The sequence below is a fragment of the Amycolatopsis echigonensis genome (genome assembly GCF_002846615.1).
GTDB lineage: Bacteria > Actinomycetota > Actinomycetes > Mycobacteriales > Pseudonocardiaceae > Amycolatopsis > Amycolatopsis echigonensis.
Map to the genome: position 1 here is coordinate 5,477,646 of NZ_PJMY01000003.1, position 115,343 is coordinate 5,592,988.

Consider the following 115,343-nt stretch of genomic DNA (forward strand, 5'->3'; position numbering starts at 1 on the left):
AGGAGTGCCGCAAGCTCGTGCGCCTCCAAGCCCGGGCTGGTGCGGACTTCATCAAGGTGATGGCCAGCGGCGGGATGTCGAAGGGCGAACGGCCGAGCTGGCCCAACTACAGCATCGCCGAGCTGACCGCCATCGTCGAGACTGCCCACGAGCTGGACCTGCGGGTCGCAGCGCACGCACTCTCTGCCGAAGGCATTCGACGCAGCCTTGCCGCAGGTGTCGACTCCATCGAGCATGGTTCGTATCTCGACGAGGAGATGGCGATCGAGATGGCTGAGCGCGGGACCTTCCTCGTCCCCACCATGTCCTTCAACGACTGGTGTCAACGGGAGGGGACACTCCGGGGCCTGACCGCCCAAGGAGTGGCGGACCTCAGCGAAGCACACGACCGCACGCTGAAGTCGTTCGCACTGGCACGCGAGGCCGGGGTCAAGGTGGCGATGGGCACCGACTCCTCGGGCACGCTGTGTCCGTTCGGCGCGCACGCGCGCGAGCTCGAGCTGTACGTGCGGCACGGCATGTCCGCAGAAGAAGCGATCACCACCGCTACGACGAACGCGGCGTCGCTGTTGGACCGACCGGATCTTGGCTCACTGCGGACTGGTGCCGTCGGCGATGTCGTCGTAGTCGAGGGAAACGTGCTCAACGACATCGGCCGCCTGGCCCAGCCCTCCAACATCAGGCACGTCGTGCGGGCCGGGCGTGAGCTCAGCGGGTATCTGCGAGCCGTATCGGAGGCGCTCGACTTCCAGGAAGCGGAGCACCCGACTCGGGCCGAGGATTCCTGACCGAACAACCACCACGAACTCACCGAGAACGGCGCCAGCGAACGGTGGGGCCGGCCCCAGCCGGGCTCAGACGACTTTCGCACGTGGTAACAACGGAAGAGGAGAAAGAAAACAATGGCTCACATCGAAGCATCGTTCTTCAAGAGTCGTTTCGACGACGAGACGTTCAGCGCGAAGATGGTCGAGGCGCTGACGCAGGCAGTCGGCTCGGTACTCGGGGACGAGGCTGCCAACGACACAGCCATCGTCCTCCACGATATCGAGCCCTCGCACTGGGGCTACCGCGGCAAGCTGCTGGGCTGACCAACCGCCGACCCTGCTGACGGAGTTGTGGCCGCGCCTACGGCCTGGGACCGGCGAGTGCTGGCCGACGACCTGCACGTCGGCCAGCACTGCGCCCGTGCGCGGACTCTGACCGTGATCTGGAGACAACGATGACCGATACCACCTTCGCGGTTCAGAACCCGGCGACCGGCCTTCCTTCGAGCGGACCGCTCCGTACGGACAGGAGCTTCGTGTGATTCGAGAATACCGGTCAAGCGCGCATTCAGAGCTTGTCGCTGTCGCGACCGCTGGGTCTTTTTTATTCTGGCCCGGACACAGGGTCATATGATCGGTGCGTCCTGCCGGGCGGGATCACGAACTCGTCCTTTTCCGAGTGGGCACGTTCGAAACCTCGACGTTGTCTCACTCCCGGCTTCCCCGGCAGCAAGTTTCGTGAGCTGGTGATGTGAATGTCCGTGTCATCGTCAGCGAGCGGTCAAGTCCTGACTGGCCTTGAGCAGCGTCGCGGGCCGATGTCCCGCTGTCGCGCATATGTCGACTCACTGAAGAAGGAAACCGTGCACGGAACAGCTGCAGTCGAGGCGGCCATAGCCGATTTCGCCGCTGGGCGACCGGTGATCGTAGTCGACGATGAAGACCGCGAGAACGAAGGCGATCTGATCTTCGCCGCCCAGTTCGCCACCGTCGAGCTGGTCGCATTCACCGTCCGCCACACGTCCGGATACATTTGCGTGTCGCTGACGAGCGAGGATGCGGACCGGCTCGACCTGCCGCCGATGGTCAACACTAACCAGGATCGGCGGGGAACCGCCTACGCGGTCACGGTCGACGCGAAGCACGGGATCTCGACGGGGATCTCGGCACGCGACCGGGCGAGAACCATTCGCGGCCTGGCTGATCCGGCGTCCAGCAGCGGCGACTTCAGCCGGCCCGGTCACGTCGTCCCGTTGCGTGCCAGGCCCGGCGGGGTGTTGCGCCGGAAGGGGCACACCGAGGCGGCCGTCGACCTGGCGGTGCTCGCGGGCCTTGCCCCGGTGGCGGCGTTGTGCGAGATCACCAGTGAGGACAACCCGGTCGAGATGGCCCGCGGCCCGGAGCTGCAGCGCTTCGCTGAACAACACGACCTGAGGATGATCTCGATCGCCGATCTGATCGCCTATCGGTGGCGGGTCGAGAAACTGGTTGAACGCGTTGCCTCGGCCCGTCTTCCCTTGCCATCGGGGCAGTTCACCGCGATCGGCTATTCGTCCGTCCACGACGAGCGTGCGCATATCGCATTCGTCTGCGGCGACTTGTCCGACGGCGAGGACGTGCTCGTCCGCGTGCATTCCGAGTGCCTCACGGGTGACGTCTTCGGTTCGCTGCGCTGCGACTGCAGTCCCCAGCTGGATGCCGCCCTCTCGGCCGTCGCGCAGGAGGGCCGAGGTGTCGTGCTGTACATGCGGGGCCATGGGGGACCGGGGATGGGGCTGCTGCACAAGCTGCAGGCCTACCAGCTGGAGGAGCTGGGCGCGGACACCGTCGACGCCAATCTGGGGCTCGGCCTGCCCGCGGACTCCGCCGACCACGGCACCGAGGCGCAGATTCTCAGCGACCTCGGAATCCGTTCTGTGCGCCTGCTGACGAACGATCCCGCCAAACGCGTGGGGCTCGAAGATTACGGCCTGAAGGTGCTCGGTCAGGTGCCGGTGTCGGCGACCCCCGAGAACATCCGTTACCTGGAGATCAAGCGGGATCGGGCGGGGCACGAACCGAAGCTGATCCTCGACGACGGCAGAGTTGCCCAATGACCCGAGGAGCCGATATGGGCGAGCACGTCCTGTGCGCGGTCAGGGGTGTTGTCGTCATCGGGGCGCAGCGCGGGTGAATGCTGGGTTCCCCGCCGCCAATGTGGACCCGGGCCCCACGTCGCCGGTGCAGCCGCCTGATGCGGCACCCGCACTCAGCTGGTGGGCGACTTCGTCGTTTGCCGTGACTGAGGCGAGCTTAGTGCTGGCATCGGCGTTGCCAGTACGACCATGAGCAGACGTACTCGGGATCGGGAACCTGCCGGTGCACCTGGTTGATCAAGAGTCGGCGGATCGCGTGCTGGATAGCAGATCACCGCATCGCGGACACCGATTCCCTTTTGCGGCGATGGTTCTGGTCGTGGGCAGCCAGGCGCGCGCGAGCATGGGCAGGGTGGTGTGCGCGGACCACGCCCGCCAGGACCGGACCTGGCAGCGATCCAGCCCGGCCGCGTTCTTGGCCTGCTGGAAGCACTCCGTGAAATGCCAGTAGTGAACCGGAATAGCTCAGGGCCGCAGCACACTCACCGCATTCTCTGGAGCGAACCGGCGGCGACCACGCGTCGCAACAGGTACTTCTGGATCTTCCCGGTGGACGCTTGGGCAGCTCGCCGACCGGAGGGCCGTGGGCACCTTGAACCGATGTTGCTGCAGCTGCCCGGAGCCGGTCCCGTCCTGGCCGCCCGCATGATTAGTCGTTTCGGATCACTCGACCGGTTCCCCACCCCGATCCCTTTGCGTCCTGCTGCGGCATCGCGCCCATTGAGTTCTCCTCTGGCGACGTCACACGCCGCTGGCTATCCCGCACCGGGGGCCGGAGCTCAACCACGCACCGCATCTCATCGCACTCAGCCACGCCCCGGCGTGAACTCAATGCCAGTGCAAGCGCGCAGACGGCAACGGTCGCCGCGAAGCCATGTGCTGCCTCAAACGACGGCTTGCCACTGTCATCTGCCGCCGCCCGACAACCTGCCTACCCCTTCAACACACGCCGGGACTTGACAGAGAGGAGCTGGCTTCGAGCGCGCACCGCGGCGGGAAACCAGCCACCCAGCTTCGCGCAGGCGTCACCAACGCCATGGCCTCGTGCGGCTACATCTCTTCCAGCGTGGCCCCGTCGTAAAACTTCGCAGCCTTGTAGACCATCGGATCCGAGCTGGAAACTTCCAGGTAGGTGACTTGCGCAACGATCAGAACATGCGTTTTTGCGCGGAAGCGTTCTTTGATCTCTGCCTCGATCGATGCGGCAGACCCGCGGATCAGAGGGGAATTGTCCGGCCCGGAGTGCCAATCGAGCCCGGCGAACTTGTCGTCCGATTTGGACGCGAATCTGTCGATGACCGCACGCTGTGTGTTAGCGATGATGTTGATGCCAAGGTGCTTGGATTCGAAGAGCGACGGGTAGGTCGAGGATGTCTTCTGCACGCACAAGGCCACCAGCGGCGGGTCCAGCGAGATGGGCATGTAAGCGCTGACAGCCAGTCCGCGGGGCCGATCTGCGGAGTCCATGGTCGTCACCACGGTCACACCGGTGACGAACTTCCGGTTGAACTCCTTGAGATCCTCGATGCTGGGCATCTCGTCCGCGTCGCCCGTGCCGGTGAACGCGGCGGACGCTTCGAGCGCCGATCCCAGGCCAGGTGCTCCGAGGTCGGACAGCATGTCGACCGACGGATCCCAGGTCACGCGCTCGCGAATGATCCGGCCGTCGCGGAGCGTTCCCTGTACTGCGCCTCGGGCGTGCAGCGCAGACCTTGTCGGAGGGACGTCGCCGAACGCGTTCATGAACGTACCGGTTGCCGACCAGAAAAGCGCGAAGTCGTCGCCGTCCACGACGATGCTGTCCACCGTCGTCTGCAGGTCCGGGATGGACATCCGCATGTCGTGAACCTGGCGCTTGAGCTCGGCCAGCCCTGAGGTGCTCCCCAGCCCGGCGTTCTCCAACTCGTAGTCGGCGTGGACGATCTCGTCCAAGGCATCGGAGTCGCCTCGGTTCCAGGCTGCATCCCAGGCCGAACGCACCAGGTCTTTGAAGTCCGACATCTCTTCTCATCCTCACTTCTGGCACCGAGAGGCACACGACTCCACGGTTGCGGCTCGGTCTGGTCGACTTTGCCGAGTCCCCCCGGGGTGTGCGAACTCGGCCGCGGGCCTCGCTGGGCGCATGGACTGCAGGTACGCTCTGGGGCAAAAGTATTATCGATTCTACTTTCGGTGTCAACGACCTCTCCGATCTTGTCATTTCTGGCGATAGAAGTGCGATACGGCGCTTCAGGGCACCTGTGGAAGCGATTCGATACAGTTCTGGCTGCTCTTGACCGCGAGCAGTCGTGGCAGGGCCCGCATCCTTCTGCCGTCCCACGATCGCCGCGCGCCGGCTGTCCGCCGACGTGGGGCGGGGGCGTTGCTTTAGCGTGCGGGCTCCCGAACCGGCGCGGTCGCGCGTGAAGGGAACCCGGCGGGTCTGTGCCCCGTTGCCTGTTGCGGCGCGTTGCCAACTGCTCGAAGCCCTTGGCCTCGCGGTTTTGGAGCCAGCGTTGCGCGGAAAACAGCGCGCTCGCTGCCGGTCAACCGGCATGCCGGTTGACCGCTGGCCGACGGTGCGCTCGACGTCGGCCAAGGTGCCTCTGCGAAGGGATTCGTCCAGCAAGCGGCGGGTGTAAGCCCATGCTGCAGGCACCGTGAGCAGCCTCGCGCTGATCCTCTCGCAGGTGTCGATCGCGCGCCCGACGAGGTGTTGGTGCCGATCTGTGCATCCGGAAACGACGCGCGCTCAAGTCGGGGGTGCCATGCGGCTGCCGCGCGGGTGGTTCTCGCTGAGCTATGCTCCGACTAGAAACGATTCGAGTGTCTGTGGGCGCCGCGGCGGCGCGGCACCGTGAATTCAATGAGGGAACCGCACCTATGGACGAAGCCTCTGCCAGCCAGGTCCAGGTCAACGCCGTCCTGGGTCCCGTGCCGGCCGACAAGCTCGGAACGACGCTGACGCACGAGCACCTCATCTGTGACTGGACGAAGGCCCTGCGCAAACCGCAGTGCGCCGTTGACCGCGGTGTCTTCGCTCGCCGTGTGGATCCCTCGATCCGTTGGCTGCTCACAGAGGATCCGTCCTGCTGCTACGACAACGCACGCCTAGAAGACACCGCGGCCGCGGTCGATGAACTCCAGTGTTTCATCGACGCAGGAGGACGGACGGTCGTTGACTGCACCAACGGAGACATCGGTCGAAACCCTCGTGCGCTGCGCGAGATCTCGGTGCGAACCGGTCTCAATATCGTCATGGGTTCTGGTTGGTACGTGCACCGGTATCACGACAGGGGGACCGCCCTGGCCACTGCAGCGGAGCTCTGCGCGCAGATCCTCGCCGAGTTTGCGCACGGCGTCGGCGACACGGGGGCGAGGCCGGGTGTCATCGGAGAGATCGGCGTCTCGCCCGAGTTCACCGAAGCAGAAGAGGTCCGCCTCCGCGCGGCCGCTCGGGCTCAGTTGGCACTGGGCGTACCGCTTCTCATCCACCTGCCGGGATGGCAACGCCGTGCCTTCGAGGTGCTGGACATTGTCCTGACCGAGGAGGGCGTTGCGCCGGAGGCAGTGGTCCTCTGTCACATGGATCCATCCGGCGAGGACGTTGTCTACCAACGCGAAGTAGCTGATCGGGGTGTCTGGCTCGAGTTCGACATGATCGGCATGTCCAACTACTTTCCGGGCGAGGGACAGTCGCCTGCGCCGGAACAGACGGCCGCGGCGATCGCGCGCCTCGTCGCGGCTGGGCACGCCTCCCGCCTCCTCCTCAGCCATGACCTGTCGCTCAAGAACATGTGGACGCGGAACGGGGGAAACGGCCTCGGCTACGTGCCTCGGCTGTTCCTCCCTCGGCTCCAGCGCCACGGCGTGCCGGGCGGGGTGACCGCCGATCTGCTGACGGCCAACCCCCGGCGCCTGTTCGTCGGTTCCGCGCTTGCCTCGGCCGCTGGCGACAGCGGCTCGGGAGCGCGGAGGTGAACGCAGGGGAGACCACGCACAGCAGAAGCGACTTGCCTTGCGCTCGCCTGAGCACTCCGCAATTGCCGGTACCTGTCGGAGGGACGCGCGGCCGCGGGGCCTGCCCAGAGGGGTCGTCCTTGACGGCACGGCTGGAAGCGTCGCAGGCAGTGTAGCGACGAAGAGCTCGCGCGACAGCTGCGACAACAGGATTCACGCATCGAAAGGACCAAGAAGGTGACGCAATACCTCGGGAATGCATTCAACTACGACCTCGTTGCAGAGGGCTACGAGTCCCTGGAAGACAGGTGCACAACCATCCATACGGGGGCCTGTCACATCGGAATGGTCGATGGCGTCAACGTCGGGGTGTGGGAGGCGGAGCCGGGTCTCATCGGCGGGCTGACTGCCGACGAGATCTTCGTCGTTCTCGAGGGCCGCGCCGAAGTGACATTCGAGGACACGAAGGAGCGGCTCCAGATCGGCCCAGGCGACGTCGTCCGCCTCAATGCCGGCCAACGGAACACCTGGCGCACCTTCGAGCGATTGCGCAAGGTGTCCGTCTGGTCGGACTCCGGAGCCCAGCATCGTTCCTCGTGACCGCCGGCGCGCGCCCGACTCGCGGTTGTCGATCCGAGTACGGCGGGACTTGTCCGCAGCCATCGCCCAGCGTGTCCCCGAATCCGCATCAACCCGATCTTGAGAGGCCCGTATGTCACGCCGTCCCGTGATCCTCGATGTCGACACCGGCAACGACGACGCTGTCGCAATCATCATGGCCGCGACTCATCCCGCCATCGAGCTTCTCGGTTGCACGACTGTTGCCGGCAACCTCTCGCTCGAAGAGACCACCGACAACACTCTCCGGGTGCTGAACGCGATCGACAGGAGCGACATCGAGGTCCACACCGGGCTCTCGCGTCCCTTTGCTCCGAGGCCTTACACGTCGGGCGCGAACGAGGTGGAGGACGTATTCCATGAGAGCACATTGCCTGTTGGCACGTCAGGGCTTCAACCATTCAGTCGGCACGGCGTCGAATGGCTCATCGAGACTCTGCGCCAGACAACAAGGCAGGTCACGCTGATCTCGGTCGCTCCGCTCACCAACATCGCCGCCGCGATCACCGTCGCGCCCGACATCCTCGATGCGATCGACGAGGTCGTCCTCATGGGCGGAGCATCGACCTTCGGGAATAGAACCCTGGCCGCTGAGTTCAACATGTTCACCGACGCCGTCGCAGCGAACGTAGTGCTCAGAGCTGGCATCACGCGCCTTACGATGGCCGCGCTCGACGCGACGCACGAAGTGCTCGTCAGCCGGGACGACTTGCACCGCTATCGAGCGCTGGGAACGCGGGCCGGAGACGTCGCGGCCGCTGTGACCGAATACTACATCGATGGTTACGAGGCGTCTGTCAGTCCTGTCGGAGCCGGCTCGTCTGCGCCGCCGCATGACGCGTTGTGCGTTGCGTATGCGATCGACCCGAAAGTCCTTGACATCACGGAGGCGTACGTGGAGGTCGACACGGTGAGCCCGCACAACTACGGGCGCACAACCGTCGACTTCCACGGGTACCGAGGCGAGCCGGCGAATGCCCGTTTCGCGAAGCACGCGGATTCGGCTCGATTTCACCGGATTCTCGACGAGTGCCTTCGCGGAACATGTCGAGCAGTTTGATGCTCGTCTTGCCAGCCGGTCTGTATGAGGGCCTCCGGTGAGGGCTGGTTGATCCAGTCGGCTTCGGGCAGCTTCGGTGCGCATCGGGGCAACGCGACTTCCTCGCGGAGGCAGCAAGTGGGCGGGGCTGGCCGAGGTCGGGGCTGACCTGGCCCCTGCGCCTCCCCGGTGCCCATGCTGCGAAATAGCAATGCTTGGCCGGGAGCTTGCGGTGCCTCGAGCCGCTGCCGGTGACCGTGTCTCGTCGGGAGTTGCCTGCGGGGGAGACCGCTGGTGGCACCGAGGGGTGGGGATTGCCGATTCACAGCGGCGGCGAATCGGATTCCGGGCAACGGTGACGATGCTCTCGCTGAATTTCGAAAGGCAGCCGATGACGAGGGCCTCGTCGGCCTTTGACGCTCGTGGCAAGGTCGTCCGGCGCGCCTCGTCGTTTCCCGGGGGTAGCTCGATCGGCCGCGCCGCTGCGGCAGGACCCGGTGTCCTCTGCCTTGCTGCGGGACGGGCTCGCGATCTCACTCCGCCTGGGAGCGTGGCTGCCGGGAACCTGGGAGCCCGTACGGCAGTCAGCCCTGCTGGCCCTCGCATATTCTGCTGCGCGGTCGAGTGGCTCCCGGTCGGTATGCTGGGCCGGCCGATGCGGACGCCGCCCTGTGCGGCTGGTGCAATTCGAGACCGATCCGATGCGCGGCTCGTGCGCTGTCTCCGCGCTCGCCGGACGTTCCGGCCGCCTGGCCGAGGCATTACGAATCCGGGTTCCCGTCGATGGCTCCCCTCAACCCGATCGGCCCCGGCCGGCAATACTCTCGGCGCCGACTCAGCCAGGCAGACCGGCCGGCCCCCTCGTCCGGCCGGTCCGCGCTGTTGCGTCCCGGCGCAGGCGAGCGCCCGGGACCGCATCACGATTCGCCGGAGTGGCCAGAGAGGATCGGCTTCCCCGGCGATCTATTCTGTCTCCGTCCGATTCGCCGGGGGTCTGGGGCGGCAGGCGGCAAAAGCCTAGGCGGAAGCTCAGGCATGCTCAAGGGACCGTTCTGGTGAGCGCGGCCAGACAGCAGGCTGATCCGTTGGCGGCCATCCGGGAGGCGATCTACCGCCGGTCGCTGCCGCTGGCCACCCGCGACCCGCGGATCGCCAGCTCCTCGCTGGGCCCGCGCCGGTGTCGTGGGCGCGGCCTTCATGGGTCCTCGACGAGCTGTTCGCGCCCGACCGGCTGGCCCGCTGGCTTGACCTCGGCAGCCCGGCCGGGCACCCGCAGCTGGCCGAGGCGGTCGCTTGAGACAGCCCGCCTCCGGCGGGCCGCGGCGGCGACCCGCCGGAGGCGGGCGTTCCGGTCTCGGCGACCAGGGGTGCGATCCGCTGGCGGGCGCGGGATCCGGGGCCGCCGGACCGCGCGCGAGCGCGGTGAACGAAAGCCGGCCGTCGTCACTTCAGACCCGCGACGACCTTCCGGCCCGTCCGATGCCCCGCGCCGTCCGTTCGTCACCGACCCGCATGATCGCACCAGCGCGCTGGAGGGGGCGCGGTCAGGACATGAGCCGCACGCCAAGGGGCGTGATAGCGCCGTCAGCGGTGGTGAGGTCCCCGCTTTCGGAATCCTCCGGCAGCGAGAAGCGGACCACCCGTCCCCACGGCCTGCGGCCGTCCTGCTCGTACCCTCGGGACCGCCCGCACGGGAATCCGAAACCAAACCACAGGTGCCCGGCCGGGTCGATGATTTCGCTGGAGATTGTACCGTCGCTCGTGCCGTGGTTGCACAACGATCGGCCGTGCTTTCCGGCCGGCTCGCCGTCTTCCTGGTGATCCCGCAGAACCTGCCGCAACGCTTCCGGTGTAGCGCTGTCCAGCGCGCCGAGCAGCTCGCTGCCCCGGCCGTGCCGGTGTGTCGACGCGGTGGCCTCGTCCCAGGCAGGACCCGGGTTTTCGGCGAGGCGCTGCAACACATTGGCTCGCGCTTCGGTGCCGGTCGCGGGACCGCACACCGCCACCCGTCCGCCTCCCACCTCTACCGCTGCCATGGCGCCTGCGCGGTCGGCGAGCAGGTAGTTGCCCGGCAGCGTGCTGTCCTCGCGCAGGTAGGCCACCGCCTCGTCCACAGTGGACGCATTCGCGAGCATCCCGGCGGACCACTCCTGCGTGGGGTAGTCCGCCATGTTCCGCTCCGGCACGAACGCGTAGGTGAAGCCGAGCCCGGCACTGTTGACTCCGCGAGTGAGCATTCCCGCCCACGGCACGAGCACGTCGGCCGGCGGCACGACGACCCGGACTGCCAAGTACGAGTGGCGTTCGCCGCTCGCGGCCAGCAGATGATTCTTTGTGGCGTACGGGTTGTCGCTGTTGCTGGCCAGCAGCCAGTGCCGCGGGCCGTTCATTCCTGCCAGGAAACACATGACTACTCCGATGCGGAATCAGCATTGCGGGCTGCCGTCTGCGGCGGCCGGGTTTTGCCGCGCAGACGCGCGTTGGCCGCCTCGAGGCCGGGCGTGCGCGGCGGCAGTTGCGCGATCTGCACCAGGACCGGCTCCGGCATGGAGCGGCAGGCGTCGCCGCACTCCTTGGTGTGCATGCAGTCCTGAGAACAGATCCACTGCTTGTGGTACGGGCACGGGAACAGGTCGTCGGTGCTGACCACCTCGCCGTCGAGGGGGCACTCGACGACGAGATCTTCTCGCGGCCAGGCGATCCGAGGGCGGATCGCGTAGCCGCGGCCACGAGCGCGCGTGCCCAGCCACCAGGTCAGGCCGCCGGCGATCAGGAAGCTGACCCAGTTGGACAGGTAGAGCGTGACCTGGCCGCCCAGATGTCCAAGAAGGCCGCCCACGGCCAGAAAGGAGCCGACGACGGTCGCGGCGAACAGGGGGACTACCCCGGACCAGTTCCAGTGGCGCAGCATGGCGCGGCGGTACTCGATGAACCGGCCGTTGTCCGGCCCGTGTCCGCCCCGCCCCGGACCAGCAGCAGGTCGGCGATGCTGACGCCGATCCAGGCGGCCAGCAGCACTCCCTCGACGGCGAGGACGGTGCCCAGGTGGTCGAGGACGTTGAGGTACATCGCCAGAGTGCCGAGCACGACCATGACGACCGCCCAGACCGATCGTCCCGGCGTGAAACGCAGACGGGAGAAGAAGTTCGCCAGCGACAACGAGCCACTGTAGGCGTTGATCAGGTTGATCCGCAGTTGAGTGATCACGATGAGCAGGAAGCCGCCGACGCCCATGATGGCGACCATGTACTGGCCCGGGTTGGCATCGCCGCCCGAGGCCGCCCACAGGAGCAGGCCGATCGCGCCGGCGATGACGTAGGCGCCGAAGGCGTACGGCAGCAGCGCGACACACAGTGTGCCGCGGCGGCCGCTGCGGACGAGGCTGTGGTCGTTCGCGAGCAGCCGTCCCATGTCGGCGTGCCCGAACGCCACGTTGCCGACCAGTCCGTTGTACGACGCGACCGCGCCGAGCAGCCCGATTCCGCCCACACTGCCCACGTGCGCGGCGATGAACTCGCGCGTCACCGACAGATCCGCTCGGGACAGCACGATGACCAGCAGTGCCGCGAGTCCGACGACGTAGGCGTAGAGCGTCCATTTCTGGAACTTGGCGACGAACTGCAACCCATACAGCACCAGCGGCAGGAACACCAAACCCACCAGCAGGTACGAGACCTTCACCGGGATGCCCGTCTGCGCGGACAAGGCGCTGGAGAGGATCTGGCCTTCGGTCGCGAAGTAGGTCAGCCAGCTCACCCAGTAGAGCAGCGTGGTCCAGGCAGCGCCGTCGAAGCCGAGGGCGAGGCCGCGCGACATGAGTGCGGAGCCCAGTCCAGTGCGCGAGGCGGTCTTGACATACAGCACGTTGAGCAGGGTCTGCACCAGGACCGCGTAAACGATCGCGACGAGCACGTTCGCGATGCCGAAAGATGCCGCCAGTCCGGCGGGCAGCGAAAGGAAGATGGCCGCCGTGGCACCGCCCGTCAGCGAAAGCACGATCTCGGACGTGCGATAGCGCCAGGTGGGCGGCACCTTGCCCAAGGCGTAGTCGTCGCGTGCGACGCTGCCGGAGCCGATTCGCGCGGGCAGGTCACCGGTATCGCTCACTGTCTCTCCTCAGAAATTCGTCGAGGGCGGGGGACTCTCACGAGCCTGCGTGCGCTCCGCCGCGTGACCCAGGCCAGCGTCTCGGCGCTAGCCCACAAGTGCCGCGCGACTCTGTTCGCTTTACTGCGGAACTGCCGTGAAGGGGCCCTCGCCGGACTCAGATTCCCGCAAGGGGCCCTTCCGGGGCCTGGCTCGCCGCGCCTTCACCGGCGTCAAGGTCCGCCTCGACCAGACCAACATCAAGAAACTCGTCGACAACCCTGCAAAGCAAAGACACCGGCTTCACGAGACGCTAGGTGCAGAGCTCCCGCGCACGTGGTGTACTTCCACCGAGAACCCGGAGGACGTTCACTTCCCCGAGAAGAGGTCAGGGAACCGTCACGACGATCTTCCCCGCCTGGTTGCCGGATTGCATGTACCGGTACGCGTCCACCACGTGTTCGAAGCCGAAGACCCGGTCGACGCGGGGCCGGAGGCACCCGGACCGGATGGCTTCGCTGACCAGGGCTATTCCGCGGGCACGCTGGCCAGGGTCGTCCACGTGGTTGAACATCGAGTACGGGTGGAACACCGCCCGCGCCCGGCACATGGCGGCAGCTGGGACCACTGGCTGGCGGTCGGTCAGCGTGCCGTACCCGAAGACGGTCGCGCCCGGAGCCAGGTGGTCGGCGTAGCGCTGCAGCGAATCGCCGCCGAGGGGGTCGAATGCCGCCTGCAGTCCTTTTCCGTTGCTGGCGCGGGAGATCGCCTTCGCCAGGTTCTCGTCGCCTACGACTACCTCGCTCGCGCCCGATTGCCGCAGGATCTCCGCCTTCGCTGGCGACCGGGTGGTCGCGACCGCGGCCACGCCGAGTTCCCGGCACAGCTGTAGCGCGCCCAGCCCCGCGGAGCTTGACGCAGCCGTGATCACGACGGTGTCGCCCTCGCCGAGATCGCAGACCTCCTTGAACGCGAAGTACGGCGTCAGATACTGCATCCAGATCGCGGTTGCCTCATTGTCGTCAAGCCCGTCGGGCACGGCGGTGACGTAATCGTCCGGCACGACCGCAGTCGCGCCCTGCACGCCGTTCTGCGTGAAAAACGGGATGGTGGTGACCCGGTCCCCGGGGGCGCATCCGGTGACGGCGGCACCGGTTTCAGTGACCACTCCGCAGGCTTCAGAGCCTATTCGGGACGGGAAAGCGGGGATTGTGTAGTGCTCGCCGGCCAGGTACATGAGGTCCGCGCGGTTGAGCGCGAACGTCGAGACGCCAATGCGCACGTCGTGCTCGCCCAGCGGTCCTTCCGGCCACGGTCCGACGCGCAGGACCTCGGGCCCGCCGAACTCCGTGAAGTAGACCGCGTCGGAGCGGCTCATCGCGGATCCTTGGCGAGATGCGGTTCCAAAGGGCTCAGGAATGGCGCGTATTCGTCCACCGCGGGGCTTTGGTAGCCCAGTTGCCCGGACACCGTCCAACCCTGCAGCGCCGCGGCGTCGGCCAGGAACTCGGCATAGCGGAGCGGGGCGACGGTGGCGTCGATGACGGGCACGCCCAGTTCCGCCTGCAGGGTGCGGTAGAACCCGAACTCGATGGTGCAGCCGAGGATCACGGCGTCGGCCCGGTCCTGCTCGACGGCGGCGCGCGCCTCTTCGAGGATGCGTCGCTCGGTGAACGCCGGGTCGGTCTGGAAGTCGTTGACGCCCATGCCGAGTTCTCGGAAGGAGGCGAGCGAACGCTCCGCCCCGTAACGGTGGATGTTCTCCTCCATCTCGGGAATCCACTTCGCGCGCCCCACGAGCACGGAAAACCGTTCGCCGACGGACTGGGCGGTCCGGATGCAGGCCTCGGCCGGGGCGGTGACTGGCATCCGCCTGGTCACCTCTTTCGCGGCGCGTACAAACGGGTCGTAGAAGCATCCGATCACCATGGCGTCGTAGCACTGCTGCTCGGCCCAGAGCACGGTCCGCAGCGAGGGCTCGGCCACCATCAGTTCGTACGCGTTGTATTCGAGGTGGACGGGCCCGGTTCCGTCGAGCGACGCCACGTCCAAGCGGGTGTCCTCCCGCGCCTCAGCACGCAGGCTGTCGCCGATCGGGACGTCGTAGGCACTGTTCATGACGGGGTTGAGCCAGAGGATTCTCCGTGTCACGTGCTTGCTCCTTGACGGTGCGATGTCGCCTCTTCGGCGGTTTGGCCATCGAGCATCGTGCAGATGAATTCCGTGAGGTTGTCGCCGAGGATTTGCCGCGCGAGGTCCGCGCCGAAGCGTTTCTCGGCTGCTTCGGCGAGCGCGGCGAAATCGGCTGGGCGTTGCAGTCCCGCGGTTTTGGGGATCTGGGTCCAGTCGACGAGGAGGCCGGTGAAGATCGGGTCGACGACGTCGGCGACGTCGTCGATGAAGTCGGTGCCGAGTCCCACCCGGTCCGGTCCGAGCAGGCCCATGGCGTGCTCCATGTGGTTCAGGAACCGGTCCAGGGTGGGGACTTCGTCGGTCAGGAAGGGACCGAACGCGTTGAGGGCCAGGAATCCGCCGGCCGCGCCGAGCATCGCGATCTGGTCGTCGGTGAGGTTGCGCGGGTGATCGGCCAGCGCACGGCAAGAGGAGTGCGACGCGATGAACGGCTTGCGAGCGACCTCGGCGAGGTGGAAGAAGCCGGCCTCGGACAGGTGGGAAACGTCGACGATGATGCCGACGTCTTCCATGCGCCGCACGGCTTCGGCTCCGAGCTTGGTGAGGCGGCCGCCGGTGTCGCGCTCGGCGATGCCGTCTGCCATCATCGTGCGCCGGTTCCAGGCCAGCGAGCACATCCGCACGCCCTCGCGCCGCATCACGTTCACGAGCTCGAGCGAGTGGCCGAGCGGCTCGGCTCCCTCGATCGCCAGCAGGAGCGCGATTTTCCCGGACGTGATCGTCTCGGCGATTTCGGCGCGGGTCGAGACGAGCGCGACGGCGTCGCGGTGCACGTCGGCGATGTGGCGCGCTTCCTCGATCATCAGCAAACACCGGCGCAGCGCGCCCTCGCCCACGAACTGTTCCTCAGTCGCCACCGGGAGCACTTGGAGGCTCACGCCGCCCTGGCGAAGCTGGGGCAGCCAGAAGTCGCCGAAGGGGTCTTCGTGTCCCCGTTCGCGCAGATGGCGCACGGCCATCAGCAAATCGTTGTGGCAGTCCGCGACGCGGTAGCTCATGGGCGCTCCTTTGCGGCGGCTTCGAGCACGGCGTCGAGCGTGGCTCCGTCGTAGTAGAGGTACGCGGAGCTCAGCACTCCGTTCGTCACGGTCACGATCGAGCAGCCTGCGACATCGAGGTCCGGCACGCCCGGCCGGCTCGAGGTGCCGGACATCCGCCAGCGGACGACGGCACGGTCGCCGACGGCGAGGGTTTCGTCGACCTGCCGGCGGTAGTCCGGATACACCGCGCGGAGTTCGCGCATCGCGTCGGAATCGTCTTGTGCGGAGCCGACAGCGGGCTGGCCGTTGACGGCGACGTCGAGGTCGGCGGCGACTAGCGCGCCCATGGTCTCGAAGTCGCCGACGTTCTCGGCGCTGTTGTAGGCGAGCCAGATCGCGTCGGCGTCCATAGTCTGTTCCTTCATGACTTGAGCGGCCCGGCTGCCTTGACCTGCACCCGGCACGCTTGGCCGGGGACGTAGGACAGCGGGACTTCGTGGACGGACGTGATGCGGACGGCGCCCGGGTCCGCGCCCGAGCGGATGGCCGCGTTGACGGCGAGTTCCCGGGCCTCGGCCAAGCACGCCTCGCGGCCTTTGTCCTCGTAGCGGAATACTCGATCGACGGTGCCCGAGGCATCCGCGATGGCGGCGCCATAAGCGTTGGCCACAGCGTGGTGCTCCGGCCGCACTACCTCGGTGACGCCCGGCACCTTGTCCGGCACGAGGTGAGAGCCGCCGCCGACGGCGATCAGCGGCAGTTCGTGCCTGCTGGCTTTCATGCGGTCGGCGATGATCCGGATCTGCTCGTCCACCCACGCCAGGGCAGCATCGACGGTGTCGGGGGAGACGGACGCGACAGACGCCGGGTCCCCGAACCCGGTCAGCCGTCCCGCCCGGGTGGAGATGTCGGACAGCGTGAGGGTGGAGCCTCCGCACACGAGCGCCTCGGACACGACGCGGTAGCCGACGGAATCGGGCCCCACGGTCACGTCGCGTCCGGTGCCGCGCACCACGGTGCCGCCGCCGAGGCCGATCGAGATCAAGTCCGGCATGCGGAAGTTGGTGCGCACGCCGCCGACCTCGATCGCCGCGGTGGACTCGCGGGGGAAGCCGTCGACGAGGATGCCGATGTCGGCCGAGGTGCCGCCGACGTCGACGACGAGCGCATCGGAGAGGCCGGCGAGCGAGCAAGCGCCCCGCATGGAGTTCGTCGGTCCGGACCCCAGCGTCAGGACCGGGAAGCGGGCGGTCTCCTCGGCGGTCATGAGGGTGCCGTCGTTCTGCGTCAGGAAGGAGTCGATGCTCAGCCCGTTATCCGCCAGCGCGGTCTGGAAACCGTTGACGACGTCCCGTGCCACGCCGAGGAGGGCGGAATTCAGCACGGTGGCGTTTTCCCGTTCGAGCAGGCCGAGCGCGCCGACTTGATGGCTCAGCGACACGGGGAAGTCCGGTCCCAGTTCCTCGGCGATGATCTCCGCGGCCCGCAGTTCGTGGACGTGGTTCGCGGGGGAGAAGGGCGCGGAGACCGCGACCGCGGCGACCGTGCCGGCGCAGCGCGTCGCGAACCGGTGGACCGCGTCCTCGTCGAGCGGGGCGATCTCGGAGCCGTCGAACTCGTTGCCGCCGCCGACGATCTCGGCCGGGCCCATGATCGTTTCGAGCAGGTCCGCGGGCCACGAGACCCCGGGGCGGACGCCGCGCGAGGCCGGTGCCGCCAGCCGGATCACGCCGACCCGTTGGAGGCCGCGGCGCTGGATGATCGCGTTGGCGGGGTGGGTGGTGCCGAGCATCGCCTGGGTGATCCGCTCCTGGTCGACCTCGGCGACAACCTTGGACAGCGACGCGCGGATCCCGTCGAAGGGATCGGGGGTGGTGGCCGACTTGGTGGCGGCGACGACCTTGCCGGCGCTGTCCACGACGACCGCGTCGGTGTTGGTTCCGCCGACATCGATACCGATTTTCAGGCTCATGGGGCGGCTCAACCTTTCAGGGGGACGTAGTCGACGTCGTAGCCGAAGGCAGCTGGACCGACGATGTCGAGCATCCCGTCGCGCTTCCAGCCGTCGGCGCAGGGCAAGCCGAGGACACGCACTCGCTGGCCGTAGGCGAGGCTCTCGGTGGTGATCGGCTCGGCCGTCTCGAAATCGAGCATGCAGATCAGGTCCGGTGGCGTGACGACCGGACGGCCGTTCTCGATCGCGAGCAGCAGTTCGTTCTGGATTTCGATCCGGAGCGTCCGGCTCGGGTCGGCGAAGTCCTCGATGGTGACCGTGCCGCGCGCGAAGCCGGTCGTGGTCCGCCGGTCGAGGTCGATGATCTTGCCGTCGAACACGACCCGGCCGTCGGCGAAGTCCAGGAACCGGTCCCAGCTCCCTTCCTCCTGGCGCTGCACCGCGCGCAGGAGACCGCCGATCTCGCTGCAGAACTGCATCGAACCCCACACGGCCGCGTCGCGCGCTTCGGCGACTGTCATCGGATAGGCGGCCAGCGCGTTCGCGAGTCCGAGCATCATGGCCGAGCCTCGGACCAGTTTCTCGCCGACTTGGTTCGAGACAGTCTCGAACGCGATCCGGTTGCCCTTCTCGTCCGCGAGGCTCATCGGAGAAGCGGACAGGCCGGCCAGGGTGAACGTAGTCATCTCGATCTGCGGGAAAGCGCGGCGCATGCCGTCGGCGTCCACGCAGGGAACGCCGAGTTCGGCGGCGACGGCCAGCGGAATCAAGGTGTTCATGCCGCCGACCTCGACCGGCATGATCGCGTCGATGTCGCGCCCCAGATAGGAGACGAGCGCGCGCACCGCATCGGCGAATTCGCTGCCGGACGGGATCTTTTCGATGATGACCGTCGGCGCGCCGACGACCGCCACGGTCGCCAGCTGCGCCGCGGCGGGAAGTTCGTCGAGGCCCACGATGTCGATCGGACCGTGGTCGTTGATCGCCTGCTCGACCATGAGCTTGGCGATGAACGGATCACCTCCGCCGCCGGTGCCGAGTAGTGTCGCGCCCAGCGTCAGCTGATCGAGCGCGTCCAGTGCGAGTTTTCGCATGTCGCGAGTGTCCCTTCCCGAGCTGTCCTGCGAAGAATCGTTGGCAGGGACGGTAGAACCCGGCCGCGCTCGCCGACGATGGGCACTTCGCACTGCTTCGCCGGAGGTCGTTGGACCGAACGCCCATTGGGGCGGCTCGGCGGCTCGGTCAGGCTGGGCAGGTGACTCAACTACCCGACGGATCCGACCTGCTCCTGCTGACGGCCAGCGAAATCGACGGCCTTCTCTCGACGGACGAGGCCGTCGATACGCAGCGTGCGGCGTTCACCGCATTGGCCGCGGGGCAAGCGTTCCTCGCGCCCCGGATCCTTTCCGAAGGGACCCATGGCGACACCGCATTCGCTTACGTGGCAAGGCAATCTCTCGACGCGGGGGTGGTCGCGAAGATTGGTTGCGTCGTGCCCGCCAACGTCGCCCGCGGATTGCCGACCATTCACGCGATGGTAGTCGCCCTCGACGCAGTGACCGGACGTCCCGCCGCGCTGCTGAACGGCGAAGCAGTCACGAAACTGCGCACGGTCGCTGCCTCGATGCTGGCAGCCCAGACCCTTGCCCCGCCGCCCGAGGCGGTGGCGGTCATCGGCTACGGAACCCAAGGTCGCGCGCACGCGGACGCGATCAGGCGCCGTTACCCCGGCGCCGAGGTTCGCGTGTGGGCGCCGCATCTGGAACCCGGCACCATTTCGGACCGGATCACGGCGTGCCGGTCAGGTCGCGAGGCTGTCGCCGGTGCGGGCCTCGTGATCACTTGTACCACGAGCCTCACGCCGGTGCTGGAAGCGGACTGGCTCGCCACCGGCGCGACCGTGATCAGCGTCGGATCCTTCGGACCGAACCGGCGCGAGGTAGGCGACGACATCCTCGCCAGGTCCGCCGTGGTCGTCGACGATGCCCCGACTGCCCTCGAGCACGCAGGCCCGGTCAAGCACGCAATCGCCGCGGGCGTGCTCGGACTCGACCGGATCACGACTCTGGGGGAAGCGCTCACCCAGGGTTTCACGCGCCCGCCCGACGCGGAGTGGACCTACTACAACACCGTCGGCGTCGGAATTCAGGACGCTGCGGTCACCGCGGCGATTCTCGACCGCGCGAGCAGCACCGGTGTGGGACGGCGGATCCCGTGGTGAACCAGCCTGACATCACCGTCGTCGGTGCCGGTGCGGTCGGCCTCTCCACAGCCCTGTTCCTGGCACAGGCCGGCGCGAGCGTGGAAGTCGTCGACAGCGGCGGCATCGGGGCGGGCGCCTCACGCAACAACGCGGGCTGGGTTGTGCCTTCGATGAGCGAGCCAGTGCCTTCTCCGGCAGCGCTTCGTGCCGCAGCGAAATGGTTCGGCCGCAGAGACGGCGCCCTCAAGATCGGACTGGAACCGTCCGCCGGGTACGTCTCTTTCCTTGCCCGCATGCTCTTCGCTGCCCGTCCCGCGGCCTACCGGCGGGGGCTGGCGGCGACCGCGTCGCTCGCGGCCGGAGCAGTCGCGGCATTCGACGAACTCGTCCGGCTCGGCGTGGACTTCGAGCGGCACGCCCGCGGCGTCCTGCTGCTCTTCGTCGAGGAGCACGGCATTCAGTCTCATCTCGACGACCTCACAGTCATGGAGAAGCTCGGCCTGCCGGGCGCGGAGTTGCTTGCCGGCAGGGAAGTCCGGGAGCTGGAGCCGGAGGCGGGCCAGGGCGTCGTCGGTGGCATTCTGTGCCGCGGCGACCAACACGTCGCCCCTTCTTCCCTGGTCGACGGATTGGCGGCCGCGTGCGCGCAAGCCGGTGTGCGGCTGCGTCTTCATGCCCCCGTGACGCAGATCGCCGAAGGCGTCGGGTGCGTGCGCCTGACCGCGGGCGGCGTCTCCTTGTCCACCGGTGCTTTGGTGCTGGCTGCCGGTGTCGGCACTCGCGCACTCACCGCGATGGTGACGAAGCCGGTCCGCATCCGCGGCGGAAAGGGCTACGGATTCGACTACCGGCCAGCACCGTTCACACTCGGCCATGCCGTCTACCTGAGCGACCACAAGGTCGCCGTGACACCGTTGGACCAGGGGATCCGCATTGCCGGAACGATGGAGTTCGGGGCGGAGAACAACAAGATCGATCACCGCCGCGCGGCCGGCGTCGCCAACGCGATGCGCGCGTACTTCCCCCGCTGGCCGGTCCGCGCTCCCCGGGCCTGGAGCGGGTTGCGACCCCTCACCCCGGACGGACTGCCGGTCGTCGGACGCCTGCCGACGCGGGCGCCGATCTACGTCGCGGCTGGCCACGCGATGCTCGGGATCACCCTCGGACCGATCACCGGGAAGCTGCTCAGCAGGCAGATCGTGACCGGCGAATCCGATCCGCTGCTCGCCCCGTTCGCCCTGGACCGGTTCCGGTCGGCCCGGTCCAAGAGAGGCTGACCCCAAGTACATCGCCGCTACGACCAGTCGGCTCAGGTGCGGGACGCCCTCGCGGCCAGTTCCGCTTCCCTCGTCAGAAACGCCCGGCGGACGCCAGACAGGTGCTGCGGTTCTGCCACGTTCCCGCGTGATCGGCCAGGCGGACGAGCCGCTGTCAACGGCGGCCGAGAACCGCTCTCGCTGGATACCCCGAGGAGGCCTTGTGCGGTTCGCACAGGAACCCGGATTTGGGTTGAGCAGATTGCTGGTCGCCGGGCTTACGGTGTCCTCGTAATCTTCGGATCGTCGCCCGGGGAAGGACGTGCCATGAGGCAGCTCGGCAAACCGGAGTTGGCCGAGTTGACGCTCGGCGCCACGTTGCTGGGCAACGGCGGCGGGGGAGACCCGGCCCTCGCGAGGCTCATCGCGGAGCAGGCCATCGACGACTACGGGCCGGTCACCGTCGCCAAACTCGACGAGTTCCCGGACGACGCGCAGCTGGTCACGGTCGGGGTAGTGGGCGCGTCCACGGCCATCGTCGAGAAAATCCCCGCCGGCCGGGAGTTCATCGCCGCGGTGCGCGCTCTCTCGTCGTACCTCGGCCGCAAGGTCGACGGCATCATGCCGGTCGAGGCAGGCGGGATGAACACGCTGATCCCGCTGGCGGTGGCCGTCGAACTGGGCGTTCCTTGCGTGGACGCGGACGGGATGCGACGCACTTTCCCGCAGGTCGAGATGACCACGTTCACCCTCGGCGGCATCAGCGCGTCCCCGATGAGCCTCGCGGACGAGAAGGGCAACAAGATCACCTTCGAGGCGATCACGAACCAGGTGGGCGAACGACTGGTCCGCGGCTCGGCGATGATGCTCGGGCTGGCGAACGCCTTGGCCTCGTACCCGATGACCGTCGCCCAGGCGAAGGCGACCGCGATCCCCGACTCGCTGGAGTACTGCAGCACGATCGGCCGGTTGCTGCGCGCGATCCAGCGCCGGGAGAACGGCGCGTGGCAGGAGTTCCTCGAGTTCACCGGAGGCCGGAAGGTCTTCGAGGGGAAGATCATCGACCTGGACCGGCGGACGACGACCGGCTTCGCCCGCGGCACGGTGACGATCGAGGGGTTCGTCGATCCGACCTGCACGATGCGGATCGAGATGCAGAACGAGCTTCTGCTCGCGATCGAGGACGGGCTCCCCGTCGTGACGCCGCCCGATCTCATCTGCATGCTCGACCACGACACGGCGGAACCGGTCACCACGGAGTCGCTGAGCTACGGCGAGCGGGTCACGGTGCTGGGCTTGCCTTGTGCCGAACAGTGGAACCGCGAAGGGTTCCTCGACGTGGTCGGGCCTGCCGCCTTCGGTTACTACGTCGATTTCGCTCCGCTGAACGGGACGATTCGATGAATGGGGATGCCGGAAGCGGCACCGTCGCATCGCAGCGCGATCCGGACGGACCGGGCGTCTGTCTCGGCGAGGTGCTCAGGTGGGGCCGGCTGGCCGCGGCCACTCTCCTCGGTGGCGAGTCCGCCCTCGACCGGCGTGCGACCCGCGTGCTGATCGCTCCTGCCGGACGTTCGCGCGAAGGCGGCTTTGCCGGCGCCATCGTCCTGCTGGACGGTCGTGAACTCGCTCTCGACACGTACCTGGTGGACGTCACCCTGCGCTGGATGGGCGAGGCAGGCGCGATCATGCTCGTTGTCGTTTCTCCGGAACAGCCGCCGGGCATCGCCAGCTGCCGTCTGGCCGACCGCAGCGGGGTCGCGCTGGTCGAGACCGACGACACTGTACTCGAGCTGGCCGACGCGCTGAGGGAGCTGGTCGAAGCGCCGCAACGCGTGCTGGCCAGGGTGATCGTCGACGCGGTCGACAAGCTGGCCCATCTGTCCCCCAGCAGCGGGGTCGCGGGCGTCCTGGACGTCGTGCGGCAGGCTCTCGGCGCGCAGGTGTCGCTCATCGCCGCGGAGGGCGAGCTGCTCGCCGGGGATCCTCTGACGCCGCCCTTGCTCCGCAAAGACCAGGTCAACGTCCAACTGTCCACTGTGGTCGGCACAACCCACCGCGTCACCCAGCCGGTGACGCTGGCCAGCGGCGAACGGCCGAGCTTCTGGATCGTCGCCGAGCTGGAGGCGCCGGGCGAGGTGCGCACCAGCGCGGCCCGGTCGTTGCTGAAGATCGGCAGCAGTTACGTCGCCAATCGGCTGATTTCTGACCGGCTCGAACAGGAACGCGACGCCCGCGCTCGTCTCGGCGTGCTCAACGCCATCATCGCCACCGCCGGCCGCCCGTCCGCAGCGCTGGTACAGCAGGTCGCCACGCTAGGGTGGATCACCGACGGCTGGGCCACCGCCGTGCATCTGCGGATCGCCGGGCCCGTCGACTCGATGCAGATCCTGGCGCTCACCGATCCGGTGCGGGCGCTCTTGGCGGAGGCCGGCTTCGACGGTCCCCTCGTCGAACGCTCAGACGGCTGGACGACCTGGACCGTACGGCTTGTGGAGCCACCGGCCGCGAGTTTCGCGCACGACACCGCGGCGGTCCGCCAGGCAGTACGACGTTTTCTGGAAAAACGGGACCACCTCAGGGTTTATGCCGGGATCGGCCGGCCGTACCTCGGCCTGCAGGGACTGAAACGCAGCCTCGCCGAAGCCCACGAGGCGATGACCATCGCCCAGGGGGCCGGATCCCGCAGCGGCGTGCAGCACATCGACGAGGTCGGCCTGCAACGGATCTTGGTCGGCTGGTACAGCTCCGAGGAGTCCCGCGACCTCGCGCGCAGCCTGCTGCGCCCGGTGCTCGAGATCGACCGGCAAGAGGAGCTGCTCAGCACCCTCGAAGTGTTCCTGGACAACGAGTCCTCTCCGACCGTGACGGCCGAAATCCTCGGAGTCCATCGCAACACCGTCGTGAACCGGATCTCCCGGGCAAAAAGCGTGCTGTCCGCGGACCTCGACGACCCCGACGAGCGGCTCGCGGTCCAGCTCGCGTGCCGACTGGCGAAGCTGCGCGGCTGAGAAAGCCGGTCACCGCACTCGCCGGGAGGCAGTGCGGTGACAGGCTCACAGTGCTGTATCGCGTGCGACCGCTACGCGAGCTCCCGCCCTTCCGTTTCGGGTATCACCACGGCGAAAACTGCTGTCGCGACGAGGAAAAGGTCGATGAAAAGAACAGTCGAGGAGAAGCCGCTCGCGTGTGCCAGGAGAATCCCGACCACGCTGGGCGCGATCGTGTTCGCGACGCGCTGGCCGCAGAAGCCGACGCTGTAGCCCAAACCCCGTACCGGCGACGGATAGATCTCGCCGACCCAGGTGTCCCAAACCCCCCATGCGCCAAGGCTGAAGAACGACAACACGAAGCTCCCGATGTACAACTCGGCAAGCGTACTGGCGTTCGCGAAATAGAATCCGCCGGCCGCGGCAGCGAGGACGTAGCCGACGAAGATCTTCTTGCGGCCGTACCTGCCGGTGAGCCAGGAAGCGCTGACGTACCCGGGAATCATGAACACCGCGCTGATCGCGGCGAACCCCAGGCTCGAGGATGCGGACAGACCGCGCTGTTCGAGCAGGGTCGGCAGCCACGTCTGCAGGCCCCAGTATCCCCAGGAGAACAGGAAATTCACGACCAGCTGCAAAACAGTGATCCGGCCGAGCCGTCCCCGGAACAGCGCCGCGAACGAACCCGCCCGCACCTCGGGCACGGACAAGGACTGCGCGCTGAGGTTCTCCGCGTCCGCGGCGCCGAGCCGCCGCAGCGTTCGCAGCGCCTCGTCCTGCCGGCCGCGCTGGACGAGCCAGTACGGCGACTCCGGCACCCAACGTCGAATGACGAGCACCCACAGGCTGGCGACCGCGCTCGCGATGATGACACCGCGCCATTCGTGCGCACCGAGCAGCGCGGTGACGCCGACAGCGAGCAGCATGCCGAGCGGCCACCCCGCTGCCAGGTACACGGCGAGCCGGCCGCGATGCCGTACCGGCAGCAGCTCTTCGAAGTAGGGGAACGTGATGGTCAAGATGCCGGCGAAAAGGAAACCCGCCACGGCCCGCGTCACGAGAAGCATTTCGTAATTGGGGGAGAAGCTGCCGACCAGGGTGACTACGCCGTAACCGGCGAGACTCCACGTGCAGGTCGCGCGCCTGCCGATCCGGTCGGAAATCGGCCCCCAGGCGAGAGCGCCGGGGATCATGCCGAAGAAGAGCGCGGAGATGACAAGGCCCAACTGCGCTGCGGTGACGCGCAGTCCGGCCTCCACCCCGGGGGCGATGTAGGTCAGGCTCAGCATCTCCCACGACTCGATGGCGAGAGCGGCGTAGAGCGCGATTCCGATCTTGACGTGGACCCGCGACAGCGGCATCCGGTGGAACATGGACCCGACTGAGACGGTCGCGGCTGACCTGCCCAACGCCTCTGTCGACGGGGCGCGGGTTCGGCCCGCTTCTTCGCTGCTCATCGGACGACCTCCGGGCGGACGGCTTGAGAAGTGTGCGAACTGTAGGCACCCGGTCATTCAGCCGACGATGTGCTGTGCGCACTGCTCGAGCAGCCCGGCTTGGGCGATGCGTCCAATCCCGGCGGGGCGAAGATCGGAATACGCGCGGGGTCGCCCCCGAATCGTGAGCCTGCGTGACACTCAGCGTTCCTCCGATCAACAGGTCACGGACGCGGTTGAGCCGCATCTCCTTCGCGAACTGGTACGGCGATTTCCCCGTCACCTCACAGAAGAGGTGCGAAAACGCCGACGGGCTGAGCGAAACCCGTTACGCCATATCGGTCACCGTCAGCGGCTCGGACGTGTTGTCCTGCACGTAGGAGACGACCTCTCTAACCGGGTTGCGCGCCACCACCGCGATTTCCAGCAGCCGCGGGTACTGCTCAGTTGCCGGATCCGGTACACCATCTCGGCCCGGTAGATCGGCGCCACCACCCGGCGGTCCGCACCGGTTCCCGTCGCCTGGTGAGTGGTAGCGACGTGCGGCACCGGGGCCACCAGCGCGGTCGACCCGATCGACGCGATCGCTGACCTATACCTGTGGCTGCACGTCGCTCACAGGCGGATCCGGGACATGCCGATGACCACGGGGTGCCTGCGGGGGGTGCCCGGAGGACGGGTGCGGGCGGCGGCCCTGTCATCATGAGATGGTGAGTTCCAAGACGTCGGCGGGGCGAAGCGAGACCAAGGCGACCGTGAGCCCGGGTGCGGTTCGGGAGGCCGCGCTGACGTTGTTCGCCGAGCGGGGGTACCACGGCACCGCACTGAGCCAGATCGCGGACGTCTTGGGCATCCGCACGCCGAGCCTCTACAACCACATGAAGTCGAAGCAGGACCTGCTGCGGGACATCATCGCCGACACCACCGAGCAGGTGTGGGCGGATTACGAGCAGGCGGTGCACAGCGTCGGCGACGTGGTGGAACGGCTGCGTCGGGCAGCGCGTGTCTATGCGTTGCGGCACGCCACCCACCGCCGTGAGGCGATCATCGTCAACCGCGACGTCGACAGCTTGGAAGAACCAGTGCGCTCGGAGGTGCTCGAGCTGCGCCGCCGCCATGCCGGTGCCATCCGCGACCTCATCGAGGAGGGCGTCCGCGAAGGCCGGTTCACAGAACCGGAGCCCACCTTGGCCGCATTCGGCATCCTCGAAATGTGCGTGAGCATCGCCCGGTGGTTCCGGGAGGACGGCCCGCAGTCGGCCGAAGCCGTCGCCGAAACCTACAGCCGCTATGCGCTCCGCGTCGCCGGCCTGAGCTGACCGGCCCTCGGTCCGACTCTCCCGGCCGACCCCTTGTGCAGTGAGAAGGGCAGCGCTACCCTCTCAAAACTAACGAGCATTAGTTAGTAACTTGTCCCGTCAGGAGTGCTCATGCTCAGAGTCGAGCTGATCCGTCCCGTGCCGCAGCTGCTCGTCGAGCAGGCTGCGCGGTGGGGCGACAAGATCGTTTTCAGCGACGACCGTCGTTCAGTCAGCTACCAGGACCTCGCCGACCGCACCCGCCGGGTGGCCGGTCACCTGGTCAGCGCGGGCATTGCCCGGGGTGATCGCGTGCTGATCTACCTGGACAACAGTGCGGATATCGCCGAGGCCTACCTCATGACGACCCGGGCTTCGCTGGTCGGCGTCTGTGTGAACGCCGATGCCGCTCCCGCGGAGATCGAGCACATGCTCGTCGACTCCGGCGCCTCGGTCATCATCACCGACCGGGCCCACCTCGCGCACGCCCGCGAGCTCGGCCGCCTCCGGGGCGCGATGGTTCTCGTGGTCCGGCCGGGCCGGGTCGAGGACGCGCGGTCGTACGAGGAACTGGCCACCACCGAGCCTGCCGGCCCGCCGCGCGACGACCTGGGACTGGACGACGCCGCGTGGATGCTTTACACCTCCGGGACCACCGGTCGGCCCAAGGGTGTTGTGCTCACGCAGCGCGGCTGCCTGTGGGTGGTGGCCGCGTGCTGGGCCCCGATCGCCGGAATGTCCGAACAGGACCGGGTGCTGTGTCCCTTGCCGCTGTTCCATTCCTACGCGCTGGTCCTGTGCGTGCTGGGAGTGTTCGCGACGGGCGCGACCGAACGCATCCTGCCCAAATTCTCGCCCGGCCGGGTGCTCGATTTGCTGGCCACGGAGGACTTCACCATCCTGCCCGGGGTGCCGACCATGTTCCAGTACCTCGTGCACTCCGCCCGGGAACGCACGGTCGATGCCGAAGGACTGCGGCTGTGCCTGTCCGCCGGGGCGATCCTGCCCGCTGCCCTGAACGCCGAATTCGAGGAGGTGTTCGGAGTCAAGCTGCTGGAGGGCTACGGCATCACCGAGACCTCGACGATGGTCACCATGAACACCCCCGACGGCGGGCGTGTGCTCGGCTCGTGCGGGCTGCCGATGCCGGGGATCGGGGTGCGCCTGGTGGACCCGGTGAGCGGTCGCGATGTCGGCGTAGGCGAAGAAGGCGAGCTGTGGGTCAGCGGACCGAATGTGATGCGCGGCTATCACAACCTCGACGAGGCCACCGCCGAAGTGCTCCAGGACGGCTGGTACCGGACCGGAGACTTGGGCAGGCGCGATGCCAACGGCTTCCTGACCATCAGCGGCCGGACCAAGGAGCTCATCATCCGGGGCGGGGAGAATATCTACCCGGCCGAGGTCGAAGCCGTGCTGCTCAAAGCGGACGAGGTCCGCGATGCCGCCGTGGTGGCGCGTGAGCACCCCGATCTCGGCGAGGTGCCGGTGGCGTTCGTCGTCCCGGAAGAACCGGGAAAGCTGGACGTCGACGCGCTCTTGGGCCGATGCGCCCGCGAACTGTCGAAGTTCAAGGTCCCGGCAGGCGTCTTCGAGATCGAGTCGATCCCGCGCACAGGCTCGGGCAAGATCATGCGGTTCCTTCTGCAGAAGCAGTTGCCGACGCCGGCCGGCTGAGGGGCCTCGCGTCATTGACCTGGCATCCGGCTGCCCGTAGCATGCAAACTAACGTTAATTAGTAAGGTGGTTCAGGTGGAGCTCTCCAACACCTTCACGGTCAATCTGCCGGTCGATGAAGCCTGGCGGGTGCTGACCGATCTGGAACGCGTCGCACCGTGCCTGCCGGGCGCCTCGCTGCAGGGCGTGGAGGACGGCGTGTACCGCGGCGGGGTCAAGATCAAGGTCGGCCCCGTGTCGGCGCAGTACCGGGGAACCGCCCGGTTCGCCGAGAAGGACGACAAAGCGCACCGAGCGGTGGTCCGTGCCGAAGGCAAAGACGCGGGCGGGCAAGGCAACGCCGCGGCGACGGTGACCATGAGCCTGGCCGAACAGGGGTCGGGAACCAAGGTCGACGTCCGCACCGAGCTCGACTTGTCCGGGCGGGTCGCCCAGTTCGGCCGGGGAGTCATCTCGGACGTCACGAACAAGCTGATCGGCCAGTTCGTGCGACGGCTGGAAGCCGAGTTCGCCCCGGGCTCCGCGTCGACCGAGGCGCCTGCCGCGGCCCGCGCCGCCGCTCCCGCCGACGAGGTCGAAGCGCTCGATGTCTTCTCGAGCATGGGCGGCCTGATCGCCAAGCGCGCGCTGCCCGTCGTCGGCGGACTGATCGCGCTCCTGGCCGGGATCCTGGTGTTGCGCAACCGCGGCCGCTCCGGTGCCCCGTCGGCGTCCCCGCCCGTAGTGATCAACCTGTCGTTTCCGGTCGCAACCGGCCGGACCTACCCCGAGGAGGCGGTCCTGTGACGGACGAGCTGATCCGCGAACCCGCGCTCTACATCGGCGGCGACTGGGTCGCCGGCCACGGCGACGACAGCGAAGTCGAGAACCCGGCCACCGAGGAAATCACCGGTGTAGTGACCCAGGGGACCGAGTTCGACGTCGACCAGGCGGTGAGCGCCGCCCGCGCGGCCTTCCCGAAGTGGGCGGCCACGCCGGTCGAAGACCGGGTGGCGGCGCTACGCCGCCTGAAGGACGTCCTCGCGGACCGGGCCGACGCCTTCGCCGGCCTCATCAACCGCGAACAAGGCTCACCGCTGCCGCTGGCACGGAAGCTGCACGTGGACGTGCCGCTCGCCGTCATCGCCCGCACGGCGGACGCCCTCGCGGAATTCCCCTTCCGCGCCCAGCGCGACAACTCGGTGATCCTGCGCGAGCCGGTCGGCGTCGTCGCGGCGGTGACGCCGTGGAATCTCCCGCTGCACCAGGTGATCGTGAAGGTCGTTCCGGCGATCGCGGCCGGCTGCACAGTGGTGCTCAAGCCCGCCGCCCTCACCCCGCTGACCGCGTTCGAGCTGGCACGCGCTTTCGAGGCCGCCAAGTTCCCGCCCGGGGTGCTGAACCTGGTCACCGGAGGCGGTCGGGTGGTGGGTGACCTGCTGTCTCGCCACCCGGGCGTCGACCACGTCTCCTTCACCGGCTCCACGCCGGTGGGGCGGCAGGTCGCCGCGGCCGCGGCCGAGACCGTCAAGGGCGTAACCCTGGAACTCGGCGGCAAGTCCGCGAGCGTAGTGCTCTCGGACGTGTCCGACGAGCTGCTGGCGAAGGCGGTCAAGGTGACCGTGGCCAACTGCTTCCTCAACGGCGGCCAGACCTGCACGGCGTTGTCCCGACTCATCGTCCCGGCGTCCCGCTTGGCGCAGGTGGAGCAGCTCGCCGCCGCGGCGGCGGCCAAGTACATGCCCGGCGACCGGCTCGGCCCGCTGATCTCGGCGGGGCAGCGCAAGGAGGTCGAGAGCTTCCTCGACCCGCAGGGCGGCAAGCTCGTCACGGGGAGCCTTCCGGTTCCGGACAAGGGACACTTCGTCGCCCCAGCCGTCTTCAGCGAGGTCGACCCCGCCTCACGGCTCGCCAGGGAAGAGATCTTCGGCCCGGTCCTGTCGATCCTGCCGGCCGACTCCGACGACCACGCGATCGAGCTGGCCAACGACTCGATCTACGGCCTCGGCGGCGCGCTGTGGATCGGCGACGTCGACCAGGCGCTGGACTGGGCGGCCCGGATCCGCACCGGCCAGATCGACGTCAACGCGGCGCCGTTCAACCCGCGCGCCCCCTTCGGCGGCTACAAGCAGTCCGGCATCGGCCGGGAGATCGGCGACTTCGGCATCGAAGACGTCCTCGAGATCAAGGCGGTGCAGCTGTGACGGACGGATACCAGGTCGAAGTGAACGCGCTCGTGCTGCGGTCGCCGGACAAGCCGATGGAGGTCGAACGCATCCGGCTGAAGGACGTTGGGGCGGGTGACATCCGGGTACGTATCGACGCCACTGGCGTTTGCCACTCCGACCTGTCGCTGGCCCGCGGCGTGCTCGCCCAGCAGTTGCCCGCGGTGCTCGGGCACGAAGCCTGCGGCACCGTCGTGGAGACCGGTTCCGCCGTCACAGACCTGCGGGAAGGCGACCGCGTCATCCTGCTGTGGATCACGCCGTGCGGGCACTGCGTCAGCTGCGCGCGCAACGAACCGCACTTGTGCGTCAACGGGTCCGCGCGGGGTGCCGAGCCCTACGCGCTGGACTCGTCGGGTGAGCCGGTCTACCCCGGACTGACGGTCGGCTCGTTCGCCGACCAGACCGTCGTCCCGTCCGCGGCCGCGGTCAAGGTGCCCGACGACATCAGCACTGAAGACGCCGCTTTGCTGGGCTGCGCCATCACGACTGGCGTGGGCGCGGTCACGAAGACCGCCGCCGTCACTACCGGCTCGTCGGTGCTCGTCGTCGGCCTCGGCGGCGTCGGACTGGCCGCGGTGCAGGGCGCCCGACTCGCCGGCGCTGCGAATGTCATCGCGGTGGATCGCAATCAGGACAAGGCGAGTCTGGCGATCGCGCTCGGCGCGCACCACTTCGTGCCAGCCGACGACGACACCAAGAAGACCGTCCGGGGGCTCACCGACAAGCAAGGCGTCGACTTCGCTTTCGACTGCGTGGGTTCCTCGCGGACGATCCGCGACGCGTGGGGAATGACCCGGCGCGGCGGGACCGCGTGCGTGGTCGGCATCGGCGGAAAGGACGACCAGGTCAGCTTCAGTGCCTTGGAGCTGTTCCACTTCGCCCGAACCCTGGTGGGCTGTGTCGCCGGCTCGCTGGACGCGAACCGAGACCTGCCGCGCTACTTCGACCACATCCGGGACGGCCGGCTCGACTTGGCGGCGATGGTGACCGGGCACGGCAAACTGTCCGATGTGGAGGCTGCGCTGGCGGAAATGGCCGCCGGACGCGGCATCCGCACGTTGGTCGTGCCGGACGGTGCCCGATGAAGGTCGGGGCGCTGAGCGTCGAACCCGTCTACGACGGCTACGGCCAGGAGCCTGCCCGCGAGGTGCTGACCTACCCGGGGCGGTCGGACGCGTGGTCCTGTCACGAGCATCTCCTCGACGAGTCCGGCCGCCTGCGGCTCGAGCTCGGCGGCTTCCTGGTGCGGACCGGGGAACGGGTCATCCTGGTGGATGCGGGTGTCGGGACGATCGACAACGACAAGTACCACGGCGGGCGGTTTCTGGAGAGCCTGCGTGCGCTTGGGGTGGATCCCTGGGACGTCACCGACGTCGTCTTCACCCACCTGCACTTCGACCACGTGGGGTGGGCCACGAAGAAGGGCGAGGTCGTGTTCCCGGACGCGACCTACCGCGTCCACCGCGCCGACTGGGCGCACTTCGTCGAGAGTCCCGACGCCGATCCAGGCGCGGTGCGCAAGCTTTCCCCGCTCACCGAGCGGCTGGAGACGTTCGAGCACGACACCACCCTCGCTCCGGGGTTCGACGTCCGCCACCTGCCCGGCCACACCCCGGGGACTGCGGTCTACGTGGTGTCGAGCGAAGGGGAACGGGCGATGCTGCTCGGCGATGTCGCGCACTCCCCGGTCGAACTCACGGATCCCGCATGGGAAGCCGTCTTCGACCTTGACCCGGTGGCCGCGCGGAAGGTGCGCGCGGACCTCGTCGCGGTCGTCACGGACCAGCCCGATTTCGTCGCCGCCGCGCACTTCCCGCCCGGCCGCCTGATCACCGTGGACGGCGAGCGCCGGTTCACCCCACTCGAGAAGGAATGACCATGGATCTTCAGCTCCGCGGCAAGAACGTCCTCGTAACCGGTGCCGGGCAGGGCCTGGGCCGTGCGATCGGGCTCGCGTTCGCAGCGGAAGGCGCCAATGTCGCCTTCCACTACAACTCCTCCTCCGACGGCGCGGAACAAGGCGCGAAGGAGGCGGCTGCTCTGGGCGTCAAGTCGATCGCCGTGGGCGCGAACCTGCAGGACGGCGAATCCGTGACGCGCGCGGTGGCCGAGGTCGCCGACCAGATGGGGTCGATCGACGTGCTGGTCAACAACGCGGCCGCGACCCAGAGCAAGCCGTTCCTCGAGACGACCGAAGAGGACTGGGCACCGCAGATCGGGGTGACGGTGGCGGGCACGCTGCGCGTCACCCAGGCGGTGGCTCGGCAGATGGCGGAGAACGGCGGCGGGTCGATCGTCAGCCTGATGGGCGACTCCGGCCGCGTGGGCGAATCGCGGCTGCTCGTCACGGCGACCACCCGCTCGACAACCGTCGGGTTGACCAAATCGCTGGCCAAAGAACTGGCGCGGCACAAGATCCGTGCGAACGCCGTCTCGATCGCGCTCGTGCAGACCCAGAGCCTCGACGCCCACACCGGCAACGCGGACGAGGCCAAGATGAAGAAGATCCTCTCCGCGTACCCGCTGCGCCGCCTGGGCACGCCCGCCGACATCACCCCGACCATCCTGCTGTTGGCCTCGCCGCTGTCGTCCTGGACCACCGGGCAGATCGTGTCGGTCAACGGCGGGTACACGATGCCATGACCGCGCACGACGACGAGCCCGACGACGGGCGCGCGGTCGGACGAGCCTTCCGCCGCAAAGAGGACACGCGGCTGCTGACCGGCCGCGGCCGGTACGTCTCCGACCTGCAGCTGCCGAGGATGCGACACCTCGCGTTCCTGCGCAGCCCCTACGGCCACGCCCGGATCAAGTCCGTCGACACCTCCGCACTAGGCGTCGCCGCGCGCGCGGTGTTCAGCGGCGACCACCCGGCGTTCGCGGCGATCGGGCTCCGTGCGAGGTCCGCGTTGCCGTCCTATGTGGAGACCGAGCAGCCGATCCTGGCCCGGGACAAGGTGCGGTTCGCCGGTGAGCCGGTGGCCGTAGTGGTAGCAGACGACCGGTATCAGGCCGAGGACGCGCTCGAGCTGATCGACGTGGACTACGAGCCGTTGCCCGCCACGGTCACCGCATGGGTGGCGCCGAAGGAGCCGGTGCACGCAGACGCGCCGGACAACGTCCTGCTGGAGCGCACTTTCGACACCGGCGAGGTGCCGGATGCCTTGGCGCAGGCCCATCTGGTCATCGAGCGCGAGTTGGTGACCAACCGGCACGCGGGAAACCCGATGGAGTGCCGAGCCGGGGCGGCGGTCTGGGACGGCGAGCGCCTGACGTTCTGGTCCGGCACCCAGGTGCCGCACATCGCGCGGAACATGCTCGCCGAGCTGCTGGGCCTGCCCGAGGGCACCATCCGGGTCATCGCTCCCGATGTCGGCGGCGGTTTCGGCGTCAAGGCGGTGCTCTATCCCGAAGACGTCGCTGTCTGCCTGGTCGCACAGCAGATGCCCGGCATCCCGGTGAAGTGGGTCGAAGACCGTGCCGAGCACCTCCTGGCCGCGACGCACGCCCGAGACCACCGGTATCGGGTGCGAGCGGGGTTCACCGCCGACGGCGAGCTGGTGGCGCTGGACGCCGACGTCACGTGCAACGTGGGCGCCTATTCGGTCTACCCGTGGACAGCCGGCATCGAGCCGCTGATGGCCGGCGGGCTCCTGTCTGGGCCGTACCGGCTGCGGAATTACCGGTGCACCGTCCGCGGCGTCGCGACCAACACGTCGCCATCCGGGCCATATCGCGGCGTCGCCCGCCCCGCGAGCGTCTTCGCGATGGAAACCCTGCTCGACGAAGCCGCAGCCGCCCTGCGGATGTCCTCTTTGGACATCCGCACAAGAAATCTGATCACCCCGGCGGAGATCCCGTACCGGATGCCGTCCCGGCTCGTCGACGACTCCGGGTGGTACGGCGAGTGCCTCGAGAAGGCGATCGCCACCATCGGCTACGACGACTTCCTCGTGGAGCAAGGTCGGCGGCGAGAGGAAGGGAAGAATCCGATCGGGCTCGGCATGGCCTGCTACAACGAGCTGACCGGCCTCGGCCGGGCTGCTGCCGCGGGGCCGCGGATGCCGTTCCGCACCGGACACGACGCCTGCACGGTCCGGGTCGACCCCGATGGCCGCGTCACTGTCCTTTCCGGAGTCACGTCGCAGGGGCAGGGCTTGGAGACGACAGTCGCGCAGATCGTCGCAGATGCGGTCGGTGTCCGCTTTGAGGACGTCGAGGTGCGCATCGGCGACACGAACGAATCCTTGTGGGGGTTCGGCGCGTTTTCCTCGCGGCAGGCCGTCATCGGGGGCGGGGCCGCCCACCGTGCCGGAACGTCGGTGCGGGAGAAGATCATCCGGCTGGCGAGCGAGTTGTTCGAGGTAGGCCCGGCCGATGTCGAGATCAAGGCGGGCGAGGTCAGGGTCGTGGGCGAGCCGAAGCCGCTCGGGACGCTGGCCGAAGTCGCCCGGGTCGCCTACCTCGAGTCGAATCGACTGCCCGAGGGCATCGAGCCAGGCCTGGAGGCGACGGAGTTCTACGACCCGATCCGGGGCGCGTTCGCGGCGGGCGCGCAGGCCGCGGTCGTCGAAGTCGACCGGGCGACCGGGGAAATCCGGATCCTCAAGTGGGTGTGCGTCGAGGACGCGGGCACGGTGATCAACCCGCAGATCGTCGAGGGGCAGATCGCCGGGTCGATCGCCCAGGGCATCGGCGGCGCGCTGTACGAGCACCTGATCTACGACGAGTCAGGGAACCTGTCCACCGGAACGCTGATGGACTACCTCATGCCCACGAGCGCCGAGGTCCCGGACCTTGTCATCGACCACCTGTCGAATCCGGCGGACAACCCGTTGGGGGTACGCGGAGTCGGCGAGGGCGGCACCCTCGGCCCGAACGCGGTGCTGGCCGGGGCCGTTGCCGATGCTCTCGGCGTCCGGGTCACCCACCTGCCGCTGTCCCCGGCTGCCGTGTGGGAGGCACTGCGATGATCACCACCGAGGAACAGGGCGGCGTAGGGCGGATCGTGCTCGACCGCCACGAGAAGCGCAACGCTCTCGACATCGAACATCTGCAGTCGCTGCGAGCGGCGGTGGAGAAGTTCGCGGACACCTCCCGCGCGATCGTCGTGACCGGTGCCGGCACGAGCTTCTGTGCCGGTGCCGACTTCGGCGGTGTCTACGGCGAAGGGTTCCGCACCGCGCTCTACGCGACTCTGCACGCCATCACCGCCGCGCCGGTACCAGTGATCGCGGCGGTCAACGGTCCCGCGATCGGGGCCGGGACACAGCTCGCGATCGCCTGCGACCTGCGCGTGGCGGCCGACACCGCGGTCTTCGCGGTGCCGACAGCCCGCAATGGGCTCGCGGTGGACCCGTGGACCGTCCGGCGGCTGGCGTTGCTGGCGGGCGGCGGAGCAGCGCGCGCAGTGCTGCTCGGCTGCGAGCGGCTGGACGCGGCACGCGCACTCGGCTGCGGTCTGGCGGACCGGCTAGGGACGGACGCCGAGGCGACCGCGTGGGCCCGGGAGATCGCGGAGTTCGCGCCGTTGTCGTTGCGGTACGCCAAGACCGCGCTGGAGTCGCTGTTCGAGCCTCGGCGGTGGGATCCCCGCCTCGACCAGCTTTTCGATTCCTGTTGGAGCAGTGAAGATTTCGCCGAGAGCCAGCGTGCCCGCGACGAGAAACGCGCCCCGCGGTTCCGCGGGCGCTGAAAGGTCCGCCATGAAACCAGCTCCGTTCGACTACCTCCGCGCCACGAGCGTCCGGGAAGCCGTGCAGGCCCTGGCCGACGCAGCCGGCGACGGGAAGATCATCGCCGGCGGACAGAGCCTGGTGCCGGTACTCGCGCTGCGCATGGCGCGGCCCAAGGTCCTGGTCGACATCAACCGGATCCCCGGGCTGTCCACGATCGTGCCGGTTGACGGCGCCCTCCGGATCGGGGCGCTCGTCCGCCACGCCCGCCTCGTGGAGCAAACGGCACACCCGATGCTTGCCGAGGCCGCGCGGTGGATCGGGCACACGGCGATCCGTTCCCGGGGCACCTGCGGCGGCAGCATCTCCCACGCCGACCCGGCCGCGGAACTGCCAGTGGTCGCCGCTGCGCTCGGCGCGACCGTTCACATCGCTAGCCTGCACGGTACTCGCACAAGCTCCGCGGCAGACTTCTGCACCGGTCCGTTGGAAACCACGCTCGCCGACGACGAGGTGGTCACTGCGGTCGACATGCCGTTGCCGCAGCGCTGGGGATTCGCGGAGTTCTCCCGCCGGCACGGCGACTTCGGTCTGGTCACCGTCGCCGCCGCCGAGGTCGGCGGACACTGGCGGATCGCGATCGGCGGCGTCGGCGGCGTCCCGCTGCGCGCCGAGGAGGCTGAGCAGTTGCTCGACGCCGGCGCTCCACCGCACGAGGTGGCTGCCGCAGCCGCCGCAGCCGCCTCGCCGAGCTCCGACATCCACGCCTCGGCCGAGTACCGGCGTGCGATGACTGAGGAATTCGTCCTCCGTGCCCTCGGGCAGGAAAAGGAGCGTGTCGCAGCATGAAGATCGAACTCGCTGTCAACGGGGATCGTCAGCAGATCGACGTCGAGCCGAGGCGAACGCTCGCTGACGCGCTGCGCGAAGACCTCGGACTGACCGGCACGCACGTCGGTTGTGAGCACGGGGTCTGCGGCGCGTGCACCGTTCTGGTCGACGGCGACCCGGTCCGCGCGTGCCTCATGTTCGCGGTCCAAGCGGAAGGCACCTCGGTGACGACGGTCGAGGGGATGGCCGGGCAAGACGGCTGCCTACACCCTCTTCAGGAGGCGTTTTCGACGCACCATGGGTTGCAGTGCGGCTTCTGTACTCCGGGCATGCTGATGTCCGCGCTCGACTTGCTCAACCGCGAAGAACGGCCGTGCCGGGCCCGCATCCGAGAAGAGCTGTCGGGCAACATCTGCCGGTGCACCGGCTACGTCGGCATCATCGACGCTGTCGAGGCGGCGGCGAGCGAACTGGCCGCCGAACCGGAGCCGTCGTGACGCGCCGCGGGGTCGTCCTGCGGCTCCGCGGCGCGCCGGCAGCCGGGCTTGGGCGCACCTGCCAAGTTCTCGATGAAGCCGGCTGCGACACGCTGTACTTCGAAGAGGACTTCGTCTCGTGCGCGGCGGCGGCCGTGGTGACCCGGCGGGTCCGCATCTGCTGCTTGACCACTTCCAAGGACGCGCCGGCCGTGGCGGAGGCAGCCGAAACCCTTGACTACCTCAGCGATGGCCGCTTCATCCTCGGCGTTGGCCCGCTGCTTGCCGACGACGGCCCCTACAGCGGAGCAGCGGCAGCAGAAAGGATCCTCGAAGAGGTTCTCGCACGCGTGCCGAAGCTCCCTGTGCTCGTGGCGGGCAGCGGCCGAGGACCCGCCCGGCTGGCCGCCGAGTTCGCTTCCCGGAATCATCCGGAACGCGACGAAGCCATGACTCCCTTGACGAGATGCCTCCAATCCGTGGGCGATGCGTCCGCCTGGCTCGCCGGAGTGACGCGGTGAGCGAACTCCGAGCTGGCGTGAGCGAGCGAATCGTCCTCGACGTCGCCCTGACCCTTTTCGCGGAGCGCGGCTTCCACGGCACCGCTCTGAGCCAGATCGCCGACACTCTGGGCATCCGCACACCCAGCCTTTACAACCACATGCGGTCCAAACAGGACCTGCTGCGCGCAATCGTGGACGAGACCACGGCGACCGTGCTCGAGGAGTTCCACCGTGCGACCGCGAACGGAGACTGGGAAACTCGGCTGCGCGGGGCCACCCGGGTCTACGCCTACCGCCACGCGACACACCGCCGCCAAGCCCTGGTGGTCAACCGCGACACAGATTCTCTCGACGAGCCGCATCGCAGCCGCCTGCAGAGCAGGCGCCGGCAGCACGAGCACGCCTTCCGCGCGATCATCGCAGGTGGAGCTGCTGCCGGAGCTTTCCATGTCGATTCGCCGGCACTTGCCTCATTCGCGATCCGGGAGATGTGCGTGAGCATCGCTCGGTGGTTCCGGGACGACGGAAACCTGTCCGCCGACGATGTCGCGGAACAATACAGCCGTTACGCGTTGAGCATCGCTGGCGCAGAGTCGATAAGAACTAATCCGGCCAGGGCTCCTGTCTCAGCAGTCCCAAGGGACAGTTGAGCACTCGGCTATTTCTGGTCTGACTATGCGGGGTCGACATGCTCTGGACCCCGCTGTTCCCATCTGGCCGGACCGCTTCTCGCTGTTGTCCTGGCCGCCGGCGTCCTGATCGCAATCGCCGACGACGCCTCCGACCGAACCACCGACGCACCCGGAGAAGCCCCGGAACCCCGTCCGTCATGCTCACCGCCCACCCGCGCGCCGCACACCGGGTCGCCCGGGTTCGCCCCGGCTGCCGAGGCATGCGCTGGAGCATTCTCGCCGGCATCGCCGGGGAAGAATCCCGCCACGCCGCCGGCTACGCCATCGCACCGAACGGCGACATCAACCCGCCGATCCTCGGCCCCAACTGGACGGCGCCGGCACCGGCGGCAACCACACCCCGATCCGCAACCCCGACGGCACCTTCGCCTGCGCCGAAGGACTGTTCCAGTTCCTCTCCACCAGTTGGCAGACCGTGGCGCAGGACGGCAACGATGACGGAATCCGCAACCCGCAGAACGCCTTCGACGCTGCCCTCGCCGTCGTCCACCTGTGCGGCCGCGGCCCCCGAGACCTCGGCAAGGACGCCGACGTGCGCGACGCGATCTACTCGTACAACGCCAGCCGGGTCTACGTCGATCACGTCCTCGCCGACACCCGCGGCTACGACGCGCTGCAACTCCGCCCCGCCGCCCATGGACCGGCGAGCGGACGAGCCAGGCAGGTCATCGACGCGGCCATGTCCCAGATCGGTGTCCTACGCCTGGGGAGGCGGCACCGCCGCCGGTCCGAGCCAGGGAATCCGCGACGGAAGAGTGCCCGACCGGCACGGCGACTACAACAAGATCGGCTTCGACTGCGGCGGACTCGCCCGCTACACCCGCGCCCGCGTCGGCATCACGCTGCCGCACCAGCGCGGAGCCCAGTTCGCCCTGGGCGATCGCCTGCCCCGGGCCGCGGGCATCGAGGCGCTGCATCCGGGCTACCTCGTCTTCTTGTCGTTGCACCGGATCCGGGAAACCCTGCGAGCCTTGCTCAAGCGGCGGGTGCGGGAAGGGTTGTTGCTGGTGAACGTGGCGGTGCTGGTGGAGTTGCCGCGGGCGGAGCGGCCGAAGCCGCGGCTGTGGACGCCGGAGCGGGTGGCGAAGTGGCGGCGCACCGGGGAGGTGCCGTTCCCGGTGATGGTGTGGGCGGGGGAGCAGACCGGGCGGTTCCTCGACTTCGCGGTCGACCACCCGCTCTACCCGTTGTTCCATCTGATCGCGTATGCGGCGTTGCGGCGTTGCGGCGGGGCGAGGCGTGCGGGCAGCGCCGCTCGGACACGTTCCTGGACGCGGGCTGTCTGGAGGTGGCGAACCAGATCGTGCAGTACGGGTGGGAGACCGGCCAGTCCAAGCCCAAGACCCCGTCGTCGGAGGGGATTGTGCCGCTCGACCCGGACACCGTGCTCGTCCTTGCCGCGCACCTGGCCCGTCAGGACGAGGCGAAGACCCGACTCGGCAGCGATTGGCGGGAGCACGACTTGCTCTTCACCTGCCCCGACGGGAGCCCGTTGCATCCGGCGGACGTCGCGGACGAGTTCGCCCGCCTGATCGTGATGGCCGGCCTGCCCCCGATCACTCTCCACGGACTCCGCCACGGCGCGGCGACGTTGATGCTCGCGGCGGGGGTGGAGATGAAGGTGATCCAGCACATCCTCCGGCACTCGTCGATCAAGGTCACGATGGACCTCTACACCAACGTCGCCCAGGAACTCGCCGCCGACGGCGCCCGCCGGCTCGCCGGGGCCATCCCCCGGCAGGCCGCGTTGCGGCCGGCTAGCGTTCTCGGGCTCCCTCGGGCTCGCAGGAGACCACAATGGACAGTCGAGAACCGGAAGAACAACGTCCGCATAACACAAAACCCCAGGTCATCGTTTCCGACCACCTGGGGTGTGAGGGTGCGCCATCAGGGACTCGAACCCCGAACCCGCTGGTTAAGAGTGACGTACCGGGTGGTGCCGAGTGATGTCGGACAGGGCCGTTTTCCTCAGTGTGGGTGTGTCGCTGGTGTCGGGCGGTGTCGCGGTTTGTCGTCGTGTTTCTGCGCTCTCGGGCTCCCCTCGGGCTCGCAGGTGCTGGGTTGTGTCGGCCGGCCCGGTGGTCTCCGGGCGGTTGTACTTCCGGTCGTTGGCGCGCGTTGTCGGGGCGGTGCGGTGATGGGGGAGACCGGGAGTGGGGTTGCTCCGAACCTTGCTCTGTGGGTGCAGTGCGCGTGTACGGGCTTGGTGGCGGTGGGTGCGGCGTATGCGTCGTATCGGCATGGCCGGGAGTTTGCGCTGAGGTTCGGTGCGGATATGTCGACAGCGTCGATCTGGCCGTTGCTGGTCGACGGGTTGTTGACGATCGCCACGGTCGAGCTGTGGAAGAAGAGGAAGGTCGGTCGGGAACGCGGTCGGTGGGTGGCGTGGTCGGCGTTCGTGTTCGGGATTGGACTGTCGTTGCTGGCGAATGTGGGGTCGGCTCCGGTCGCGAGTCCTCTCCAGGTGGTGGTCGCGGCGTGTCCGCCGGTGGCTTTGTTGTTCGCGGTGGAGTTGTTGAACCGTGCGTTGAAGCAGCGGAATTTCGAGACCTGCTCCGAGACCGTGTGTGAACGAGGCGAGACCGAGACGGTTGCGGGTCGTCGCGGGACCGGGACCATGCCAGCGGGCCGGGGCGCAGTCGCGGAGGGTCTCGGCGGGGAGGGTGTGTTGACGGCGGAGGAACGGATGTGGGTTCACTATTCGGAGCAGGTTGCTGTGGGGCGTTCGCCGAGTGAGGCGGAGTTGGATCGGGTGGCGGGGACGCACAACTATGGTCGTCGTGTCCTTCGCCGATGGCGGCGATCGGGCCGCGTGGCGACGGTTGCCGCCGATTCCGGCAAGGCCGAGGAGTCGGCGGCAGATGCGCTTCTAGCTGCCGGCTGACGAAGCAGTGTGCCGTGCTGTCTCGTAAACGAACGAGCGCCAATGGAGATGTCAATGCATGTCAACGACGAAGCGACCACTGGTCGCATGAACCGCCTGCCTTTCATTTGTGCACTGTTGCCTGCGGATATCGACTGGATTGAGGCATTGGCGGAGGACCACTGGGTTTGCCGGTGCGGAAACGAACCGCACCTGTCAGGGTTCGTTCCGGTCGGCCGTGGGGTTCCCCCGGTGGGCCGGACACTCTGATCCTTGGCCTGGGGAAGGATGTGTTTGTGTCTGGTTCGTCGAAGTAGCCCGAGCAGGTCCGACGAGATGCCGGTCGGCGGCCCGGGTGAACAAGCCCAGAGCCTTGTTAACGCTCAGCAGGACGATTTCCTCGCGCGCCGCGCATCGGCGCGAACGGGTGGAAGACGGGCTGGTTTCGACTCGCGCCCCGCCGGTCTCAGCCCTGTCGTGCGGCTGCCGCCGCTGAACCGTATCCGGTCAGAGCCAGCCGTAATGCTTGGCGATCTGGATGGCGTCCGTCGAGTTGCGCGCACGGAGTTTCGCGATGATCCGCGTGATGTAGTTCCGCACCGTTCCTTCGGCCAGGTGCAGTTGCGTGGCGATCTCCCGGGGAGGAGTACCGGTCGCGGCCAGTTGGAGAATGCTGCGCTCGCGAGGCGTGAGGGGGTTTTCGCCGGCTGCCAGCGCGGAGGAGACCAGGTCGGGCGAAACGACCCGCTTGCCCGCGTGGACGTCGCGGACGGCTTCGACTAGATCGGCGGCGGCGACGCCCTTGGGCAGGAAACCGTTCACGCCGAGGGTGAGCGCCTCCCGGACGACGCCGGGCTTGTCGAGCGAGGTCAGCATCAGGATCCGGACCGCCGGGAGTTGGGCCCGGACCCGGGCGGCCACGGTGAGGCCGCTGATGTCGGGCAGCCCGATGTCGAGGATCAGCACGTCCGGCTTCAGGCTGTCGGCGAGCTGGGCCGCCTCCTCTCCCCGTTCGGCCACCCCGACCACCTTGATGTCGCGCTCCAGCTGGAGCAACGCGACCAAGGCCTCGCGGAGGACTCGCTGGTCCTCGGCCAGCATTACCCGGATCACCACGCGGTTGCCTCCTGTCGCGACAAGGATTCTTGGGTGTTGCCCGAACTGAACGGCAAGGTGGGCAATCGTACGTCGAGGGTGAACTTTCCGCTCGCATGCTCGGCCTTGACCGAGCCGCCGAGCCGGTCCGCCCGATCGGTGATGCTGCGCGGTATCGGACCGGCCGTTTCCCCGCCTGGGCCCGCGCCGTCGTTCTCGAGCCGGAAAACGTACTCGTGGTCTTCTTCCACCAGTGTGATGGTGCATTCGGAGGCTGAAGCATGTTTGAGGATGTTGGTGGTTCCTTCCCGGACGATCCACCCCAGCGCCTCGGCCGCGATCCCGTCCGGGGACGCGGCGACGCGGAGTTCACAGTGGACGCCGGCCGCTTCGAGAAGCTCGACCGCGCCGTCGAGTTCCCGGTCGAAAGTGGTGTTCAGTCCGCCGTGCACGATGCTGCGCATGTCGTCCAGCGAGTCTTTCGCGATGTGGTTCACCGCGGTGATCTCGGACCGCGACTGCGCCGCGTCGGTGCCGGCCAGCCGTCCGGCGAGTTCGCTGCGCAGCATGATCACGACCAGGCTGTGGCCCAGCCGGTCGTGCAGTTCCTGTGACATCCGGGCGCGTTCCTGTGTCACGCTCAGGCGGCCGATCTCCGAATGCGCCTTTCTCAGCTCGATCGTCAGCACGGCCATAGTGGTCAAGGCACGAATACTGATTCCTATCGCAATGAATTGCACGAGGAAATTGATCCCGTGATATATCTTCTCGCCGGTGCTGAACGGCATCGGCGCCACGGAGCCGCCGATGCCGACGGCCAGGAGCAGGCCGTAGACCGACCATGCGAGGCGTGGCTCGCTGACGACGACGAGGCACAGCCAGCCCGCGACGATGAGCGAGGGCGCCCAGTTTCCTGGAACGCCCAGCGCCCTGGCGGAGACCAGGACAAGCTGGACAAGGCCGAGCGTGATGACGGCCCTGGCGGAGGCGGTCGACCGGATTCGGAAGGCGAGGCCGACCATGCAGACCGCGAGGAACGGGAGATAGCTCGCCCCGATCAGGGCGGCCCCGAACTCTCCGTGCGCGGGCTTCGCGGTTTCGTACTCGCCCAGCACTGCGGACCACAGGAAGAACGCGCAAATGCCCAATGTCGCCAGCCGGACACCGGGCCCGTTCACCCATACGGTCTTGGCGAGGCCGGTTACGGGGTTGAGCAGCCTGCTATGCATGGGTGCGGCATCCTCGCGTTCTGCGCGACGGCCCGGATTTCCGCGCGGTTGAGCGGGCAGTGCCCGGCAAGCCCGGCGGAATCGCCGTGCCGCGGGACGAATTCGCTCGGCCGACCGGCCGTTCGGCGACCGGTGGACGTCGCCGGGTCCACCACGAGGTCGCCACGGTCACGCATTCCTCCTGCCCCGGCAGCGTGCCCGCCGAGCTGTGATTCCGCAGCCTGCTGAATGCGGATAATTTCATACTAGATGCGGGATCAGCTCATACCGGCGCGCTAAACCTACCTGTTCGGGTGATTCGTGTTCGACACTTCAGAGCGAGTTCAGGCGCTGGTGTTGCTGGCAGTAGCACCGGTGGGCGGCGCTGAGGACGCGGCTGGATGGCCACCCCTTATCCGTAGCGCGCGAGCCGGTTGGACGGCCGCCGCAGGGAAGCCGGCCACGGCGTCGCCGTCCGGCCCCGAGCGAGCGCGGGCGCGGACCGCGTTCGCCGATCCGCTCCGAAGGTCTTGCCCAGGCCGCGGCGCAATGCCATTCATTTATTCCTGACTACTATGGCGTGAAAATATCACGGCATTAATCGGTTCAGGCCTGACCTGCTGCGGCGACGGTTTGCCATTCGGTCGCAAACCGTGCCCCATTGTGTGTAGGTCCGTCGCGCTCATCTGGGCATAATTCGATGGCAGTGGCCGGGTCGGCAATCCGTCCGGCCCCGATGCGGCACGCGATCGGGACGCGGAATGCGCCACCACCCGCGACGGGAGTTAGGCGAAGGGGTTATGGGACGGGCCAACGATGTGGTGCGGTGGGAATGCGGGACCCGGGTGTACGCGGGCGATGACGTGTGGCGTGCCGTGCCGTCCGGGGCGGCGCTGGGATCGCGTCTCATGCTGGTGGTGAGCGCCGGGTTCGCCGCGGCGAACTTCCTTCTGGTGGAGACGCTGCGAGTTCGCCTGGGCGTCGAGGCCGACCAGGTGCTGTTCGTGCAGTCGCCCTGCACGTTCGGCAAGGTCGAAGAGCTGGCCGGCTCGCTGGAGAGGGCGGGGGCAGAGGGAGTGGTGGCGGTCGGCGGCTCCTCGGTGCTGGATTTGACGAAACTCGCCTGCCGCCATCTCGCCGACCGGCGGACTCTGCCGACCGTGCGCGCCCGTGGCACCCGCCGGGGGGTCGTCCGGTTGCCGCCCGAATCGCCGGCGCAGCTGCATCGGACTTTCGTCCCGACGACGATCGGCGCGGCCGCGGCGGTGCGGCCATTCGCGTCGGTAGTGCTCCGGGGGCATCCCAGGTTGGTGGAAGGGGCGGGACTGACGCCGGACATCGCCATCGTCGACAGCGCGTTCACCACGTCGCTGCCGCCGCAGGCCATTGTCGAGGGGATCTCCGCGTCGGTCATGCGGGCGGCCGACTGGTACGTCGCGGACGAGGACGCCAACCCGTTGACCGAGGCGGAAACCAGGACCGCCGTGAGCTTGCTCGTGTCCCTAGGCATGCGAGCGGGGAAAGACGGGCTGGACGCGCACGATCGACTGCTCGCCAGCTGCGCGGACATGGCCCAGTTCGGTCTTCCGCTGGCCGGTCATCAACCGATCGTCACGGCTTCGCGGGCGGTCTCGGCCGAATTGGCGTTCGAAATGGGGGAGCCGCTCAACAGTGTGCTGGCGGCGTTGTTGCCGGCCATGTGGCAAGCCGTCGACGGCGGCGACGCATTGCTGGGAAGCAGGGCCAGGCTGCGTCGCGTGTGGAGCTGGATTCGCGCCGCGGGCTCGCCGGAGTGGCCCGCGGAGCCGGGGCCGGGCTTCGCCGCGATGTTCCGGTCGTGGAAACTGGGGTCCGGTTTGGCGTGCGATGCCACGGTCGCGTCCGCGGCGAGCGTGCGCACGCTTCGCTTCTGGGAGGCCGGCGTCCCCGCGCTCGCCGGCCGGTCGGCGTCGGAACTGGCCGGATGGATCGGGGACGCGGTTCAGGCCGAGGTGTGCAGTTGAACCGCGCCTCGCGACCTCGGACAGCGTGAATGTTTCACGCGTCCCCTATTAAAACTGCTATAGCCCAGCGGGGGGTAAAACGCCGATCTTCTTGATCTGCGTTGACGGCAATGTCCATACTCTGGGTAGAAAATTCTCGGAATCGCCGAGCGTGAATGGATTGATTGCGTTCTGCGGAGTTGTGCAAGGCAATCACGAGGGGCTGCGGGGAACGTCATGCCGGAAACCAGTCGGATCATCGTCGGTGGTGTGCTCGCCGTGACCCCGGGGCCCGGGCTCGCTGAACGCCGGCCCCGCTCCGCGTGGTGCGTCACGGAGAGGCTCGCCCGGACATGCTAGCGACAATTATCGGCGTGTTCACCTTCGTGAGCAGCGGCGTCTTCATCGCTTATGTGTGCGCCATCGTCGTGCCGTTCCTCGGCCGGAAGCGGGCACCAGCGGGGTCCCAAGCCGACTTCTCCTGGCACTTCTTCGTTCCGTGCCGGGACGAGGAAGCGGTGATCGGGGATACCGTCCGGCGGCTGCGCAGGACATTCCCCGACCCGCACGTGTGGGTCATCGACGACGACTCGCGCGACGCCACCGCGCAGATCGTCCGGTCGCTCGCCTCCGGGGAAAGCCCGGATCCGTTCGTCCACCTGGTCAGCCGGCGTCCGCCGCACGCGCGCACCGGGAAGGGCGACGCGCTCAACTCCGCCTACCAGCAGCTCGCGACCTGGCTGGGCAGGCACGAGCACTGGGAGAAGGTCATCGTCGGGGTGGTCGATGCCGACGGCGTGCTCGCTCCGGACTGCCTGGACGTGTGCGCGGCGGGCCACCTGTTCGGCGACTCGTCGGTGGGAGCGGTCCAGCTGGAAGTGCGCATGTTGAACCGGCACACCCCGCCGTCGGCCGGCGGTCGTTGGCAACGCTGGGCGGCGCTGAAGCTGGTGCAGCTGCAGGACATGGAGTTCCGCACGGCGATTTCGGCCGTGCAGCATTCGCGTGCGTACGCGGGCACGGTGGCGATGGGCGGCAACGGGCAGTTCACCAGGATGTCGGCGCTGCGCACCATCGACCGGGGAACCGGGCAGCCGTGGCGCGGGCTGCTGCTCGAGGATTACGAACTCGGACTGCACTTGCTGATGGCCGGCTGGCGGACCGCGGCGACGTCGGATTCCTATGTGTCCCAGGAAGGGCTGTACAGCCTCCGGCGATTCGTCACGCAGCGCACCCGATGGGGTCAGGGCACGATGCAGTGCGCCCGGTACCTGCCGTCGATCTGGCGGTCTTCGCATTTCAGCGAACTCGGCGTGATCGAGGCGAGCTACTACCTGATCCAGCCGTGGCTCCAGCTGATCGGTGCCGTCGTCTACCCGGTTCCGGTCGCGCTGCTGCTGGGCGCGGTGATCCGCGACCCGGCGATGCTGGCGGGAGCGGCGTCGATGCGAACCGTATTTCTCCTCCTTCTTTTCGTCGCGATATCCACCGGGCCGTTCGTGGTGTGGGGAATCATTTACCAATTCCGCTGCATCGGAAGACCGAATCTGCTCGCCGGCATCGGCTACGGACTGGCCTTCACGTTGTACGTCGGGTTGTTCTACGTGACTTCGCTGCGTGCGGTGTATCGGATGATGCGAGGCCGGCACGGCTGGGCCAAAACGCGGCGGAACGCCGAATCGTTCAATCAGGAGGAGGTTGCCGTCGAAGCATGAGCAACCGGGGATGCCCGTCGACAGCCACTAGTCACACAATCGCACCGAAAGGATCTGGATGTACAAGCACGGACGCGTCGGCACGGGCACGGCGGGCGGCCTCGCGGTCACCGGAGCCAGCCTGAGCTGGTGGATCGCACTCGCTGTCGCCCTCGTGGCCTTGGGGACGATGTTCGTCCTGTTCGCCCGGCGGCGACGCAGGATGGCGGAGGAATCCGACAAATGATCGAAGATGGCGGGCGCCTGTCGTCAATACGGGCGTCCGCCACTCGCGGAGGGGAAGAAATGACCACGAATCCAGAACTAATTCTTTTTGCCGGCACACGGCCGGAAGCAATCAAGCTGGCGCCCGTCGCGCTCGCTGCTGGGGAATTCGGGTTTCGGGCCCGGATTGTCGCCACCGGGCAGCACCCGGACATGGTCGACCAGGGCCTGGCCCCGTTCGGGGTGGTGCCCGACGACCGGATCGTCCTGTCGCGGGCGACCGGCACGCTGAGCGAGTTGTTCGCGCGACTCGTGCCTGAAGCGGACCGGGTGCTGGCAGAACGCCGCCCGGCCGCGGTCGTCGTCCAGGGCGACACGGCCACCTCCCTGGCTTGCACGCTGGCCGCGTTCTGGCGGCACATTCCGGTCGTGCATGTCGAGGCGGGCTTGCGCACCGGAGATCTCGAATCGCCGTTTCCCGAGGAAGCCAATCGCCAGCTGGTCTCCCGCATCGCCGCCCTGCACCTCGCGCCCACGCCGGCGGCCGCCGCGGCGTTGCGGGCGGAGGGAGTGCCGGACGAGAAGATTGTCGTGACCGGGAACACGGTCGTCGACGCGGCGCTGCACATCGCCGGACAGGGCCTGCCGCCCAAGAACGTCGCGGTCGCCGCGGCCTTCGCCGGGCCAAGGCCGCGGATCCTGGTGACGATGCACCGGCGGGAGTCGTGGCGAAGCGGCATCGGCGAAGTCCTGGGCGCGGTGATGCAGATCGCCCGCGAGTTCCCCGGCGCGCGGTTTCTGCTTCCTTCGCATCCGAATCCGAAGGTGCGCCAGATCGTGCATCGGATCCTGGGGACATGCAACGCGGTGACGGTGACCGAGCCGCTGGACTACCCGGACCTGATCTGGGCGCTGTCGAGGTCCTCACTGGTGATCACCGACTCCGGCGGCATCCAGGAAGAGGCGCCGACCTTCGGGGTTCCGGTGCTGGTGGCACGCGACACGACGGAGCGCCGGGAGGCGGTCGACGCGGGCTGGGCGCGGCTGGTCGGCACCGACTTCTCCGAGGTCGTGACCGCCGCACGCGCGGTGCTGAGCGGGCGGGAAACCGGCCCCGGAACGGGGAATCCGTTCGGCTCCGGCGATGCCGCCTGGCTGACCATGGACGCGATCCGCGGCCGGATCGCCGATCCCGCCCGGGTGCTGGCCGCCGGCCCCGGCGCGGCATGACGGCGCAGCGCCTCGCGGAGGAGGCGGAACAACGGCCGGCGGGCACCCGCCCCCGGAAGCCGCGCGCCAGCCTGCGGTGGCGGATTTTCGGGATCGCCGGGGAGACGGTCCTCATTCTCGGGCTGGTGATGCTCGGCTTCCTCGGGTATGAGATGTGGGGCACTGTGGGCGAACTGAACGCCGCGCAGGGCCAGCTCGACCAGGAGCGCAAGGCCTTGTGGGACAGCGATCCCACTGTCCGCGGCGCACCGCGGGCGGTCGCCGAGCCCCCGGCCGACGGCACCCCGGCCTCGGTCCTCGCGATACCGCGACTGGGTCTGGAGTGGACGGTCGTCGAGGGAACCAGGTCGAAGGACCTCCGGCACGCGCCGGGGCACTACGCCGGGACGGCGCCGCCCGGCCAGATCGGGAACTTCGCGGTGGCCGGACATCGGGTGCGCGGCATGTTCTGGGATCTTGACACGATCAAGCCAGGGGACCAGATCACGGTGGAGGACCGGACCCGCCGCTACGTCTACGAGGTCGACGCGAACCGGATCGTCCGCCCGGACGACGTCGGAGTGCTCCTGCCCGTTCCCGGGAAGCCGGGACAGACCCCGACGGAAGCCCGGCTGACCCTGACGACCTGCAATCCCAAGTGGGACAACTACGAACGGCTGATCATCGACGCGCACCTGGTCGGCAGCGCGGCGAAAGCGGATTCGGAGGGAGCACGATGATCGCGAGCCTCTGGCGGATCCTGCCCGGCCCGGCCTGGGTGCGGGCAGTGCTGCTCGCGGTGCTGTTCGCCGCGGCCTGCGCCGGACTGTGGTTCGGCCTGTATCCCTTGCTGGACGACTGGTTCATGACGACGAGCCCGGTCTTGGACTGATCGCGCACCGGTGACGCCCGCGCACGACCCGTGGAGACGCGACGCCTGTCGGTTTCGGCGGTGCCTTCGGTGCCCGACGCGTACCTGATCTCAGCGCTTGGACAGGACGTCACACGCGCGCACGCCACCTGGATTTGGCGGACGCTTGCCGGGAATCCCGTGCCGTCGGCTATTTCTGGCACCGTTGCCTCGTCGCCGAAGGAGCGCTGGTTCGGCTTCAGATCAGTCCCGCTCGGCATCCGATCAGCACCGCATGGGCGCGATCGCGCGCTCCGATCGCTCTGAACAGCGCTTTCAAGCTTGCCTTGACGGTGTTCTCGGACCTGCCGAGCCGGTTGCCGATTTCGGCGTTGGTCATCCCTCCGGCGATCATGCGCAGCTGAAGCAGAGAGGAGTCGGAGATGACGCCCGTCCGCGCCCGCGCTTCGTCGATCGCCGTGGTACGGACGAAAACCTGCAGCGGGCTCACCGGCCTGCTGATCGAGGTCAGTGCGATGCCCTTGGCTTCCAGATAGTCACGGGCACGGGTAAGCGCCTCCGGGTCCGCGCCGACAAAAACCGGGCCTTGCCGTTCGGTCTGCTCCGCCATGGTTCAGTTCTCCTCTTCAACCGATGGATTGTGCGGTTTGGCCGGTGTCGGTCACCGGGCGGCGGATTGCGCGGGCGCCGGTTGTGCCGCCTGGGGGCCGATCAAGTTCTCCAGGTGGCCGATCGCGACCGCGTGCGCGCGGTTGCGGGCACCCAGCTTCCGGTACACGTTCTTGACGTGGCTGCGCACGGTCTCCGCGGATACCGACTGCGCATCCGCGATCTCGGCGTTCGTCAGCCCGATGCTGATGAAGCCGAGAATCTGCATTTCGCGCAGGGTGAGTTCGTCGCTGTTGCGGCGGCGGGCCCTCGGGACGCGCGGCTCCGGCGTTCCCGGACGGAATTCGGCGGAGCTTCCCCAGAGGTGGTACTGCACGATCCGTTCGGCGAGCTTGACCGGGCCGACTGCCCGGTCGAGCAGGCAGACGGCACCGTATTCGGCGAATTTGCCGACCCGCTCTGGAGTGAGTTCCGCGGCACTGACCAGGACGATTACGGTCTCCACAGCGGGGCTCGAGGTCACGGTCCGGATGAGGTTGCCGCCGACGTCGAGCCGGGCGTCCAGAAGCAGGATGTCGGGCCGCATCCGGCTGCTGAGCGTCAGCGCGCGGTTCCCGTCGTTGATCGCGCCGATCCAGCTGAGTCGGCGCGACCGGTCGACCACCGCCTTGACTCCGAGCTGGAAAAGGACGTCTTGGTCGGCCGAGCACAGGGTGAACGCTGTCTCCTCTGATCGGCGCGTCCGGCCGTTCTGCGTCTTCTGCGCGAGCAGGGGGACCGAAGCCATCAGGTTGTCCTTCCAACGTGCCGCGATTCGCGCCAGGCGAGAATCGCGGCAGCGGGCAGATCCGTGGTTTTCCTGGGAATTCGGGCGAGTGCGAGACGACTTTAGCCGAAAATGCGCGGCGATTGGTAGGCGAAGCGACACCCGGCGCATGAGATGTGCGGAAATTCCTGATTAGCGCATGAATATTTCCTTAACCGCTGAATCGGCGCCTCTCGGCGATCGCGTCGAGCACGTGCCGTGCCAGGACCACGTCGGCGTCCGATGCTCCGGACGCCGACGCGCGGCTGGACATCGCCGCGATCTGACCCGGGTCGGTGAGCACCGGCAGCAGTGACTTTTCGATCCACGCCGGGGAAAACTCGGCGTCGTCGACCAGCAGAGCCGCGCCCGCCGCTACCGCTGGTTCGGCGTTGAGCCGTTGCTCGCCGCCGCGTTCAGGCAGCGGGACGTAAACGGCGGGCAGTCCGACAGCGGCCAATTCGGCGCACGTCATCGCGCCCGAACGGCAGACGGCGAAGTCGGCTGCCGCGTAGGCGTAGCGCATTTCGTCGACGTAGGGGAGGACCACGTACGGCGGGTCGCTTTCGGGCGCCGTGACCTTGTGGCCCGGTCCGCTGATGTGCAACACCTGCACGTTGGCGGCCCGCAGTATCGCGGCGGAGCCGGAGATCGCCGCGTTGATCGTGCGCGCTCCTTGCGAGCCGCCGGTGACCAGCAGCACCGGTCCCTTGGCGCGCAAGCCGAATTGCCAGCGGGCCTTGGCTCGCGATGCGGCGCGGTCGAGCCCGGTGATCGAGCGGCGCAGCGGGATTCCGATCGCGGTGGCGTTGGCGAGCCGGACTTCGGCCGACGCGGTGAAGACGCGGGTCGTCATCCGGGCGGCGAGCCGATTGGCGACGCCGGGCCGGACGTTCGCTTCGTGGACGACGATCGGTATTCGTCTTCGCCGGGCGGCGAGGACGGCCGGCGCGGCCACGTAACCCCCGAAGCTCACCACGACCTCGGCCCTGGTGCGGTCCAGGACTTCTCCCGCGGTGCGGACCGCGTCGCGCAGCAGCCCGGGCATGCGCACCAGTGCCCGGTTCACCGCGCGCGGCAACGGCACCGGCGGGATGAGTTCGAGCGGGTAGCCGCGGGCCGGGATCAGGGTCGTGTCCAAGCCCCGTACGGTGCCGAGGGCGGTGATCTTGGCGCTGGGATTCAGGCGGCGCACCGCGTCCGCCAGGTTCATCGCGGGTTCGATGTGCCCGGCCGAATGGCCGCCCGCGACGACGATTCTAGGCGACAACGAAATCAAAGTAGGTGTCCGGATACGGTTCGTCCTTCAGTGTGTAGTGCCACCACTCGGCATCGTATGCGGCGAACCCGCAGGATTCCATGACCGACCGGAGCAGCCACCGGTTGTCCGCCTCGGCTGAGGTGATTCCCGGTGCGCTGTGGTGCGAGACGGCGTCCATCAGGTCGTGGTGCCCGCCCATGGCGGCCAGTTCGCCGGTACTGAGGCAATACAGAGTCAGATCGACAGTGCTTCCCCTGCTGTGCCCGGACTTGCGGGCCACGTATCCGCGCTCGAACATTTCCGCCCGCTCGATATTGGGGTAGTGCTGTGCTTTTTTCCGCCCGTCCTCGGGCTGTCCGGTCCATCGGGCGAAGCATTCCACCGCGCGCTGGGGCCGGTATCCGTCCCACAGCAGCAGGCCGTACCCGAGCGACGCGGCCCGGTCCTGTGCGTTTCGCAGCGCCGTGCACAACTCCTGTGTCCCGACGATCCGATTCGCCGGGTACCCGTCGACCGGCCTTCCGGTGAAATTGTCCCAGGTGGCGTACTTGGCGTCCCAGCGGATCCCGGGCACGGCCTCGTCCACGTAGCCGAAACCGTCTTTCACCGCGCCTCCCCGGACAACGCGAGCGCGACGATCCGGTCCAGCATGGCCGGGAACGGCAGTCCGGAAGCCGCCATCATCCGGGGATAACGGCTGTAGGAGGTCATGCCGGGGAAGGTGTTCACCTCGTTCAGCGCCACTGTTCCATCGTCCTTGAGGAACATGTCGACCCGGGCGAGGCCTTTGCAGCCCAGCGCGCGATAGATTTCCCGCGCGGTCTGCCGGACGTGTGCGCGCAGTACGGCCGGGATGTCGGCCGGGACGATGACGGTCGAGTTTTCGGAGCCGCTTTCCGGGCTGTCCTCCTGGTGGATTTTGAAGAAACCGTGCGACAGGCGGATCTGGTCCGGTTCGCCGACGATCAGCTCCGATCCGTTGCCCAGCACCGCGCAGCCGATCTCACTGCCCTCGACCGGTTCCTCGATCAGCACCTTCTCGTCGAACTCCGCCGCGGCGGCCACCGCGTCCGACAGGTCCTCGGCGCGGGAGACCTTGCTGACCCCGAACGACGAACCCGACCGGGCGGGCTTCACGAAGACCGGATAGCTGAACCGTCCCGGATCGACGCCGGTCCCCACGGTCCAGAAGTTCGGCGTGGCGATGCCCGCGGCGGAGACGGCGAGGTAGGCGAGGGATTTGTCCATGCACAGCGCGGAACTGGGCACGTCGCAGCCCGCGTAGGGGATGCCGGAGAGTTCCAGCAGGCCCTGCGTCGCGCCGTCCTCGCCGAACCTGCCGTGCAGCACGGGCAGCACCACGTCAAGGCCGACCACCTCGTACCGTCCCTGGTCCAGCAAGAGCAGTCCGCCCACGCCGCGGTCCGGCGAGAGCATCGCGGACGGGCAGGGACGGTCTTCCCAGCCGTCGCCGGGGCCGTCGCACAGCTTCCACGCGCCGCTTTTGGTGATCCCGACCCAGTGCGGTTCGTACTTCGCGGGGTCAAGGTGTTTCGCGATCTCCTGCGCGGACTTGACCGAGACCGGGTGCTCTTCGGACATCCCGCCGAAGACGATGCCGAGCCGGATTCTATTCATGGTGCGTCCCGTTTTCGAAGTTCCGGCAGTTGCGGAGGCTGTCTTCCACCGCGTCGCTCAGCGCGTGGTCGGTGTAGTAGGCGGTGTGCGGACTGATCAGTACGTTCGGCAGCCGCTGCAACCGCGTCAGCGCGGTGCTTTCGATCAGCTTGTCGCGGCAGTCGGCGTAGAACGTGCCTTCCTCGCCTTCGAGGACGTCCAGCGCCGCGCCGCCCAGCCGCCCGCTCTCCAGCGCGAAAAGCAGGGCATCGGTGTCCAGCAGCGGCCCGCGTCCGGTGTTGATCACGAACGCGCCGGGTTTCATCTGCTCGATCTGGCCGTGGTGCAGGATCCAGCGCGTGTCCGCGGTCAACGGAGTGTGCAGAGTGACGATGTCGGACTCGCGCACCAGCACGTCGAGCGGAACGTAATCAGCGCATGCGGCGGCGCGGACGTCGTGGGCCAGAATCCGGCAGCAGAAGCCGCGCAGACGCTCGATGACCGCCGCGCCGATGCGCCCGGTGCCGATCACGCCTACGGTCAGGTCGCGCAGTTCTTTGCCCGGTGCTTCGTTCAGCCGGTAGTCGTGCGCGTCCGTCCGGCGGACGACGGATTTCATGCCGCGCACCGCCATCAGCATCAGCAACACGGTGTAGTCGGCCACGCTGTCGGGCGAGTAGGCCACGTTCTCCACGGTGATGCCGACGCTTTTCGCGTACGCCGGGTCGAGATGGTTGCAGCCGATGCTTCGCGTGGAGAGGTACCGGACGCCGACCCGGCTGAGTGCGAGCAGCGCGGCATTGTCGATCGGGGTCTTGTGGCCGACGCTGACGCACCGGGTTCCGGCAGCCAGCTCGGCGCTCGCTTCGGACACGGCGGCTGTCGTCACGACCGGCTCCACGCCGAGACGACGGGCCAGCCGCCGGACCAGCTCGGCCTCGGCAGGTTCGCAGTCATAGACGGTGATTCCGGTCGCCGGGGGCGCCTGCGCCGCGGAGCGAGCGGGTTCGAGGGAGGTCATGCCGCCTCGCCGGTCACCTGCAGGAGTTCCCCGCCGATCAGCGCCATGTTGCCGCCCGCTTCGGCGAGCACGAGCAGAGTCGGCGGAAGGCTGTCCCGGATGCTTCGCAACGTGGCGAGGTCGGAACCCGCCGCCACGGTCACCTGTGCGCCGAGATCGAAAGCGACTTCCGCGTCTTCTTTGTCGTAGACCTCGAAAACCGCGGTCATTCCCAGTTCGTCGGCGAGTGCCGCGAGCCGCGCCAGCTCGGCGGGCCCGGCCAGCGCTGGAAGCAAGGTGACGGCGTCCGCGCCGAAAGCACGGGCTTCCCATACCTGGTACTCGGACGCGATCAGATCGCGCTGAAGCGTCGGAACGCTCGTCGCCAGGCAGACGTCCGCCAGCTCCGCGAACAGGTCGAGGTCATGATCCTGCCAGGTGCGCACGCTGAGCGCGGGACAGCCGCGCGCCACCGCGGTCCGTGCCTGGCCGGCGGACCTGACTTCGCAGACCGCCGAGAGCCGGCAGGACTGGCAGACGCGCCGGAAGTTCCGGGTGGGCTGGCTTTCTCGCGCCAGCGTGCGGATGCTCGAGGCGCTGCAAACGCGACGGCGGGCGTCCGTCCTCGCGATGGCCGATTCGCGGATGTAGCTGGCAAATTTCATCTTCCGGCCTTTCTCGGTCAGCGGGTGTGTTCGAGGGTCTGGACGATCTGTTCGGCGACGCGCGCCACGCCCGGGGCTCCCAGCGTGACCACCAAGTCGCCGGGTCGCGCGAAGGCATCGACCGCGCGAGCCGCGGCGTCCGGAGTGCGCGCCAGGAATTTGTCGTGGTCTGGCAGGTTCACCAACGACGTCAAGGCCTCCGAAGGCGCGGCGTGGTCGAAGGAGTCGTCGGAGTCGAAGACCGGAAGCACGACGACGCGATCGGCGACGGAGAGCGCGTCGGCGATCTCGGTCTGGAATTGATCCATGCGGTACTGCCGGCACGGCTCGACCACCGCGATGAGCCGGCCGCCCTCCGCGGTGTGCCGCAGCGCGGTCAGCGAAGCCCGGATGGAAGTGTGGTGGCACGCATAGTCGTCGTAGACCCGGATGCCGCGCGGCGCGCCCTTGAACTCGAACCGCCTGGCGACTCCCGGGTACTGCGCGATCCCGAGCCCGGCGCCCACGGGGGAGGCCCCCAATTCGAGGGCGGTCAGCAACGCGGCGGCGGCGTTGAACGCCATGTGCCGTCCCGGGACCGGCACCGTGAGCACTTCTTCGTCCTGATCGGACAATCGCGCGGTGAAGCGCACGGAGCCGGGAAGTTCGGCGTCGACGCGCACCGGCAGATCGGCGGCAGGCCCGTCGCCGAACGTGCGAACCCGGATGCCTTTCGCCCGAAGGTCTCGGGCCACCCGACGGCAATAGCGGTCGTCTTCCGGCATGACGACGAAACCGCTTTCGCCGACTTGCTCGGCGAATCTGGAGAACGCGCGGGTCAGTGCGTCGATATCGTGGTAGAGGTCGAGGTGGTCGGTGTCGATGTTGGTGATGACGACGGCGTCGGGCTGATAGGTCAGGAAAGACCCGTCGCTCTCGTCCGCCTCGACGACGATGGTGGACGTTTCGCCGGCGCCCGCGCCCGACTGGTTGGCGAGCCGGCCGCCGATCACGTACTCCGGAACGGCTCCCGCCGCGGACAGCGCGCTGACCAGCATCGCGGCGGTCGAGGTCTTGCCGTGCGTGCCCGCGACGGCCACCGAAAACCGTGCCTGCAACAGCGTCGCGAGCGCGACCGAACGATGCAGCACCCGGATGCCCCGCTTCGCGGCCGCGCGCAACTCGACGTTGTCCGGCGGAACCGCGGTGGAATAGACGACGGTGTCGACGCTGTGGAGATTGCTCTCGCGGTGGCTGGTGTAGATCGTGCATCCGGCCGCACGCAGCCGCGCGAGCTCAGGCCGGTCTTCGATCTCGCTGCCGCTCACCCGCAAGCCGCGCAAGCTCAATGCCTCGGCGAGGCTGGCCATGCCGACGCCGCCGCACCCGACGAGGTGGACCCGGCCCAGTTGCGCGACGAGGCCGAGACCGTTGTCCCGGATACCGGCCGTCTGCGACGAAAAGCTCATGCCGATAATGCTCCGTTTCCACTTCGACGAGCGCGTTCGGATTCTGTCACCGTTGGGTAACACGCGTATGTGCGCTGTCAATTTCAGGGGAAGATGAAAAATTTCACGGAATGCCGGTGAATAGTTGTACTAACGGCCGGCGGGCGATCTCTCAGGAGTCCGAAGCGGAGTGAATCCCGGCCTCTTCTCCTTCTGCGCGGCGGTGGACGGCCCGGTCGGGGCGTTCGCTGGTCCGCGGAGCCGGGTTCGGCCGTCTCAAGGGTATTGGCGCTTGCCAGGCGGACCCCGCGGCGGCGGGCGCCGACGAGCCCGCGATGCGGCCAGCGGCCGGCAGATCTGTGCGGATATAGTCGTGGCAGAGCGGGTTGGCGGCCGGGGAGAGTCGGACGGATTCCTGGCCGCTGGCAGCCTGACTGGCTCCGGCGGGTCACGGCGAGGCGACCGGAAACGCGCTTCGCGGTTTCGCCGAAAACCGGATCCGGACCAGGGGCGACGTGAAAGCTTCACAGCCGGCACGGTGATTCTGGTACACCCCAAGTGAGTGGCGATTTCCGGTTTTGCTTGTCGGGAACGGCGGGCCTGGTCAGGCTTATTGCAATCCCCCGCGGAGTGGGGGTTCCGAGATTACGGGTGGGATATACCTATGACGAATAAAGAACGGAAGCGCAGGGGAATGAAAACTGTCGCTCGCGCGGCCGTCCTCACTGCGCTGAGCGCCGCGACGATCGGCGGGGCGATCGTGCCGAATGTCGCCTCGGCGGCAGGCCGCGGCCCGGACGGCTGGGCGGAACTGACTCCTTTCAACAACGTGCCGGCCCGGATGCACATCACCACGAACGCCCCGGGCGGTTACGCGGTGCCGGGCGAAAAAGCTACCGTCGCGGTCGAGTGGGATCTGTGGAACATCTGGAGCCAGTTCCAGACCGACAAGGCCAACGGGAATGTCGACGGCCTTCAGGACGTGGTGAAGATCTTCGCTTCTCAGACGCCCAGCCTGACTCTGGACGGCGTGAAGTGCGAAGAATACGGCGACCGCGACGGCAAGACGGCCATGGGCAAGGCGGAGGGGGGCACCAACTACGAGCCGGTCGACCTCGGCGGGCTGGTCGCCCAGATCCGGAACCTGCTGTCCAAGGCGGCGGCGCTGCCGACCGGCGGCAACGACAACGCCATTTCGAAATTCTTCCAGTCGAGGGTTCGCGCCACTTGCGAGTTCACCGTCAAGAAGAAGCAGGCGACGGACATCAACGTCGGCGGCAATGTCGCGCTGAGCAACATGTTCATCTTCAACACGACCCAGACAGGTGTCGCGGTCTTGCCGGTCAAGCAGCCGGACTCGCCGAACGCCCCGCAGTGGTCGACCTCGGCTGCGAGCGTGGAAGTCAACGAGGGCGGCGAGCTGACCGGGAAGGCCGACCCGGGTACCACGATCCGGTTGGAAGTGGACGGCGCGCCGCGGGAGAATCCCAACGTGAAGGCCGATGCCAACGGCTACTTCAAGATCAAGTTGCCGGATGACCTGAAGGCGGGCTCGGGGCACCAGATCGTGGCCACCTCCGAATCCGACAACGGCGGCAAGCCCGCCAAGTCGCGGTCGCTGTTCGTCAACATCAAGTCGGCTGACGAGCCGAAGCCGGTAGTCGACAAGCCCGTGATCACCTCGCCGACCGGCGACGTGAAGGCGGGCGACGAACTGACGGTGACCGGGACCGACGGCAATCAGGTGAGCGCGGTCGACCAGAACGGCAAGGTGCTCGCCGGTCCGGTGACGATCGCCAACGGTCAGGTCAAGATCAAGCTGCCTTCGGACCTCGGCGGCGCCACGCAGATCAAGGTCGTCGCGAAGCCGAAGGACGGCAGCGGCGAGGGCAAGGCCTCGGACCCGAAGAACGTCGTCGCCGAGAAGCCGGAACTGTTCCAGAGCGACCCGTCGACGGTGCAGCTGGGCAAGGAAGGCGTGGTGAACGTGAGCTTCGTGCCGAGGGACGGCGACTTCACCAAGATCGCGGGCAAGAAACTGGTGTTGACGGCTCCGGACGGGGTGGCCTTCATCAAAAAGGCGTCTTACCAGACCTTTGACGCTGCCCACAACCCGCTCAAGGGCAAAGGGGAATGGCTCGGAGAAATCGCGGAGGTCGGTGATGGCGGCAAAACTCTGACGGTGCCGCTGCCGGCTGCCAAGGACCTGGAGAACTCCAAGACGGTCGAGTTCAAGGTCACGGCGGTCGCCACCACGGCTGAGGGTGCGACCCCGGGCGAGAAGACCAATGGCACTGCGACGGTGGACGGATACACCGCTCCGCTGAAGGTGACCGTGGCTCAGTAACGAGCCTCGCCGGGGAGATTTCCCCGGTCGCCTGAAGTTCCGCCGATGTGGCCGTAACCGTGGTCGGGAGTCTGCCGTGGTTGCGGCCACATCGCTCAATTGTGCTTCGTTCCGGCCGGACTTTCCGACCGGCCTCCGTTTGGAAAGTCCCTGGAGAAAAACATGTCCGCAACGGGCAATCCGGCGTCCGGCCGGACCGGCGCCCCCGAACAGCCGGAGTCCTCCGGTCCCGCGCCGTCCTCGTCCGCCGCCACGGCAGTGGTCAGCGGGGATCTGATGGCCGAGTTGGCCGACAGCTGGGCGAGTGTCGGCGATTCCGATCGGCTGACCGAGTTCCTCGCGCTCGCGCCGGACAATCCGGCGGCCGCTTTCGCGGTGTACGGCGACGACGGGGAAGCCCCGCAGGTGTTCGGCCAGCCGATCGCGGCTTGGACGGCGTTCCGCGAATGCGGGCCGGGCGCCAGGTTGCTCGCGGTCGGCGACGCGCTGAACCGGAAGATCGCCGTCATCCGGCTGGACGGAGTCACCGAGTTCGTACCCGCCGACCAGGAGTCGGTGACGGGGGCCGGCGCCCCGGAGGCGTTGCGCGCGTGGCGGGAGCATCCGCAGGACGCGGCTGAGCAGGACGGCGAAGCAGAACCCGCACCGGAAGCCCCGGCGGAGGACGGCACCTCCCGGGGAATGGGCTTGTGGCGGCTGGGCTATGCGATGCTCGGCCTGGTGGCGCTGGTCCTGGCGTTCCTGTTCTTCCGGGTGACGATCGACGATTCGTTCATCACCTGGCGGTACGGGGAAAACCTGGTCGAGCACGGGGTCTGGGGCTGGAACGCCGACGGCCCGCCGGTCGAGGGGTACAGCAATCCGCTCTACGCGTTCCTGTCGATCATCCCGGCATTGCTGGGCATGTCCGCCGAACTGTTCTTCAAGATCGTGTCGGTCGCGCTCGCGGTGGGCTACGTCGTGGTGGTCCGCCGGGCCGGATTGCCGCGGGTCCAGGAGTTCGTGCTGCTCGCGGTCGCCTTGGCCAGCCCGATCTTCTTTCTCCAATTGTTCATGGGCCTGGAGACCGCCTCTTTCGCACTGCTGATCGGCTGGCTGTACGCGATCGTCTACCGGCGGGGAGGGCTGGGCCGCACCGGTTTCGCGGTCGCCGCCGCGGTCGCGCTGAGCCGGCCGGAGGGAATCGTGCTGGCCGCGGTCGCGATCGGCTGGTCGCTGCTGATCGACCGGAGCCGGGGAAACCTGCGCGGCGCGATCGCGGTGCTGGCCGGCTGGGCGGTTTACTGGTGTGCCCGATGGTGGTATTTCGGGTCGTTCTTCCCGAATCCCTATTACAAGAAGGTCGCAGGCGACATTCCGCTGCCGACGAAGATCCTGGACGCGATGCCCGTGGTGGGGCCGATCCTGCTGCCGATCGTGCTGGGTCTGGCAATGGGGGTCGCGCTTTACCGGAGGAGCACCAAGACGTCGATTCTGGCGCGCCCGGATCTGCTTCGGGACGCGGTGCCGGTACTGCTCGCGGTGACCTCGGCCGCCGTCGTTCTCGGTCTCTACCGGCAGTCGATGCTGGTGATGGACCCCGGGCACCGCTTCTACTGGCAGCTGCTGTTCCCGGTGGTGCTGGTCGTGCTGAGCCGGCGGATTCGCCTCTCCGGTCCGCGCGAGCTGGACCGGTCCGCACTCCTGGCGCTGATCGCGGTCGCCGTCGCGGCCTGCACCGGGGTGGTCTGGGATCCGGGAAACCTGACGACGGATGTCTGGGTGGGAGCGGGCATCGTGGCGATCGCCCTGTACGCCGGCGGTGTCCGGAAGATCGCCGGGGCTGCCCTGTTAGGGGCGATCGGGCTGGCCGCGGTGCTCGGTTTCGGGAATTCTGCGGAGACGACGAACCTGCTTGCGTATCGGTACCGGATCATGGCGCATCAGGAAGTCGGCGAGACGATCCGCGAGACCAAGTTGCCCGACGGTGCGATCGCGATCGGCGACTCCGGAGTGCTGCCGTACGAGGCCGACCGGTCCACGATCGACCTCGGTGGTCTCGCGAGCCGGGAGTCGTCCGCCGGCAGTCTCAGCCCGGAATGGCTGCGGAGCCGGAACCTGCAGCTCGCGGTCATGCTGTCCGGTTCGGACGACGCGGGGTCGGCGTGGACCGGCGGGGCTTCGACCTCCGTCCTCGATTACGTGCGCGACCCGCGCAACGGCTTCTGGTCGGCCAACGGCGCGGTGGCCGGGCCGGGCTATTACCTGAACTACTGGATCGGCCCGCAGTGGCAGAAAACCCCGCTGTCCGATCGGCTCGGCACTGTCTTCATGCGCACCAAGGCACAGAACGACAAGCCCGACGCACAGGTGTTCGTGGACAACCTCTGGAACTTCTCGTTTCTGACGAAGTAGCGGGGCGGCGGTGTCCTGCTATTCGCTCATGCGCGGCTGGTTAGCGTTGCCGAGCGGCGTGTCTCCAGCCGGTTCCTGCCACCCGAACGGATGATCCGATTCGGTGGGACGCCCGCGGCGCGGTTAGCATCGCGCTCCGGTAAGGGCAGGTCTGGCGAGGGGCAGGGCACGAGGTGGGCCGTTTCCTGTGGCCGGTGCTGGGCAAGGCTCGTTACTGGCGGACCATTCGCATCGGCGGCCGGGCGTTTCTGCTCGCCGCGGCCGGGATTGTCGGCGTCGTCGTCGGTGGAGTCGTCACGCCGGGCACGGGGAAGATCCTTGTGGACACCGCCGACCTTCAGCTGTCCGCCTGGTATGCCGTGCTGACTTTGCTGCAGACGCTGATCTGCCTGCACGGGCTGGTGTTCCGCGCGGCAGGGGTGCCGTTCCGGGAAACGTGGCCGCTGACCGTGCCGAGCACGCTGATCACAATCGTCGTCGCGACCGCCTTCCACGATGTGCTGAGTCCAGCGGGCTCGATCTCCATGGTCGGGGCGCTCTTGCTCATTCTGGTCCGCAACGAGTGGGTCTGGGCAGTATGTTGCGGCATCGGTCTCATCGCGCTCGCAACGTTCTGGTTGTGGCCGATGCCTGAATCGTCGATGCCGGACGACGCCTCGATCGCGCAGGGAGCTGTCGTCGGGATCGTCGGTGCGGTCGCCGTGCGGGCCACGTCCTGGCTTGCTCTCCGAACGGTCGAGCTGGCCGCGGCGAATGCCGAGATCGCGCGGCTGACCGTGCACCAGGAGCGCACCCGGATTTCCCGGGAACTGCACGACCGCCTCGGCCACAATCTCGTGTCGATCATGCTGCGCACGGAACTCGCGGAGCGGCTGGCGGAGGGGGACCGCAGGCAGTCCGAACGGGAAAGCCGGGCCGCGCATCTCCTGGCCCGGCAAACCCTGCAGGAGATGCGCAGCATCGCGCACGGCACCCTGGTCGCCGATTTGGACGCCGAACTCGCCGCGGCGATCGACTTGCTGGAGTCGCGCGGAGCGGTCTGCCAGATCAGGATCGGCGAACAGCCCGAGGGTGCCGCCGCCGAGACCCTGGCCTGGGTGGTCCGGGAAGCCGTGACGAACATCCTGCGCCACAGCCAGCCGGTGAACTGCACGCTGGAGCTGGTCCGGATCGAAGACCGGTTCGAGTTCCTGATCGGCAACGACGGCCTGCTCTCCACGGAATCGGTGGTGCCGGGACACGGGTTGGCCGGCATCGCCGAGCGGGTCGAGCGGATCGGCGGAACCTACGGTGCGGAAAGCGTCGGCGACCGTTTCCTGCTTCGCGTGACGCTGCCGTCGAACAGCCCGGTGCCGGAGGACGTGCCGGCTGACGAATGAGCGCGAGCCGGGCGTTTGACAGCGAACACACGCGGTGCTCACCCACAGGGGTATCGCGCGGCGAAAAACTTGAATCAAATTCACATTCTATCTACGGTGTGGTTCTGCGGCCCAGTGTGGGGCCGCCCTTCGAGCCAGGCAGGAGGCGTGCATTCCATGCTTCGTCTACTGACATTCAACGTGTTGCAGCTCCCTTTCATTTCGGCTTCGCCTCGTGGCTGGCGCCGGGCGGGCTGGGCCGTCGACGCCGTGCGTGCCGTCGATCCGGACGTCATCGTGCTGAACGAGGCGTTCGCGCTGTCGGCCGCCGGGCGGCTGGTCTCGCGGCTGAAGCGGCGCGGTTATCACGCGTCGCCCCAGATCGGCGCGCTGCGGGGCCGGCGCGGCTGGGACGGGGAAGTGCCCCGGGTCTCGCCGGTGCGAACACTGGTGGGCGGCGGAGTCCGGGTGCTGAGCCGGTATCCGTTCCGGTGGTGCGGCCAGCATCTTTACAGCGCGGTCCAGCGGAAAACTCAGGACGCGTTGTCCGCGAAGGGAGTTGCGCTGGTGGAGCTGGACACCCCGGACGGCCGGGTATGGCTGGCCGCGACCCATTTGCAGGCCGACGAGCCGCCGACGCCGGTGTCCGCGACCCGTGCGGTGCGGTTGGAACAGCTGAAAGAGCTGCGCGAGTTCGTCGCGAGGACGGCACCGCCGGAGGCGCCCGTTCTGCTGGTCGGGGATCTGAACGTCGAGTACTACGCGGCGGACGCGCGCGGTGTTCCCGGTGATCGCGGCCAAGACCTGGACGACGCGGCCGATGCGGTCGGCGGCCGCCTGGAACCGGACGGCGACATGCACGAGCACACGTTCGACAGCGCAAACAACCGCTTCGTGGCGCGTTCCCAGCCGGGGTACCGCAATGTGCTGGATTACGTGGGGTCGATCAACGAGAACGGCCTGCGGCCGGTCCCGCGCATCACCACCTGTACGGTCCCGTTACGGCCTCGCCGTCCCGCGAGCGACCACTTTCCGGTGGTGGCGAACGTGACCCTGGGGCCGGCGTGACCGCGGGCGTGGCAGCGGCAGGCGGCCGGTCCGCTTTGGACGAACCGGTACGCCCGGTCAGTCGCGTGTGGACGGTCTGCTGGTCGTTCGCGAATCTGGGACTGTTCCTGGCCAACTACGGCACTCAGCAGGTCTTGCTGCCGCGGCAGACCAACGCGATCGCGGGCGAGGGAAACGCCGCGGTGGTCGCGCAGAGCTGGGCCAACGCCTGCGCCGCGGTGGTGACCGTGGTCGCTTCGATTCTGGTCGGGGCATTGTCCGACCGCACCCTGCACCGCACCGGGCGCAGGCAGGTGTGGATCCTTTACGGCGCCGTGCTGTCCGCCGTCGCGTTCGTTTTCCAGGGCTTGCAACACGGCATCGTGGGCGTTGTCGTCGGGTGGGCCCTCTTCACGGCGGGCTCCTCCGCGGTCATGGTCGCGTTGTCCGCGGCGGTGCCCGACGACGTGCCGGTCAACCAGCGGGGCCGGGTTTCCGGCTACTTCGCGGTGGGAACCGCGGTCGGGCCGCTGCTCGGGGTCGCCGTGGTGACCTTCCTGTTCACCGGAATCCTCGATGCCTACGTTGGATTGGCCCTGCTGCTGTTGCTGTGCGTGCTCCCGTTCGGGCTCCGCGTCCGCGGGACACCGTTGCGGAGAGCGGAACGTCCTCCGCTGGCGCTCCGTGCGATCGCCGTCGGCATCTTCGCGCCGCTGCGCAGCCCGGACTTCGCTTGGGCGTGCGGGCAACGGTCGCTGATCAATCTGTCGAACGCGCTCGCGCAGATTTTCCTTTACCAGTACCTGAAAGACGCGGTGCACGTCGACCCCGACTTCGGCACTTTGATCCTGATGGTGTGTTACACGGCCAGCATTGTCGTTGTCGCGATCCCAGTGGGGCGCTCTTCGGACCGCAGCGGAAAGCGCAAACGGGTGGTCGTGTGGTCTTCGGCCATCCAGGGCGCGGCCGCGCTGGTCCTCGCCTTCGTGCCGACCATGTCTGCTGCCATCCTGGGCGCGTCGCTTCTCGGAATCGGCTACGGCGCTTATCTGTCTGTCGACCAGGCCCTGGTGACGCAGGTGCTGCCCCGGTCGGAAGATCGCGGCAAGGATCTCGGTGTGCTGCAGCTCGCGAGCGCGCTGCCGTCGATCGCCGCCGCCGCTATCGGCGGGGTCCTCATCACTTCACCGGGCGGTTTCCCTTCGTTGTTCCTAGCCTCCGCGGTCACTGGATTGGCCGCCGCGGCTTGTGTGCTGCCGATTCGAAGCGTGTCCTGAATTCCCTCGCAGCGGCGGTGCCAGGCATGAAATATTCACGAGTCTTCGCGAGGAAGTGACAGGTCGCGTCGATTCGGGCAGCCTGTGCTTACGCCCGCCGGCTGAAAGCGCTTTTCTCCGCTCGGGGAGCTGAGCATTCGGTTCCGGCAGATTGATGGGCGGCGGAAGCCCGGCCGATGCGTGTGGCCCCCCAGTCACGCATCGGCCGGGTGCCTTTCGCCGGTCTTTCCCCGCAGGGGGTTCGATCGCGATTCAGCCGAGAATTCTTCCTGCGACGACGATGAAATTTTGCCTCACTTTTCTCGTCGCGGAAGCTGAACCGCTGGTGGGGGCGGGGTACTGCGTTCGGGGAGCCAGGGAAACTGTTGGCAGTGTGCTAGCAAGATCGTAATCTGGGTGTTCACTGAAACGGGGAGGTGCCGATGACCTCGGTCCAGCCGAATCCGGCGCAGGCCGGCGAGACGTTCGATTCGCTCAGCCCGGCGACTGGCGAGGTCGTCGGCACTTATCGGGTGCAGACGGACGGCCAAGTTGGCGCGGCTGTCGAGCGGGCAAGGGCGGCCGCGCGCTGGTGGGACGGCCTCGGTTTCGCCGGTCGTGCGGAGCGGCTGCAGCGCTGGAAGGGCGTGCTCACCCGGCGGCTTCCGCAGCTGTGCCAGGTCGTGCGGGACGAAACCGGCAAGCCGGTCGCGGATGCCCAGCTCGAGAGTGTGCTGGCGATCGAGCACATCGCGTGGGCGGCGAAGAACGCCCGCAAGGTGCTCGGCAAGCACCGCCGTTCGTCCGGCCTCCTGATGGCCAACCAGGCCGCGACCGTCGAGTACCTCCCGCTCGGCGTCGTCGGCGTGATCGGGCCTTGGAACTACCCGGTGTTCACTCCGCTCGGTTCCATCGCGTACGCGCTGGCCGCGGGCAACGCCGTCGTGTTCAAGCCGAGCGAGTACACCCCCGGCGTCGGGAAGTGGCTGGTCGACGCGTTCGCCGAGATCGTGCCCGAGCAGCCGGTGCTGCAGCTGATCACTGGCTTCGGCGAGACCGGGGCCGCGCTGGTCGGCTCCGGTGTGGACAAGATCGCGTTCACCGGCTCCGCGGCCACCGGCAAGAAGATCATGGCCGCCGCCGCGAACACCCTGACCCCGGTCGTGATCGAGGCGGGCGGCAAGGACGCGCTGCTGGTCGACACGGACGCGGACCTCGAAGCGGCGGCTGATGCCACCGTCTGGGGCGCGTTCTCCAACTCCGGCCAGACCTGCATCGGCGTCGAGCGGGTCTACGTGCACGAACGCGTGGCCGACGAGTTCGTCGCGCGGGTGGTGGAGAAGGCGAAGAACGTGCGCGCGGGTTCCGACGAGGACGCGCAGTACGGCCCGATCACCATGCCCTCGCAGCTTTCGGTGATCCGCAGCCACATCGAGGACGCGCTGAAGCGCGGCGGAAAGGCGCTGGTCGGCGGCGTGGAGAGCGTCGGCGACCGTTATGTGCAGCCGACCGTGCTGGTCGACGTCCCGGAGGACTCCGAGGCGGTGCGCGAGGAGACGTTCGGCCCGACGGTCACCATCGCCAAGGTCCGCGACATGGACGAAGCGATCGAGAAGGCGAACGCGACCAAGTACGGCCTCGGTTCCACGGTGTTCTCGCGGGCGCGCGGCGCCGAGCTGGCGTCGCGGCTGCGCGCGGGCATGACCTCGGTGAACGCGCCGCTTTCGTTCGCCGGCATCGCTTCGCTGCCCTTCGGCGGCGTCGGCGACTCCGGGTTCGGCCGGATCCACGGCCCGGAGGGGCTGCGCGAGTTCGCCCGCCCGAAGGCAGTGGCCCGGCAGCGGTTCACCGCGCCGCTCACGCTCACTTCCTTCTCCCGCAAGGAATCCACGGACGCACTGGTCGCCAAGCTGGTGACCGTCCTGCACGGCAAGCGCTGAGAACTACACGAGACCGACGCGGGCCGGAAGCCGAACGGTGAGGAGAAATCAGGGTGCGACTTCGAGAAGATACGAAGAATTTTGGTCCGGCGCTGCTGAAAACGGTGCCCGGCACGGAATCGCCGGGTGGCTTCGTCGCCGCTTATCTGGTTGCCGGCGAGGCCGCGGCGGTCGCGGCGAACGCGCTCCATTCGGCGGGGTTGTCCGTCGAACCGCATCACGCCGGGCCCAGCCAGATCCCGCGCTACTCGATTACCGGCTCCCGCCGGCAGGAAAAGGCGGGTGCGCAAGGCCTCTCCGTGCGAGAGCGGCAGATCGTGGCGTTGATCGCCGTCGGCGGGGACAATCAGTCGATCGCCCGGGAACTGGGCTTGTCCGTCGACACGATCAAGGCCCACGTGCGCAAGGTCTTGGCCAAAATGGGTGCGCGGAATCGTTCGCACGCCGTGCACATCGCCCACGAATGGGACATCCTGCGGTGATTCGCGGGCTCCCGGCCGGGCCACCCGGGTTGAGTGAGTGGTCTCCCAACAGCCGATCGGAATGATCATGGTGTTTTCTTGGGTTGCCGGACAGGTTCACGGTTCCTGATCATGCCGGAACCAGTCGGCGAATACCCCGATTATGATTGGCTTTCGGTCCTGATCGACGTGGCGAAGGCGGAGGCTCGGGACCTGGGGGTGGCGTTCAGCTTCGCTGTCGTCGACTCGCGAGCCGATCTTCTCTACTTCGAGCGGCAACCGGAGGCGCCCCTGTACACCTGCCCTCTTTCGCAGGACAAGGCGTACACCGCGGGGAGGACCGGACGCTCAACCGCGGACTGGTCCGGCATGTTCCAAGACGATCTCATCGTTTCCCGCGACCTGATGGCCCTCGAGCGATTCGTGCCGTTGCCCGGGGGAGAACCGATTTCCCTGCAAGGGCGATGCCTGGGGGCACTTGGCGTTTCCGGCGGAACCTGGCGGCAAGATGTCGCGGTCGCACGATCGGCGGTCGCCTCCCTGCGGAATTTTGACCAACAGGTGTAGTTGCCGGGGCCCGGCATGCACTCAGGAAGCCCTGTCGCGCGGTGGGTTTCGAGGTGGTCTCGCAGTGCGTGGGCGGCGCACACCACCTGCGCGCTCCTGCCCGTCGAGCACTGGGACCGTCTCTGGCCGCGAACCAGCAGGCCGCTTTCGTCGGACAGTTGTGCACGCCGAAAGACCTCCTCGCCCGCGACATTCGCCTGCGCAGGCTGGCGATCGGCGCTCTCGTCCTCTTCGCGATGGCTGGTGCTTACGCCTGCAATATCAGCCATCGCGATTTCTTCGTGCACCCCGAGTCGGCCATCCACTTCGCCAGCGCGACGTGCGGTGCTTCCCGGCTCGGCTCGTCCGTCCATTCGTCGAGCAGGACATCGGTCCGGGACAACGCCGAGACGGCGTGCCGGGAAACGAAATTCGCGGCGGACCTGGTGAGTGCGACCTTCATCGAGACCGACGGCAGCATGGCGTCGATCCAGTTGATCCAGTACGGCAGGAATGCCGCGCTCAGCGCTCCTGAACCGACCAGCAGCATGCGCTCGAACGTCACCTCGCCGGTGACGACGTCGACCGCTTCGAGGTCGGATGAATAGAGTTCGGGCATAGTCGCTTCCGGATCGTTGGCGCTGCCGGGAAAGGGCCTCGGGACCGGCGAGAACGCCGGCCCCGAGGCTTGCCGAGCCGGCTGTCGGCGGTCAGCAGACCTTCCTGATGGTCTTTCAGATCCCGCCGCCCGCGGCGGCGTTCCCCGCCGCGCACTGCTGCGAGGAACGCGCGGCGATGATGCTGGCCCGGATGAGGATCGGAGCCAGGGCGGGGGTGGTCGCGGCGGGCGCGGTCTTGCCGTCGAACTGGTCCAGCTCCTCAGCGGTGGTGTAAGCGGTGTAACCGCTCAGCAGACCGGTTTCGGTCATCGTGTGCATCGCGTTCTCCCATCACCGTTCGCCCGGAGGCGTTCTCTCGCGAATATGGAGCGGTCAAGCATGAGTTCAACGTTTTTAGGCAATCGCCTCGCTTAAGGGAAGGCAAGATTTTTGGTGCCGTGAAATGTTGAACGGAAGGACCTCAATTTTTATGAGCGCATCAGCTGCTGCTGCGGACAACTCGAGAATCGGACATTTGCCGCGGCCGTGTCAACCTTCGCGGATTTTCGGCGCTGAAATATTCCCGCTTCGGGGCGCTGCCGAAGTGCGGCGATGGCACTGCGGGAAACGCGCTGCTTCGGTCAGCGGATTTGCTCCGTGTGAGTGAAAGTCTGATCGATGGCCCGGATTCCGAATTGCGCGATCCAGTGGGAGTTCAGGTAGTCCGAAGTCGTGTCCCAGTCCTGCGGGCGGGTGACCTCCGCCGTGACCAGCTTGACGAAGCCGTCGCGAACGGCAGAGTCGCGAGTGGTCTGGTAGATCTCCCACAGGGCGTTGGCCCGGGAGAAGTTGAGCCCTGCCGAATGTGCCGACCGCGGATCGGTAAGCAGCGACACCGACACATCCTTGGGCAGCCGGCGCGAAACCCACTCCGCGGTGCCCGGCCCTCCTGCCTTTGCCACCGCGGCCAAACGCATGAGACACGGTGCCAGGAAGCCATTCTCGGTGATGTCGCTCTTGGGTTCCAGTTCGCCGGAGAGTTCGCCCGGTAGCACCTTCGCGCATTTCTGGTCAGCTTGGTCGGTCTTCAGATACTTCGACACGTCTGCGCGCACCGACGAGAGAAGGGCGTTGTCGCCGGTGTACTGCGCCCATCCGGCCAGAGTCTGCAGTGTCCAAGACAGATTGGAATGCATGTCGTAGAAGAGATTCTGTTCCGCGTTGCCGTCGGCGAGCCACGACTTGATCTGCTTGACCGCCTCGTCGGCCAGCGGCCGGGTCGCGCGGGTTCCCGTGGCCTGCTCGCGCGCCCTCTCCGTCTCGAGCAGCCAGGCCATTCCATATGGGCTGTCCGCGGTGTCCTCGCCGATCGAACCGTCCTGCATGTACTTCAGTTCTCGCGCCACGACGCCGGGATCGCCCGCGGGCTGTATTTGCTTCTCTGCGGCGTCGAGGTACTTCTTGTCGTGAGTGGCCAGATAGGTCGCGTAGAGGGCGTAGTGCCCGTGCGCGGCCGAATGCCAGTCGTAACAGCCGTGGAAAATCGGGCTGTCCGCTGCTATATCGTCCTTCTTTCTGGTACAATTCAGTACCGGCTCCGCCAGCTTCTTCAACATGCCGGTCCGGCTGTCCTCGAACTGCTGCCAGCTGGGCGTGGCGGGATCGGCATGCGCCACTCCGGGCAGTGTCAGCGCGGCAGCCAGTACCAAGGGAACGAGCGAGCGCCATCGGAGTGGGCGGGAAGATACGACCATGTCACATGCCTGCTTTCGGAAGAGCGGGACGGGACTGAATGCGAAGAGCGAACTGGCTCGCTGTGGCGACTGTTGCGCACTGCTCATTCTAAGGATCGTTCAACAAATCTACAATAATGTTGTACGGGGGAGTAACTCCTTCGCCGATCATGAATAATATCACGTGGCGGACGGGAAAAATGCACTGGCTTTATTCGGGTGGTGACATGGCGCTTTACGTCGTGCACACTGCGCATAAAGCTGCGGCAAGAACGCCTCGCCCCGGTCCGGGGCATGGGCATTGACGGCGGCGGAAATTCCCGTTTTCACAGCAGCCCGGTCGGCGTATGCAGGCCCCTCCCGTGCGCCGGCCGGGTGTCGACTCCCTCGCGAAATGGGGACGTGTCGCGACGGGAGCGGGCACCCGCCTTGGGATAGGCGGGTGCCCTTTCGGCGCGCGGACCGTGATGCCGGCGCAAACGCATTCGACGACGAAGTGACGGTGCCCGCATGACCCTGCCCCGAGCGGTCCTCCTCGACCTCGACGGAACGCTGATCGACACGGAAGAACTTTATCTCGAGGTCGCCGACGAACTGCTGGGCGCGCACGGCTTGACATTGAGCGAGGAGGCGCGGATCGCAGCCATCGGTTCGTCGATGGAGACGCTCGCCGCGCTCGTCCGGGCGGCTGGCCTCGACGTGCCCTCGGAGGTCGTCATCGACGACATCGTGGCCGGGGTCGTGACCAGGCTCCGGGAATCGGTGCCGTGGCGAGATGGCGCTCGCGACCTCCTGGCGGCCCTGGTCGCGGCTGGGATCCGGGTCGGTCTCGTTACGATGTCCTACCGCGTGGTGGTCGATCGGGTGCTGCGGGACGTGGGGTTCGGCTTCTTCGCGGTTGTCGTGAGCGGAGACGATGTAGCGGAAGGAAAGCCCGCACCGGAAGCGTATGCGCGCGCGGCCGGCCTGCTCGGCGTCGATCCGAGCGACTGCGTCGCCGTCGAGGACAGCCAGACCGGTGCGGCATCGGCGCGAAGCGCCGGGATGTGGGTCATCGGGGCCCCGTTCTACCGTCCGCTGCCCGCGGACGCGGTCGACGAACTGTGGGACTCGCTCGTCGGACGGCGGGTCGACGACCTGATGAACAGGCCCGCGCCGGGACGTGGCCTCGCTCCCTGACATTCGCCAGCGGACGTGATTATTTCATTGCTCGCCGATGATTTATTCATTGGCTAAAAGGATGATCTTCTGGAATTTACTTGCCGTTTTCGATGTGAGATCGGCAATATGTGTTCCGGCCAAGCTGGGAAGGTTCGCGCAGCGGGTCGTCAAATTCCGTCCGAGTGATGTAAGGACTGTACGCATGAAATTCACCAGGATTGCCGCGCTCTCCGCGACGGTGGGCGTGGTCGGGTTCGCCGGAGCCGTCGGGACGGCCGGTCTGGCCAGTGCCGCCACTCAGGAACCAGTCGCTCCCAGCTCCTACGGGTACGTCCTCGGAGGGCAGGGCGACATTGTCGAGCAGGTGCTGTCGGCTAAGTACGTGTCGGCGGCGTCGCCGCGGCCGCCGGCCGCCGACCCCGCTGCGACGGCTCCGACCAATGCTCTGGCCGGAAACAAGGAGTTCAATCTTGGTTCGGGGACGTTTCTCAAGGTCGACGGCAACGCCGCGTTGTTGAAGGTCGCCACGACGGCAGACCCGGCCACCGGCGTCTCGACGGCGAAAGTCAGCGGCGGCTCCGCGACCCTCGACGCGAAGGCGGAACTCGGCGGCATCATCAGCGCGCTTCCCGTGGTTGGCCCCACCCTCCGCACAGCGGCCGAGTTTGTCGGGTTGGACACGAAAGCTGACGTCTCGCTTTCCCTGACGGCACTTGATTCGAGCTGTCAGGCCGGTCCGTCGGGCGCCAAGCCGACCGCGACCGCGACGGGCGTGAAAGCCAACATCACGGTAACGCTGCCGATCGCCGGGAAGGTTCTCGACCACGCACTGATCGATCTGGAATCGCCCCTGAACCTTGAAGTCAACGGGAAACCTTTCAGCGTCAAGAAGAACACGGTGACCCAGCTGGACGGCGGGGGCATCTCGGTCGACGCCGTCTCGGCCGGTTTCGGCAGCGAGCGGATCAACCTCGGACATGTCGAGTGCCGCCCGGGCACGCCGGCCGCGGACGCTCAGTGAGGTTCCCGGCCGTTTAGCAGCTCTGTCGGCGGACACGCTGGTGCCGTCCCTCGGTCGGGAGAATGCTGAGTCCTTCGGCATCTGATCGGCAACCGGTGGGTGAAGCGCGGCCTCGTCGAGCTTCACCCACCGCGTTCGGTTCGCGCACGCACTGGATTCACCATGTTCGCTTTTCTCCCGACGGCCCTGGCGTTGCTGGACTTCGGAGCATTGCTGGTCCGGGAGGTTCGCCGACGAGGACGTGCGGAAGACTGAGCGGACGGCAACCGCCCGGGTCCGGCGTGGGCCGGGTGGTTGCCACCGTCGCTTCGAATCGCCCGCGCAACCGGGGTTGTGCCGACCGATCAGGTGCCGGTGCCCGCGATCGCCGAGGAGTGCTGGCCGCGCGGCAGCGTAGATCGGCTCCACACCTTCCGCGGCATGCCGGGGGCCACTCGCGCGACCCGATCATATTCAGCTCCCGGTTCGCGACGAACCGTCCGTGAGTGCGTACCTGCTCGTCGTTCGAACCACGGAAGGCGCCCCGCGGCCCAGGGATCTGACCGGAAAGGCCTTCTCGCGCGTGGTCACTGGTCCGTTCCGGCACCACGCTGCGCACTCAACGTCGCCCTGGACACGTTCGGGCTCGTGATGACGAACCTGCGACTTCGACGCGCAGGCCGTCGCCGTCGCGCTCTCCACCGGCACGCACGGCACCGGTGCGCCGGGCGTGATCAGCACGGTCACGCTGCGGCGCGAAGCGTCCCTTTGTGCTCGCCGAGCAGGAACGTCCGGAGCCGCTGGAGTACAGCGATCTGCCGCACCGCAGGTCAGCGCTGGTTCACCCCGGTACCCCAAAGACCAGGTGAACCAGCGCTCCGCCAGGGGCCCGCTGAACGCGGGACGGGCCCCTGGCGGGCCTTTCCGGCAGCGCAACCCAGCCAGATCGCTTGCCGCGGGGGAATCTGAGCCTCACTGTGGACGGCGGGTGACAGGTCCACAGCGGAGCGACGCAAGGCTAACCGGAAATCCCGCAGAATTCAGCTAGCGCGCGCTATTTCTCACCCCGGCGCATCATGCGCGACATGGCAATCGGGTAACGCCTTGTTTCCTGCTGGACGCCAAGATGCATGAATACCTCATCTCGGTCAGCGGAGTTATCGCGCGGGCACCGGCTGTCCCGCGCGGATGCGGCAGTTGTTCGCGTTCTTGGTCACAGCGTCCTTCTGAAGACGCAGTAGGCCCGCGGGCGTCCGGTGTCGTCCAACACCGCGGAGAAGTCGGAGAGCATCCAGCCCTCCGCTTCCACCGCCTCGATCTGCTCCGCCCATCCGGCGACGGATCCGCTGGCCGTGAACGGGGCGTTGAACATCGCCGCGAACACAGTCCTCCCTCGGCGCGCCGCGCGGGCGGCCTCGGCGCCGACACTCGCAGCTTGCGCCCTGTTGAACAAAATCGGCATCCTCCAGTCCTCCAGAGCGCGATGTGTGCCCATGCCAGGGCCTCTCCCCGCGGTGGCGAAAGCTGTCCCAGCCCCGCTGGCGTTCGGTGGTGCGGTTTCAGCCGTCGGCGAGTCAGCGGCGGTCCTGCGTCATCGTCGGCGGCGTGGCGCGGTTTACCTTCGTCCAGGCCGGTGGCGGTTCCCGGATCCGCGATGAAGAGGCCGGGATCGGCTTGCGTGCCAAGGAGTGCGGACACGGGCTTTCCTGCGCACTAGGTCGTCCGCATGACCGGACAGTTGTCGTCGCGGTGCGGGCGACGATGGGCGGAGTGCGTGCAGGGGCGGGCTTTCGCGGGTCGGGCCGGAGAATCCGAGTGCTGTCGCTCCGGCGCCGGGCGCCTTCGCGGCCTTGGGCGATTCTGACCTGTTCGCGCACGTGTGGAGACGGGGCCTTCGCACAGCCCGGTTCCGCGCGAACCTTCGTGCCGGACCGCCGATGCCGAGCAGCGGCGCATTCCCGGTGACCGCCATCCGGTCGGCCCCTTCCGCTGAGTCCGCGCCGCACGGACTGCGTCCGGAACGGCCGTCGAGGCGAGAATCTCTTTCGCTGCCGGGAACGGGAATCTGTCATACCCGTGCGAGGGTGATATCTCCGGCCGCTCCCGGCGAAAGTCGCCCGCCAGGAAGGAGGACCCGCCGCGGGCTATGGGGGAATCACCGTCCGCGACGGGGCACCGTGATTCTAACCAGGAAGATTGCTGAGGCAACAGTGCGATCTTCACGTCTTTCGCGTGATATTGACGAGGTGTCCGGAAGGTCCCGGGCAATACCCAAGGGAATCCTCGTTCGGTCTGTCGCAGGGCGGGAGAACGTGAATGGTCCAGGTCCGGCTGCGGAATGCGCGGAGTGATCGAAGCGGGGGCGAGCGCCTTCGTCGCGCTCCCGCGGGCTCGATGGCTGCGCGCGAAGGCAGCCGGTCGCGGTGAGCCGACGGCTAGTCGTGCCCGCGCGAGCGGCCCCGCGCCGGGCAGACGTGATGACGATTCATGATTGGCGTGCTTTACTCCTTTGTGTCTGAGCGGGGAACAAGCAGTCGTCGTCGGCGGGCTGCTGATCTGAAAGACGCGCCATGGTGCCGGACCAACTGAACACCCGCGATCCGGAAGCACGGCTGTGGCGGCCGCGCAACCCGGCGAGCGGGTGCGTGCTGCGGCTGGATTTCGCCGACGTTCCGAACAGTCTCTCCGAAAAGATGGTGACCGATGTCGTTCAACCTCGCCACGATGCTCGTCGGATCGGCTGCGGCGCGACCAGACAAGCCGTTTCTGTACGCAGGGGGCCACTTGTTCAGCTATGCCGAGGTCGACGGGCTCTCCGGGAGGGTCGCCGAGTTTCTGGTGCGGCTCGGGCTCGAACCCGGCGACAAGGTCGCGGTCCAGTTGCCGAACGTGCCGGAGTTCGTCCTCGCTTACTTCGGCATCCTCAAGGCCGGGCTGGCGATGATGCCGCTGAATCCGCTGCTGACCGCCCCGGAGATCGGGCCGGTAAACCGGTGGAGTCAGGTGTTGCGGAACAGCGGTGTACACAGTGTTCCGCGCAGGATGTCGTCCAGGAGCGCGGGAAGGTTCGGGGGCAGGAGCTTCGCTCCAGGTGCGTCAGCGACCACCGGCGGGTCTGGATGAGGTTGGCTTGCTCGTTGGTGGTGTATGCCGGTGGCCGGGCGCGCATCGCGCGCTCGGTGAGCCCGGCGTGGGTTTGGTCGATGAGGAAGTCGCCGATATGCCGTGTCAGTGGGTGTTCTGTTTCCGGGGCGTCGCGGATGGCGTCAGCGACGGCAGTGTCCGGCCAGTTCACTCGACCCGATCCCCGCTCAGCTTGCCTGGCAACGACGGGTATCCCGCAACGTCAACGCCGCCTCGCAACCGCAAACCTCGCCCCGGGCTCGCCGGATCCACCTGGATGTGCGGCTGCTGCCGCCTGTGGGTCATGTGCGTTCGCGGGTGCGGAAGGTGCCGGGTGGGTGGCCGGTTTCGCGGTGGAAGAACTTGCCGAAGTTGGTGGGTTCGGTGAAGCCGAGGCGTCGGCCGATGGCGGCGACGGGCAGGTCGGTGTGGGCCAGGAGGCGTTTGGCTTCGAGGATGACGCGGGCTTCGATCAGGGTTTTGGCGGTGCGGCCGGTGGCGGTGTGGCAGGCGCGGTTGAGGGTGCGGAGCGTGTAGCCGAGCCGGGTGGCGTAGTCGCTGGCGTTGCGGGTGGCGGCGAAAGAGCGTTCCAGTTCGTGCTGGAAGCGCATAAAGGTGTCGTTCGCGGCAGGGGCGAGGTCGTCCGGCTGGGGGAGCCGGGCGATGCGCAGGATCAGCGCGCTGAGCAGGTGCCGCAGGACCTCGATGGCGATCTCGTCGGTGTCGGCGACGGCGTGGGCGTATTCGGTGGCCAGGTCGTCGATCGCGCGGGTGATGCCGGCTCGCTGGTGGGCCGGCAGGCGCAAGACGACGGGGCCGAACGGGCTCAGCAGGGCGCGGGCCGGCTCTAGCCGGGGCAGGAAGGCGGGGGCGAACAGCACCATCCGCACCTGTAGGCCGCCGTCGGGGGTGCTGGGGCGGGGCAGGCGCAGGACGCGTCCGGGCGTGACGTGGAGGAGCGTGCCCGGGGCGCAGGGGTGATCCACGAAATCGACCATGATGGTGGCCTGGCCTCTGGTGACGAGGAAGATCTGGTGGAAGTCGGTGCGGTGCACGACCGTGCGCGTTTCGGGTGAGATTCTGCCTGTCAGGCGGCCGAGGTCGACGACCTCGACGTCAAGCAAGGCTCGGTCCGGGTTGCCGAAGCTGAACTCGGCAACGGCCACGGAAGCATCGGGTTGTCCAGTTTTGACCATAGCGGTTCCCGATCTTACCTCGCCGTCCCGTCCTGTTCGGACGAACCTGGAGTCCGTCAACGCCACACCCGCGAAAAACGAAACGAGGACATGATGAACACCAAGGATCTGGTTGTGCGGGCCACCGGCGAGCTGTTCGGCGCGAAGGACACCGCCGCGGTGGACCGCTGGGTCGCCGCCGGCTACCGGCAGCACAGCTCGTTGGCGGCTGACGGTCCCGAGGCGCTGCGCGAACTGGTGGCCACCTTGCCCGAGGGTTTCCGCTACGAGCCGGCACGGGTGATCGCCGACGGTGATCTGGTCGCGCTGCACGGCACCTACCACGGCTTCGGCCCCCAGCCGCTGGTCGCCTTCGACCTGTTCCGCGTCGAGGACGGCAGGCTGACCGAGCACTGGGACGCACTGACCCCGGTGGTGGCCGACACCGTGTCCGGCCGATCGCAGACCGACGGCCCGACCACACCGGGCGACCTGCACAACACCGAGGCCAACCGGAAGCTGGTGACCGAGTTCGCGCAGAAGGTGCTCAAGGACGCCGACTACTCGGCGCTGACCGACTACATCTCCGCCGAGACCTATCGGCAGCACAACCCGGAGGCCGCGGACGGGCTGGACGGCTTCGGCGCGGCCGCCGCCGCCTGGGCCGAGCAGGGCAAGAACCTGGTCTACCGCACGATCCATCGGGTCGTCGCCGAGGGCGAGTTCGTCCTGGTGCAGTCCGAGGGCGAGTTCGGCGTCCCGGTCGCCTACTGGGACCTGTTCCGGGTCGCCGACGGCAAGATCGTCGAGCATTGGGACGTCATCGCCCCTGTTCTCGCCGAACTCCCGCACGGCAACGGCCTGTTCTAGGAAGGCGAGGAACCCGAGATGAGCGATCTGACCTATGCCGGCAAGACCTACCGGTTCACCGTCGACAACGGTGCGGTGTTCCGCAACACCTACGCCGCCGACGGCACCCGGCTGCACTACGAGGTCCTCGCCGGCCCGGCCGTCGGGGCAACCGAGAACGTCGACCTGCACGCCGCCGAGATCGCCCCAGGCGTGTTCCTGGTCGGCTGGACGGAGAAGTCGGGGATGACGGTCACCCACGCGATGAACCTCGTCACCGACACCGTTCACGCTTTTTGGACCTACTCCACCGCGCACGGCCGGGTCGGCGAACTGCACACCGGCACTCTCACCGAGCTCGCTCGCTGATCGTCGACCCCGCCACACTCCAAAGGAGCCCACAATGATCAACCGTCCATCCCTCCCCCGAACCGGAACCGCCCGGCTCCGGTCCACCAGCCCGATCGCGGTGACCGGGGCGACCGGGCAGCTCGGCGGCAGAGTCGCCCGGCGGCTGGAGGCGGCCGACTGCGCCCAGCGGCTGATCGTGCGGGACGCCTCCAGGGCGCCCGTACTGCGTAACGCCGAGGTGGCAGTGGCCGAGTACGCGGACCGCCCGGCGGTCACCGAGGCGTTGAGCGGGGTGGACACCGTGCTGATGGTCTCGGGGCACGAGGACCCGGCCAGGGTCGCCGCGCACACGACGTTCGTCGACGCGGCGGCCGAGGCCGGTGTCGCTCACCTGGTCTACATCTCTTTCTACGGCGCAAACCCCTCGGCCACCTTCACACTGGCCAGGGACCACGCGGCGACCGAGCAGCACATCCGGGCCAGCGGCTTGGCGTACACGTTCCTGCGGGACAACCTCTACGCCGACTTCCTGCCCATGCTGGCCGGGCCGGACGGTGTGATCCGCGGCCCGGCCGGCGGCGGCCGGGTCGCCGCGGTCACCCAGGACGACATCGCCGACGCGGCAACGGCCGTGCTGCGAAACCCCGGTCCGCACGCCGGCAACACCTACAGCCTCACCGGACCGCAGGCGCTGGGCCTGTCCGAGATCGCCGAGCTGATCACCAGGATCACCGGCCGGGAAACCCGCTACCAACGCGAAACCCTCGACCAAGCCAAGGCGTCCAGAGCCGCCTACAACGCCCCCGCCTGGCAACGGGAAGCCTGGATCTCCACCTACACCGCGATCGCCGCCGGCGAACTGGCCCAGGTCACCACCGACGTGGCCACCCTCACCGGCCACCCCCCGACATCCCTCGAACACCTTCTGCTCACCGGCCAACACCGCAAGTAGAACCTGCCCGGCCTGATGTCCCCAACGCGGCGCGTTCAACTGGCGCGATTGGGGTGCACGACCCTTCTGACACCTGCGCAGCGGACTCCGACCATCGACATCTCGGGCCGACGCATTCCGGCGTTCAACAATCGAACGATTACTGAATGTCCGCCCGTCGCCGCGCCGCTGAAGCCTCCATCTAGGTGGAGGTGTTCAACAACCGGTAGCTGGTCGGGCTGGTACGGGTCAGCACGAGCGACAGGAGACCGCGCGGCAGCGCGACGCGCTCGACGAACTGTGCGTGAAGGTATTCGAGGAGAAGATCAGCGGCAAGCTCGCCGTCGACGCCCCGCCCCGCGCTGACCGCCGCCATCGACTACATGCGCTCTGGCGACATGCTTACCGTGCAGGAAGTCGACCGACTCGGCCGCAACCTCCTCGAGGTCCTGCTCGTGCGACGTAGGCGTCGGCGTCGGTGGGTTCCATGTCCCACAACGGTTTCCCGAACCTGGTGCGCACCTGCTCCAGGTGCCCGACGTCCGAGCTGATCGTGCCGTCCGCAAGCCCTGCGTGATGTTCGACCTCTCCGAGATCGGTTCATCCAGACTGAGGTTGAGTCAGAACGACAGATGATCACCCGCAGGAATGGGAACGCCCTGGTCCTGGCCGGTACGGACCCTCGGGTCTCCGCCGAGGAACCCTGGAGCTCACGGGGCATCTCTTGGCAGACCCGTTTCCTCGACGTGGCGGCACGCAAGCAGCGCGGCTCACTCGTTCGAATTGTCAATGGCGCAGTGGCCGCGGGCTCGGCCGACAATGGAGGCATGTTCACCTCCGGCAATCAGGCCAGTCCGCGTCGCGGCCGTCAGGAACTCGGCGGCGGCTTGCTCGCACCCGCGGCGACGACACCGGATGCGCGGAACAACACCGTCGCTGTCGCCGAGCCCGAGGGAGATCCCACGCTGGCCTGCCACGCCCGGACCGAATAACTGCCTCTGCCGCCGTCGGCGATTTACCCGGCTCAGCGCAGGTAGGACTCAGCGTCTTGTTGTCGAGCAGCCCGGTGCCCTCTCGGGCGTCGCGCTGAGGCACGCGAGTGTGCAAGTTCCCGGTAATCGAATGAATGTCTCCTGCCGCGCGACGGCACGTTCGGAAGCGGTGTCGCTCCTTTTCAGGGCCACCCGTCGAACCTTCCGAGCCCCACTCGGACGACATGAAAATATCACCGTTTCAACGGATGAAAATGCATATCCCCGGCGGGATGGTCCAACGAATGCGAGTTGTGACGTTGCCAACACGGGTTCCGCGTGCTTAAAGTTCTCGTAAATTACGCGAAGCTCGTCGGCGCGGGGCCGATGTTTGGCAAAGGCTGAATTCCTCGGTCTTCAGGGCGAAAGAAGGCGCTTCATGGCAAACGCGATGAGACGCGTCGCGTCGACCACTCGCAGAGCGGTGTCCGTGGCGACGCTGATTGCTGCCGCCGCGGGAGGTGCGTTCGGCGGGGTCGCGTCGGCCGGTGCCCCAGCGCAGTTCCGGGAGCTTTCGGCGGAAGCCGGCACGCCGCCCGGCATGCAGTTCTCCACGGACGCGCCGCGGGCGGGGGCCAAGCCGGACAGTGTCGTGACAGTCAAGATGTCCTTGGCGCTGGCGCGGATGTCGGTCGTCGCACCGCGGCGAGGGGTCGCCGGCGGGCAGATCGAGTTCCTGCAAGGCCTTCAGCATTTCGCATCGTCGAAACTCGCCACGATCAAGCTCGACGGGTACCGGTGCGAGGATTACGACGACGCGATGGGAACCCTGCGGGTCACCGACGGTCAGCAGGACGGCCGCGACGTCGACGGTGCCGCGTTCGCGGCGTTCGTGCAGGACATCATCGCGAAGATGAGCAAGGGCTCCGACCCCGCCGCCGATCTCGCCGCATTGCGTGCTTATTCGCTCGTCGCGTCCTGTCGCTTCCGCGTCCCGTCGGACCTGGTCCGGAACATCGAGGTGGCGGGCATCGTCCAGTCCGGCGGCGGCAACGCGGCCGACATCGCGGGCCGGGCCTTTCTTCCCGTGGATCTCCCGGAAGCACCGGCCGCTCCGGCCGTCGACGGCCCGGACGACCTCGTCGTCCACGAGGGCGGCGGCCTGACCGGGACCGGCCCCAGGGACACGCTGATCAGGTGGAACATCGACGGTGCGCGAATTCCGGCCCCTACGGCCTACGTCGGCCACGACGGCAAGTGGGCGCTGCGGGTGCCGCCGGTCGTGCCTGCGGACGGCAAGCCGCACCAGGTGTTCGTCACGTCCGAGACGAGCGACGGCAAGGTCACGGGCCAGTCGGCGGGCCGCCGGCTGACGGTGCTTCCGGCCCTGGCCCGGCCGGTGATCACCGACCCCGAAGACGGCGCGGTATCGCCCGGTCAGGTGCTGACGGTCTCCGGCAGCAACGGAGCCACGGTCACCCCGGTCGACAAGAACGGCAAGCCGCTCGGGTCCCCGGCGACAATCGAGAACGGAACGGCTCGAGTCTCGCTGGACAAGAACGTGCCGCTCGGAACGGCCGTCCGGATTCGGGCGACGGACGCGGCGACCCCGGTCTCGGATGCGTTGTTCTCCGACCCGAAGACGGTTGAAGCCAGCGCGATCTCCTTGCTCTGGTCACCGTCCGCCGCGCCTGGCGGGGATCACCTGGCGACCTTCGCGATCCAGCCGGAGAACGGCGACCTCTCGTCGGTGGTGGGCAAGAAGATCACCATCAAGGCTCCGGACGGTTTCACGTTCCAGCCGATCTCGGACGAGAAATCCACGGTGCGCGGCCGCTACAACATCACGGCGAACGCCAGTGACAAGGACGGCCGGAACAACGGCGCGTGCACGTGGCTGGCCGATCTCGTTTCGGTGAGCCCGGACGGGAAGACGATGACCTTCGTCTTCCCGTCCGTGGACCCGGTGAGCCGCGACGACGTCGTCAAGAAGCTGTCCGGTGGCGACTACCCGCCGAACCAGCTTCAGGTGACGTTCCACGTCACCGCCGACGCGAACGCGACCGCGGGCGAGAAGACCGGCGGACAGGTGACGGTCGACGGTTTCGGCGCCGCTCAGTTCACCGGGCGGGTGACGACGTGAACAGCGGGAAACAGCCGCTGTTGAGTGCGGGCGAACCGCGGCCGCCGTTCCGAAGACCGGGGACACGCCGGTCTCCAGGACCGCATCGCTGACCGCACGACGGTCAGTCAGCTGAAGAGGTTTTCCGCAATGATGCGGGTACAGTAATTCAATTCCATGCTGGATATGGATTTGTCTTTCTTCGAGAATTCCTCGTCGTTTCCGGAGGAGAACGAGTCCGTTCGCGCGTCGTCGGACGTGCACCAAGGAGTGTCGCATGTCAAAGAGCAGCGTTGCTCGAAAAGTGAGCCTTGCGTGTCAGGCCCTGGTCATCGTCCTGGCATCGGTGGCCATGCCCGGCGTGGCGGGCGCCTCGCCAGGCGCTCCCGGCCCCGATCCAGGCGGCTACGCCGACTACTGCAGGGACCAGTGCCACGACATTCTGCCGCCCGGGCAGGGCAGCAATCTGTCGAGGTCCGAAGTGCTTCAGCAGTTCGCGAAGACCAGGTCGTTCTCCTTCGAAGTGCCGCACGGACGCGATCAGGTGGCAGCCTACGATTCGCTGCGGACGAACTATCAGAACCTGACGAACGAGAAGATCGGCGAGTTCATGAACTCCTCGTCGTTCGCCGTGCCGCAAGGCGGTACCGGGCCGGTTCCGGTTCCCGGCCGCGACGACGTGACCATTTCCCGGGATGCTCGCGGAGTCCCGTACATCAAGGGAACGACCCGGGACGGCACGACGTACGGCTCCGGCTACGCGGCAGGCCAGGACCGCCTCTTCATGATGGACCTGCTGCGCAACATGGTGAACGGTTCCGCGGTGCAGTTCGCCGGGAGCGTCGCGGGGGACTTCCAGAAAGAATTGTGGCCGAAGATCGCGGAGACCGTCGAAGACCGGGACCGGCAGATTGAGCAGCTTCGCAATAGCGGGCCGGACGGCGTGAAGATTGTGCGCGACCTCCAAAACTACGTGGACGGGATCAACCGGTACATCAAGGACGCCAGCGGGAGCAGCTCATACCTCAAGAACCTTTCCACGGCGAAAGACTTGTCCGCTGGGGACAGGGCATTCATTGATTCGCTCAAGCTGGATCTTCCCGCCGACTACTGGGGAAAGCTCTTGGAGCCGGGCACCGCGGTCGTGGGCGAGCTTTCGAAGCTGCTGCAGGGGAATTTTTCTTCCATCGACCTCGGCAAGCTGATCGCCAATGCTCCTAAACTGCTCGAGGTCTTGCATGCGCCGGAAATCAAGCCGTTCTCGCTGAACGACGTGGTCGGAGCGGCGACCTTGCTGGGCGGGCAGTTCGGCGCCGCGGGCGGCGGGCAGGCGCTCGCGGCGGTCGCGAAGGTGGCGGCGGAGCTGAAGTACGGCAAGGAACAGGGCAGCAAGGTGTGGGACTCGCTGCGGTCGGCGGACGATCCGGAAACGACCGTGACGCAGCGCGGTGCCGCGAAGGTCCCCTACGGGGCCAGCCCGAAGGACCCGCAGCACGTGGCGATGCCTGACCCGGGGTCGCTGACAGAAGAGCCGGTGGAGGCCGGTTCGGGCGGTTCGGCGAGCGCGGGTGCGCCAACCGAGGGAACGTCTTCGTCCCCGGAGGCGCTGCCGAGGAACTATCTCGGCCGGGCAAAGGGAATGTCGAACGCCCTGGTGGTTTCGGGAGCGCATACGAAGAGCGGGAGCCCGATCGCCATGTTCGGGCCGCAGACGGGTTATTTCGCTCCGGAGATCCTGATGCTCCAGGACATTCAAGGGCCGGGGATCAGCGCGCACGGGGTCATGTTCCCGGGGACCGGTCCTTACGTGCTGATCGGTCGTGGCCCGGACTACTCGTGGAGCGCGACGTCGGCGCATCAAAGCATCATCGACACGTACACGGTGAAGCTCTGCAACGTTGACGGCCGCCCGGCCGGCAAGGAATCCGACGGCTACCTGGACGGCGGCAAGTGCGAGAAGCTGGATCCGGTGGAGAGCGCGGACGGGTTGCGGGTGTTGCGGACGAAATACGGCATCGTGCGGCAGCGGGCCACCGTCGAGGGGGTTCCGGTCGCCTACACGGAGCTGCGGTCCACCTACCGCAACGAAATGCAGGTGGCGTTGGGGTTCATGAGGTTCAACGACCCGGAGCAGATGAAGGGGCCTGAGGACTTCCAGAAGGCGGCCTCGGAGATCGGATTCACCTTCAACTGGTTCTACGCTGACTCGAAGCACACGGCGTACTACAACTCCGGTCTCCAGCCGGTCCGGGCGGCGAACGTCGACCCGAACCTCCCGATCTGGGCGAATCCGGAGACCGAATGGCGGAACTGGGACCCGAAGACCAATGTGGTGCAGGGCATGCCGGGCGAGCAGCATCCGGCCTCGATCGACCAGGACTATTACGTCAGCTGGAACAACAAGTCCGCGGAAGGCCAGGTGGACGGAAGTTTCGGCGACGGATCCGTGCATCGCGCGGACCTGCTGGACCGGCGAGTGAAGGACCTGATCGCGAACGGGAAGAAAATCGACCGGGCCGACCTCGCGAAGACCATGGAGGACGCGGCGGTCGCGGACCTGCGGGGCGAGATGATCCTCCCGAACCTCTTGCAGGTGCTCGACAGCGGCTCGGGCGGCGTCGATCCGGCGGTCAAGAAGGGCCTTGAGGACTTGCGAAGGTGGAAGGAGCACGGCGCCAAGCGGAACACGATGCCGGGGGCCAAGATTTACATCGACGACCGCGCCATCAAGATCATGGACGCGTGGTGGCCGCGGCTGGTGGATGCGATGTTCCGGCCGGGCATGGGCGACCAACTGTACGCTGCCACGGAGCGGAACTTGCAGGTCGACGAGGCGCCCTCGACGCCCACTCCGGGTGGGAAGACGGCTCCGCACCGAGGATCCGCGTTCGAATACGGCTGGTGGTCCTATGTGGACAAGGACCTGCGGGCCACGCTGGGACAGCAGGTGAACGGTCCGATGCCGACCCGCTTCTGCGGAACGCTGGAAGACTGCCGCGGCACCCTGCTGCGCACGCTCAAGGAAGCCGTCGACACGCCGAGTTCAGAGGTCTACCCGGGCGACGACGAGTGCAAGGCCGGCGACGCGTGGTGCGCTGACAAGATCCGGTTCACGCCCATGGGCGCGGCGTTGGCGCCCAGCATCGGATGGCAGAACCGTCCGACGTATCAACAGCTGGTGGAGTTCCCGAAACACCGCTGATCACCAGCGGGGCCGGGGTTGACGAGCCGCCGTGGAGGCGAGGCGAAAGCCTCTCCGCCACGGCGGCTCGCGTTGCTGAAGCGCGCCCGCGCGAAAGTGAGACTGACCGCATGAAAAATTGCACAGCGGGTCAGTGATATTTCATTGTCGAAAGCCGCATCAGCGCGAGTTAACGTGGATCGAGGAGACGTTACGCGGACCCATCGAGGGGATTCGTAATTAACGCTCAACGCTTGGCTGGAATGGCGGGGAGTAGGCGGCGATGTGGCCTGATGGGAAACGCGGAACGCGTTCGGCTCGAGGGCGGACTGCGGCTGCCCTCGCTGGCGGCGTCCTGGCGATCCTGCCAGGGGTCGCGGCCAGCGGGCCGAGTTCGCCGGTCGCGCTCACCCGGCCTGGAGCTCAGCAGCTCCCCGCGCCGGCGGGCCCTCGTGCCGAAGTCCCGCCGATGTCGGTCGACGGACGTCTGCCGCAGCTGCCCGAGATACCCGAGCCGCCCGAGCCGCGCGCCGATTCCGGCTCAGCCGGAGCGTCCGGCCCGCTGGGAATTCCCGCCAGCATGCTCAAGGCATACCGGAACGCGGCCGCCCTCATGGGCAAGCAACAGCCGGGCTGTCGCGTCGACTGGGCACTGCTCGCCAGCGTTGGCCGCATCGAGTCGAACCACGCGCGCGGCGGCTACGTCGACGAGAAGGGGAACACCCTCGAGCGCATCCTGGGCCCGGCGCTCAACGGGACGGGCGGATTCGCGGCGATCCGCTCCTCCGACGGCGGCGTGTTCACCGGCGACCCGGTGTGGGATCACGCCGTCGGCGCGATGCAGTTCATCACCGGCACCTGGCGCCAGTACGCTTCCGACGGCAACGGCGACGGGGTTTCCGACCCGAACAACGTTTACGACGAAACTCTCGCCGCGGGCCGCTACCTCTGCTCGGGCGGTCTTGACCTTTCCTCGGACGGCGGCCAGCGGGTCGCCGTGCGCCGGTACAACAACTCGCAATCCTATGTGGACACTGTAATGGCCTGGGCGGTCCGCTACCGCGGCGGAGCCGCGGAACTGCCCGACGCCGACGCGCCGATCGGTGTTCCGCCGGGGAAACCGGCCGAGAGCACGCCGAGCGCGGTACCGGTCCCGCAAGCGCCCGCGGCACCGACCTCCGCGGCTCCCGACAGCACGGGGCCTGCGAACTCGAACTCGCCGAGCAGCGGCGCACCCGCCAGCGGGGAGTTGCCCGCCACCTCGACGAAGCCGGAACCGACGACTCCGCCGGCCAGCACGACCGGCACCCCGCCGACCTCGGCCAGCACGACGCCCCCGAGGTGCGAAACGCCGAGTCCGGACGAAGTTCCGTCGACGCTTGACGAAAAGGCGTCGCGGTCTCCGGAGTCATCGACGCGAGAAAGCCGCCGCAGCGGAGAGAAGTCCCCCGGCGACGGAGTTGGCGGCGAATGCGGGCCAAGCACCGAAACGTCGGCGGCCAGTTCAGCGAGTTCTCCGGCCAGCGGTTCGGGGCACGAGCCGCGATAGTCCGCTTTCGCTGCTGGCGCGGTCGTTCCCGTTCCGCGCTCTGACCGTCCTGGACGGAATCGGCTCGTGGACATTATTTTTCTCATGACTTTCGTGGGAACGCTTGACCATTCGCTCGCGTTCCGGCAAAGGGGAACCCGGCGGTCCGATTCAATACTAAAGTTCTGCCTCGATGCTGGGGTTTTTAGTTCGCGTACCTGTTCTCTCGGCGGATATTGACTTACGTTCGCAGCTTCGCACTGATGAACCGGAGGAGAGGTACCTCGTGTCACTACGCCCCCGAACTCTCAGCAGGACCTTTGTCGCAGTCGGTGTTCTCGTAGCGGCTGCGGCCGGTACGGCCGTCCCGGCGGAAGCGGCCGCGCCGAATCCGGCGAAGCCTTCTTCGGTAGAGAAGGACATCGCACAGTTGGAGCGGGAATTCCAGGATCTCGTGCAGGAGCCGGGAGTCGCCAGCGTGCTGCGCGACAGCAAGCCGCTGATCGAGTCGCCGATTTTCGGGTCCGGCCGGAAAGCCGAAGGCGAGCCGGGCGCCATTCCGGGTTGCACCCCCGGGGCGCTGATTTCCGAGTTCGAAAAGCTCCAAGCATCGCTCACGGATGTGGAAAGGCGAGCGGCGTCCGTGGTCGACAGCCTCAACAACCTGTACGCGTCGGTTGTCGCGAACGACAAGAGCCCGCAGGTCTTCGGCACCGACGGCCAGTACACGCCCCGCGCCACTGCCGCGATCGACAAGCTGCGCGGGTTCTGGGACATCGAGAGCTGGAACATTCAGCTGGTGGCGTATAAGGGCACGGACGCGGCCAGCCCGGAGAAAATGAAGGAGACGTTCGCGCGCGGCTTCGCCCCGGAGCGGGCCGCGGCGGCGGGCGCGCTGGCGAGCAAGGTCGTGCACGAGGTGCCGGCCTTGCAGGGCGGACGGAACCCATTGCTTTCGGGCAACGCGTTCGCGGCTCCGCCTGACAGCGCGGGCGGCAAGCGCATCCTGCTGGGCGACGGCCTGCTCGACCTGGTCGGCCAGGACGGCTTCGGCGATGTGTCGGTGGAAGGGATCTTGGGACACGAGTACGGGCACCACGTCGATTTCGCGCACGACAACTCGCCGAGCGACGAGTCCGGGGAAATGGGTCCGGACGCCTACGCGGGCTATTTCCTCGCGCATGCGAAGGGCGCGGCGTGGGATGCCCGCGCGCAGCAGGAGTTCGCCTACCTGAGTGCTTCCATCGGCGACTGCGAGCACAGCCACGGCACTCCCGCCCAGCGCAAAGCCGCGGGTACGTGGGGCGAGCAGCAAGCCCTCAAGCAGGACAACCCGAACAAGATCGTTCCGTCCGCCACGGTGATCGAGAAGTTCCAGAAGGAATACCCGAAGCTGATGAAGTCGCAGGCCTAGGCGCTCGTCGCCGCACGTTGACCTGACCGTGGGCCGTCGCGGTCCTCTCGAGACGACCCACGGACTCAGGGCACCGACGTTTCCACCACGATCAGGAGTGTCATGACAGCACCGCAACGCTGGCGTCGTCCGGCAGTTACCGTCGCCGCCACCCTCACCGCATTGACGTTCGGCGCCACCGTCGCCTCGGCCGGCCAGGACAGGCCGGCCCCGGGCGCGGACGGGGCCGGGGACAGCTACTACCCGCAGGACGGCAACGGCGGGTACGACGTGTCCGACTACGACCTCAAGGTCGCCTACGCGCCGGACAGCCGCCAGCTCACCGGCCTGCAGACAGTCAACGCACGGGCGACCCAATCGCTCAGTTCGTTCAACCTCGACTTGCGCGGCCTCACCGTCGACTCGGTCAAGGTCAACGGCCTTCCCGCCCAGTTCAGCCGCACTGGCGACCACGAACTCGTGATCACGCCGCGCAACTCGCTCGCGCGCGGGCTGCGCTTCAGCGCCGAGATCGCCTACCACGGCGTCCCGGAGGCGATACCGGGTGCTATCGGCGAGGACGGCTCGAACGGCTGGCAGCACACCAGGTCCGGCGGAGCGTTCGCGGCAGGCCAGCCGCAGTCGGCCATGACCTGGTACCCGGCCAACGAGACTCCCCGCGACAAGGCCCGGTTCCGGTTGGCCGTCACGGTTCCGGACGAGTGGAAGGCGATTTCCAACGGCCGCGAGGCGGGAACGTTCAAGACCGCTGGGGGCACCACGCACGTGTGGTCCGAGGACACTCCGGCCGCGCCCTACATGACCACGCTCGCGATCGACAAGTGGACCTTGAACAAGCGTCAGCGCGCGGACGGCACCCCGATCGTCAGCGCGTACGCCCCGGGTATCCCGGACACCACCAAGCAGGCCGACGCGAGGCTGCCGGAGATCCTCGACTTCCTGGAGTCGAAGTTCGGGAAGTACCCGGCCAGCGCCGCGGGCGGCATCTACCTGAACGAGCAGATCCCCTACTCGCTCGAGACCATGAGCCGTCCGATCTACTCCGGCGGCGCGGGCGACATCGGCACGATCGTGCACGAGAACGCGCACCAGTGGTACGGCGACTCGGTGGCCGTCGACAAGTGGAAGGACATCTGCCTCAACGAATGCTTCGCGTCGTATGCGACCTGGCAGTGGGAGCAGGCGAAGGACGGCGTGGACCTCGACGCCAGGTACTTCGACGAAATCGCCGCGAACGGTGAAAAGTTCTGGGCGGGCAAGCTCTACGACATGGGCCCGGGCAACGAATTCACCGACGTGTACTTCAAGGGCCCGGTCATGCTGCACGCACTGAGCAAGTATGTGGGGCAGGAGGCGTTCGACCGCGTGCTCAAGACTTGGCCCGCACTGCATCGCGACGGAAACGTGAACATGCAGGAGTTCCAGCGCTACGTCGAAGAGGTGTCGCACAAGGATCTGCAGGGCTTTTTCGATGCCTGGATCTACCGCAATGGCAAGCCGGCCCCGGAGTACCTCTATCCAGGCGACCTCAAACCAGTGCCAGTAGTAGCTTCGCCGGCAAAGGGCGCGTCGGTGCGGCCCGGCGCCGCGGTGAGCGGCACCGCCGCGCCGGGCCAGCGGGTGAGCGTGACCGTTGACGGTGCCGCCGTTGCTGAAACGGGAGCGTCGAAGGACGGTGCCTGGCGCACGACGCTGCCGGTGAACCTGGCACCCGGGCAGCACACCCTGACCGCCGCGTCCGCCGGACAGAAGCGTCAGTCCGCGCCGGTCCCCTTCACTCTGACGCCGGCAGGGGAGTCGGCACTGCACACCGAGCAGACCTTCGTCCCGGAGGCGCGAGCCGGCGCGAACACCGTCCTGACCGTGTCGTTCGCCGCCCCCAAGGGCATGCCCGTGTCCACCACGGCCGAACAGCGATTCGTCGCACCCACCGGCTTCCGGTTCACCGGCCTGGCGACCCACGTCGCCGACACCGGCGGCCCGGGACGCGATCTCCGCACCCGGATCGAGGACGACGGCCGAATCCTCGTCGTGCTCGACCCGATCCAGCTCAACCTTCCCGGATCCCCGCGGGCGCCGACCACCGCACCCTGCAGATGACCGTCACCGCGGACAAGAGCGCCATCGGCCCGCACACCGACGGACAGCTCACCATCGGCACCCAACCCGCGGTCCCCCTTTCCGGGACAATTCGTGCCGCCTGAGCGCTCGGGACGGAAATCCGCAACCCGGCATGAATTTCTCAACCATCCTTCCGCGCGGCAGGATTAAAAGGGTTCTGCGAGGTATTATGCGACACCTTGGAAATGTCGGGGTTTTGGCTGAAAATGTTCGCGGATATGCTGCGCGCGAAGGTATTTCGGGTTAGACGGGCAGTGCTTCGCGATGGGCTGTTCCCTTCCAGTGCAGTCCATGGCGGGGCTTCTTCCCCTCCGGTTGGCGGTTCAGGGACTCCGCCGACCGGAGGGGATTCCGCTTTCCCTGAGTCCCGAGTTCGTCCGGAGGGTGAATCCAGCGGGATTCGATTCACGGTGCGCGAACTGCCTTCGAATCTATGTGCTGCTCAGCCGAGTGAACTGAATTATTCCCGTAGTCAACGGGAATAATTGTATCCCTCAAAGGGGCCGAGCGATATTCTTGCCGATTCAGCGTCGCCAGTGGAGCAACTGGGCCGGAACGGCCAAGGCCACCCCGCAACGGGTGCACCGGCCGCGCAGCGCGGCCGAGATCGCCGAGGTCGTGGCCGGGGTCGCCGAGGCGGGGCACCGCGTCCGCGCGCTCGGCAGCGGGCATTCGTTCACCGCGATCGCCGCCGCCGATTCCGACGCGCTCGACCTCGCCGCCTGGACCGGCATCGAACGCGCCGACCTCGAAACGCAGCAGGTCACGGTCCGTTCCGGCACCACTCTCCGCACTCTCAACGCGGCGCTGGACGCGCTCGGGCTCGCGATGACGAACCTCGGCGACATCGACGCACAGACGATCGCCGGCGCGATTTCCACCGGCACGCACGGCACCGGTGCGCGGTTCGGCGGAATCTCGACGCAGATCGTCGCGCTGGAACTGGTGCTCGCGGACGGTTCGGTGGCCCGCTGCTCGGCCGACGAGCGGCCGGAGTTGTTCCACGCCGCCCGCGTCGGCCTTGGCGCGCTGGGCGTCATCAGCACCGTGACCCTCCAATGCGAACCGTCCTTTGTGCTCTCCGCGCAAGAACGTCCGGAGCCGCTGGAGCAGGTTCTCGAGGGTTTCGACGACAACGCGGCGAACAACGACCACTTCGAGTTCTACTGGTTTCCCTACGGAGCCAAGGCATTGGTGAAGCGCAACAACCGGCTGCCGGTGGACGCCGAGCGGAAACCGTTGTCCCGCCTCAAGCAGTTCGTCGACTACGAGCTCACCGAGAACGTCGCGTTCGGCGGGCTCTGCCGGCTCGGCCGTGCGGTGCCGAAGCTGGTGCGGCCGCTGGGCGCGTTCGCCTCGCAGGTGTCGTCGCCTCGGGAGTACAGCGATCTTTCGCACCGCGTTTTCGTGACCCATCGCGGCGTGCGGTTCGTGGAGTCGGAGTACGCGGTCCCGCGCGAATCAGTGCTTGATGTGCTGGCCGAACTGCGGACAGTGGTGCCGCGGCTGAAAGACCCGGTGGCGTTCCCGGTCGAGGTGCGCGTGGCCGCGGCGGACGACATCTGGCTGTCCACCGCGAACGGCCGCGATTCCGCGTACATCGCGATCCACCAGTTCCTCGGCATGCCCTATCGCGAGTACTTCTCCGCGTTCGAGAACGTCGTCGGCCAGGTCGGCGGACGGCCGCACTGGGGCAAGATGCACGACCTCGACGCGTCCGTGCTGCGCACCCGCTATCCGCACTTCGACGATTTCCTGCGGATCCGCAAGGAATGCGACCCGGCCGGGACGTTCGCCAACACCTACCTCGACCGGGTCCTCGGCAGCGCCTGATCAGTTCGGCTCGAACAGCGAGGGCGGGAAGACCGCGCTGCCGCGACCGCGCGAAATGACGCGCCTGAGCGGGCATTCGGTGGCCCACCTGCCTGAGAATAGCCCCCTTTTCGGGGCATTTCTGGTACCCGAACCCAACGGTTTCGAGCGTTGACGCGTCGTTGCCGGTACGAAGGTGGCTAGGCCCTTCGGGAAACGCGAGGAGATTGCGATGGCGGCAAAGCGGACTAAGTGGACCGTGGCGCTAGGGGTGGCCGCGTGCGCGATCGGGCTCGCTCCGGCCGCATCGGCTCAGTCGGCGAGCACGACCGCGAGGCCCGTGTTTCCCGTCCCCGTCGAGCCGGGGCACCGTTTTATCGTGGTCGCGTTCTCCTGCGGGCCGGGCGGGGGGACAGTCGTCTCACCGGTCACTGGCGCGATCAAACTCGCCGAGTACCGTGGTCCGATCAAGAACGTCGCCTGCGGCGAAGGCGCGATCAGCGCCGATGCCAAGCCTGGTACCTACGCCATGAGCGCGAGCTGCGGCAAGGAGCGCACCGACCCGTTGACGGTCGAGGCGAGGGCGAGCGACGCACCCTCTTAGAACGCAGCCAGGAGCCACTTCGCCGCCTCATTTCGGCAGACGTGAATTATTCCCGTAGTCAGCAGGAATAATTACATTGCTTAAAGAGTGAATCCGAAGCATGTCCTTGACAGTTCAGAGTCTCGGGCGAAAGAATTGCTTCTGAATCTGAGGGTCGACTTCGTGCCGCGGGTGAACGTGCTTCGACAACGACGTTAGGGCTGGTTTCGGATGGGAATCAAACGGATCGTCGCGTTGTCCACGACGGCAGGGGCAGTAGGCTTCGCGGGCATATTTGGAACGGCCGGCCTGGCCAGCACTGCCGAACAAGGTCCCACCTCGTACGCTTACCTCGCCGGGCTGGACGGGCTGGTCGCCGTCCATCTCCACGCGCCTGTCGGGTCGGCGGCGTCGCCGGTGGCGCCGGCGACTGATTCCGACGCCACCGCCTCGGAGAGCGAGGTGCTGGGCGCCAGCGAGTTCAAGCTCGGCTTGGCGGACGGCAGTCTCGAAAAGCTCAAGGCGACCACGACCGCGGACCCAGCCGCGGGCAGGTCGGCAGCGCAGATCTCCGGTGCGGGCGTCAAGGTCACCCTGAAGCTGACTCTCCGCCAGGTGGTCAATCTGGTCGACGCACACGTCGTCAATTCCGACTTCCCTAAGCTGATGGATCGGCTGGATGTCATTTCCGACCTCCCAGTTGTTACGGCCACTCTGTACGTCACGGGGCTCAATGAGAGCTGTCAGGCCGGTCCGGCCGGGGCGACCGCAGGCGGGTCTTTGGCGGAGGGCAGGTTCGAGGCAGATCTGCCATTCGGCGCGAAGATCGACCAGTCGGTCGATGTGAAGCGGTTCGAGGGGAGCGGGTACGACTTCGGCAGGGGGCTGACCCTGAGCACGAAGGTGGTACAGAAACTGCCGGACGGCGGTGTCTCGTTCGACGCGGTTTCGGTCGGCACAGGGGACCAGAAGGTCAACCTCGGGCACGTCGAATGCCACCCGGGCGCGGCCGAGGCGAACGCCGGGTAGCCCCCCGCGGCAGCATGAGCGTGAGAGCGGCAGCGGACACTTCCAGCCCCGGATTCGTGATGAAATCATGCTGTTTCCCATCGCTTTTCCTCGATGGTCGTGAATCAGTGACTCGATGCGGCGCGAATGCCTGACATGTTGTGAACTCAAGCTGGCAAAGCATGCGCCGTCGTCGTTTGAGGAGCATTCCGTGTCCATCCCTTCCCCTCGATCGGAGCCATCGGACGGTTCGCCAGGCCACGCTGACCGCAGGCCTGCGCCGCACGATCGGCGGAATCCGCGAAGCAGTACGCCTCGGCATGCCGCGCATGATCAGCGGCACGACCTACCCGAGCCACAGGTACCCGCGCTCGTGCCGGAACGATCTGCGCCGAGGAGCCTGCGATGGGTGTCGTGGCTGCTCGGCCTGGGCGCGGCCTTGGTCGTCGGCATCGTGGTCGGTTCCGCGAATGTCGTTGGCCCCGGAGCATGCGGTCCCGGCACGGACCAGGCGATCAGCAAGGTTTCCGGCTCGCCGCCCGCGAGCAGAGGAGCGGCCGCCGGATCGCCGGACGACGCATTACGGCGTGGTTCACCCTGAAACCGCCTTGGCCGCTGTCCGCTCGATGACAACGCCGAGACCCGCGTTCTGTGAGGGCGGCGGATATGCCGATGTCGTTTCGAAGCCGTAATTGAACAATTCATTCCCATGATGTGACCGGTTGCAGTAGCGCGGCGGCCGTCCCCAAATTAGCTTGGTCAATTCATGCGGTCATGCGATTGTGCTGCCTTGATGCGGCACCGCGCGCTCAGCTTCCGCGGGAGGGTTCATGGGGCCGTTGTGGTCTACCGGTCAGCAGTGGTCGCTGCTGGCCCCGGTTCTGGTCGCGCTCGTGCTGAGCACTTTGATCGGACTGGAACGGGAATTGAGCATGAAGTCCGCGGGGCTGCGGACGCACGCGCTGGTCGGAGTCGGGTCAGCGGTGTTCATGCTGGTGTCCAAGTACGGCTTCGACGACTTCCTGGCCAACCCGCACGTCTCGCTTGACCCGTCGCGAGTCGCCGCGCAGGTCGTTTCGGGCGTGGGATTCCTCGGCGGCGGCTTGATCTTCATTCGCAGCAACGCGGTGCAGGGACTGACGACGGCGGCGACGGTCTGGGTCACCGCGGCGATCGGAATGGCGTGCGGAGCGGGGCTCCCTGTGCTCGCCGCCGCAGGGACCGCCGGGTTCTTCCTGGCGACCCGGGGGCTGTCGCGTCTCGCGATATTCGCCGCGAGACATCGGCGCGAACCGCCGATCCTGCAGCTGGGCTACGACGACGGCCAAGGGGTCCTGCGGGCCGCTCTCGCAGCCTGCACCAGCCGGGGCTGGACAGTGCGGGAGATCGTGGTCGAGCCGGAGACAGTGCACGACGATGGACGGAAGGCCACTGCAGTCGCGCTGCGTCTCGACGGACGGGGCGACCTGTTCGAGTTGACCGCGGAGTTGTCGGAAATCCCCGGAGTCCGCAGCGCGGTGGCCGGACGGGCCCGCCGGATCGAGGGGTGAGGTCTCTCCTGGCCCGCCGTGCGGTGGTCGGGCCGGACTCCGACTTCGGCGAGGCAGCGCACCCCGGTGGTCCTGGACCCGTTGGCGCGCTACCGCAACCGGCTGGCGCTGGTCGCCTCTCGGGCCGCGGCCACGTCGAACGGTTCCTGGCCGCATGTCCACGAGGCCGCCGACGAACACCCGGCCTTGCCGCCAAATATGGCGTGCGAACCTATCCGACTACCGTGGTCGTCAGCAAGGGCGTCGAGATCAGCGGGTTCGACGGGCGTGGAGGAATTCCGCGAACGAGTTCCTGGCCAGCGTGAACGAGGTCGTCGGCCGTGCGCGTGCGGCAAACCGCGAACGGCAGCAGCGGAAAAAGCCACCCAGCGCGCCGACAAATCGGCAGGTGCGGTCCAACAGGACACCTGCGGTTCGGCTGGCAACATCGTGCAGCCAGCGAGCAACGGCAGCTGGCGCGACGGTTCCGGCAGCGATAGACCGTGATCGCGCTGACACCAGCGTGCGCGGCGGGAGCCTCGGGTACTGGGCGAGCCAACCGAAGCGGTCCGATCAGGCGAACGCCCGCAACACGGTCTTCGCGGAGACGCACGGTGGTCCGTGGCGGGCCGAGTTTCTGTTGGTCGAGTCCGGAGTGGACTGGACTTGACCGTGCGGAACACCGTTTTGAGCAAACCGCGAGCCGCACGCGCAGTACCCGCGGTGCCGATCTTCCCGCGCGGACGGCGCTCGGTTCCCGCCCGCGCCGGATTCTCGCTTCGCAGCCGACTTGTCCTGGCGACGGCCGCTAGTAGGTCCACATCCAGCCGAGGGAGCTGCTGGTGGATCTGGTGCCTGCCAGCAGCAACAGCGGCCTGCTCTTGTCGACCGCCGCGTTCTCGACCTGTCCGGTGTACTTGCTGCTGGCCGCGTGGGCGATCGGCAAGGCCGTGATCTCCGCGCAGCTGCTGGCATCCACGGTGTGGGCGACGTCGCCTGTACCGCTGGTCTGGAACGATCCCCAGTTCAGCAACGCGCTGATGCCGCTGAGGTCGCCTGGATTCTGCGGACTGTGCGTCCAGTCCGTCAGGTCCAGGACTACGACGTGCCTGCTGGCCGTTCGCCGGCCGGTCGGACCGCATTTCGGATGGACCTTGATCTTGGTGATCGAGAAGTCGAACAGTGCGCTGCCTTCCGGGTTGGCACTCCATTGTTGAGGATCAATGGTGCTCAGTCTGCAAACATATAATCCGACATGAATTATTCACTCGTTCCCGGCAGTGTATTTCAACGGGCGTCGTCGCCTACAATGCGGCACGTCAAAAATCGGCTTCTGGGCTGAAGAGAATTCGCTCTATGGCGCGCACGGCGGCATTTCCGGTTAAGCTGTCGGCGCTTCGCTGGCGATGCTTCCTTTAGGCATGATCCCCATGCGAGGTTTACTCCCCTCCGATCGGCGGTTAAGGTACTACGCCGCCGGAGGGGGAGGTAGTCCGGGACTTGGCGGATTCGTCGAAAGGCGGAGATAATTGCCGATTGCAGCCGGTGTCCGACTGAAGGCGGACAGGGAAGCCAAGCCTGCGGCGGAAAGTTCGCCAATGGAAAGAATGGGAATCAGCGCGGCTTGCCGTCAATCCTGCGGGCTCTGGAGGGGCGGATCACGGTTGAGATCACGGGTCGAAACGCACTTGTCACGTTCCATCGCGGCGGAGAGACTATGTATTCACCTGGACGATCACGTACGTGCGAGACGGGGTAACTCTAACGGCTCAGCACACAGTGATCCAGAACGCCTCCTATTCGATGGCTCAGCACCGCGGCGGCTGACAGCACGCACTGGGCAACGGGTTCCGGAGAGGTCACCGGTTCGGCGATCACGGCGCCGGTGATCTGGCGGGCCTGGGATCAACGGGCTCGTGCTCGATGCGGGCACCGTCTTGACGGCAGGTGGGGCCGCCAAACAGACGATCGCCACTGCGGCGGGCTCCTGCCCGGGCGCGCCAACGCGGTCGGCTCGAGACCCATGCGGCTGTTCATCCGGCCGCGCGTTCGCCGGTGAGTGCGGAGAGCAAATCGTCGGCGGTGATGACCTCGGCCAGGAGGTTGAGCGACTCCAGCGACGCCTGGTGCGCGGCTTCGGATCCGGCGGAGCAGGCATCGGAAAGCACGATGGTGCGGTAGCCCAGTTCCGAGGCGATTCGTGCGGTGCCTTCGACCGAGATGTTGGTGGCCACGCCGACGAACGCGACGGTGTCGATTCCGCCGGCACGCAGGACCACATCCAGTGCGCTGGCGTGGAAACCAGTGATCCGCGTGTGGGTCACGATCGTGTCGGTGTCTGCTGGGGCGGCCGATTCGACGAGTGCCGCGCCGGGCGTTCCGTCGAGGAGGCAGTTGTTCGCGGCGACCATGCCCAGGAGGGGTGAGTTCGCGACGAGGTCAGGATGTCCGGGCTTGAATGCGACGCGGGTGTAGATGATCTTCGCGCCAGCTTGGCGTGCTCCGGCCAAGACCCGAGCGGATGTGTCGAGCACGCCGGTGCGCTCGACTTCGGCGCGGAAGAACGGTGCGAAGGCACCGTCGGCGCCGACGATGTCGTGCTGCAGGTGGATCGCGATCAATGCGGTGCGCGTCGGGTCGATAGTGGGCATGGGGGAGGGTCCCTTCTGGTCGGGAACAGGTCAATGTGTGCGGCGAAGCCGTGCCGAGCTAACCATTCCAGCCGCGGTGGACGCCATGAGCCGACGCGGACCACGACGAAATCCGTCCCTGCGGCGGATCCGTTCACTGGTTGTCGATGCGGAAGACGTAGGCGTGCTGGCTGGTGGTGGCGCAGGCTGGGTCGGTGCCCGGGGTGGTGATGACGAGGCGGGGGCCGTCGCGGTGCCAGGCCAGCGGCCGTCCGTCGGAGCCGAGCAGCGTGATCCGCGTCCGCTCGCTGGTCGGGACGTCGAAGTCGGCGACGAGTTCGCGGCCAGGCCAGGACAGCGCGGTCAGGTAGAGCACACCGGTGGTCTTGCTTGCCGTGCATCGAAGCTTTCCCGTCGTAGGCTGGGTCCACGGTCTCGTGCCGTAGATTGCCTCGCCGTTGAGTTTCAGCCACGCGCCGATGCCGCGCAGCCGCTCGCGCATCGGTTCGGGGATGGTGCCGTCTGCGCGTGGGCCGATGTTGAGCAACAGGTTCGCGTTGGCCGCGACGGAATTGACGAGCAGGTGCACCAGTTCGCTGGTGCCGCGCAGGGAGTCCGCGGTTTCGCGGCTGTCGTAGCCCCAGGATTCCGCCATCGTGCGGCACACTTCGGAGCGTTCGCCGGTGGGCTGCTGGTTCATGCCGGCGCCCTGCTCGACGGTGGTGTAGTCGCGGTGGGTGCGGCCGTCGCCGAATCGGTCGTTGACCAGGACGCCGTCCGGATTCGCGGCGGCTGCCCGGTTGTAGTAATACGCGATGGTTTCGTTGCTGCGGAAGTACTTCTCGTCGCCGCCGATGTCGCACCAGATCATCGACGGGCGGTACCGGTCGACGAGTTCGCGCAGCTGGGGACGGACGATGCTCTCGGCGTAGTCGTAGACCATTCCTTGGCCGGTGTACGGGACGCGACGGCGCGTGTAGGCATTGCGCGGCGGCCGTTGGGGGAACATCAGCCGGTTGACCAGCGCGCTCTCGCCCCAGCTCGACCTGCCGCCTCGGTAGGGCGCGGGGTTGAACCATTCCGGCACGGAGTAGTACAGCCCCGGTTTGACGCCGCCGTGGTTGCGGGCCGCGTCGACCAGTTCGCCGACCAGGTCGCGTCGCGGCCCCAACTCGGCCGTATTGCGGCCCGTGGTGGCGGTCGGCCACAGGGCGAGCCCGTCGTGGTGTTTGGCGGTCAGCACGAAATAGCGTGCGCCGGCGTCGTCGAACAGGCTCACCCAGTCGTCGGGGTCGAATCGTTCCGCGCCGAATTGCTCGATGAAATGGTCGTAGGGCGCGGCCGGGCCGTAGCGGCGCAGGTGGTGCAGCCAGGCCGAGGTGCCCGGGATCTGCTGCAGGCGCGCGTACCACTCGCCCGCGCAGTACTCCCCGAGCGTCTTCGGCAGCCGGGAGCGAATTCGGTCCGTGCCCGGTAGCAACGTGGAACCGAACGCGGGCACCGAATACGCGCCCCAATGCACGAAAATGCCGAACTTGCCGTCGTCCCACCACTCGGGCAGCGGATGGCGGGCCAGCGACTCCCGCGTCGGTTCGTACGCTGGCCGCTCCCCAGTGTGCGAGCTGTCTCTGCCGAGTGGCAGCTCCACTGGGTCACCTGTCATCGTGATCCCCGGCCTTTCGTTCGCATCCCGGACGCGTCGGAACTTTCGCGGGGAAGCTGGAACTTCCGCGAGAGTTCCGAAACAGTATCATGAATATTTCCGATTCCCGGGATACGGACTTCGTGAGAATCGCCCGATTCCTGCGACTCGCATGCGAGTCTTGAGTAGTCGGTGCTGGTCCCCCCCAGCACCTCCGCGGTCGAGCGAACCAGCGCCCCCGCTGGGCTTTCTGGTGCAATGCGTGCCCGAGCGGGACCCTTAGGCGGCGCAATCCGGCCCAGACCGCTTGCCATCGGGGAACTTGAACTCCGCTGTGGGCCGTGGGGGAGGGGGTGAGAGTCCGCAGCGGAGTATGACCAGTGTAACCGCACGATGCCTGAACATCGATTTCGTGTCCAGTGCTAGTGGCGATTGGTGAAGAATTTATGTTCACTGCCCGGTTGTCGAACCGGCGCGCGGTGCGTGGTTGTGCAATCGCAGCGATTCGCCAGATCCTCTCGTCAAGGGCAAGGACGGAGGTGGAGGTCAAGAACCTCCCGACAGAAACGCGCTGGAACTAGCGAGCCTCTGACGGGCTGCGAGCCACGCCAGGCAGTCAACCGCGGACGGGTGCGCGTCGATCGCCATGCGGAATTCTGCCCTAATCACGAGTGGCAACCGCACCGGTTGTCAGTAGCGGATTTCCCGAGTTCGGCATGAACGATCCACTACTGCGATATGAAGAAATTCATTACCTGGATGAACGACCCTGGGGAATGCTTGCCGATTCCGCCTCCGTCTTGCGAACATGACGTGAGACTGCTGCGGAGCATCTACGCGCGCCGTGGGGTTATGAAGTGCTGACTAGGTGACGTTAGGGGTGATTTGGATGCGTGGGAAGTGGATCGTCCTGTTGTCCGCGTTGGGGCTGTTCTGAAGTTCGGTTGCGGGACTCAGCCCGAGACCGGCTCGGCCGGAGGGTGGGGCACGTGACGCACCAATGGGTATCTCGCGGGGCCGGCGGGAAGCGTTGTCGTCACGGGCGCGTGACTTCTGCGTCGCGAGTTCCCAGCGTATGCCGATCGAATCGAGGCTTTTTCTCATCGGCCGGGGAGGTCGCCGCGAGAGTGCTGTGCGCGGGCTATGGGGAGGAATCGGTCGAGTCGGATCCCATGGACGGACAGACCCGCGGGGACATCGAGGTGTTCCCGCGGGTCTGTGAAGGCCGTCGCTGCGGCGAACTTGCGTTCCTGCACGTCGCGGCGGGTGTCGGCGACAAACTCCACGGCGTTGGCTCGGCGGACCGCTCGATGGCGCGCCGAACGCGTTCTGGAGAGCATCGGGCGTTCGCTGCGCAAGGGGATCTGCAGACCCCCGAACTCCCGACGCCCTCGCCCGGACTCTGGCAGAGATCCACTACCTGAAATACCTGCCCAATCGAACCTTTCCTGCGGAGCCAGCAGCGCCCGAGACACAGGAAGCGTGTACCTCGTGAGTGAGAACCTTGCGAATTCGGCGGTGCTGATTGACACGGACAATGCTCAGCCGGTGAGCGTTGACGGGCTGAGGTTCGCGAGCGGATGTATCGGCGGGCGGTGCGATGTGCGGGACTCGTCCTTGACGTAGCCGTACCAGTCCGCGCACTGGCGCATCAATATCGTCGGCAATGGTCACGAGCTGAATCGGTGTCGAGCGTCCGTCGGTTACGAACCTGCCGGATTCGCTATGCGGACCTGAGCGGGGAACGGCCCGGAGCAAGCGGGGAGTGGATCAGTGTTCGCGGTGCCAGTCGTCGAGGACGTCGCGTGATCGCCGGTCGTGGCGCTGCGTTTGGTGTATCTGATCTTCCTCCGGCTGGTGGGTCTGCTGGTGTTGCTCGGTCGTTCGTCAGCGTCCGAGAACATCGAGTTGTTGGTGCTTCGCCACGAGGTGGCCGTGCTGCGCGGCGGCAACCCGAAGCAGCGCCTGGATTGGGCCGACCGGGCGGTGATTGCTGCCTTGGTTCGCGTGCTGCCCACAGGGTTGCGGCTGCGCCGGTTGGTCACTCCGGCCACGATCTTGCGCTGGCACCGGCGTCTGGTCGCCGGGAAGTCGGACGTATCGACACCGAGTCGGCCGTCCGCCTGTCGACGTGGCGCTCGCCGAGTTGATCGAACGGATGGCCGCTGAGAACCAGCACTGGGGATACAAGAGGATTCAAGGTGAGCTGCTCAAGCTTGGACACCGGGTCGGTTCTTCGACGGTCCGGCGGGTCCTGAAGCGGGCTCGGATACCTCCTGCGCCGGGCCGGCAGAACGACACGACGTGGCGGCAGTTCCTGCGCACGCAGGCCTCGACGATGCTGGCCTGCGACTTCTTCCATGTCGACTGCGCGCTCGCCCTGAAGCGGATCTGCGTGTTGTTCGTGGTGGAGGTCGGCAGCCGTTACGTCCACGTTCTCGGCACGACCGCCCGCCCGGACGGCGGGTGGGCCACGCAGCAGATCCGCGACCTCGTGATCGATCTCGGTGATCGAGTGAACGAGTTCAGAGTGCTCGTCCGTGACCGGGCTGGCCAGTTCACGGCGTCGTTCGACGCCGTCCTGGCCGACGCGGGCATCGAGGCGGTAAAGATCTCTCCGCGCTGTCCACGGGCTAACAGCTACGCGGAACGTTTTGTGCTCACGGTCAGGACTGAACTCACTGATCGTATGTTGCTCGTGGGCGAGCGGCATCTGCAGGCCGTGCTCGCCGAGTACGTCCGGCACTACGACGGTCGGCGGCCGCACCGGTCCCGCGAGCTTCGTCCGCCACGGCCGACCCACCCCGTGACTAACCTCGGCTCCCGACGGATCAAGCGACAGCGGCTTCTCGGAGGCCTGATCAACGAGTACGAACGGGCCGCGTAAAGCTACTGGTCAGCGCCGGTGACTGACTTTTGGAACCCCACAGGCTGCACCGCTGTCTCCGCGACCCGCCTGTCGACGATCCGCCAGACGGAGGTCAAACGGAAACAACCAACCCGTTCTGAACGCGGCGCACTGTCTTCGGCCCGATCTGAGGGAACAGGTTTGGCGGCTGGCGCGCGGCTGGTACTGAACTCCCGGAACGGGCGACTTCTCACTGAGTTCTCATTTTCGTGCGGGAGAGTGGGGCCAGGCGGAAGGAGGCTGCGGTGCATCTGGTCGTGGTCGACGACGAGGAAGCGGTCCGGGATTCGCTGTCGCGGACGCTGCGCTTCGAGGGTTATACCGTTTCGCTCGCGCGGGACGGGGCGGAAGGTCTCGACGTGATCCGGGCGGAGAAGCCGGACGGCGTCGTGCTCGACGTGATGATGCCGGTGCTCGACGGTCTGGACAGCTGTCGAGTGCTGCGTGCCGAGGGCAACTTCGTGCCGATCCTGATGCTGACCGCGCGCACGGGCGTCACGGACCGGGTCGCGGGTCTCGACGCGGGTGCCGACGACTACCTGGTGAAACCATTCGCGCTGCTGGAACTGCTGGCCCGGGTGCGGGCGCTGCTGCGCCGGGTCGAGTACGACGCCCCGGCGCGTCCGGCCGGGGCCGCGCTCTCCTTCGCCGACCTGGTCCTGGACCCGGAGACCAGGGAGGTTCGCCGGGGCGACCGGCCGATCCGGCTGACCCGCACCGAGTTCGCGATGCTGGAGGCGTTCCTGCGGCATCCGCGGATCGTGCTGACCCGGGCGGCGATGTTCGACCAGGTGTGGGGCTACGACTTCGGCAGTTCGTCCAACGGCCTGGACGTCTACGTCAGCTATCTGCGCCGGAAACTCGAAGAGGGCGGCGAATCCCGGCTGCTGCACACCGTGCGCGGGGTCGGCTACGTGCTGCGGGACGACCCGCTGTGAAACGGCTGCGGTGGCGGGAGCGCTCGCTGCGCACCCGGCTCACCGCGATGGTCGCGCTCGCCATGGCCGTCGCGGTGGTCGCGACGTTCTCGGCCGCGTGGTTCCTGACCCGGGCCAATCTGTATCAGCAGTTCGACGCCCAGTTGCAGACTTACGCGCAGGTCGCCGCGAAGGCCGCGGATCCGGCGGAGGCGCTGGCCACGCTGCGTGCGGTGCAGCAGGACAAGTCGGGTCCAGGCTCCGGGCGGGCCGAGGGGATGGCGGTGGAGTTCGTCGACGCGGACGGGGCGAGCGTCGGCGTGGCGGGCGCGCCGCCGTTTCCGACTGGCCCGCAGGCCCGGTTCGTCGCGGCGGGGGACGCGGCGCTCGGCTTCGATGTCGAACGCATCGGCGGGGACCGCTACCGGGTGCGCAGCGTGCCGCGGCCCGGTGGGGGAGCGGTGCTGGTCGCGCGCAATTCCGAAGGCCTGGAAGGAACTCTCGCCGAACTCGGCGGGTGGCTGACCCTGGCTGGGCTGGTCGGCGTTGCCGGTGCGGCGCTGGCCGGGCGCGCGATCGCCAAGACCGCGCTGCGTCCGGTCGCCGCGCTGACGGTCGCCGCCGAGGACGTCGCCAGGACTCAGGAACTCGCCGCCGGCATCACTGTCGCGGGCAAGGACGAACTGGCGCGGCTGGCCGACGCGTTCAACGAAATGCTCGGCGCGCTCCGCCTTTCGCGCGACGAGCAGCGGCGGCTCGTGCAGGACGCCGGGCACGAGCTGAGGACTCCGTTGACCAGCCTGCGCAACAACATCGAGCTGCTGATCCACGCCGAGGGCCAGGACCGGGCGTTGCCGCCGGAGGACCGGACCCGGCTGCTCGCGGACCTCGATGTCCAGTCGGTCGAACTCACCACTTTGGTCGGGGAGCTGGTGGACCTGTCCACCGGCGAGCGGGAGCCGGAACCGGTGGACCGGGTCGATCTCGCGGACGTGCTCGCCGCCGCCGCGGACCGGGTCCGGGCCCGGTCGCCGCAGGTGGAGTTCGCCGTGACGCTGGCGAGCGCCGAGGTGAAGGGCCGGGCCGGGGCGCTGGAGCGGGCGGTGCTGAACGTGCTCGACAACGCCGCGAAGTGGAGCCCGCCGGGCGGGACGGTCCGGGCGGCGGTGCTGCCGGAGATCCCGGCGATCGTCGTCTCGGACCAGGGGCCGGGCATCGCCGAGGTCGACCTGCCGCACGTGTTCGAGCGGTTCTACCGGGCCGAGGCGGCGCGGTCGAAGCCGGGTTCCGGGCTGGGGTTGGCGATCGTGGAGCAGGTGGTCGGCCAGCACGGCGGGACGGTCCGCGCCGGAGCCGCCGACGGCGGGGGAGCGCGGTTCGAGCTGGCGTTCCCGGCCGCGGGCGCGTGATCGGGTCAGTCGGGAGGATCCGGTCGCAGGGCGACGGTTGAGCGGAATGCGGCATCCCGCCCGAACCGGCCGGATCCGCTCGTGCCGCTGAAGGACTCGCCGCGCCGGGCGAATCCGCCGCGAATTCTCCCGTCCGATACCGATATCGGCGGGTTCCGCCCCCGAGTCCGAACCCCGCCGAGCGCTTCTTAACCGAACCCCGGGGAATTCTCATCAGCTTCTCATCCGGCCCGCCGACTGTGGGGCAGGTGACCGGAAGCCTTGTCAGCGCCACTCCCGCGAAGCGGCTCGCCTGGTGGGCGATCGGCCTCACCACGGCCGCGCTTTCGCTGATCGGCACGTTGTCGTTCGCCTTCGACTCGACCGTCGACCCGTTCCGCGACCCGGTCAGCGACTACGCCCTGCACCGGGTCGCCCGGATCTGGTTCGCCCTGGCCGTGCTCCTGGTGCTGACCGCCGGAGTCCTGCTCGTCGCGGCCGCCCGGGCCACGGCGTTGCCCGCCGGGCGCACCACCATCGTCCTTTTCGGACTGTGGGGCGTCGCGCTGGTGATCGAGCTGGTGTTCCAGGGAAACGCGACGGTGGGCGAATCGACCTTTCACGGCACTGTCCACCGGATCGGCGGCGCTGTCCTTTTCGGAGCGTTGCCGCTGGCCTGCGCGTCGCTGGGGCGACGGCTGAGCGCCCAGCCGCATTGGGCGAGGACCGCGCGCCGCCTCACCGGTTGCGCGATCGCGGGCCTGGTCACCGCCGCTGGTTTCGGCGCCGCCCAGTTCGTCACGGCATTGCCGGCCGGATTGCTCGAACGCGTCGCGCTCACCGCGGAACTGGTCATCCTGATCACCGGTGCCCGCGCGATCGGAAGGGCGGGCCGATGACCCTCGTCGCGATCGCGCTGGCGGTGCTCGCCGCGTGTTTCTTCGCCGCCGCCGTCCGCTTTCAGCACCGATCGGTCGAATCCGCCGACGGGACCGGTCTGCGCGCCGTCAGCGCAGTCCTGCGCAACCCGATCTGGCTCGGCGGCACCAGCCTCGCCGTTCTGGGCAGCGCGCTGCACCTGATCGCGCTTTCGCTGGCGCCGCTGGCGGTTGTCCAGCCGATCGGCGTGCTCAGCCTGGTTTTGACCGTCGGCTTCCGAAACCCGGACCGTTCCAGCCGGGCAGTCGGCGCGACTGTCGCGGTATGTGCGGGAGTCGGCGGATTCGTCCTGCTCTCCGCCACGTCCGTCGGAGTCGCTGCCGTCCCCAGCCTCGCCAGCGTCCAACCGGCGCTGCTGGCCGGAGCGTGCGCGGCCGCCGGAGCATGGTTTGTCCGCGGCCGTGCGAGATGCCTGACCCAAGCCGCCGCCGCGGCAGTCCTTTTCGGACTCGGCTCCGCCACGATGCGCGTCGCTGCCCTGCATCTTGTCCACGGGACTCCCGGCACGGGCGCGGTAGTGGCCGCCGAAGCCGGACTGCTCCTGCTGACCGGCGGCTGGCTGATGCACCGGGCCTACGCCAGCGGTCCCGCCGCGGTCGCTGTCGCGGCGACAACTGTCGTGGACCCGTTCACCGCAATCCTCGCCAGCGCCTTGCTGTTCGGCGAGCGACCAGTCGCGTCGCCCGTCGCCGCCACTGTCCAAATAGGACTGGCCGCCGTCGCCATCGCCGGCGTCGTCGTGCTGGCCTACGCGAAACCGTCACCTCGAACTGTTCAGGAGCGTCCCATGCCGCATTCCCGGTTGCGTATCGTCATCGGCGCCGACACCTTCCCTCCCGATGTGAACGGCGCCGCCCACTTCGCCGAACGCCTGGCCCGCGGATTGAGCGCCCGCGGCCACGAGGTCCACATCCTCACCCCGCAGCGCGCCGAGGTCCCCGGTCCGGACGCGGGCTACGCGCTCCATTACGTGCCGTCCCACCGCACGCCCTTCCACCCGACGTTCCGCTTCAGCACCCCGCGCCGCGCCCGTCGCACCGCCGCCGAACTGCTGGACAACCTCCGCCCCGACGTCGTCCACGTCCAGTCGCACTTCTCGGTCGGCCGCGGTCTGCTGGCCGCCGCCGGAGAACGCGGCGTCCCCGCCGTCGCGACAAACCACTTCATGCCGGAAAACCTGCTCGGCTTCGTATCGCTGCCCGAACCGGTGACGTCGGCGCTGACCCGCTGGGCCTGGCGCGACTTCGTCCGGGTCTTCCGCCGCGCCGGCGTCGTCACCACGCCGACCCCGCGCGCCGCGCAACTGCTGGAGGAAAAAGGTTTCCCCGGCCCGGTCGCAGTGGTCTCGTGCGGAATCGACCTGGGCCACTACGCCCCGGCCGTACCCGCGCCCGCCGATCCCGTCCGCGTCCTGTTCGTCGGCCGCCTGGACGCGGAGAAGAACGTGCACGACCTTCTCCGGGCCCTGCCGAAAGTCCCGACCCTGCACGCCACCCTCATCGGCGACGGTTCGTGCCGGACCGAACTGGAACACCTCGCCGCCCGCCTGGACGTCGCGGACCGGGTGACGTTCCGCGGTTTCGTGCCCGACGCCGAACTGGTGCGCGCGTACCGGACCAGCCACCTCTTCTGCATGCCGGGCACCGCCGAACTGCAAAGCCTGGCAACGATGGAAGCGATGGCCGCCGGCCTCCCGGTGCTCGCCGCCGACGCGATGGCCCTGCCCCACCTGGTGACCCCGGGCCGGACCGGGTGGCTCTACCCGCCCGGCGAGACGGAGGTGCTGGGGGAACGTTTGCTGGAACTGACCGCCGATCCCGCCCTGCGCGCGAGAATGGGCCGAGCCGGCCAAGAAGCCGTTGCCAGGCACGGAATAGCCCGGACCCTGGACGCCTACGAGGATCTCTACCGAGCCGCGACTGGGGCACACCCGCGCAGCCGACCCGGCGGTGTAGCGCAAACGCCGCTACCGCCGCTCTTCCAGCCCTAGCCCAGCGCCTGCCGCAGTCTCGCGGCTCAGGCGCCCGCACCCCCTTTCGTCCGGAACACATCCAGCGATTCGAGGCACACACAACGAGTTGGAGGCCGAGAAAGAAACGATTGCCGCGCGGATAGCGGCTTTGGACATGGAGGCGGAAAGCCAACTGAAGCGGCCGGGGCCCGACAAGGCGGCTCTGCTTGACCCGTTGCCCGTGCTTGCACTGAAGCTCGCCGCGGCACCGCCGGAGCTGCTGAGGAAGTTCTTCGACGTGCTCCGGCTCGAACTACGATTGCTGTATGACGATCCTGTCGAGATTGCCGTCACTCCGCCCGCCGGGGACGTTCCGGACGCGGCGGAAGGAATCGCGGATCAGATGACTGACGCACAAGGTTCACCCGCTCAGGCGAGCGCTCGCTTGTGCGCAGAGGTCGTCCGCCCCCCGGGTGGTTCGGACAACGTCCGCGTCAGAAAGAACGGCCTCTGAGCTCCGGGGTTTCTGCCCGTGGCGGGGATCGTGAGCTGCCAGCGGGGCGAGCCGGAGTGACGGCGGAGCCCGGTGAGCGCCCGGCGAGCTGGGAAGTGCCGTGCTTCGTGCTACCGCGGTCAATGGCTCAACCTGTCTCGCCTTGAGCCGATGGCAGCACGGGCAAGCCAGACCTTAAGCGACCAGATTCTGTCAGCTGGCCCCGCTCAACGGGCAGTGCCGCCGTTCCTGGTTGCCGGCGGTCCCGCTGATTGAACCGCCGGAACGCACCGGACCGTCGGAGGCCCGGTGCGATGGCCGGATTACAGCCAGTCCCGTTTTTTGAAGGATGCGTAGAGGCCGGCGGAAAGAATGACGATGACGAGGGTGGACGTCCAGAACCCGGCTGTGGTCTGGAAACCGGGGTAGGGAACGTTTTGGCCGTAGAAACCGGTGACGGCGGTCGGGATGGCGATGATGGCCGCCCAGCTGGTGACTTTTTTCATGATGGTGTTGAGGCGGTTGCCCTGGATGTTGAGTTGCGTCTCGCGGATCGTGGTTACCAGGTCTCGCAGGGATTCGGTCCATTCCGAGGCGCGCAGGACGTGGTCGTAGATGTCCTGGAAGTAGGGCTGCAGCTCGGCGTCGACGAGGTGCATGTCGCGGCGCATGACGGTGTTGACGACTTCGCGCATCGGGAGCACGACGCGCCGGATGCGCACGAGGCTCTTGCGCAGGGCGAATGAGCGCCGTTGCATGTCGGCGTAGCGTGGACGTTCGTCGAAGACGAGGTCTTCGAGTTCCTCGATCTGCTCGTCGAGAGATTGCACGACTTCGAAATGACCGTCGACGATGTGGTCGAGCAGCCCGTGCAGCAGGAATCCGACGCCGTTTTTCGCCAGGTCCGCCGCGGAGTCCCAGCGAGCGACGACCGCGTCGACGGGGAAGTTCTCGTCTTTGCGGACGGTGACCAGGGCCTGGTCGGTGATGAAGGCCGCTAGTTCCGATACGAGCAGTGTTCCGTCGGTGTCGAGCGCGGCCGAATAGGCGGTCAGGAAAGAATGAGAGTCGTACCGGTCGAGCTTCGCGCGTTGGTGTTCGTGCACGGCGTCCTCGACGGCGAGGGGGTGCAGGCCGAGTTCTTCGCTGATGGCTGCCAGGTCGGCTTCGGTCGGAGCGCAGAAGTCGAGCCACACAGTGGTTTCGGGGTCGGCGAGGTAGTCGGACACCTCCGCGACCGGGATCCCTTCGGCCGCGAGCACTCCGTCGCGATACACCCGTGTGCGTGCCATGACGGGCCCCGCTCAGAACGACGACGCCAGGTCACCGGCAACGGCACGGGAAGATATCGCGGCAACCAGCACGTCAGCAGCTCCAAACGCATCGCGGGACCGGCCTGTTCACGGCGAACGGGCCACTGGCGCACCCTCCACGAGAGTCGCTGTGAGGACACTGAGAACTGGGCTGCCCGGTTCGGCGAAGCGAGGTTTCGGAGCGGCGATGACGGGGGATACCCCGGATTCCCGGACTGTCGAGGTTCAGCGAGGAAAGGATCCGTGACGAGTGTCGGCGACAAAGCCCGGAACAAGGCAGAGGAGCTGAAAGGCCGGGCCAAGGAAGCCGTCGGCAAGGCGACCGGCAACGAGCAGTGGGAAGCAGAGGGCAAAGCCGAGCAGGGCAAAGGGAATCTGAAGCAATCCGGCGAAAAGATCAAGGACGCGGTCAAAGACGTCGTGGACGAGTGACGATCGGCCGCGGCTGCACGGTCAGCGCAGGGGCTTGGCGGGGCCGCGCCGCGGGGTGCGGCCCGCCGCGCAGCCGTTTCCGGGCGGCGGCCGGATCAACGAGGCGACTAGGAGAAGAACACGGTGGCATTGCTGGGTTTACTGCTGGCGATCTGAGCAATGTGCCTCGTGGCCCGGATCGTCGCGAAGGGATTGCTCTGACTGCTGATCTTCGGCGGGATCCTGTTCGTCGCCACCACGGCGACCGGCCTCGTGAAACGCGAAGCTCTCGGGCGCGGCGAGGGCTGACCCCGCTCGTGTCGACACAGCCCGCCGCGTCCTGGCGCGAAGTGGTGACCTGGTCGCCGTTCAAGACAGACAGCTCCCCACCCGGCGGATCACCGGTGGCAGCCCGCCGCGGCACTGGGATGCACCTTGTTCAGCGGCTCTAGCAGCTGGACGTGCGTCCGGTGCAGCGGGCGGCGCGAACAGGAGCAGCGCGATCCTCGTCGGAACCGCCAGTCCGGTCGAGGTCGCAGCGGCGGTCGGGCCGGCTTTTGGCCTTCCCGCGGATTTCCCGGGCGGCGGCGACGCATCTTGTCCAGTGCTGCCGGGCGTTCTCCTGCCGGCCAGCGGCGAATCCGCCCCCGTTGTCGGCCGGAGGATCTTCCCGCAAAGCACGGTCGAGACTGACCGGCAGCCCGCCTGGCCCCGCCGCCCAAGCGCGGGTGCGTGCACCAGCCGACCCGCCGGTTTGGCGATCGGGTGTGCTGGGAAACCGCGAAATGCGACTGCCGCGGCCCTTTTCCGCAGGCCGCTCGGCTCGGCGTCTCGGAGGCCAGCCGCGCCATGACGTGTGAGCGACAGCGGCGCAGCGTGGGTGCCGATACCCGGGCAAACCGTTTTCCCGGTCCGACTCGGGACGGTGCGCGGAGGCGGACCGGCACGAGCCAGGCGACGCTATCCGAGGGCGGAGAGCAGGTCGTTGAGCGCGGCTTTTTCGGTCGTGGGGTTGGGGCTGGTCGCGCGCAGCTGACGGAGAACGGTGTCGATCTTGCCGTCGACGGTCGTCCAGGCAGCTTGATTCTTGGGTTTGAGCCGGGCTTCGGCGTCGTCCCAGCCGGTTTCGAGGTCGTCGACGCGGCTGGTCGCGCCGGACTGGTCGCCGGAGTTCAGCTTGGCCAACGTGTCCTGGGTGATGGTTTTGAACTGGGACAGGTCGCCCAGCGGGGACTGGTGGACCGGCTGGGCGCCGCTGGTTCCGGTCTGCCCGGGCGCGGGCGAGGCTGAGGCGGTTTCGCCCTGGAGCGCGGAAGTCCGCAGCGAGTAGCCGACGATAGAGGCGAAGACCACGAGGCCGACGACGGCGACCGTCTGCCACAGCCCGCCGCGCGCGGTGTTCTGTGAGGTCGTTTCCCGGGGTGTGACGTCGATTTTGGACAGGCTCAGGTAGACGACGACCGCGATGATGCCGAGGGTGAAGATCAGGCTGGTCGTCGTGGTGCCGAGGCCGAGGCCGCCGTTGTCGGGGGATTGGGAGAGGTAGTCGCCGATCGACGCGCCGAGCGGGCGGGTGAGCACGTAGATGAACCAGAACGCCAGGACCGGGTGCAGCCCGAGCCGCCAGCCGATCGCGAGGACGGCGATGAGCCCGGCGACGATGAGTCCGGTGGGCAGGTAGCCGAGGCCGAGGACTTCGGCCATCAGGTCGCCGGTCGCGGTGCCGAGCGCGAAGGTGAAGAGGATTGCCAGCCAGTAGAAGGCTTCGCGCCGCCGGGTGACGATGGAGTGGATGGACAGCGTCTTTTCCGAGCGGTACCAGGCGAGGAACGTGACCGCGAGCAGCACCCCGAAGATGATGGTGCTGGTCTCCAGGGGCACGCTGGCCGCGTCGGTGAGGTTGTCCGTCACCAGTGTGCCGAACACGCTGACGAGCGCCACGGCGACCCAGTAGGCGACCGGGCGGTAGCGGTCCGCGCGGAACTGGACCGCGAGCGCGACGGCCAGCAGGACGCCGGTGACGACGGATACGCCGGTCAGTCCGAGGTTCAGGTTCACGTTGAGGAAGTCGGCCGCGGATTCGCCGACGGTCGTGCAGAGGACCTTGACGATCCAGAACCAGGCGGTGACTTCGGGAACCTTGTTGAGCAGGGTGCGCTGCCCGGCGAGGGTGCTGGGTGCGGTCATGGGGTGCTGGTCCGTTTCGGTCTGGGAGAGGGACAGCCCGGCTACTCCGCGTAGCACGGCGGGCGTTTGCGACGCTAGGGGAGAGCTGGTGAGGAGTTGGCGTGCGCGAGGTAAGGGTGCGGCAAATGATCTCCGTGCGACGGCCTACCGCCGGCTGAAAGCCATGCGGCCGAGACGGGTCCGGCGGCATCCGGCCGCTCGCATGCGTTCTTCGCGCATTGTGTCGACCTCGGGCAGCGGCAGGGGGCACAGCGTGGTCGCGAGCGCCGAGCTCAGCAGAAAGTCGGCCAGCGCCGGGTTCCGTGCGAGCACCGGCCCGTGGAGATAGGTCGCCACGACCTTGCCGGCGACGGCGCCGTCAGTTCCGTCTCCGTTGCCGGAGCCGGTCACTATGCTGCCGAGAGGTTGGCAGTCCGGCCCGAGCCGGGTCCTGCCGAGGTGGTTCTCGAATCCGGTCAGGAGCCCGATTCCGGAGCCTGCTCGCACCACGATCTCCCCGACCGAGCGGCATCGGCCGGGGACGGTCGTCAGGTCGAGCAGCCCGGTGCCGGCCTGCCAGGACCCCGCGCCGGCGGCGAATCCGCAGCCGAGGATTTGCAGACCGGCGCAGACCCCCAGCACCGCGGCGCCTCGGGCGACGGCGAGCCGCAGACCGGGGTCGCGGCGCAGGCGGCTCGCGGCGAGCTCTTGCGCGGCGTCCTCGCCGCCGCCGAGGAGGTAAAGGTCGAGGGACGACGGGATCGGGGTGTTGTGGCCGATCTCTGTGACGGCGGCGGGGATGCCTCGCCAGCGCAGTCGCTGGACCAGGACTGTGGCGTTGCCGGAATCGCCGTAGGTGCCCAGTATTTCGGGGAGGACGAGCCCGACGCGCGCCACCGACTCACGCATCGGCGCGGGGGACGAGGCGGGCTGGTCTGTTCATGCTTCCGATCATGCGCCGGATCGGGGCAACGCGCAGCAAACCGTGGGTTGTCCCCACACCAGGTCGCGGCTGTGCTCGCGCGCCCCTCGAGCGACGGTTCTGGACGTGCTGACGAGCACCCGCGACGGCAGACGTCTCGCTGTCTGCGACGTCAACGGCGACCGGGACAACCCGGTCACCGTGTTCTGGAAGGCGCTGGATTCCCGGCAAGGCAGGCAGACAGTTTCACCGCTGGACTCGCGATCGCTGACCCGGGCCGAAGGCCGGCCGCACCTCTCCCGGCGTGCGGCACCAGGCCGTAACGTTGAGCGGACACGCTGTTTCGCGCCGGTCATCCACTGGGGGCGGCGCGGGAGGCGTTGGCGGGCAACGATCCAGGCGGTCGCAGCGTGGTCGCGAAGAAGTCGCGTTGATCGGGCTGCAGGTACCGGTCCGCGGCACCGGGGATTCCGGGCAGAAGCTTCACCGGTCCGTGGCCGGGCAGATCAGGACGATAGCTGTCGAAGGTGACCATCGGCGAGTGGATGTCGAGTTCCATGCCCTGCTGGATGCCGGCCTGGGTCATCGCGGCGGCGAGCGTGGTCAGGGTCAGTCCGTTGCCCGCGACGTAGATCAGGTTGCCGTCCCGGTCGGTGCCGAGTCCGGAGCGCCAGGTGTACTGGTACTGGTTGGAGGCGCTGCCCCAGGCTCCGGCGGGGTTGCGGTCCAGAGCGGGGACCGGACTGCCGTGGTCGACGACCAGATCGAGATTCTGCCGGACCGCGGCGACCTGGCGGCCCGGAGAGGGGTCGTGTCCCCATTGGACGATCGCGACGCGTCCGCTGTCGTCGATTACCGCCGAAGCCTTTCCTGCTCGCAGCGGGGCAAGCGTGGCGCCGTCGAGATAGACGCCGCCGCGGCTGTCTTTCATTTTGAACCCTGAATTGAAGACGGCGACGAGGGAGTCGCGCAGCGCGGCGGGAACGGCGTTGGGCCCGGGACCTTGGGGGTCTTTGGTGCCGGCGAAGAGCTGGGTGCGCACCAGGTTCTGGTCGAGCCAGGCGACTCCCGCGACGACGCTGGCGTGCCGCGGATCCGGCTGGATGAACGTAGTGTACTCGGCTGTCTGACCGCCGGCGCGAGCCCCGGCGACCCAGACGCCTTCGCCTGCCGGTGCGCCCGGGCTCGGCCGGAGCGGAGCAGGCCGCGGCCCGGCGGCCGCGACGCGGGAACCGGCAGGTGCGGGCAGATCGGACGAACGCGGCATCGCGTTGGCGGGCGGATGCCGGGTGTACCACCAATTTTCGACCGTGTTGACCACGCCGCCGAGACCTAGGTCGCGCAGCCAATCGACGGTGCGGACCGCGAAACTGGCGTCGCCGGGGTAGGTGAGGGCGCGGACGTAGCTGCCGGCCGGGTAGGCCAGCAGCGCGACGACGAGAATCAGCGCGATGCGGAGCCTCCGGCGCGGTCGTCGGCGGGGAGATCCGGTCAGAGTGGGCACAGCCGCCATGACCCAACGCTAGATTCGCTCAGGTGTGCGGCCAGGCAGCGGAACGTTAGGAAACGGGAAAACGCATTCGGGTTCAGCTGTCGCGTATCGCGAAATCACCATAAAGTTAACGCGCGGCAAAATC

The 115,343-nt window shown here is 67.6% G+C and carries 99 protein-coding genes and 5 pseudogenes (1 of these 104 only partly in view); 68 read left to right on the forward strand and 36 right to left on the reverse strand.

Features of this window, described 5'->3' with window-relative positions; all coding sequences use genetic code 11:
* The 3 genes from ATK30_RS31085 to ATK30_RS31095 all read left to right on the forward strand — a co-directional run.
* A protein-coding gene (locus ATK30_RS31085) for a metal-dependent hydrolase family protein (RefSeq protein ID WP_020661392.1) crosses the window boundary here: on the forward strand, positions 1 to 788 show its 3' portion. 517 nt of this gene lie to the left of the window's left edge; 788 of the gene's 1,305 nt are visible here — the last part of the coding sequence; its start codon lies beyond the left edge, outside the window; its stop codon occupies positions 786 to 788.
* A 114-nt stretch (positions 789 to 902) separates the two neighbouring features.
* Positions 903 to 1,091, forward strand: a complete 189-nt coding sequence (locus tag ATK30_RS31090) for a tautomerase family protein (RefSeq protein WP_101438505.1) — start codon at positions 903 to 905, stop codon at positions 1,089 to 1,091.
* 494 nt (positions 1,092 to 1,585) lie between these two features.
* On the forward strand, positions 1,586 to 2,863 hold the full coding sequence (locus ATK30_RS31095; protein WP_167442240.1) for a bifunctional 3,4-dihydroxy-2-butanone-4-phosphate synthase/GTP cyclohydrolase II: 1,278 nt from the start codon (positions 1,586 to 1,588) through the stop codon (positions 2,861 to 2,863).
* A 276-nt stretch (positions 2,864 to 3,139) separates the two neighbouring features.
* On the opposite strand, the pseudogene ATK30_RS31100 reads toward ATK30_RS31095, so the two are convergent.
* Positions 3,140 to 3,349, reverse strand: a pseudogene (locus ATK30_RS31100) (hypothetical protein); the annotation flags it as partial.
* A gap of 603 nt (positions 3,350 to 3,952) precedes the next feature.
* Entirely contained in the window at positions 3,953 to 4,903 is a 951-nt protein-coding gene (locus ATK30_RS31105) for a flavin reductase (protein WP_037817683.1), read from the reverse strand.
* A gap of 861 nt (positions 4,904 to 5,764) precedes the next feature.
* On the opposite strand from ATK30_RS31105, the gene ATK30_RS31110 reads away from it, so the two are divergent.
* The 4 genes and pseudogenes from ATK30_RS31110 to ATK30_RS47800 form a co-directional block, all read left to right on the forward strand.
* A complete protein-coding gene (locus ATK30_RS31110; protein ID WP_101438507.1) occupies positions 5,765 to 6,862 on the forward strand; it encodes a phosphotriesterase family protein in 1,098 nt (365 codons plus the stop codon).
* Between the two features lie 216 nt (positions 6,863 to 7,078).
* Positions 7,079 to 7,441 carry a cupin domain-containing protein gene (locus ATK30_RS31115; protein WP_027927857.1) on the forward strand — a complete coding sequence of 121 codons (363 nt, stop codon included), beginning with the start codon at positions 7,079 to 7,081 and terminating at the stop codon, positions 7,439 to 7,441.
* Positions 7,442 to 7,568: 127 nt separating this feature from the next.
* Complete coding sequence (locus ATK30_RS31120) at positions 7,569 to 8,519, forward strand: nucleoside hydrolase (protein WP_199817981.1); 951 nt, start codon at positions 7,569 to 7,571, stop codon at positions 8,517 to 8,519.
* Positions 8,520 to 9,583: 1,064 nt separating this feature from the next.
* Positions 9,584 to 9,795, forward strand: a pseudogene (locus ATK30_RS47800) (sugar kinase); the annotation flags it as partial.
* Between the two features lie 247 nt (positions 9,796 to 10,042).
* On the opposite strand, the gene ATK30_RS31130 reads toward ATK30_RS47800, so the two are convergent.
* From ATK30_RS31130 to ATK30_RS31165, 9 genes are all read right to left on the reverse strand, one after another.
* On the reverse strand, positions 10,043 to 10,888 hold the full coding sequence (locus tag ATK30_RS31130) for a carcinine hydrolase/isopenicillin-N N-acyltransferase family protein (protein ID WP_101441169.1): 846 nt from the start codon (positions 10,886 to 10,888) through the stop codon (positions 10,043 to 10,045).
* 20 nt (positions 10,889 to 10,908) lie between these two features.
* Complete coding sequence (locus tag ATK30_RS46455; protein ID WP_244194787.1) at positions 10,909 to 11,409, reverse strand: hypothetical protein; 501 nt, start codon at positions 11,407 to 11,409, stop codon at positions 10,909 to 10,911.
* Complete coding sequence (locus tag ATK30_RS31135; protein WP_244194788.1) at positions 11,379 to 12,605, reverse strand: purine-cytosine permease family protein; 1,227 nt, start codon at positions 12,603 to 12,605, stop codon at positions 11,379 to 11,381. Before ATK30_RS31135 ends, ATK30_RS46455 begins: the two co-directional genes overlap by 31 nt.
* Positions 12,606 to 12,972: 367 nt before the next feature.
* A complete protein-coding gene (locus tag ATK30_RS31140; RefSeq protein ID WP_101438508.1) occupies positions 12,973 to 13,962 on the reverse strand; it encodes a zinc-dependent alcohol dehydrogenase family protein in 990 nt (329 codons plus the stop codon).
* Positions 13,959 to 14,735, reverse strand: coding sequence for an aspartate/glutamate racemase family protein (locus tag ATK30_RS31145; RefSeq protein ID WP_244194789.1), 777 nt, complete (start codon positions 14,733 to 14,735; stop codon positions 13,959 to 13,961). Before ATK30_RS31145 ends, ATK30_RS31140 begins: the two co-directional genes overlap by 4 nt.
* Positions 14,732 to 15,775, reverse strand: coding sequence for a dipeptidase (locus tag ATK30_RS31150; protein WP_101438509.1), 1,044 nt, complete (start codon positions 15,773 to 15,775; stop codon positions 14,732 to 14,734). Before ATK30_RS31150 ends, ATK30_RS31145 begins: the two co-directional genes overlap by 4 nt.
* Positions 15,772 to 16,182 carry a nuclear transport factor 2 family protein gene (locus tag ATK30_RS31155; RefSeq protein ID WP_101438510.1) on the reverse strand — a complete coding sequence of 137 codons (411 nt, stop codon included), beginning with the start codon at positions 16,180 to 16,182 and terminating at the stop codon, positions 15,772 to 15,774. The genes ATK30_RS31150 and ATK30_RS31155 overlap by 4 nt, the downstream gene beginning before the upstream one ends.
* A complete protein-coding gene (locus ATK30_RS31160; RefSeq protein WP_101438511.1) occupies positions 16,179 to 17,729 on the reverse strand; it encodes a hydantoinase/oxoprolinase N-terminal domain-containing protein in 1,551 nt (516 codons plus the stop codon). Before ATK30_RS31160 ends, ATK30_RS31155 begins: the two co-directional genes overlap by 4 nt.
* 8 nt (positions 17,730 to 17,737) lie before the next feature.
* Positions 17,738 to 18,805, reverse strand: coding sequence for a DUF917 domain-containing protein (locus tag ATK30_RS31165; protein WP_101438512.1), 1,068 nt, complete (start codon positions 18,803 to 18,805; stop codon positions 17,738 to 17,740).
* A gap of 161 nt (positions 18,806 to 18,966) precedes the next feature.
* Here ATK30_RS31165 and ATK30_RS31170 point away from each other — a divergent pair, with 161 nt between their 5' ends.
* From ATK30_RS31170 to ATK30_RS31185, 4 genes are all read left to right on the forward strand, one after another.
* Entirely contained in the window at positions 18,967 to 19,932 is a 966-nt protein-coding gene (locus tag ATK30_RS31170) for an ornithine cyclodeaminase family protein (protein WP_158242517.1), read from the forward strand.
* Complete coding sequence (locus tag ATK30_RS31175) at positions 19,929 to 21,191, forward strand: NAD(P)/FAD-dependent oxidoreductase (protein WP_158242518.1); 1,263 nt, start codon at positions 19,929 to 19,931, stop codon at positions 21,189 to 21,191. Before ATK30_RS31170 ends, ATK30_RS31175 begins: the two co-directional genes overlap by 4 nt.
* A 306-nt stretch (positions 21,192 to 21,497) precedes the next feature.
* A complete protein-coding gene (locus ATK30_RS31180; RefSeq protein ID WP_101438515.1) occupies positions 21,498 to 22,574 on the forward strand; it encodes a DUF917 domain-containing protein in 1,077 nt (358 codons plus the stop codon).
* Complete coding sequence (locus tag ATK30_RS31185; RefSeq protein ID WP_101438516.1) at positions 22,571 to 24,181, forward strand: PucR family transcriptional regulator; 1,611 nt, start codon at positions 22,571 to 22,573, stop codon at positions 24,179 to 24,181. Before ATK30_RS31180 ends, ATK30_RS31185 begins: the two co-directional genes overlap by 4 nt.
* A 71-nt stretch (positions 24,182 to 24,252) precedes the next feature.
* Here the strand turns inward: ATK30_RS31185 and ATK30_RS31190 are convergent, their stop codons facing one another.
* The gene (locus ATK30_RS31190; protein ID WP_101438517.1) at positions 24,253 to 25,617 is read right to left on the reverse strand and encodes an MFS transporter; all 1,365 of its coding nucleotides are present in this window, start codon (positions 25,615 to 25,617) and stop codon (positions 24,253 to 24,255) included.
* A gap of 686 nt (positions 25,618 to 26,303) precedes the next feature.
* Here ATK30_RS31190 and ATK30_RS31200 point away from each other — a divergent pair.
* The 13 genes from ATK30_RS31200 (at position 26,304) to ATK30_RS31260 (ending at position 38,913) form a co-directional block, all read left to right on the forward strand.
* Entirely contained in the window at positions 26,304 to 26,915 is a 612-nt protein-coding gene (locus ATK30_RS31200; RefSeq protein WP_037817664.1) for a TetR/AcrR family transcriptional regulator, read from the forward strand.
* A gap of 111 nt (positions 26,916 to 27,026) precedes the next feature.
* Positions 27,027 to 28,571 (forward strand): class I adenylate-forming enzyme family protein, encoded by a 1,545-nt coding sequence (locus tag ATK30_RS31205; RefSeq protein ID WP_101438518.1) that lies wholly within the window; start codon positions 27,027 to 27,029, stop codon positions 28,569 to 28,571.
* 75 nt (positions 28,572 to 28,646) lie between these two features.
* A complete protein-coding gene (locus tag ATK30_RS31210) occupies positions 28,647 to 29,357 on the forward strand; it encodes an SRPBCC family protein (RefSeq protein ID WP_101438519.1) in 711 nt (236 codons plus the stop codon).
* On the forward strand, positions 29,354 to 30,754 hold the full coding sequence (locus ATK30_RS31215) for an aldehyde dehydrogenase family protein (RefSeq protein ID WP_101438520.1): 1,401 nt from the start codon (positions 29,354 to 29,356) through the stop codon (positions 30,752 to 30,754). The genes ATK30_RS31210 and ATK30_RS31215 overlap by 4 nt, the downstream gene beginning before the upstream one ends.
* On the forward strand, positions 30,751 to 31,863 hold the full coding sequence (locus ATK30_RS31220) for a zinc-binding dehydrogenase (protein ID WP_037817659.1): 1,113 nt from the start codon (positions 30,751 to 30,753) through the stop codon (positions 31,861 to 31,863). The genes ATK30_RS31215 and ATK30_RS31220 overlap by 4 nt, the downstream gene beginning before the upstream one ends.
* Positions 31,860 to 32,654 (forward strand): MBL fold metallo-hydrolase, encoded by a 795-nt coding sequence (locus ATK30_RS31225; RefSeq protein ID WP_020661364.1) that lies wholly within the window; start codon positions 31,860 to 31,862, stop codon positions 32,652 to 32,654. Before ATK30_RS31220 ends, ATK30_RS31225 begins: the two co-directional genes overlap by 4 nt.
* A 2-nt stretch (positions 32,655 to 32,656) precedes the next feature.
* On the forward strand, positions 32,657 to 33,421 hold the full coding sequence (locus ATK30_RS31230; protein WP_037817657.1) for an SDR family NAD(P)-dependent oxidoreductase: 765 nt from the start codon (positions 32,657 to 32,659) through the stop codon (positions 33,419 to 33,421).
* Positions 33,418 to 35,751, forward strand: coding sequence for a xanthine dehydrogenase family protein molybdopterin-binding subunit (locus ATK30_RS31235; RefSeq protein ID WP_101438521.1), 2,334 nt, complete (start codon positions 33,418 to 33,420; stop codon positions 35,749 to 35,751). Before ATK30_RS31230 ends, ATK30_RS31235 begins: the two co-directional genes overlap by 4 nt.
* A complete protein-coding gene (locus ATK30_RS31240; protein WP_020661361.1) occupies positions 35,748 to 36,473 on the forward strand; it encodes an enoyl-CoA hydratase in 726 nt (241 codons plus the stop codon). Before ATK30_RS31235 ends, ATK30_RS31240 begins: the two co-directional genes overlap by 4 nt.
* 10 nt (positions 36,474 to 36,483) lie before the next feature.
* Positions 36,484 to 37,302, forward strand: a complete 819-nt coding sequence (locus ATK30_RS31245; protein WP_020661360.1) for an FAD binding domain-containing protein — start codon at positions 36,484 to 36,486, stop codon at positions 37,300 to 37,302.
* Complete coding sequence (locus ATK30_RS31250; protein WP_020661359.1) at positions 37,299 to 37,781, forward strand: (2Fe-2S)-binding protein; 483 nt, start codon at positions 37,299 to 37,301, stop codon at positions 37,779 to 37,781. Before ATK30_RS31245 ends, ATK30_RS31250 begins: the two co-directional genes overlap by 4 nt.
* Complete coding sequence (locus ATK30_RS31255) at positions 37,778 to 38,281, forward strand: LLM class flavin-dependent oxidoreductase (protein ID WP_158242519.1); 504 nt, start codon at positions 37,778 to 37,780, stop codon at positions 38,279 to 38,281. Before ATK30_RS31250 ends, ATK30_RS31255 begins: the two co-directional genes overlap by 4 nt.
* 17 nt (positions 38,282 to 38,298) lie before the next feature.
* Positions 38,299 to 38,913, forward strand: a complete 615-nt coding sequence (locus ATK30_RS31260; RefSeq protein WP_240690815.1) for a TetR/AcrR family transcriptional regulator — start codon at positions 38,299 to 38,301, stop codon at positions 38,911 to 38,913.
* 298 nt (positions 38,914 to 39,211) lie between these two features.
* On the opposite strand, the gene ATK30_RS45410 is transcribed toward ATK30_RS31260, so the two are convergent.
* Positions 39,212 to 39,538, reverse strand: coding sequence for a hypothetical protein (locus ATK30_RS45410; RefSeq protein ID WP_158714542.1), 327 nt, complete (start codon positions 39,536 to 39,538; stop codon positions 39,212 to 39,214).
* A gap of 52 nt (positions 39,539 to 39,590) precedes the next feature.
* Between ATK30_RS45410 and ATK30_RS45735 the strand changes: the two are divergent.
* A pseudogene (locus tag ATK30_RS45735) lies at positions 39,591 to 39,884 on the forward strand (NlpC/P60 family protein); the annotation flags it as partial.
* 197 nt (positions 39,885 to 40,081) lie between these two features.
* Positions 40,082 to 41,839 carry a tyrosine-type recombinase/integrase gene (locus tag ATK30_RS47150; RefSeq protein WP_341867372.1) on the forward strand — a complete coding sequence of 586 codons (1,758 nt, stop codon included), beginning with the start codon at positions 40,082 to 40,084 and terminating at the stop codon, positions 41,837 to 41,839.
* A 486-nt stretch (positions 41,840 to 42,325) separates the two neighbouring features.
* On the opposite strand, the gene ATK30_RS31275 is transcribed toward ATK30_RS47150, so the two are convergent.
* A complete protein-coding gene (locus ATK30_RS31275) occupies positions 42,326 to 42,934 on the reverse strand; it encodes a response regulator transcription factor (protein WP_101438524.1) in 609 nt (202 codons plus the stop codon).
* Positions 42,928 to 43,935 carry a sensor histidine kinase gene (locus tag ATK30_RS31280; protein ID WP_158242521.1) on the reverse strand — a complete coding sequence of 336 codons (1,008 nt, stop codon included), beginning with the start codon at positions 43,933 to 43,935 and terminating at the stop codon, positions 42,928 to 42,930. The genes ATK30_RS31275 and ATK30_RS31280 overlap by 7 nt, the downstream gene beginning before the upstream one ends.
* A 209-nt stretch (positions 43,936 to 44,144) precedes the next feature.
* Here ATK30_RS31280 and ATK30_RS44805 point away from each other — a divergent pair, with 209 nt between their 5' ends.
* The 7 genes from ATK30_RS44805 (at position 44,145) to ATK30_RS45415 (ending at position 50,123) form a co-directional block, all read left to right on the forward strand.
* The gene (locus ATK30_RS44805; protein ID WP_134667151.1) at positions 44,145 to 44,354 is read left to right on the forward strand and encodes a hypothetical protein; all 210 of its coding nucleotides are present in this window, start codon (positions 44,145 to 44,147) and stop codon (positions 44,352 to 44,354) included.
* Positions 44,355 to 44,921: 567 nt separating this feature from the next.
* A complete protein-coding gene (locus tag ATK30_RS31285; protein ID WP_158242522.1) occupies positions 44,922 to 46,124 on the forward strand; it encodes an iron-containing alcohol dehydrogenase in 1,203 nt (400 codons plus the stop codon).
* Between the two features lie 332 nt (positions 46,125 to 46,456).
* Positions 46,457 to 47,818, forward strand: coding sequence for a glycosyltransferase family 2 protein (locus ATK30_RS31290; protein ID WP_101438527.1), 1,362 nt, complete (start codon positions 46,457 to 46,459; stop codon positions 47,816 to 47,818).
* 58 nt (positions 47,819 to 47,876) lie between these two features.
* On the forward strand, positions 47,877 to 48,044 hold the full coding sequence (locus ATK30_RS31295) for an LPXTG cell wall anchor domain-containing protein (RefSeq protein WP_101438528.1): 168 nt from the start codon (positions 47,877 to 47,879) through the stop codon (positions 48,042 to 48,044).
* Positions 48,045 to 48,103: 59 nt separating this feature from the next.
* Positions 48,104 to 49,252: a non-hydrolyzing UDP-N-acetylglucosamine 2-epimerase gene (gene wecB, locus ATK30_RS31300; protein WP_101438529.1), complete on the forward strand. Its 1,149-nt coding sequence runs from the start codon at positions 48,104 to 48,106 to the stop codon at positions 49,250 to 49,252.
* Positions 49,249 to 49,971: a class E sortase gene (locus ATK30_RS31305; protein WP_101438530.1), complete on the forward strand. Its 723-nt coding sequence runs from the start codon at positions 49,249 to 49,251 to the stop codon at positions 49,969 to 49,971. Before wecB ends, ATK30_RS31305 begins: the two co-directional genes overlap by 4 nt.
* Positions 49,968 to 50,123 carry a hypothetical protein gene (locus ATK30_RS45415; RefSeq protein ID WP_167442035.1) on the forward strand — a complete coding sequence of 52 codons (156 nt, stop codon included), beginning with the start codon at positions 49,968 to 49,970 and terminating at the stop codon, positions 50,121 to 50,123. Before ATK30_RS31305 ends, ATK30_RS45415 begins: the two co-directional genes overlap by 4 nt.
* Before the next feature lie 217 nt (positions 50,124 to 50,340).
* Here the strand turns inward: ATK30_RS45415 and ATK30_RS31310 are convergent, their stop codons facing one another.
* The 7 genes from ATK30_RS31310 to ATK30_RS31340 all read right to left on the reverse strand — a co-directional run bounded on the left by ATK30_RS31310 (position 50,341) and on the right by ATK30_RS31340 (position 55,840).
* Entirely contained in the window at positions 50,341 to 50,712 is a 372-nt protein-coding gene (locus ATK30_RS31310) for a helix-turn-helix domain-containing protein (RefSeq protein ID WP_101438531.1), read from the reverse strand.
* A 51-nt stretch (positions 50,713 to 50,763) separates the two neighbouring features.
* Complete coding sequence (locus ATK30_RS31315; protein WP_158242523.1) at positions 50,764 to 51,498, reverse strand: response regulator transcription factor; 735 nt, start codon at positions 51,496 to 51,498, stop codon at positions 50,764 to 50,766.
* Between the two features lie 190 nt (positions 51,499 to 51,688).
* A complete protein-coding gene (locus ATK30_RS31320; protein WP_255443453.1) occupies positions 51,689 to 52,786 on the reverse strand; it encodes a UDP-N-acetylglucosamine--N-acetylmuramyl-(pentapeptide) pyrophosphoryl-undecaprenol N-acetylglucosamine transferase in 1,098 nt (365 codons plus the stop codon).
* Positions 52,776 to 53,384, reverse strand: a complete 609-nt coding sequence (gene vanX, locus ATK30_RS31325) for a D-Ala-D-Ala dipeptidase VanX (protein ID WP_101438534.1) — start codon at positions 53,382 to 53,384, stop codon at positions 52,776 to 52,778. The genes ATK30_RS31320 and vanX overlap by 11 nt, the downstream gene beginning before the upstream one ends.
* Positions 53,381 to 54,415, reverse strand: a complete 1,035-nt coding sequence (vanA, locus tag ATK30_RS31330) for a D-alanine--(R)-lactate ligase (RefSeq protein ID WP_101438535.1) — start codon at positions 54,413 to 54,415, stop codon at positions 53,381 to 53,383. Before vanA ends, vanX begins: the two co-directional genes overlap by 4 nt.
* On the reverse strand, positions 54,408 to 55,415 hold the full coding sequence (locus ATK30_RS31335) for an NAD(P)-dependent oxidoreductase (RefSeq protein WP_101438536.1): 1,008 nt from the start codon (positions 55,413 to 55,415) through the stop codon (positions 54,408 to 54,410). The genes vanA and ATK30_RS31335 overlap by 8 nt, the downstream gene beginning before the upstream one ends.
* Entirely contained in the window at positions 55,412 to 55,840 is a 429-nt protein-coding gene (locus ATK30_RS31340) for a beta/alpha barrel domain-containing protein (protein ID WP_240690814.1), read from the reverse strand. The genes ATK30_RS31335 and ATK30_RS31340 overlap by 4 nt, the downstream gene beginning before the upstream one ends.
* Here ATK30_RS31340 and ATK30_RS46470 point away from each other — a divergent pair.
* Entirely contained in the window at positions 55,833 to 56,045 is a 213-nt protein-coding gene (locus ATK30_RS46470) for a hypothetical protein (protein ID WP_240690813.1), read from the forward strand. The two genes, ATK30_RS31340 and ATK30_RS46470, sit on opposite strands and share 8 nt — an antisense overlap.
* 31 nt (positions 56,046 to 56,076) lie before the next feature.
* Here ATK30_RS46470 and murC read toward each other — a convergent pair whose 3' ends face one another.
* Positions 56,077 to 57,507, reverse strand: a complete 1,431-nt coding sequence (gene murC / locus ATK30_RS31345; RefSeq protein WP_101438538.1) for a UDP-N-acetylmuramate--L-alanine ligase — start codon at positions 57,505 to 57,507, stop codon at positions 56,077 to 56,079.
* A 541-nt stretch (positions 57,508 to 58,048) separates the two neighbouring features.
* On the opposite strand from murC, the gene ATK30_RS31350 reads away from it, so the two are divergent.
* The 9 genes and pseudogenes from ATK30_RS31350 to ATK30_RS47330 all read left to right on the forward strand — a co-directional run.
* Positions 58,049 to 59,833, forward strand: coding sequence for an Ig-like domain-containing protein (locus ATK30_RS31350; RefSeq protein WP_134667147.1), 1,785 nt, complete (start codon positions 58,049 to 58,051; stop codon positions 59,831 to 59,833).
* A 162-nt stretch (positions 59,834 to 59,995) separates the two neighbouring features.
* Entirely contained in the window at positions 59,996 to 62,227 is a 2,232-nt protein-coding gene (locus ATK30_RS31355; RefSeq protein WP_101438540.1) for a hypothetical protein, read from the forward strand.
* A gap of 173 nt (positions 62,228 to 62,400) precedes the next feature.
* On the forward strand, positions 62,401 to 63,606 hold the full coding sequence (locus ATK30_RS31360; protein WP_101438541.1) for a sensor histidine kinase: 1,206 nt from the start codon (positions 62,401 to 62,403) through the stop codon (positions 63,604 to 63,606).
* A 156-nt stretch (positions 63,607 to 63,762) separates the two neighbouring features.
* Positions 63,763 to 64,653 (forward strand): sphingomyelin phosphodiesterase, encoded by an 891-nt coding sequence (locus ATK30_RS31365; protein ID WP_101438542.1) that lies wholly within the window; start codon positions 63,763 to 63,765, stop codon positions 64,651 to 64,653.
* Entirely contained in the window at positions 64,650 to 65,909 is a 1,260-nt protein-coding gene (locus ATK30_RS31370) for an MFS transporter (RefSeq protein ID WP_101438543.1), read from the forward strand. Before ATK30_RS31365 ends, ATK30_RS31370 begins: the two co-directional genes overlap by 4 nt.
* Before the next feature lie 422 nt (positions 65,910 to 66,331).
* Entirely contained in the window at positions 66,332 to 67,828 is a 1,497-nt protein-coding gene (locus ATK30_RS31375; RefSeq protein ID WP_101438544.1) for an aldehyde dehydrogenase family protein, read from the forward strand.
* Positions 67,829 to 67,881: 53 nt separating this feature from the next.
* Positions 67,882 to 68,310: a helix-turn-helix domain-containing protein gene (locus tag ATK30_RS31380; RefSeq protein WP_158242524.1), complete on the forward strand. Its 429-nt coding sequence runs from the start codon at positions 67,882 to 67,884 to the stop codon at positions 68,308 to 68,310.
* Positions 68,311 to 68,421: 111 nt separating this feature from the next.
* Complete coding sequence (locus ATK30_RS31385) at positions 68,422 to 68,856, forward strand: GlcG/HbpS family heme-binding protein (protein ID WP_101438546.1); 435 nt, start codon at positions 68,422 to 68,424, stop codon at positions 68,854 to 68,856.
* 68 nt (positions 68,857 to 68,924) lie between these two features.
* Positions 68,925 to 69,089 (forward strand): annotated as a pseudogene (locus ATK30_RS47330) (hypothetical protein); the annotation flags it as partial.
* Positions 69,090 to 69,103: 14 nt separating this feature from the next.
* Here ATK30_RS47330 and ATK30_RS46475 read toward each other — a convergent pair.
* The 3 genes from ATK30_RS46475 to ATK30_RS31405 form a co-directional block, all read right to left on the reverse strand.
* Positions 69,104 to 69,454 (reverse strand): hypothetical protein, encoded by a 351-nt coding sequence (locus ATK30_RS46475; protein WP_183123040.1) that lies wholly within the window; start codon positions 69,452 to 69,454, stop codon positions 69,104 to 69,106.
* Positions 69,455 to 69,569: 115 nt separating this feature from the next.
* Positions 69,570 to 69,773: an LxmA leader domain family RiPP gene (locus ATK30_RS31400; RefSeq protein ID WP_101438547.1), complete on the reverse strand. Its 204-nt coding sequence runs from the start codon at positions 69,771 to 69,773 to the stop codon at positions 69,570 to 69,572.
* Between the two features lie 302 nt (positions 69,774 to 70,075).
* Positions 70,076 to 71,110 carry a DUF2891 family protein gene (locus ATK30_RS31405; protein ID WP_158242525.1) on the reverse strand — a complete coding sequence of 345 codons (1,035 nt, stop codon included), beginning with the start codon at positions 71,108 to 71,110 and terminating at the stop codon, positions 70,076 to 70,078.
* 567 nt (positions 71,111 to 71,677) lie between these two features.
* On the opposite strand from ATK30_RS31405, the gene ATK30_RS31410 reads away from it, so the two are divergent.
* Together ATK30_RS31410 and ATK30_RS31415 are read left to right on the forward strand one after the other, a co-directional pair.
* Entirely contained in the window at positions 71,678 to 72,346 is a 669-nt protein-coding gene (locus ATK30_RS31410; protein WP_101438549.1) for an HAD family hydrolase, read from the forward strand.
* A gap of 61 nt (positions 72,347 to 72,407) precedes the next feature.
* Positions 72,408 to 73,349, forward strand: coding sequence for a hypothetical protein (locus ATK30_RS31415; RefSeq protein ID WP_134667140.1), 942 nt, complete (start codon positions 72,408 to 72,410; stop codon positions 73,347 to 73,349).
* 1,192 nt (positions 73,350 to 74,541) lie between these two features.
* Here ATK30_RS31415 and ATK30_RS44810 read toward each other — a convergent pair.
* On the reverse strand, positions 74,542 to 74,790 hold the full coding sequence (locus tag ATK30_RS44810) for a hypothetical protein (protein ID WP_134667137.1): 249 nt from the start codon (positions 74,788 to 74,790) through the stop codon (positions 74,542 to 74,544).
* Positions 74,791 to 76,031: 1,241 nt separating this feature from the next.
* On the opposite strand from ATK30_RS44810, the gene ATK30_RS31420 reads away from it, so the two are divergent.
* Complete coding sequence (locus ATK30_RS31420; RefSeq protein ID WP_240690812.1) at positions 76,032 to 76,451, forward strand: AMP-binding protein; 420 nt, start codon at positions 76,032 to 76,034, stop codon at positions 76,449 to 76,451.
* Between the two features lie 302 nt (positions 76,452 to 76,753).
* On the opposite strand, the gene ATK30_RS31425 is transcribed toward ATK30_RS31420, so the two are convergent.
* Positions 76,754 to 77,617, reverse strand: a complete 864-nt coding sequence (locus ATK30_RS31425; protein WP_158242526.1) for an AraC family transcriptional regulator — start codon at positions 77,615 to 77,617, stop codon at positions 76,754 to 76,756.
* 123 nt (positions 77,618 to 77,740) lie between these two features.
* Between ATK30_RS31425 and ATK30_RS31430 the strand changes: the two genes are divergently transcribed.
* The 3 genes from ATK30_RS31430 to ATK30_RS31440 are packed head-to-tail and all read left to right on the forward strand — an operon-like array spanning position 77,741 to position 79,778.
* Positions 77,741 to 78,496: a nuclear transport factor 2 family protein gene (locus ATK30_RS31430; protein WP_205670155.1), complete on the forward strand. Its 756-nt coding sequence runs from the start codon at positions 77,741 to 77,743 to the stop codon at positions 78,494 to 78,496.
* 18 nt (positions 78,497 to 78,514) lie between these two features.
* The gene (locus ATK30_RS31435) at positions 78,515 to 78,844 is read left to right on the forward strand and encodes a MoaF-related domain-containing protein (protein ID WP_101438553.1); all 330 of its coding nucleotides are present in this window, start codon (positions 78,515 to 78,517) and stop codon (positions 78,842 to 78,844) included.
* 34 nt (positions 78,845 to 78,878) lie between these two features.
* A complete protein-coding gene (locus tag ATK30_RS31440) occupies positions 78,879 to 79,778 on the forward strand; it encodes an SDR family oxidoreductase (protein WP_101438554.1) in 900 nt (299 codons plus the stop codon).
* Between the two features lie 181 nt (positions 79,779 to 79,959).
* Here ATK30_RS31440 and ATK30_RS45745 read toward each other — a convergent pair whose 3' ends face one another.
* Positions 79,960 to 80,133, reverse strand: coding sequence for a hypothetical protein (locus tag ATK30_RS45745; RefSeq protein WP_205670154.1), 174 nt, complete (start codon positions 80,131 to 80,133; stop codon positions 79,960 to 79,962).
* Positions 80,134 to 80,140: 7 nt separating this feature from the next.
* Here ATK30_RS45745 and ATK30_RS47335 point away from each other — a divergent pair, with 7 nt between their 5' ends.
* The 11 genes and pseudogenes from ATK30_RS47335 (at position 80,141) to ATK30_RS31490 (ending at position 96,047) form a co-directional block, all read left to right on the forward strand.
* Positions 80,141 to 80,308: a hypothetical protein gene (locus ATK30_RS47335; protein ID WP_369333437.1), complete on the forward strand. Its 168-nt coding sequence runs from the start codon at positions 80,141 to 80,143 to the stop codon at positions 80,306 to 80,308.
* Between the two features lie 81 nt (positions 80,309 to 80,389).
* On the forward strand, positions 80,390 to 80,749 hold the full coding sequence (locus tag ATK30_RS44815; RefSeq protein WP_134667133.1) for a hypothetical protein: 360 nt from the start codon (positions 80,390 to 80,392) through the stop codon (positions 80,747 to 80,749).
* Between the two features lie 418 nt (positions 80,750 to 81,167).
* Positions 81,168 to 82,871, forward strand: a complete 1,704-nt coding sequence (locus tag ATK30_RS31450; protein ID WP_134667131.1) for an Ig-like domain-containing protein — start codon at positions 81,168 to 81,170, stop codon at positions 82,869 to 82,871.
* Positions 82,872 to 83,127: 256 nt separating this feature from the next.
* The gene (locus tag ATK30_RS31455) at positions 83,128 to 86,052 is read left to right on the forward strand and encodes a penicillin acylase family protein (RefSeq protein WP_205670153.1); all 2,925 of its coding nucleotides are present in this window, start codon (positions 83,128 to 83,130) and stop codon (positions 86,050 to 86,052) included.
* Between the two features lie 448 nt (positions 86,053 to 86,500).
* Entirely contained in the window at positions 86,501 to 87,580 is a 1,080-nt protein-coding gene (locus ATK30_RS31460) for a lytic transglycosylase domain-containing protein (RefSeq protein WP_101438556.1), read from the forward strand.
* Positions 87,581 to 87,989: 409 nt separating this feature from the next.
* The gene (locus ATK30_RS31465; protein WP_240690811.1) at positions 87,990 to 88,973 is read left to right on the forward strand and encodes a hypothetical protein; all 984 of its coding nucleotides are present in this window, start codon (positions 87,990 to 87,992) and stop codon (positions 88,971 to 88,973) included.
* 102 nt (positions 88,974 to 89,075) lie between these two features.
* Positions 89,076 to 90,509 (forward strand): annotated as a pseudogene (locus ATK30_RS31470) (M1 family metallopeptidase); the annotation flags it as partial.
* A gap of 1,107 nt (positions 90,510 to 91,616) precedes the next feature.
* Positions 91,617 to 92,927: a D-arabinono-1,4-lactone oxidase gene (locus ATK30_RS31475; RefSeq protein ID WP_101441172.1), complete on the forward strand. Its 1,311-nt coding sequence runs from the start codon at positions 91,617 to 91,619 to the stop codon at positions 92,925 to 92,927.
* A 211-nt stretch (positions 92,928 to 93,138) separates the two neighbouring features.
* On the forward strand, positions 93,139 to 93,510 hold the full coding sequence (locus ATK30_RS31480; protein WP_101438558.1) for a hypothetical protein: 372 nt from the start codon (positions 93,139 to 93,141) through the stop codon (positions 93,508 to 93,510).
* A 210-nt stretch (positions 93,511 to 93,720) separates the two neighbouring features.
* Positions 93,721 to 94,518 carry a hypothetical protein gene (locus tag ATK30_RS31485; protein WP_101438559.1) on the forward strand — a complete coding sequence of 266 codons (798 nt, stop codon included), beginning with the start codon at positions 93,721 to 93,723 and terminating at the stop codon, positions 94,516 to 94,518.
* A gap of 809 nt (positions 94,519 to 95,327) precedes the next feature.
* Complete coding sequence (locus ATK30_RS31490) at positions 95,328 to 96,047, forward strand: MgtC/SapB family protein (RefSeq protein ID WP_101438560.1); 720 nt, start codon at positions 95,328 to 95,330, stop codon at positions 96,045 to 96,047.
* A 787-nt stretch (positions 96,048 to 96,834) separates the two neighbouring features.
* Here the strand turns inward: ATK30_RS31490 and ATK30_RS44820 are convergent.
* From ATK30_RS44820 to ATK30_RS31505, 3 genes are all read right to left on the reverse strand, one after another.
* Positions 96,835 to 97,059, reverse strand: coding sequence for a hypothetical protein (locus ATK30_RS44820; RefSeq protein ID WP_134667128.1), 225 nt, complete (start codon positions 97,057 to 97,059; stop codon positions 96,835 to 96,837).
* Between the two features lie 1,000 nt (positions 97,060 to 98,059).
* A complete protein-coding gene (locus ATK30_RS31500; RefSeq protein ID WP_101438562.1) occupies positions 98,060 to 98,677 on the reverse strand; it encodes a cysteine hydrolase family protein in 618 nt (205 codons plus the stop codon).
* Positions 98,678 to 98,810: 133 nt separating this feature from the next.
* On the reverse strand, positions 98,811 to 100,304 hold the full coding sequence (locus tag ATK30_RS31505) for an alpha-L-fucosidase (protein WP_158242527.1): 1,494 nt from the start codon (positions 100,302 to 100,304) through the stop codon (positions 98,811 to 98,813).
* A gap of 1,812 nt (positions 100,305 to 102,116) precedes the next feature.
* On the opposite strand from ATK30_RS31505, the gene ATK30_RS45755 reads away from it, so the two are divergent.
* The 7 genes from ATK30_RS45755 to ATK30_RS31540 all read left to right on the forward strand — a co-directional run bounded on the left by ATK30_RS45755 (position 102,117) and on the right by ATK30_RS31540 (position 108,915).
* The gene (locus ATK30_RS45755) at positions 102,117 to 102,467 is read left to right on the forward strand and encodes an integrase (RefSeq protein WP_240690809.1); all 351 of its coding nucleotides are present in this window, start codon (positions 102,117 to 102,119) and stop codon (positions 102,465 to 102,467) included.
* A complete protein-coding gene (locus ATK30_RS45760; RefSeq protein ID WP_244194790.1) occupies positions 102,457 to 103,185 on the forward strand; it encodes an integrase core domain-containing protein in 729 nt (242 codons plus the stop codon). The genes ATK30_RS45755 and ATK30_RS45760 overlap by 11 nt, the downstream gene beginning before the upstream one ends.
* Before the next feature lie 266 nt (positions 103,186 to 103,451).
* Complete coding sequence (locus ATK30_RS31520; protein ID WP_101438565.1) at positions 103,452 to 104,144, forward strand: response regulator transcription factor; 693 nt, start codon at positions 103,452 to 103,454, stop codon at positions 104,142 to 104,144.
* Positions 104,141 to 105,532 carry a sensor histidine kinase gene (locus ATK30_RS31525; RefSeq protein ID WP_101438566.1) on the forward strand — a complete coding sequence of 464 codons (1,392 nt, stop codon included), beginning with the start codon at positions 104,141 to 104,143 and terminating at the stop codon, positions 105,530 to 105,532. The genes ATK30_RS31520 and ATK30_RS31525 overlap by 4 nt, the downstream gene beginning before the upstream one ends.
* A 248-nt stretch (positions 105,533 to 105,780) precedes the next feature.
* Entirely contained in the window at positions 105,781 to 106,410 is a 630-nt protein-coding gene (locus ATK30_RS31530) for a DUF998 domain-containing protein (RefSeq protein ID WP_158242528.1), read from the forward strand.
* Positions 106,407 to 108,440, forward strand: a complete 2,034-nt coding sequence (locus ATK30_RS46480; protein ID WP_240690807.1) for a glycosyltransferase — start codon at positions 106,407 to 106,409, stop codon at positions 108,438 to 108,440. Before ATK30_RS31530 ends, ATK30_RS46480 begins: the two co-directional genes overlap by 4 nt.
* Positions 108,441 to 108,528: 88 nt before the next feature.
* Entirely contained in the window at positions 108,529 to 108,915 is a 387-nt protein-coding gene (locus ATK30_RS31540; protein WP_134667126.1) for a hypothetical protein, read from the forward strand.
* Between the two features lie 302 nt (positions 108,916 to 109,217).
* Here the strand turns inward: ATK30_RS31540 and ATK30_RS31545 are convergent, their stop codons facing one another.
* On the reverse strand, positions 109,218 to 110,186 hold the full coding sequence (locus ATK30_RS31545; RefSeq protein ID WP_101438569.1) for a magnesium transporter CorA family protein: 969 nt from the start codon (positions 110,184 to 110,186) through the stop codon (positions 109,218 to 109,220).
* 264 nt (positions 110,187 to 110,450) lie between these two features.
* Between ATK30_RS31545 and ATK30_RS31550 the strand changes: the two genes are divergently transcribed.
* Positions 110,451 to 110,639 (forward strand): CsbD family protein, encoded by a 189-nt coding sequence (locus tag ATK30_RS31550; protein WP_101438570.1) that lies wholly within the window; start codon positions 110,451 to 110,453, stop codon positions 110,637 to 110,639.
* Between the two features lie 939 nt (positions 110,640 to 111,578).
* Here the strand turns inward: ATK30_RS31550 and ATK30_RS31555 are convergent.
* From ATK30_RS31555 to ATK30_RS31565, 3 genes are all read right to left on the reverse strand, one after another.
* Positions 111,579 to 112,805 (reverse strand): COG4705 family protein, encoded by a 1,227-nt coding sequence (locus tag ATK30_RS31555; RefSeq protein ID WP_101438571.1) that lies wholly within the window; start codon positions 112,803 to 112,805, stop codon positions 111,579 to 111,581.
* A gap of 144 nt (positions 112,806 to 112,949) precedes the next feature.
* Positions 112,950 to 113,693 carry a type 1 glutamine amidotransferase gene (locus ATK30_RS31560; protein WP_101438572.1) on the reverse strand — a complete coding sequence of 248 codons (744 nt, stop codon included), beginning with the start codon at positions 113,691 to 113,693 and terminating at the stop codon, positions 112,950 to 112,952.
* A gap of 365 nt (positions 113,694 to 114,058) precedes the next feature.
* Positions 114,059 to 115,219, reverse strand: coding sequence for a phosphodiester glycosidase family protein (locus tag ATK30_RS31565; RefSeq protein ID WP_101438573.1), 1,161 nt, complete (start codon positions 115,217 to 115,219; stop codon positions 114,059 to 114,061).
* Positions 115,220 to 115,343: the final 124 nt, after the last annotated feature.

What these genes read in the sequence shown, in the direction of transcription:
- ATK30_RS31090 (WP_101438505.1), top strand. Translation starts at nt 903, where the DNA reads ATGGCTCACATCGAAGCATCGTTCTTCAAGAGTCGTTTCGACGACGAG.
- ATK30_RS31095 (WP_167442240.1), top strand. Translation starts at nt 1,586, where the DNA reads ATGTCCCGCTGTCGCGCATATGTCGACTCACTGAAGAAGGAAACCGTG.
- ATK30_RS31105 (WP_037817683.1), bottom strand. Translation starts at nt 4,903, where the DNA reads ATGTCGGACTTCAAAGACCTGGTGCGTTCGGCCTGGGATGCAGCCTGG.
- ATK30_RS31110 (WP_101438507.1), top strand. Translation starts at nt 5,765, where the DNA reads ATGGACGAAGCCTCTGCCAGCCAGGTCCAGGTCAACGCCGTCCTGGGT.
- ATK30_RS31130 (WP_101441169.1), bottom strand. Translation starts at nt 10,888, where the DNA reads ATGAACGGCCCGCGGCACTGGCTGCTGGCCAGCAACAGCGACAACCCG.
- ATK30_RS46455 (WP_244194787.1), bottom strand. Translation starts at nt 11,409, where the DNA reads ATGCTGCGCCACTGGAACTGGTCCGGGGTAGTCCCCCTGTTCGCCGCG.
- ATK30_RS31140 (WP_101438508.1), bottom strand. Translation starts at nt 13,962, where the DNA reads ATGAGCCGCTCCGACGCGGTCTACTTCACGGAGTTCGGCGGGCCCGAG.
- ATK30_RS31150 (WP_101438509.1), bottom strand. Translation starts at nt 15,775, where the DNA reads ATGAGCTACCGCGTCGCGGACTGCCACAACGATTTGCTGATGGCCGTG.
- ATK30_RS31155 (WP_101438510.1), bottom strand. Translation starts at nt 16,182, where the DNA reads ATGAAGGAACAGACTATGGACGCCGACGCGATCTGGCTCGCCTACAAC.
- ATK30_RS31160 (WP_101438511.1), bottom strand. Translation starts at nt 17,729, where the DNA reads ATGAGCCTGAAAATCGGTATCGATGTCGGCGGAACCAACACCGACGCG.
- ATK30_RS31165 (WP_101438512.1), bottom strand. Translation starts at nt 18,805, where the DNA reads ATGCGAAAACTCGCACTGGACGCGCTCGATCAGCTGACGCTGGGCGCG.
- ATK30_RS31180 (WP_101438515.1), top strand. Translation starts at nt 21,498, where the DNA reads ATGAGGCAGCTCGGCAAACCGGAGTTGGCCGAGTTGACGCTCGGCGCC.
- ATK30_RS31185 (WP_101438516.1), top strand. Translation starts at nt 22,571, where the DNA reads ATGAATGGGGATGCCGGAAGCGGCACCGTCGCATCGCAGCGCGATCCG.
- ATK30_RS31190 (WP_101438517.1), bottom strand. Translation starts at nt 25,617, where the DNA reads ATGAGCAGCGAAGAAGCGGGCCGAACCCGCGCCCCGTCGACAGAGGCG.
- ATK30_RS31200 (WP_037817664.1), top strand. Translation starts at nt 26,304, where the DNA reads ATGGTGAGTTCCAAGACGTCGGCGGGGCGAAGCGAGACCAAGGCGACC.
- ATK30_RS31205 (WP_101438518.1), top strand. Translation starts at nt 27,027, where the DNA reads ATGCTCAGAGTCGAGCTGATCCGTCCCGTGCCGCAGCTGCTCGTCGAG.
- ATK30_RS31225 (WP_020661364.1), top strand. Translation starts at nt 31,860, where the DNA reads ATGAAGGTCGGGGCGCTGAGCGTCGAACCCGTCTACGACGGCTACGGC.
- ATK30_RS31230 (WP_037817657.1), top strand. Translation starts at nt 32,657, where the DNA reads ATGGATCTTCAGCTCCGCGGCAAGAACGTCCTCGTAACCGGTGCCGGG.
- ATK30_RS31235 (WP_101438521.1), top strand. Translation starts at nt 33,418, where the DNA reads ATGACCGCGCACGACGACGAGCCCGACGACGGGCGCGCGGTCGGACGA.
- ATK30_RS31240 (WP_020661361.1), top strand. Translation starts at nt 35,748, where the DNA reads ATGATCACCACCGAGGAACAGGGCGGCGTAGGGCGGATCGTGCTCGAC.
- ATK30_RS31245 (WP_020661360.1), top strand. Translation starts at nt 36,484, where the DNA reads ATGAAACCAGCTCCGTTCGACTACCTCCGCGCCACGAGCGTCCGGGAA.
- ATK30_RS31250 (WP_020661359.1), top strand. Translation starts at nt 37,299, where the DNA reads ATGAAGATCGAACTCGCTGTCAACGGGGATCGTCAGCAGATCGACGTC.
- ATK30_RS31280 (WP_158242521.1), bottom strand. Translation starts at nt 43,935, where the DNA reads ATGGTCGGCCTCGCCTTCCGAATCCGGTCGACCGCCTCCGCCAGGGCC.
- ATK30_RS31285 (WP_158242522.1), top strand. Translation starts at nt 44,922, where the DNA reads ATGGGACGGGCCAACGATGTGGTGCGGTGGGAATGCGGGACCCGGGTG.
- ATK30_RS31290 (WP_101438527.1), top strand. Translation starts at nt 46,457, where the DNA reads ATGCTAGCGACAATTATCGGCGTGTTCACCTTCGTGAGCAGCGGCGTC.
- ATK30_RS31295 (WP_101438528.1), top strand. Translation starts at nt 47,877, where the DNA reads ATGTACAAGCACGGACGCGTCGGCACGGGCACGGCGGGCGGCCTCGCG.
- wecB (WP_101438529.1), top strand. Translation starts at nt 48,104, where the DNA reads ATGACCACGAATCCAGAACTAATTCTTTTTGCCGGCACACGGCCGGAA.
- ATK30_RS31305 (WP_101438530.1), top strand. Translation starts at nt 49,249, where the DNA reads ATGACGGCGCAGCGCCTCGCGGAGGAGGCGGAACAACGGCCGGCGGGC.
- ATK30_RS45415 (WP_167442035.1), top strand. Translation starts at nt 49,968, where the DNA reads ATGATCGCGAGCCTCTGGCGGATCCTGCCCGGCCCGGCCTGGGTGCGG.
- ATK30_RS31310 (WP_101438531.1), bottom strand. Translation starts at nt 50,712, where the DNA reads ATGGCGGAGCAGACCGAACGGCAAGGCCCGGTTTTTGTCGGCGCGGAC.
- ATK30_RS31315 (WP_158242523.1), bottom strand. Translation starts at nt 51,498, where the DNA reads ATGGCTTCGGTCCCCCTGCTCGCGCAGAAGACGCAGAACGGCCGGACG.
- vanA (WP_101438535.1), bottom strand. Translation starts at nt 54,415, where the DNA reads ATGAATAGAATCCGGCTCGGCATCGTCTTCGGCGGGATGTCCGAAGAG.
- ATK30_RS31335 (WP_101438536.1), bottom strand. Translation starts at nt 55,415, where the DNA reads ATGACCTCCCTCGAACCCGCTCGCTCCGCGGCGCAGGCGCCCCCGGCG.
- murC (WP_101438538.1), bottom strand. Translation starts at nt 57,507, where the DNA reads ATGAGCTTTTCGTCGCAGACGGCCGGTATCCGGGACAACGGTCTCGGC.
- ATK30_RS31355 (WP_101438540.1), top strand. Translation starts at nt 59,996, where the DNA reads ATGTCCGCAACGGGCAATCCGGCGTCCGGCCGGACCGGCGCCCCCGAA.
- ATK30_RS31365 (WP_101438542.1), top strand. Translation starts at nt 63,763, where the DNA reads ATGCTTCGTCTACTGACATTCAACGTGTTGCAGCTCCCTTTCATTTCG.
- ATK30_RS31375 (WP_101438544.1), top strand. Translation starts at nt 66,332, where the DNA reads ATGACCTCGGTCCAGCCGAATCCGGCGCAGGCCGGCGAGACGTTCGAT.
- ATK30_RS31385 (WP_101438546.1), top strand. Translation starts at nt 68,422, where the DNA reads ATGCCGGAACCAGTCGGCGAATACCCCGATTATGATTGGCTTTCGGTC.
- ATK30_RS46475 (WP_183123040.1), bottom strand. Translation starts at nt 69,454, where the DNA reads ATGCCCGAACTCTATTCATCCGACCTCGAAGCGGTCGACGTCGTCACC.
- ATK30_RS31400 (WP_101438547.1), bottom strand. Translation starts at nt 69,773, where the DNA reads ATGCACACGATGACCGAAACCGGTCTGCTGAGCGGTTACACCGCTTAC.
- ATK30_RS31410 (WP_101438549.1), top strand. Translation starts at nt 71,678, where the DNA reads ATGACCCTGCCCCGAGCGGTCCTCCTCGACCTCGACGGAACGCTGATC.
- ATK30_RS31415 (WP_134667140.1), top strand. Translation starts at nt 72,408, where the DNA reads ATGATCTTCTGGAATTTACTTGCCGTTTTCGATGTGAGATCGGCAATA.
- ATK30_RS44810 (WP_134667137.1), bottom strand. Translation starts at nt 74,790, where the DNA reads ATGCCGATTTTGTTCAACAGGGCGCAAGCTGCGAGTGTCGGCGCCGAG.
- ATK30_RS31420 (WP_240690812.1), top strand. Translation starts at nt 76,032, where the DNA reads ATGTCGTTCAACCTCGCCACGATGCTCGTCGGATCGGCTGCGGCGCGA.
- ATK30_RS31430 (WP_205670155.1), top strand. Translation starts at nt 77,741, where the DNA reads ATGAACACCAAGGATCTGGTTGTGCGGGCCACCGGCGAGCTGTTCGGC.
- ATK30_RS31435 (WP_101438553.1), top strand. Translation starts at nt 78,515, where the DNA reads ATGAGCGATCTGACCTATGCCGGCAAGACCTACCGGTTCACCGTCGAC.
- ATK30_RS31440 (WP_101438554.1), top strand. Translation starts at nt 78,879, where the DNA reads ATGATCAACCGTCCATCCCTCCCCCGAACCGGAACCGCCCGGCTCCGG.
- ATK30_RS45745 (WP_205670154.1), bottom strand. Translation starts at nt 80,133, where the DNA reads ATGGCGGCGGTCAGCGCGGGGCGGGGCGTCGACGGCGAGCTTGCCGCT.
- ATK30_RS47335 (WP_369333437.1), top strand. Translation starts at nt 80,141, where the DNA reads ATGCGCTCTGGCGACATGCTTACCGTGCAGGAAGTCGACCGACTCGGC.
- ATK30_RS44815 (WP_134667133.1), top strand. Translation starts at nt 80,390, where the DNA reads ATGATCACCCGCAGGAATGGGAACGCCCTGGTCCTGGCCGGTACGGAC.
- ATK30_RS31450 (WP_134667131.1), top strand. Translation starts at nt 81,168, where the DNA reads ATGGCAAACGCGATGAGACGCGTCGCGTCGACCACTCGCAGAGCGGTG.
- ATK30_RS31455 (WP_205670153.1), top strand. Translation starts at nt 83,128, where the DNA reads ATGTCAAAGAGCAGCGTTGCTCGAAAAGTGAGCCTTGCGTGTCAGGCC.
- ATK30_RS31460 (WP_101438556.1), top strand. Translation starts at nt 86,501, where the DNA reads ATGTCGGTCGACGGACGTCTGCCGCAGCTGCCCGAGATACCCGAGCCG.
- ATK30_RS31480 (WP_101438558.1), top strand. Translation starts at nt 93,139, where the DNA reads ATGGCGGCAAAGCGGACTAAGTGGACCGTGGCGCTAGGGGTGGCCGCG.
- ATK30_RS31485 (WP_101438559.1), top strand. Translation starts at nt 93,721, where the DNA reads ATGGGAATCAAACGGATCGTCGCGTTGTCCACGACGGCAGGGGCAGTA.
- ATK30_RS31490 (WP_101438560.1), top strand. Translation starts at nt 95,328, where the DNA reads ATGGGGCCGTTGTGGTCTACCGGTCAGCAGTGGTCGCTGCTGGCCCCG.
- ATK30_RS31500 (WP_101438562.1), bottom strand. Translation starts at nt 98,677, where the DNA reads ATGCCCACTATCGACCCGACGCGCACCGCATTGATCGCGATCCACCTG.
- ATK30_RS45760 (WP_244194790.1), top strand. Translation starts at nt 102,457, where the DNA reads ATGGCCGCTGAGAACCAGCACTGGGGATACAAGAGGATTCAAGGTGAG.
- ATK30_RS46480 (WP_240690807.1), top strand. Translation starts at nt 106,407, where the DNA reads ATGACCCTCGTCGCGATCGCGCTGGCGGTGCTCGCCGCGTGTTTCTTC.
- ATK30_RS31545 (WP_101438569.1), bottom strand. Translation starts at nt 110,186, where the DNA reads ATGGCACGCACACGGGTGTATCGCGACGGAGTGCTCGCGGCCGAAGGG.
- ATK30_RS31555 (WP_101438571.1), bottom strand. Translation starts at nt 112,805, where the DNA reads ATGACCGCACCCAGCACCCTCGCCGGGCAGCGCACCCTGCTCAACAAG.
- ATK30_RS31560 (WP_101438572.1), bottom strand. Translation starts at nt 113,693, where the DNA reads ATGCGTGAGTCGGTGGCGCGCGTCGGGCTCGTCCTCCCCGAAATACTG.
- ATK30_RS31565 (WP_101438573.1), bottom strand. Translation starts at nt 115,219, where the DNA reads ATGGCGGCTGTGCCCACTCTGACCGGATCTCCCCGCCGACGACCGCGC.